The sequence below is a fragment of the Cognaticolwellia beringensis genome, from assembly GCF_002076895.1.
Lineage (GTDB): Bacteria > Pseudomonadota > Gammaproteobacteria > Enterobacterales > Alteromonadaceae > Cognaticolwellia > Cognaticolwellia beringensis.
The window spans coordinates 461,371-576,713 of the sequence record NZ_CP020465.1; the positions used below are offsets into that span (position 1 = coordinate 461,371).

Annotated in this window: 83 protein-coding genes (1 of these 83 running past the window's edge); 38 read left to right on the forward strand and 45 right to left on the reverse strand. The window is 38.7% G+C overall.

The genetic code is table 11. The annotated features are described in order from the left end of the window. Nucleotides 1-66 precede the first annotated feature (66 nt). The 5 genes from cysN to galE all read left to right on the forward strand — a co-directional run bounded on the left by cysN (nt 67) and on the right by galE (nt 7,687). Nucleotides 67-1,491, forward strand: a complete 1,425-nt coding sequence (gene cysN / locus B5D82_RS01965; RefSeq protein WP_081148793.1) for a sulfate adenylyltransferase subunit CysN — start codon at nt 67-69, stop codon at nt 1,489-1,491. Between the two features lie 1,367 nt (nt 1,492-2,858). Continuing rightward, nucleotides 2,859-4,586: an SLC13 family permease gene (locus B5D82_RS01970; protein WP_081148796.1), complete on the forward strand. Its 1,728-nt coding sequence runs from the start codon at nt 2,859-2,861 to the stop codon at nt 4,584-4,586. A 158-nt stretch (nt 4,587-4,744) separates the two neighbouring features. Beyond that, entirely contained in the window at nt 4,745-5,350 is a 606-nt protein-coding gene (gene cysC / locus B5D82_RS01975; protein WP_081148797.1) for an adenylyl-sulfate kinase, read from the forward strand. Nucleotides 5,351-5,666: 316 nt separating this feature from the next. Next, entirely contained in the window at nt 5,667-6,623 is a 957-nt protein-coding gene (locus tag B5D82_RS01980; RefSeq protein ID WP_081148800.1) for a DHHA1 domain-containing protein, read from the forward strand. A gap of 53 nt (nt 6,624-6,676) precedes the next feature. After that, the gene (gene galE, locus B5D82_RS01985; RefSeq protein ID WP_081148802.1) at nt 6,677-7,687 is read left to right on the forward strand and encodes a UDP-glucose 4-epimerase GalE; all 1,011 of its coding nucleotides are present in this window, start codon (nt 6,677-6,679) and stop codon (nt 7,685-7,687) included. 872 nt (nt 7,688-8,559) lie between these two features. Here galE and B5D82_RS01990 read toward each other — a convergent pair. Further along, nucleotides 8,560-9,780 (reverse strand): EAL and HDOD domain-containing protein, encoded by a 1,221-nt coding sequence (locus tag B5D82_RS01990; protein WP_081148804.1) that lies wholly within the window; start codon nt 9,778-9,780, stop codon nt 8,560-8,562. 291 nt (nt 9,781-10,071) lie between these two features. Between B5D82_RS01990 and putP the strand changes: the two genes are divergently transcribed. Then, nucleotides 10,072-11,559: a sodium/proline symporter PutP gene (gene putP / locus B5D82_RS01995; RefSeq protein WP_081148806.1), complete on the forward strand. Its 1,488-nt coding sequence runs from the start codon at nt 10,072-10,074 to the stop codon at nt 11,557-11,559. Nucleotides 11,560-13,107: 1,548 nt separating this feature from the next. Here putP and B5D82_RS02000 read toward each other — a convergent pair. The 8 genes from B5D82_RS02000 to B5D82_RS02035 all read right to left on the reverse strand — a co-directional run bounded on the left by B5D82_RS02000 (nt 13,108) and on the right by B5D82_RS02035 (nt 21,654). Beyond that, nucleotides 13,108-13,821: a DUF3379 family protein gene (locus B5D82_RS02000; RefSeq protein WP_081148808.1), complete on the reverse strand. Its 714-nt coding sequence runs from the start codon at nt 13,819-13,821 to the stop codon at nt 13,108-13,110. Further along, a complete protein-coding gene (locus tag B5D82_RS02005; RefSeq protein ID WP_425429883.1) occupies nt 13,814-14,329 on the reverse strand; it encodes a sigma-70 family RNA polymerase sigma factor in 516 nt (171 codons plus the stop codon). The genes B5D82_RS02000 and B5D82_RS02005 overlap by 8 nt, the downstream gene beginning before the upstream one ends. A gap of 232 nt (nt 14,330-14,561) precedes the next feature. After that, nucleotides 14,562-16,235 (reverse strand): BatD family protein, encoded by a 1,674-nt coding sequence (locus tag B5D82_RS02010; RefSeq protein WP_094122753.1) that lies wholly within the window; start codon nt 16,233-16,235, stop codon nt 14,562-14,564. Then, nucleotides 16,229-18,097, reverse strand: coding sequence for a vWA domain-containing protein (locus tag B5D82_RS02015; protein ID WP_081148812.1), 1,869 nt, complete (start codon nt 18,095-18,097; stop codon nt 16,229-16,231). The genes B5D82_RS02010 and B5D82_RS02015 overlap by 7 nt, the downstream gene beginning before the upstream one ends. 1 nt (nt 18,098) lies before the next feature. Next, entirely contained in the window at nt 18,099-19,118 is a 1,020-nt protein-coding gene (locus tag B5D82_RS02020) for a vWA domain-containing protein (RefSeq protein ID WP_081148814.1), read from the reverse strand. Beyond that, nucleotides 19,115-19,684, reverse strand: coding sequence for a DUF4381 domain-containing protein (locus tag B5D82_RS02025; RefSeq protein WP_081148815.1), 570 nt, complete (start codon nt 19,682-19,684; stop codon nt 19,115-19,117). Before B5D82_RS02025 ends, B5D82_RS02020 begins: the two co-directional genes overlap by 4 nt. Further along, nucleotides 19,672-20,682 (reverse strand): DUF58 domain-containing protein, encoded by a 1,011-nt coding sequence (locus tag B5D82_RS02030; protein ID WP_081148817.1) that lies wholly within the window; start codon nt 20,680-20,682, stop codon nt 19,672-19,674. Before B5D82_RS02030 ends, B5D82_RS02025 begins: the two co-directional genes overlap by 13 nt. A 15-nt stretch (nt 20,683-20,697) precedes the next feature. Further along, nucleotides 20,698-21,654 (reverse strand): AAA family ATPase, encoded by a 957-nt coding sequence (locus B5D82_RS02035; protein ID WP_081148819.1) that lies wholly within the window; start codon nt 21,652-21,654, stop codon nt 20,698-20,700. Nucleotides 21,655-21,905: 251 nt separating this feature from the next. On the opposite strand from B5D82_RS02035, the gene fadI reads away from it, so the two are divergent. From fadI to B5D82_RS02050, 3 genes are all read left to right on the forward strand, one after another. Next, nucleotides 21,906-23,213 (forward strand): acetyl-CoA C-acyltransferase FadI, encoded by a 1,308-nt coding sequence (fadI, locus tag B5D82_RS02040; protein ID WP_081148821.1) that lies wholly within the window; start codon nt 21,906-21,908, stop codon nt 23,211-23,213. Then, complete coding sequence (gene fadJ / locus B5D82_RS02045; RefSeq protein ID WP_081148823.1) at nt 23,213-25,366, forward strand: fatty acid oxidation complex subunit alpha FadJ; 2,154 nt, start codon at nt 23,213-23,215, stop codon at nt 25,364-25,366. The genes fadI and fadJ overlap by 1 nt, the downstream gene beginning before the upstream one ends. Before the next feature lie 410 nt (nt 25,367-25,776). After that, entirely contained in the window at nt 25,777-25,980 is a 204-nt protein-coding gene (locus tag B5D82_RS02050) for a hypothetical protein (RefSeq protein ID WP_081148825.1), read from the forward strand. Between the two features lie 232 nt (nt 25,981-26,212). Here the strand turns inward: B5D82_RS02050 and B5D82_RS02055 are convergent, their stop codons facing one another. The 3 genes from B5D82_RS02055 to B5D82_RS02065 all read right to left on the reverse strand — a co-directional run bounded on the left by B5D82_RS02055 (nt 26,213) and on the right by B5D82_RS02065 (nt 34,243). Next, the gene (locus tag B5D82_RS02055) at nt 26,213-26,524 is read right to left on the reverse strand and encodes a hypothetical protein (protein ID WP_081148827.1); all 312 of its coding nucleotides are present in this window, start codon (nt 26,522-26,524) and stop codon (nt 26,213-26,215) included. Between the two features lie 138 nt (nt 26,525-26,662). Continuing rightward, nucleotides 26,663-31,252, reverse strand: coding sequence for an EAL domain-containing protein (locus tag B5D82_RS02060; protein WP_081148829.1), 4,590 nt, complete (start codon nt 31,250-31,252; stop codon nt 26,663-26,665). Nucleotides 31,253-31,447: 195 nt separating this feature from the next. Next, nucleotides 31,448-34,243 carry an insulinase family protein gene (locus B5D82_RS02065; RefSeq protein ID WP_081148831.1) on the reverse strand — a complete coding sequence of 932 codons (2,796 nt, stop codon included), beginning with the start codon at nt 34,241-34,243 and terminating at the stop codon, nt 31,448-31,450. A gap of 294 nt (nt 34,244-34,537) precedes the next feature. On the opposite strand from B5D82_RS02065, the gene sixA reads away from it, so the two are divergent. Next, nucleotides 34,538-35,017 (forward strand): phosphohistidine phosphatase SixA, encoded by a 480-nt coding sequence (gene sixA / locus B5D82_RS02070; protein ID WP_081154246.1) that lies wholly within the window; start codon nt 34,538-34,540, stop codon nt 35,015-35,017. 39 nt (nt 35,018-35,056) lie between these two features. Here sixA and smrB read toward each other — a convergent pair whose 3' ends face one another. Then, nucleotides 35,057-35,599 carry an endonuclease SmrB gene (gene smrB, locus B5D82_RS02075; protein ID WP_081148833.1) on the reverse strand — a complete coding sequence of 181 codons (543 nt, stop codon included), beginning with the start codon at nt 35,597-35,599 and terminating at the stop codon, nt 35,057-35,059. An 86-nt stretch (nt 35,600-35,685) separates the two neighbouring features. On the opposite strand from smrB, the gene prmB reads away from it, so the two are divergent. The 3 genes from prmB (at nt 35,686) to B5D82_RS02090 (ending at nt 39,007) form a co-directional block, all read left to right on the forward strand. After that, nucleotides 35,686-36,609 (forward strand): 50S ribosomal protein L3 N(5)-glutamine methyltransferase, encoded by a 924-nt coding sequence (prmB, locus tag B5D82_RS02080; RefSeq protein WP_245807537.1) that lies wholly within the window; start codon nt 35,686-35,688, stop codon nt 36,607-36,609. Nucleotides 36,610-36,716: 107 nt separating this feature from the next. Next, nucleotides 36,717-37,808 (forward strand): chorismate synthase, encoded by a 1,092-nt coding sequence (aroC, locus tag B5D82_RS02085; protein WP_081148836.1) that lies wholly within the window; start codon nt 36,717-36,719, stop codon nt 37,806-37,808. Nucleotides 37,809-37,840: 32 nt separating this feature from the next. Then, nucleotides 37,841-39,007 (forward strand): MFS transporter, encoded by a 1,167-nt coding sequence (locus B5D82_RS02090; protein ID WP_245807538.1) that lies wholly within the window; start codon nt 37,841-37,843, stop codon nt 39,005-39,007. A 1,754-nt stretch (nt 39,008-40,761) separates the two neighbouring features. Here the strand turns inward: B5D82_RS02090 and B5D82_RS02095 are convergent. Genes B5D82_RS02095 through B5D82_RS02115 form a run of 6 tightly spaced genes read right to left on the reverse strand, consistent with a single transcriptional unit; the run spans nt 40,762 to nt 49,658 of the window. Further along, nucleotides 40,762-43,851 carry a TrlF family AAA-like ATPase gene (locus B5D82_RS02095; protein WP_081148839.1) on the reverse strand — a complete coding sequence of 1,030 codons (3,090 nt, stop codon included), beginning with the start codon at nt 43,849-43,851 and terminating at the stop codon, nt 40,762-40,764. Between the two features lie 29 nt (nt 43,852-43,880). Beyond that, the gene (hsdR, locus tag B5D82_RS02100) at nt 43,881-46,397 is read right to left on the reverse strand and encodes an EcoAI/FtnUII family type I restriction enzme subunit R (RefSeq protein WP_081148841.1); all 2,517 of its coding nucleotides are present in this window, start codon (nt 46,395-46,397) and stop codon (nt 43,881-43,883) included. Between the two features lie 19 nt (nt 46,398-46,416). Next, nucleotides 46,417-47,586 carry a restriction endonuclease subunit S gene (locus B5D82_RS02105; RefSeq protein WP_081148843.1) on the reverse strand — a complete coding sequence of 390 codons (1,170 nt, stop codon included), beginning with the start codon at nt 47,584-47,586 and terminating at the stop codon, nt 46,417-46,419. Further along, nucleotides 47,583-48,707 (reverse strand): HsdM family class I SAM-dependent methyltransferase, encoded by a 1,125-nt coding sequence (locus B5D82_RS02110; RefSeq protein WP_342743800.1) that lies wholly within the window; start codon nt 48,705-48,707, stop codon nt 47,583-47,585. The genes B5D82_RS02105 and B5D82_RS02110 overlap by 4 nt, the downstream gene beginning before the upstream one ends. A 48-nt stretch (nt 48,708-48,755) precedes the next feature. Further along, nucleotides 48,756-49,049 carry a type I restriction-modification system subunit M N-terminal domain-containing protein gene (locus tag B5D82_RS20110; protein WP_245807540.1) on the reverse strand — a complete coding sequence of 98 codons (294 nt, stop codon included), beginning with the start codon at nt 49,047-49,049 and terminating at the stop codon, nt 48,756-48,758. 54 nt (nt 49,050-49,103) lie between these two features. Then, on the reverse strand, nt 49,104-49,658 hold the full coding sequence (locus tag B5D82_RS02115; RefSeq protein WP_081148844.1) for a recombinase family protein: 555 nt from the start codon (nt 49,656-49,658) through the stop codon (nt 49,104-49,106). Between the two features lie 473 nt (nt 49,659-50,131). Between B5D82_RS02115 and B5D82_RS02120 the strand changes: the two genes are divergently transcribed. After that, entirely contained in the window at nt 50,132-51,511 is a 1,380-nt protein-coding gene (locus B5D82_RS02120) for a Fic family protein (protein ID WP_172820615.1), read from the forward strand. 993 nt (nt 51,512-52,504) lie between these two features. Here the strand turns inward: B5D82_RS02120 and B5D82_RS02125 are convergent. From B5D82_RS02125 to B5D82_RS02155, 6 genes are all read right to left on the reverse strand, one after another. Next, nucleotides 52,505-54,727, reverse strand: coding sequence for an ATP-dependent DNA helicase (locus tag B5D82_RS02125; RefSeq protein WP_081148848.1), 2,223 nt, complete (start codon nt 54,725-54,727; stop codon nt 52,505-52,507). Next, complete coding sequence (locus tag B5D82_RS02130; protein WP_081148850.1) at nt 54,718-55,185, reverse strand: hypothetical protein; 468 nt, start codon at nt 55,183-55,185, stop codon at nt 54,718-54,720. Before B5D82_RS02130 ends, B5D82_RS02125 begins: the two co-directional genes overlap by 10 nt. Continuing rightward, the gene (locus B5D82_RS02135; protein ID WP_081148851.1) at nt 55,175-55,840 is read right to left on the reverse strand and encodes a hypothetical protein; all 666 of its coding nucleotides are present in this window, start codon (nt 55,838-55,840) and stop codon (nt 55,175-55,177) included. Before B5D82_RS02135 ends, B5D82_RS02130 begins: the two co-directional genes overlap by 11 nt. Further along, nucleotides 55,833-59,933, reverse strand: a complete 4,101-nt coding sequence (locus B5D82_RS02140) for a hypothetical protein (protein WP_081148853.1) — start codon at nt 59,931-59,933, stop codon at nt 55,833-55,835. Before B5D82_RS02140 ends, B5D82_RS02135 begins: the two co-directional genes overlap by 8 nt. Continuing rightward, nucleotides 59,930-61,300 carry a tyrosine-type recombinase/integrase gene (locus B5D82_RS02145; protein ID WP_157673824.1) on the reverse strand — a complete coding sequence of 457 codons (1,371 nt, stop codon included), beginning with the start codon at nt 61,298-61,300 and terminating at the stop codon, nt 59,930-59,932. Before B5D82_RS02145 ends, B5D82_RS02140 begins: the two co-directional genes overlap by 4 nt. Before the next feature lie 855 nt (nt 61,301-62,155). After that, nucleotides 62,156-64,936: a choice-of-anchor B family protein gene (locus tag B5D82_RS02155; protein ID WP_081148856.1), complete on the reverse strand. Its 2,781-nt coding sequence runs from the start codon at nt 64,934-64,936 to the stop codon at nt 62,156-62,158. Nucleotides 64,937-65,082: 146 nt separating this feature from the next. Between B5D82_RS02155 and B5D82_RS02160 the strand changes: the two genes are divergently transcribed. Both B5D82_RS02160 and B5D82_RS02165 read left to right on the forward strand, forming a co-directional pair. After that, a complete protein-coding gene (locus tag B5D82_RS02160) occupies nt 65,083-65,994 on the forward strand; it encodes an MbnP family copper-binding protein (protein ID WP_157673825.1) in 912 nt (303 codons plus the stop codon). Next, complete coding sequence (locus B5D82_RS02165; RefSeq protein ID WP_081148859.1) at nt 65,984-67,126, forward strand: MbnH family di-heme enzyme; 1,143 nt, start codon at nt 65,984-65,986, stop codon at nt 67,124-67,126. The genes B5D82_RS02160 and B5D82_RS02165 overlap by 11 nt, the downstream gene beginning before the upstream one ends. Before the next feature lie 106 nt (nt 67,127-67,232). On the opposite strand, the gene rpoD is transcribed toward B5D82_RS02165, so the two are convergent. From rpoD to rpsU, 4 genes are all read right to left on the reverse strand, one after another. After that, entirely contained in the window at nt 67,233-69,071 is a 1,839-nt protein-coding gene (rpoD, locus tag B5D82_RS02170; protein WP_081148861.1) for an RNA polymerase sigma factor RpoD, read from the reverse strand. 133 nt (nt 69,072-69,204) lie between these two features. Next, a complete protein-coding gene (gene dnaG / locus B5D82_RS02175) occupies nt 69,205-70,959 on the reverse strand; it encodes a DNA primase (RefSeq protein WP_081148863.1) in 1,755 nt (584 codons plus the stop codon). Between the two features lie 150 nt (nt 70,960-71,109). Continuing rightward, a complete protein-coding gene (locus B5D82_RS02180) occupies nt 71,110-71,556 on the reverse strand; it encodes a GatB/YqeY domain-containing protein (protein WP_081148864.1) in 447 nt (148 codons plus the stop codon). Between the two features lie 58 nt (nt 71,557-71,614). Next, complete coding sequence (rpsU, locus tag B5D82_RS02185; protein ID WP_011045067.1) at nt 71,615-71,830, reverse strand: 30S ribosomal protein S21; 216 nt, start codon at nt 71,828-71,830, stop codon at nt 71,615-71,617. Nucleotides 71,831-72,224: 394 nt separating this feature from the next. On the opposite strand from rpsU, the gene tsaD reads away from it, so the two are divergent. After that, nucleotides 72,225-73,274 carry a tRNA (adenosine(37)-N6)-threonylcarbamoyltransferase complex transferase subunit TsaD gene (tsaD, locus tag B5D82_RS02190; RefSeq protein WP_081148866.1) on the forward strand — a complete coding sequence of 350 codons (1,050 nt, stop codon included), beginning with the start codon at nt 72,225-72,227 and terminating at the stop codon, nt 73,272-73,274. A gap of 32 nt (nt 73,275-73,306) precedes the next feature. On the opposite strand, the gene plsY is transcribed toward tsaD, so the two are convergent. Next, a complete protein-coding gene (gene plsY / locus B5D82_RS02195; RefSeq protein ID WP_281255947.1) occupies nt 73,307-73,906 on the reverse strand; it encodes a glycerol-3-phosphate 1-O-acyltransferase PlsY in 600 nt (199 codons plus the stop codon). A 193-nt stretch (nt 73,907-74,099) separates the two neighbouring features. Between plsY and folB the strand changes: the two genes are divergently transcribed. From folB to B5D82_RS02220, 4 genes are all read left to right on the forward strand, one after another. Next, on the forward strand, nt 74,100-74,471 hold the full coding sequence (gene folB / locus B5D82_RS02205; RefSeq protein WP_081148870.1) for a dihydroneopterin aldolase: 372 nt from the start codon (nt 74,100-74,102) through the stop codon (nt 74,469-74,471). After that, nucleotides 74,471-74,977 carry a 2-amino-4-hydroxy-6-hydroxymethyldihydropteridine diphosphokinase gene (gene folK / locus B5D82_RS02210; protein ID WP_081148872.1) on the forward strand — a complete coding sequence of 169 codons (507 nt, stop codon included), beginning with the start codon at nt 74,471-74,473 and terminating at the stop codon, nt 74,975-74,977. Before folB ends, folK begins: the two co-directional genes overlap by 1 nt. A gap of 5 nt (nt 74,978-74,982) precedes the next feature. After that, the gene (locus B5D82_RS02215; protein WP_081148874.1) at nt 74,983-75,783 is read left to right on the forward strand and encodes an undecaprenyl-diphosphate phosphatase; all 801 of its coding nucleotides are present in this window, start codon (nt 74,983-74,985) and stop codon (nt 75,781-75,783) included. Between the two features lie 210 nt (nt 75,784-75,993). Continuing rightward, the gene (locus B5D82_RS02220; protein WP_081148875.1) at nt 75,994-77,148 is read left to right on the forward strand and encodes an acyl-CoA dehydrogenase family protein; all 1,155 of its coding nucleotides are present in this window, start codon (nt 75,994-75,996) and stop codon (nt 77,146-77,148) included. A gap of 250 nt (nt 77,149-77,398) precedes the next feature. On the opposite strand, the gene B5D82_RS02225 is transcribed toward B5D82_RS02220, so the two are convergent. After that, the gene (locus B5D82_RS02225; RefSeq protein ID WP_081148877.1) at nt 77,399-78,547 is read right to left on the reverse strand and encodes an HDOD domain-containing protein; all 1,149 of its coding nucleotides are present in this window, start codon (nt 78,545-78,547) and stop codon (nt 77,399-77,401) included. Between the two features lie 312 nt (nt 78,548-78,859). On the opposite strand from B5D82_RS02225, the gene B5D82_RS02235 reads away from it, so the two are divergent. Next, nucleotides 78,860-79,705 (forward strand): tetratricopeptide repeat protein, encoded by an 846-nt coding sequence (locus B5D82_RS02235; protein WP_081148880.1) that lies wholly within the window; start codon nt 78,860-78,862, stop codon nt 79,703-79,705. Between the two features lie 1,352 nt (nt 79,706-81,057). On the opposite strand, the gene msrA is transcribed toward B5D82_RS02235, so the two are convergent. From msrA to leuS, 14 genes are all read right to left on the reverse strand, one after another. Further along, the gene (gene msrA / locus B5D82_RS02245; protein WP_081148883.1) at nt 81,058-81,618 is read right to left on the reverse strand and encodes a peptide-methionine (S)-S-oxide reductase MsrA; all 561 of its coding nucleotides are present in this window, start codon (nt 81,616-81,618) and stop codon (nt 81,058-81,060) included. 404 nt (nt 81,619-82,022) lie between these two features. Further along, nucleotides 82,023-82,991 carry a lipoyl synthase gene (gene lipA, locus B5D82_RS02250; RefSeq protein ID WP_081148885.1) on the reverse strand — a complete coding sequence of 323 codons (969 nt, stop codon included), beginning with the start codon at nt 82,989-82,991 and terminating at the stop codon, nt 82,023-82,025. Beyond that, nucleotides 82,981-83,577 carry a lipoyl(octanoyl) transferase LipB gene (lipB, locus tag B5D82_RS02255; protein ID WP_231295837.1) on the reverse strand — a complete coding sequence of 199 codons (597 nt, stop codon included), beginning with the start codon at nt 83,575-83,577 and terminating at the stop codon, nt 82,981-82,983. Before lipB ends, lipA begins: the two co-directional genes overlap by 11 nt. A 139-nt stretch (nt 83,578-83,716) precedes the next feature. Next, complete coding sequence (gene ybeD / locus B5D82_RS02260; protein WP_081148888.1) at nt 83,717-83,980, reverse strand: DUF493 family protein YbeD; 264 nt, start codon at nt 83,978-83,980, stop codon at nt 83,717-83,719. A gap of 330 nt (nt 83,981-84,310) precedes the next feature. Next, on the reverse strand, nt 84,311-85,498 hold the full coding sequence (locus tag B5D82_RS02265) for a serine hydrolase (RefSeq protein ID WP_081148889.1): 1,188 nt from the start codon (nt 85,496-85,498) through the stop codon (nt 84,311-84,313). Between the two features lie 225 nt (nt 85,499-85,723). Continuing rightward, nucleotides 85,724-86,638: a septal ring lytic transglycosylase RlpA family protein gene (locus B5D82_RS02270; protein ID WP_081148891.1), complete on the reverse strand. Its 915-nt coding sequence runs from the start codon at nt 86,636-86,638 to the stop codon at nt 85,724-85,726. A gap of 54 nt (nt 86,639-86,692) precedes the next feature. After that, complete coding sequence (gene rodA, locus B5D82_RS02275) at nt 86,693-87,808, reverse strand: rod shape-determining protein RodA (RefSeq protein ID WP_081148892.1); 1,116 nt, start codon at nt 87,806-87,808, stop codon at nt 86,693-86,695. After that, nucleotides 87,808-89,787 carry a penicillin-binding protein 2 gene (mrdA, locus tag B5D82_RS02280; RefSeq protein WP_081148894.1) on the reverse strand — a complete coding sequence of 660 codons (1,980 nt, stop codon included), beginning with the start codon at nt 89,785-89,787 and terminating at the stop codon, nt 87,808-87,810. Before mrdA ends, rodA begins: the two co-directional genes overlap by 1 nt. Before the next feature lie 3 nt (nt 89,788-89,790). Continuing rightward, on the reverse strand, nt 89,791-90,261 hold the full coding sequence (gene rlmH, locus B5D82_RS02285) for a 23S rRNA (pseudouridine(1915)-N(3))-methyltransferase RlmH (RefSeq protein WP_081148895.1): 471 nt from the start codon (nt 90,259-90,261) through the stop codon (nt 89,791-89,793). Nucleotides 90,262-90,272: 11 nt separating this feature from the next. Next, the gene (gene rsfS, locus B5D82_RS02290) at nt 90,273-90,590 is read right to left on the reverse strand and encodes a ribosome silencing factor (protein WP_081154248.1); all 318 of its coding nucleotides are present in this window, start codon (nt 90,588-90,590) and stop codon (nt 90,273-90,275) included. A 178-nt stretch (nt 90,591-90,768) separates the two neighbouring features. After that, nucleotides 90,769-91,428 (reverse strand): nicotinate-nucleotide adenylyltransferase, encoded by a 660-nt coding sequence (nadD, locus tag B5D82_RS02295; protein ID WP_081148896.1) that lies wholly within the window; start codon nt 91,426-91,428, stop codon nt 90,769-90,771. Continuing rightward, nucleotides 91,415-92,458, reverse strand: coding sequence for a DNA polymerase III subunit delta (gene holA / locus B5D82_RS02300; RefSeq protein WP_081148898.1), 1,044 nt, complete (start codon nt 92,456-92,458; stop codon nt 91,415-91,417). The genes nadD and holA overlap by 14 nt, the downstream gene beginning before the upstream one ends. 8 nt (nt 92,459-92,466) lie before the next feature. Next, nucleotides 92,467-92,973: an LPS-assembly lipoprotein LptE gene (locus B5D82_RS02305; RefSeq protein WP_081148899.1), complete on the reverse strand. Its 507-nt coding sequence runs from the start codon at nt 92,971-92,973 to the stop codon at nt 92,467-92,469. Nucleotides 92,974-93,107: 134 nt separating this feature from the next. Then, entirely contained in the window at nt 93,108-95,699 is a 2,592-nt protein-coding gene (gene leuS / locus B5D82_RS02310; protein WP_081148901.1) for a leucine--tRNA ligase, read from the reverse strand. A 304-nt stretch (nt 95,700-96,003) separates the two neighbouring features. Between leuS and B5D82_RS02315 the strand changes: the two genes are divergently transcribed. The 16 genes from B5D82_RS02315 to B5D82_RS02390 all read left to right on the forward strand — a co-directional run. Continuing rightward, nucleotides 96,004-96,489, forward strand: coding sequence for a zinc ribbon-containing protein (locus tag B5D82_RS02315; protein WP_081148902.1), 486 nt, complete (start codon nt 96,004-96,006; stop codon nt 96,487-96,489). Nucleotides 96,490-96,653: 164 nt separating this feature from the next. Next, the gene (locus B5D82_RS02320) at nt 96,654-99,044 is read left to right on the forward strand and encodes an ATP-binding protein (RefSeq protein ID WP_081148904.1); all 2,391 of its coding nucleotides are present in this window, start codon (nt 96,654-96,656) and stop codon (nt 99,042-99,044) included. A 626-nt stretch (nt 99,045-99,670) separates the two neighbouring features. Then, complete coding sequence (gene ndhC / locus B5D82_RS02325; RefSeq protein ID WP_245807541.1) at nt 99,671-100,159, forward strand: NADH-quinone oxidoreductase subunit A; 489 nt, start codon at nt 99,671-99,673, stop codon at nt 100,157-100,159. A 38-nt stretch (nt 100,160-100,197) separates the two neighbouring features. Continuing rightward, on the forward strand, nt 100,198-100,797 hold the full coding sequence (locus tag B5D82_RS02330) for a NuoB/complex I 20 kDa subunit family protein (protein WP_310733442.1): 600 nt from the start codon (nt 100,198-100,200) through the stop codon (nt 100,795-100,797). Between the two features lie 98 nt (nt 100,798-100,895). Then, entirely contained in the window at nt 100,896-102,695 is a 1,800-nt protein-coding gene (gene nuoC, locus B5D82_RS02335; RefSeq protein WP_216629011.1) for an NADH-quinone oxidoreductase subunit C/D, read from the forward strand. A gap of 82 nt (nt 102,696-102,777) precedes the next feature. Further along, nucleotides 102,778-103,302, forward strand: a complete 525-nt coding sequence (gene nuoE / locus B5D82_RS02340; protein WP_081148907.1) for an NADH-quinone oxidoreductase subunit NuoE — start codon at nt 102,778-102,780, stop codon at nt 103,300-103,302. Then, on the forward strand, nt 103,295-104,701 hold the full coding sequence (gene nuoF / locus B5D82_RS02345) for an NADH-quinone oxidoreductase subunit NuoF (RefSeq protein WP_081148908.1): 1,407 nt from the start codon (nt 103,295-103,297) through the stop codon (nt 104,699-104,701). Before nuoE ends, nuoF begins: the two co-directional genes overlap by 8 nt. A 1-nt stretch (nt 104,702) precedes the next feature. Next, on the forward strand, nt 104,703-107,711 hold the full coding sequence (gene nuoG / locus B5D82_RS02350; RefSeq protein WP_081148910.1) for an NADH-quinone oxidoreductase subunit NuoG: 3,009 nt from the start codon (nt 104,703-104,705) through the stop codon (nt 107,709-107,711). After that, nucleotides 107,701-108,675, forward strand: a complete 975-nt coding sequence (gene nuoH, locus B5D82_RS02355; RefSeq protein ID WP_425429874.1) for an NADH-quinone oxidoreductase subunit NuoH — start codon at nt 107,701-107,703, stop codon at nt 108,673-108,675. Before nuoG ends, nuoH begins: the two co-directional genes overlap by 11 nt. Nucleotides 108,676-108,732: 57 nt before the next feature. Further along, nucleotides 108,733-109,248: an NADH-quinone oxidoreductase subunit NuoI gene (nuoI, locus tag B5D82_RS02360; protein ID WP_081148911.1), complete on the forward strand. Its 516-nt coding sequence runs from the start codon at nt 108,733-108,735 to the stop codon at nt 109,246-109,248. Between the two features lie 54 nt (nt 109,249-109,302). After that, nucleotides 109,303-109,833, forward strand: a complete 531-nt coding sequence (gene nuoJ, locus B5D82_RS02365) for an NADH-quinone oxidoreductase subunit J (protein ID WP_216629012.1) — start codon at nt 109,303-109,305, stop codon at nt 109,831-109,833. After that, nucleotides 109,830-110,138: an NADH-quinone oxidoreductase subunit NuoK gene (gene nuoK / locus B5D82_RS02370; RefSeq protein WP_081148913.1), complete on the forward strand. Its 309-nt coding sequence runs from the start codon at nt 109,830-109,832 to the stop codon at nt 110,136-110,138. Before nuoJ ends, nuoK begins: the two co-directional genes overlap by 4 nt. Continuing rightward, a complete protein-coding gene (gene nuoL / locus B5D82_RS02375) occupies nt 110,138-112,045 on the forward strand; it encodes an NADH-quinone oxidoreductase subunit L (RefSeq protein ID WP_081148914.1) in 1,908 nt (635 codons plus the stop codon). The genes nuoK and nuoL overlap by 1 nt, the downstream gene beginning before the upstream one ends. Beyond that, nucleotides 112,042-113,484: a complex I subunit 4 family protein gene (locus tag B5D82_RS02380; RefSeq protein ID WP_081148916.1), complete on the forward strand. Its 1,443-nt coding sequence runs from the start codon at nt 112,042-112,044 to the stop codon at nt 113,482-113,484. Before nuoL ends, B5D82_RS02380 begins: the two co-directional genes overlap by 4 nt. Before the next feature lie 4 nt (nt 113,485-113,488). Next, nucleotides 113,489-114,985: an NADH-quinone oxidoreductase subunit N gene (locus B5D82_RS20035; RefSeq protein ID WP_081148917.1), complete on the forward strand. Its 1,497-nt coding sequence runs from the start codon at nt 113,489-113,491 to the stop codon at nt 114,983-114,985. A 182-nt stretch (nt 114,986-115,167) separates the two neighbouring features. Next, nucleotides 115,168-115,343 carry the 5' end (the start) of a DUF4097 family beta strand repeat-containing protein gene (locus B5D82_RS02390; protein ID WP_081148919.1) on the forward strand. Its footprint extends 643 nt past the window's final position, so only the first 176 of its 819 coding nucleotides appear in the window; its start codon is at nt 115,168-115,170; the stop codon falls past the right edge of the window.

The following is a 115,343-nucleotide window of genomic DNA, read 5'->3' on the forward strand; positions in this document are numbered from 1 at the left end:
TTAAAACTGACAGCTTAAAGCTTATTTTACTGACAGCTTATAACTATTAAGTAATTAGGAATAACGATGATAGATTCACCTGAGAAAAATATAGTAGAAAATGGCTTACTTGAAACAGATATTGAAGCTTATTTAAAGCAGCATGAAAACAAAGAAATGGTGCGCTTTTTTACTTGTGGTAGCGTTGATGATGGCAAAAGTACCTTAATTGGCCGGTTATTACACGATTCTAAAATGATCTTTGAAGATCAATTAGCGGCGATTAAAAACGACAGTAAAAAGTCGGGTACTACCGGTGAAGCAATTGACTTAGCCTTGCTAGTTGATGGTTTGCAGTCAGAACGCGAGCAGGGCATTACTATTGATGTTGCTTATCGTTATTTTGCCACTGATAAACGTAAGTTTATTATTGCTGATACTCCTGGCCATGAGCAATACACACGTAATATGGCGACAGGCGCCTCTACTTGTGACTTGGCAATTATTTTGATTGATGCTCGCCACGGTGTGCAAGTGCAAACTCGTCGTCATTCATTTATTTGTTCTTTGTTAGGCATTAAGCATGTTCTAGTTGCTGTGAACAAAATGGACTTGGTTGACTATAGCCAAGAGCGTTACCAAGAAATTAAAAAAGACTATCGTAATTTTGCTGATGACTTAGCTTTTGAAGATGTGCGCTTTGTACCCATTTCAGCCCTAAATGGCGATAATGTTGTTGAAGAAAGTAGCAATATGTCTTGGTATCCTGGTGCCACTTTAATGAAATTATTAAATACCATTAAAGTTGATGATCAGAAGAGCTTTACACAATTTCGTTTACAAGTGCAGTATGTTAACCGCCCGAACTTAGATTTTAGGGGCTTTGCTGGCACAGTTGGCTCAGGACATGTTCGCGTTGGTGATGAAATTGTTGCTTTGCCATCAGGTAAAGAGAGCAAAATAAAATCTATAGTTACTTTTGAAGGTGACATTGAACGTGCTGACCACGGTATGGCTGTAACTTTAACGCTTGAAGATGAAATTGATATCAGTCGCGGTGAAATGATTGTTAAAAAAGGTCATATCCCTTCTTCAGCCAAAGAGCTAAGTGCCACTATTGTTTGGATGCACGAAGACGAGCTAGAACCAGGTCGTGAGTATTATATTAAGCACGGTAGTAAGCTTACTACCGGACATGCGGTTAAAATTGATCACCGTATTGATGTGAATACGTTAGAGAAATTCGATGTTGATCAATTAGCGCTAAATGAAATCGGTGTTGCACATTTTGAAGTTTCTGAAGCGTTACATTTTGATGCTTATGGTGATAATAAGGCCACAGGTGCTTTTATTATTATCGACCGATTGAGTAACGTTACCGTGGGTGCGGGCATGATTAATGGCGCACTTGAAGCACAGCAAGAGCATCAGTACTCAGCGTTTGAAAAAGAACTGAATACCTTAGTTCGTAAGCACTTCCCACATTGGGGCGCGCGCGATTTATTGAAGTAGTATTTGGTTTGATGGATTGAAGTCCAACCTACAAAGAGCTTACGGGTGATTTGTAGGTCGGCATTTATGCCGTCAACTTGAAGGCTATATCGATATCTATACAGTAATCTGTGCAGGTGAAGTCATAACGATAAGGCGGTTAAATTTCATTTAACTTGATGGACTGAAGTCCAACCTACAATGGGCTGCCAATGAGCTGTGATTTGTAGGTCGGCATTTATGCCGTCAGCTTGAAGGTTATGTCCATACCTATACAGTAACCTGTGCAGGCAAGGTTATAACGATAGGGCTTGTTAAATTTCATTTAACTTGATGGACTGAAGTCCAACCTACATAGAGCTTACGGGTGATTTTTTGTAGGTCGGCATTTATGCCGTCAATGTGAAGGCTATATCCATACCTATACAGTAATCTGTGCAGGTGAAGTCATAACGATAGGGCTTGTTAAATTTCATTTAACTTGATGGACTGAAGTCCAACCTACAATGGGCTGCCAATGAGCTGTGGTAATTTGTAGGTCGGCATTTATGCCGTCAGTTTGAAGGCTGTAGTTGTACCTATACAGTAATCTGTGCAGGCAAGGTTATAACGATAGGGCTTGTTAAATTTCATTTAACTTGATGGACTAAAGTCCAACCTACAATGGGCTGCCAATGAGCTGTGGTGGTTTTGTAGGTCGGTATTTATGCCGTCAGCTTGAGGGATTTAGCCATACCTATACAGTTATCTGTGCAGGCAAGGTTATAACGATAGGGCTTGTTAAATTTCATTTAACTTGATGGACTGAAGTCCAACCTACAATGGGCTGCCAATGAGCTGTGGTGATTTGTAGGTCGGCATTTATGCCGTCAGTTTGACGGATTTAGCCATATCTATACAGTAATCTGTGCAGGTAAAGTTCTAACGATAGGGCTTGTTAAGTTTCATTTAACTTGATGGACTGAAGTCCAACCTACAATGGGCTGCCAATGAGCTGTGGTGGTTTTGTAGGTCGGCATTTATGCCGTCAGCTTGAGGGATTTAGCCATACCTATACAGTTATCTGTGCAGGCAAGGTTATAACGATAGGGCTTGTTAAATTTCATTTAACTTGATGGACTGAAGTCCAACCTACAATGGGCTGCCAATGAGCTGTGGTGGTTTTGTAGGTCGGCATTTATGCCGTCAGCTTGAAGGTTATACCTATACATTAATCTGTGCAGGTGAAGTCATAACGATAGGGCTTGTTAAATTTCATTTAACTTGATGGACTGAAGTCCAACCTACATAGAGCCTATAGGTGATTGTATTTGGTCTGTCATTTGTATTGTTGGTATTCTAAAAAATCGAGATATTTTACCTTTAGAACATAGGATTAGGTTTACATTATGTTGTTAACGCAGTGGCTACTGGTCGCAATATTTGCATTAACGTTGATCGGGCTGGTTTGTTTTCCTAATAAACCCGAGCGCGTTTTTGGTAGCACAACGTTACTGTGTTTAGCGGCGTCATTTGTGAGTACTGATGATATTCTCAGTAATGCCGTTAATCCTGGCTTAGTCACGTTATTATTATTAGTGTTATGTTCATTTGCTTATGAGCGCACCAGTATTATAAGGCGTATATCTGCGTTAATGCTGAACGGAAAAGCTGCTACGGCAAGCTTTAGAACGCTTGTTTTTACGGCGTTAAGTTCAGCGTTAATCAGTAATACTGCCGTGGTTGCCACGCTAATTTCGGTAGTGAAAAAGAATACCGTGGTTAATCCTGGTAAATTATTATTACCTCTGTCATTCGCCGCTATTCTTGGTGGCACGTTAACCTTAATTGGTACTTCTACTAACTTAATTGTAAATTCACTTTGGCTTGAACAAGGCCAAGAAAGCTTAGGTTTTTTTGACTTTACGTTAGTCGGTGGTTCGGCATTAATCGCTTGTTTGCTGATTATATTATTACGCCAAAATACCCTAGCTGATATGCCAAATGAGCAATTAGAGGTTAAGGAATACCTTGTTGAAGCACAAGTTAAACCAAACTCTAAACTTGTTGGCAAAAGCATTGAAGATAATGGCTTAAGAAATTTAGATACGCTGTTCTTAGTTGAACTTGTGCGCGACGGACGGCTGATTTCACCAGTGACACCTGATGAAGTTATTCAACCGCAAGACAGACTTATATTTAGTGGAGATATCAGTAAAGTATTGGTATTACAGCAATTTGACGGTTTATCGTTATTTGCTGAAGAAGATGGTTTATTGCGTGAAAACTTGACTGAAGTCTTGATTAAACATGATTCTGCTATTGTTGGTGAAACCTTAAAAACGGCAGGCTTTCGAGCTAGATTTGATGCCGCAGTGGTTGCTATTCGCCGAGAGGGCACTTCGCTTTCTGGCAAGCTGGGTGATATTACCGTTCAAGCGGGCGATTTCTTAGTATTAGCGGTGGGCTCTGATTTTTGTGCTCGCACGAATTTAACGAAAAACTTTTTTATACTTTCCGGCCATAAACCTGACAACATGCTGTCAGGTTGGCGCGACTCTTTAGCTATTTTTGGTTTTATTATTGCTATTGCACTGACCATGGTTACCAGCATAAGTTTATTATCGAGCTTAATGTTTTACCTTGCCCTGTTAATTTTATCAGGGTGTTTAACGGTTAATGAAATTAAGCGCCGTTTTCCGATTGAAATATGGTTAATTGTGTTAGGTGCGTTAACTTTAGCGCAAGCGTTTGAGCATAGTGGCGTTGCAGCTGTTTTTGCCAATGAAATTGAACATTTATTGGCAGGGCAAAGTGCGATAATTGCCATGGTAGTGATATTTTTTATTACCTTGATATTGACGGAAGTTATCACGAACAGCGCCGCTGCCGCTTTGGTATTTCCTGTTGCTTACAATATTGCACTTGGTTTAGGGGTTAATCCTTTACCTTTGGTCATGGCGGTTGCCTTTGGTGCTAGTGGCAGTTTTATAAGCCCTTATGGTTATCAAACCAATATTATGGTGTTTAATGCCGGTAATTATAAAGTGGCCGACTTTATTAAATTTGGTTGGCCGATAACGCTGACTTATAGTTTTGTAGTGTTAATGTTGCTACCTAAGGTTTTTCCGTTTTAAACTGACAGAAAACAAAGAGATAAGATATAGCTTTCAGTTTTAAGCTGTCAGCTTTCAGTAAGAAAATAAAGATCAGAGATTAGTTTTGTTTGGTTTTGATTTTACTGATAGCTTAAAACTGATAGCTTTAAGCTTTTTTATAATTTAATTGGAATAATATGAAAACTGAAAATACTGTTTGGCACACTCAGCAAGTGAGCAAAGCACAACGTGCTGAATTAAAACAGCAAAAAGCTTGTTTATTATGGTACACGGGTCTTAGTGGTTCGGGTAAGTCAACCATCGCTAATGCTGTTGACGCTTTATTATTTCAACGCAAGTGTCATAGTTATTTGCTTGATGGCGATAATGTTCGTCATGGTTTGAATGGTGATTTAGGTTTTAGCGATGAAGACAGAGTTGAAAATATTCGTCGTATAAGTGAAGTAGGCCAATTGTTTGTTGATGCGGGTTTAATTGTATCTACCGCCTTTATTTCACCATTTCGCGCTGATCGAGCTTTAGCCGCAAGTAAACTAGCACCTGGCGAGTTTATTGAAGTATTTATCGACACTCCGATAGAGATTTGTGAGCAGCGTGATCCAAAAGGTTTATATAAGTTAGCCAGAGCAGGTGAAATTAAAGACTTTACCGGTATTGATTCTGCTTACGAAGCCCCAGAAAATCCGCAAATTCATATCAATAGTGCAAATAAAAGTGTTGAGCAATGTGCGCAACAAGTGGTTGATTATTTAGTTGAGCAGGGGTTAATAGTTGAGAGATAGCTGTCAGCTTTCAGTTTTAAGCTTTCAGTAAAACAAATTAGCCAAACAAACTTTTAGCTTCGCATACTGTTAGCTTTTAACTTGTTATTATTGTTCTTGCTTTTTACTGTCAGCTTTCAGTTTTAAGCTTTCTGTAAAAACAAATTAGCCAAGTAAACTTTTAGCTTCCCATACTGTCAGCTTTTAACTTGTTCTTATTGTCTTGCTTTTACTTATAGCTGACAGCTGAAAACTTATAACTTGTTCTTATTGTCTTGCTTTTACTGATAGCTGACAGCTGAAAACTTTTAACTTAAAACTTATTTAGGATTTTTTTATGCATTATGATGTTTTTAATGGTGATGCGGACGGTATTATCGCTCTGCTACAATTACGTTTAGCGGAGCCTAAAGATTCCAAGTTAATCACGGGTGTTAAACGTGATATTCAATTGCTTCAGCAAGTGCCTACTGGCCTTGCAACGTCAGTGACCGTGCTTGATATTTCGATGGAAAAAAATATTTCCGCATTAGCTGGCTTACTGGCTAATAATGTTGAGGTGTTTTATGTCGACCATCATCGCGCAGGCTTAGTGCCAAGTTCTCCGCATTTACACGATATTATTGATACTGACGCTAATACCTGTACCAGTTTATTGGTCAATAAATATTTGGCTGGTCAATACGCTTTATGGGCGATAGTCGCGGCGTTTGGCGATAATATGCTGGTTGCGGCAGAGCAGTTAGCGCAACAAGCCGGTTTATCAGCTACCGAACAAGCACAGTTGAAAGCCTTAGGGGTTTATATTAACTATAACGGTTACGGGCGCACGGTTGATGATTTGCATATCGCGCCTGATGCTTTATTTAACACCTTACTGAATTATCCTGACCCCTTTACCTTAGTTAACGAAGAAAACTCCATATTTACTGTGCTTGAGCAAGCTTACCTAAGTGATATGGCCCAAGCTAAACAAGCGAGTGTTTTGCATGATGATACGGCTTTGCAGGTTATTGAACTTGAAGATGCCGCATGGTCGCGCCGAGTTAGCGGTGTTTATGGTAATGAATTAGCCAATCAAAACCCTGACAAAGCGCATGCAGTGATCACTTTAAATTTAGATGGTAGTTACACGGTAAGCTTACGTGCTCCGATAAATAATAAAGTAGGTGCAGGCGAATTATGTGCGCAATTTGACACCGGTGGCGGTAGAGCAGCAGCGGCCGGTATTAACCAATTACCGAAAGAAAAACTTGGTAACTTCATGGCGTTAGTGTCAAAATATTATCAATAGATTATGTTGGCTTTTTTAAGCGTTAACTGAGTAAACCTTTATAAGGATTTAAAATGAGTTTGTTGATCACAGGTGGCACAGGTTTTATTGGTAGCCATACGGTTGTTGAATTACTTGCACTAGATAAAGATATTGTTATTGTTGATAACTTATCAAATTCTTCTACATTAGTACTTGATCGTATTAAACAAATTACGGGGAAGTCGGTAACATTTATTCAAGCTGATATATGTGATCGCCAAGCATTAACGAAAGTATTTGAGCAGCACGACATTGACGCTGTTGTTCATTTTGCTGGTTTAAAAGCGGTTGGTGAGTCTAGTGAAATTCCGTTAAGTTATTATCATAATAATGTTTCTGGTTCGGTAACGCTTTTGCAAGTAATGGCTGAGCAGAATGTTAAAAATTTAGTCTTTAGTTCATCAGCCACCGTTTATGGTGAGAATAATCCTTCGCCACTTGATGAAACCATGCCGACATCGGCGACCAATCCTTATGGTCAAACCAAATTGATGATAGAAAATATTTTGTTTGATTTGGCGCGCAGCGATGAACAATGGTCTATTGCTTGTTTACGCTATTTTAACCCGATTGGCGCACATGAGTCTGGCCTTATTGGTGAAAATCCTAACGGTATTCCGAATAATTTATTGCCTTACGTTTCACAAGTTGCTGTTGGCCGATTAGCGCAGTTACAAATTTTTGGTGATGACTATCAAACAGTTGATGGTACAGGCGTTAGAGATTACATTCATGTTGTTGATTTAGCGCAAGGGCATGTTAAAGCGTTAGAAAAATTAAGCGAAATTAAAGGCTGTGTACCGATTAATTTAGGTACTGGCAATGGTACGTCGGTTTTAGAGATTGTTAATACCTTTAAAGAGATATCAGGACAAGATATACCGTACAACATTGCCCCACGACGTGCTGGAGATATTGCTACGGTATATGCTGACGCGAGTGTCGCGAATACCTTGCTTGGTTGGCATGCTAAACGGGATTTAGCCACGATGATTGCAGATACATGGCGCTGGCAGTCACAAAACCCTAATGGTTTTGAATAGTTAGCGTTTGTTATTGTAGGTCGGCATTTATGCCGTCATGTCTGGTGCTTATATATCCATAGAGCGATGGGCTGAAGCCCAACCTACAAAAAATCTGGCAGTGACAAACCTGAATAGGTAGCGTTGTTATTGTAGGTCGGCATTTATGCCGTCATGTGTGGTGTTTATATATTCATAGAGCGATGGGCTGAAGCCCAACCTACAAAAATAGAAAACCTAATGATTTTGAATAGTTAGCGTTTGTTATTGTAGGTCGGCATTTATGCCGTCATGTCTGGTGTTTATATATTCATAGAGCGATGGGCTGAAGCCCAACCTACAAAAATAGAAAACCTAATGGTTTTGAATAGGTAGCGTTGTTATTGTAGGTCGGCATTTATGCCGTCATGTGTGGTGTTTATATAATTAATAGGGCGATGGGCTGAAGCCCAACCTACAAAAGATCTGGCAGTGACAAACCTGAATAGTTAGCGTTGTTATTGTAGGTCGGCATTTATGCCGTCATGTCTGGTGCTTATATATCCATAGAGCGATGGGCTGAAGCCCAACCTACAAAAAATCTGGCAGTGACAAACCTGAATAGTTAGCGTTTGTTATTGTAGGTCGGCATTTATGCCGTCATGTGTGGTGTTTAGATAATAAATAGAGCGATGGGCTGAAGCCCAACCTACAAAAAATCTGGCAGTGACAAACCTGAATAGTTAGCGTTTGTTATTGTAGGTCGGCATTTATGCCGTCATTTGTGGTGTTTATATAATAAATAGAGCGATGGGCTGAAGCCCAACCTACAAAGAGCTGCAAAAACTAAAAAACCTAATATTTTCATATTAGGTTTTTTTAATTTCGACTGTTGAACAATCATTATTTAACGTCTAATAATTGGCAATGGTTTGTTCATCGGCCCAGGCGATTGCTTCATTATAGCATTTAAGGACTTCCGCTTTTTCTAGGCCAAGCGTCTTCATTACTTCGGTGGCTTTTGACCATTCTGCTCGTTCGATAAACTCTAACAGCATAATTAAAGCAGCCATATCACCTTTACGGGTTAATAGGGTGTCTTTTATTTCTTGCGCTAGTGGGAGCTTGGTGAGAATGCTTTCTAAGTCTTCATCAACAATGGCATCTATTAACGACAATAAGCCGGTTAAGAAGGCGATAGCCTGATCTATGGGTGACTTGACTTGACTGGCCATTAAGTCACAAAATTTTGCTCGTGCCATGGCGGAGTTAATAAGCTCAGAAGGTTTCTCTGGGTTAATATTTGCGGCAAACATTAACCCAAGGAAACGTTTTAACTCGGCAGAGCCTAAGGTAACAAGCGCTTGTTTAATGGTAGATATTTCACTTCTGCGCTTAAAAATAGCTGAGTTTGCATAGCGCAATAGTTTATAAGATAAGGTAACGTCACGTTCAAACACTGCGGTAATGCTGGTTAAGTTTAATTCTGTTTGTGATGTTTCATAGAGTAATTCTGCCATGGCTATTTGCGATGGTGATAAACTTTTGGTTTTAACCATTTCAGGTTTGGCGAAAAAGAAGCCTTGAAATAACACAAAGCCTAACTCTAAGGCTTGATTATATTCCTCATAGGTTTCAACTTTTTCCGCGAGTAGTTTTATATGCGGATAACCTTCAATGGCAGTTTTTACTTCTTTTATGGTGTCTACTGTGGTGTCTTGCCAATCGATCTTAATAATATTTATAAAAGGGTAGAAATGGTGCCAAACGGCCTGATGAATATAATCATCTAGCGCGATGGTGTAGCCTTTATCATGTAAATCTTTGCATATCGATAATAATTTTTTACCCGGTTTAACGGTTTCCAGTATTTCGACAACGACTTCATCTGTCGTTAAGGTTTCTGGGTAGCCTTTAATCAAGGTTTCTAAGGTGAAATTGATAAAAGCAGGTTTATTACCGGTAAATTCACTGATGCCGAGATTAAAGTTACTGGCCTCAATCATTTTTGTTGTTGCTTCGTCACCATCAATGTCTGGGAAAACGTTAATGATGCTATCGCGAAACAAAAGCTCGTAGGCATATAAATTTTTATCTATATCTAGAATAGGCTGCCTAGCTGCGTAAAAGTACATACAAATTCCTAATTAATCCGATTTTGTAACAGATAATTTTATTATTATTGCTTGATATTATTCTTCGGCAAAATTAATTTGCACATTAGCTATCTTATTTATAACACAAATATTTGTGAATACTCACGAAAAAACATGGAAACTGCTATTAACTAAGCATATTATTGTTGCTCACGTTCAAATGTCTAGTGAATTGCTATATTTTTGAACAGTTTTAAATACCACATTGATTAATACTCGTTAAGTTAAAAATAGATCAGTTCAATGGGTATAATGTTTTTCGGAGGTTAAATGGCTGTAGGAACAATGATTTCATTGGCACTATATTTTGCTGTAATGTTAGGAATAGGTTTATATGCTTTTAAAAAGTCTACCAGTGACGTTTCTGGTTTTATGTTGGGAGGCCGTAGTTTAGGCCCAGGAGTAACAGCACTTTCTGCGGGTGCTTCTGACATGAGTGGTTGGATGCTGATGGGCGTTCCCGGACTTATGTACACCGTAGGCTTAAGTAGTGTGTGGATTTCTTTTGGCTTGATGCTGGGGGCATATTTAAATTATTTGATTGTAGCGCCAAGGTTAAGAACTTACACAGAAATGGCAAATGACTCGATAACCCTGCCAGATTTTTTTGAAAACCGTTTTGCTGATAGTTCTCGAGCATTACGAATCACTTCTTCGATTGTTATTATTTTATTTTTCACTCTTTATACCTCTTCAGGGATTGTTGCAGGTGGCAAGCTATTCGAAAGTTCATTTGGTTTAAGTTATGAAATAGGCCTTTATGTTACCGCTGGCGTTGTTGTGCTTTATACGCTGTTTGGTGGCTTCTTAGCCGTGAGTATGACTGACTTTGTTCAAGGCTGTATAATGTTTGTTGCTTTGGTACTGGTGCCATTTGTTGCGGTATCAGATGTTGGTGGCACTGACGCTATGCTTAAAACTATTGAACAGGTAAACCCTGAATTTTTAAACTTTTTTAGTGGTGTTAGTATTGTCGCTATAATTTCTGCAATGGCTTGGGGATTAGGCTACTTTGGTCAACCACATATTATTGTGCGTTTTATGGCTATTCGTTCAGTCGACGATTTACCTGCTGCAAGAAGAATAGGTATGAGTTGGATGATCGTCTCGTTATTTGGTGCTATGGCGACCGGCTTTGCGGGCGTGGCTTACGTGGCTAAAACAGGCTTAGTTGTTAATGATGCTGAAACGATATTTATTCTACTAGGGCAAGTGTTGTTCCATCCTCTTATTGCTGGCTTTTTACTTGCTGCGATTTTAGCGGCAATTATGAGTACTATTTCTTCGCAATTGTTGGTAACTTCAAGCTCATTAACCGGTGATTTTTATCAAGCCTTTTTGAATAAGAATGCCAGTGAGAAGCAATTAGTATTTGTTGGCCGATTGTCAGTAGCCTTAGTGGCAATGGTGGCAATTTTCCTTGCCTATGATCGAGAAAGTTCGATATTGACCTTAGTGAGTAATGCTTGGGCCGGTTTTGGTGCTGCATTTGGCCCGTTGGTTATTATGAGTTTGTATTGGAAGAAAATGAACCGACATGGTGCGCTAGCAGGTATGTTAACTGGAGCGATTACCGTATTGATTTGGATTTACGCGCCGATAACCATTAATGGCCAATCTTTAAGTTCGGTTATGTATGAAATCGTACCTGGCTTTATTATGGCGAGTATTGCCATTGTATTGGTTAGTCGAATGACGACGAAAGAACAGCCAGAAATAGAAGCGGTATTCGATCAGGTTGCAGCTAAGCATAGTTAAGGGATTAGCTGTCAGTTTTAAGCATTGAGCTTAAAGTTGTCAGATTCAATTTTAATTAGTTTAGATAATTTAAGCCGTTAATTAATACTTAACGGCTTTTTCATATGTACTTTCAAATGGACTTGTTGGAACAATGGGGGGGCTTGGTCATTATCTTTGAAGTCAGGAAGTCTGAATTCCCTGTGAGATTTTAATGATCTTTGATTAATTTTACAGGGAGAAGTGAATGAGAAGGACAGGAGATATAGGTATACGTCTAGGCTGTGCTTTTAGGAAACCCGTGATTTGTCTTTACCTCCTTCAGTTCTCCTTATTTTCTCCCTGTGAGACGTTTTAAATAATTTTACAGGGAGGCGTGAATGAGAAGGACAGGAGGTATAGATTTTAGCATACGTATAGGCTGTGCTGTGCTTTTAGGAAACCCGTGATTTGTCTTTACCTCCGGCGGTTCTCTTTGCTTTCTCCCTGTGAGACATTTTAAATAATTTTACAGGGAGGCGTGAATGAGAAGGACAGGAGGTATAGGTTTTAGCATATGTATAGGCTTTGCTGTGCTTTGTTTTGCTTTTAGGAAACCCGTGATTTGTCTTTACCTCCGGCTATTCTCCTTGTTTTCTCCCTGTGAGACATTTTAAATAATTTTACAGGGAGGCGTGAATGAGAAGGACAGGAGGTATAGGTTTTAGCATATGTATAGGCTTTGCTGTGCTTTGTTTTGCTTTTAGGAAACCCGTGATTTGTCTTTACCTCCTTCAGTTCTCCTTATTTTCTCCCTGTGAGACATTTTTAATAATTTTACAGGAAGGAGTGAATGAGAAGGGAAGGAGATATAGGTTTTAGCATACGTGTAGGCTGTGCTTTGTTTTGCTTTTAGGAACCCCGTGATTTGTCTTTACCTCCGGCTATTCTCCTTGTTTTCTCCCTGTGAGACATTTTAAATAATTTTACAGGGAGATGTGAATGAGAAGGGAAGGAGATATAGGTTTTAGCATACGTATAGGCTGTGCTTTGTTTTGCTTTTAGGAAACCCGTGATTTGTCTTTACCTCCTTCAGTTCTCCTTATTTTCTCCCTGTGAGACATTTTAAATAATTTTACAGGGAGGCGTGAATGAGAAGGACAGGAGGTATAGGTTTTAGCATACGTATAGGCTGTGCTGTGCTTTGCTTTTAGGAAACCCGTGATTTGTCTTTACCTCCTGCTATTCTCTTTGTTTTCTCCCTGTGAGACGTTTTTATCAATTTTACAGGGAGGCGTGAATGAGAAGGGAAGGAGGTATAGGTTTTAGCATACGAATAAGCTGTGCTGTGCTTTGTTTTGCTTTTAGAAAACCCGTGATTTGTCTTTACCTCCGGCGGTTCTTCTTTTTTCCTCCCAGTGAGATATCTTTAATATTTCACCGGGAGGAAAGCATAAGAAGAGCAGGCGTTGGCTTTTAATTGCAAAAACGTTTTATGTTTGCTCTTTTGGAACTACTTGCTTCCTGCATGCGAACAAGTTTATTACATCAGTCATTATAAATTCACACGAATATTATCTTAATCAAATACTAAATTGACCAAGTAATGCTTTTGTTAACGCGTTCTTGCCATTGTTGCATTGGCTCTTGTTTATCACCAACCACTATGATGTTTGAATGGTTAAAGTTTAGTGACTTACCTTGTAATTTATCATTCGCAAAATTTGCAATAAATTTGATGTCTTCGTCTTCGGGTAGAATAAAGATATTAACGGGGCTTGATTGACCTTGAAAGACCAAGTGTAAGCTTTTGCTACCGTCAAAGCGACAATAATCAGCGAAGATTAGGGTGCCGAAGGTACTATCAAAACTGCCTTTAAATACGGCCATTTTCTCGTTTAATGATGCTAAGGTTACTGTTGGCTCTGCAGTGTTAGAAAAATGTTTTGCTTCATGATTAACATGGGCAATAGCATAGTCGCCTAAATTTTTATAAGTGCTAGAAAACATATAAAAATTTACGGTTAACCCCATCACAAATGCTACCGATGCCGCCATGGCTAAACGGACACGTGTTTTACGTTTTTGTTGCTGATGGCTGGCTAATGTTTGGCGTAAAATTAACTTATTAGCTAAATCGTCAGGCACCGGAATATTCATGGCTTGTGCGATTTTGTTATCTAAAGAGTCAATTTCTTGTACAAACTTTTGCTTTGCCGGATCATTTTTTATGCTGGCATTAGTATCATCATCACGATTTTTTGGATCGGCTAATATGCTACGTCTAAATTGCAAATCATCCATTGTGTAGACCTCTTAATTTTGGCTCGTCGTCTACGGCCTCTTTCAATTGATTTCGAGCACGAAATAATCGTGTCATAACGGTATTTTTATTCAGTGACAACATGGTGGCAATTTCTTCACCAGTAAAACCACCAATGACCTGAAGCACTAAGGGCTCGCGATACTCTTCAGGCATTTGAGCTATTTTTTCACGTAGCCAATGGTTTTCAATGTCTTGCTCACTACTGGTTGCTTTTACATCGGTAATGGTTGCTTCTTCATATTCACTCATTTCAAAACGCTTGCGCTCAAAACGACGAGCGTTTTCTCTGCGCAGAATAGTAATTAACCATGACTTTGCCGCCTTTTCGTCTTTCAACGAGTCAAGCGCGCGCCATGCACGTAAAAATGTCTCTTGCACGAGGTCTTCAGCAATATGCTTATCGTGGCATAGCCAGTAGCCATAACGATATAAATCTGCATGTAATGCTTTAACGAGTGCTTCGTATCTAACTTGTTTTGTCGCCATGTTGTAAGAGACCTGAGGCTTTGTCATTTTATTTCACACGAATGCATTTATTTAGATAGTTACATTATAACGTGAAAAAATATTGCCGGTTAGCGGTAATGATAAGAGTTTAAATAACGTTAATGAAGAGGGGCTTAATGGCATCGAATATCTTTGTAAATATTAAAAATTGTAGATATAAAAAAGGAGCTAATGGCTATAGCTCCTTTTCCGATCAAACCGTTAAGATTGTTTAAGGGTTGATCTTGATTTCATCATCTGCTGATTTACTATGACCTTTTTTATGCAATGTCTGTATGGCGGTGAGCAGGTTGTTGCCTGACCATTGGCCTGGATTTTTGCCATAATAACGTTGTTGTAACTCAATAATAGCGTCAGTAAGGGCTTTGTCGTTGAAATAATTATGTAATGAATCAAGTGTTGTGAGTAACTCGCTTTCGCTATTGCTTGATACCTGTGATTGTGCCCAAGGCAGTAAGCAGGCTAAGGCTAATTCGCCATTATTTTGTTTACAGGCCGCCAACATTGCAAGATGTGCATTATTAACCTTACTGCTAGTGCCAGCATTTATTTTCTTTGACTGGAAAGGTCGCTTAGCGGATATAAACCATGCTAATAAGGTTAATAGCCATAAAGCTAGAAATAGCCATTGTAGGGAGTTGTTCGGCTGAATTATTACCGTTTCTACAATCGGTGTTGGCGTTGTATTTTCAAGGGCAACGCTTGGTGGGGGTTGTGTGACGATTTGTGTTATATCAGCGTTAGGTAATACCGTGATTGTTTGAGCCGGTATTTTTGCTACCTCTGCTTTATTTGTCACTGTATTCCACCAAGGTACTGTAATTTCAGGCAATTGATATTCACCTGCTTGACTGGCAACAATGGCAAAGTTGATGACTTTTTGACTGACTAAACGTTCATTGTTCAGGCCGGTGTGAAGCGTTGCTTGATCAGGATAAACTTTTAATCCTTGCGGTACTTCTATAGTAATTTCGGGTAATTGCTCTTCTGAAAGGCCAGCAGCAGTAAGGGTGATTGTGCGAGTGATAGGTTCACCGACTTTAAATTGGCTTGGCTCAGGTTGCCATTCTTGATGTAAAGCCAATAACTCGCTGGGTAGCCATGCACCATTAACTTGAGCGGGAATAGCTTTAATCGTTAACTCAATGTCGTCGCCAACCACGCTAACCGGTTTTGTATCAGCGAAGCTTAAAAAGTTAGAGCGTCTGGCTGAAGGCATAATTATTTCGCCAGAAAAAATCGGCGATTTTATTGTTGCTTCACCACTTTCTTGCGGACTAATGGCATATACCCGCTCGATAATACGATAACGTTTACCGTTGATAATATTTTCTGATTCTTTATCTTTGCCAACTTGTAAAATGTTAGCACCTGCTAAAGTCGGTTCAGTTAAACTGCCACGTTTTAACTCTGCCGCGAAGTGAAGTTTTACCGTTAAAGTAATTTGCTGTTGCACGTATATATCGTTAGCAGATACTTGTGTGGTGATAAATAAATCTTGCTGGGTCGATGCCGCTGATTTGTTGGCTGCTAACACGTCAAGCTTGATGACTTGTGTTTTTACGCCGTCAATATCAAACGCTGGTATGTTAAGTTCACCGGACTGACGAGGTATTAATACGGTATTCCAGGTAGTGGTGCGGGTAGTGTTAAAGTTCACCATGCTAGTTTGTGAGTTAACTGAGGTTCTACCAACAATAAAGTCGGCTAAAAGTGCTGATGTGTCTAAGGCATTTCTGTCAATATCGTCATCGGCGGTAACGGTTAATATTAACGATTCATTGATCATCACCGGATTTTTATCTACCGAGGCGCTGACTTGTGTTAACGCGTAGCTATGAAATGAGATTAAAATAGCCAACAAAGAAATTATAACTCTTACCACTTTTTCTTAACTCCTACATTTCGGCGATCTTGATTACGTTTTTGATACTCTAACTGCATTTTATTTCTCAGTAGCATATAGGGATCATCTGTTACTTTATTGAGCAACTGTTGATGTTTTTGTTCGGTTTCTTTGGCTAGTTGCTCTGCTAATTGTTGTGCTTCTGCGCTTTGTGCATCATTTGACTCTTCAGCGTCTTTGGCTTGCTGAGCCTCTTTAGCTTGTTGCTCATCTGTCTGTTCTGGTGGCTCACTGTCAGCTTGTTGCTGGTCTTTTTGCGCTTGTTGATCTTCAGAATCTTGTTGCTCAGATGACTCATCTTGTTCGGATTGGTCTTTTGGTTCAGAGTTTTGTTGACCCTCTTGATCACCTTGCTGCTCGCCTTCTTTACTTTCACCGTCTTGGCTTTGGCTGTCTTGACTCTCGCCATCCTGATTTTGTTGCTCTTGATCTTCGTCTTGTTGTTGCTGTTCGTCACCAGATTGTTGGTCTTGGTTTTCTTGCTGTTGTTTTAACTGTTCAAGAATGGCTTTATTATTTTTTGCATCGGCTAAGTCGGGATCAAGCTGTAAAGCTTTATCATAGGCCGCTATCGCTTCGTCAACTTTTTGCAGTTTAGCCAAGGCGTTGCCTTGATTATATAAGGCGTCAGCGGTGTTCTCTTGTTGAAACGCAGCTAAGGCATGTTCGTAATCACCTGCTTTATAGTGTGCACTACCTTGCCATAGTGGATTTTTAAATTCTGCTGCTGCTTGTTGGTATTGTTCACTTTTAAAATGGTCTTGGCCTTGTTGATCTTTAGTTTTCCAAAGATCTTGCCAAAGATCTGCATGAGCGTTGTTATTAGGTATTAACATTAGGGCAAACGGCAGTGTTACCAATAGTGCGCCACGTCTAAAGTAACTTAGTAGCAGTGGCAAAACTAAGAGTAATAAATAAGGGCCAAATTCTTGCCATTGATCACCGGTATTTTCACTTTCTTTGGTGTTGTCGGTGTCTGTGACCATAGGTTTGTAGATCAGTCGTTCAATATCTTTATTGTCATGGGTTAGTGTGGTGTAGTTGCCTCTACCACGTTTCGCGAGACCTCGTAATGTTTGTACGGGTAACTTCGGCACAATAATCGCGCCGTTATCGTCTTTCATTAATTCGCCATTACTGAGTTTAATAGGCGCGCCTGTTTTTGTGCCAACGCCAAGTATATTAAGACGATAAGGATGATCGCGCGACCATTGGGTTATATCTTGAATATCGATGTTATCAATGCCATCGGTAAACCAATATATATCCCCGTCGTTATGACCTGCGTTGACTAACATTTCATTGGCTAAGGAAAGTGCAGCGAAAGGGTTACTACCCAGCACTGGCATCAGATCAGGGCTTAATGACGGGAGTAATAACTTTATATTATTGCTGTCGCCCGTTAGTGGACTAATGTTGAAAGCATCGCCCGCATAAGCGATAAGGCCGATTTCACCTTCTTTGATATTATCGAGTAAATCTATGGCTTTGTAGCGCGCACGTGTCAGACGATTAGGTGCAACGTCGGTTGAATACATGGAGTAGGACATGTCCATGATCAAGACAGAACCTTGCGCTACTTGATATACTGGCTGTGGCAGCTTTTGCCAGCTTGGGCCTGCCATGGCTATTATGGATAGCAAGCCAATAAAAAAAGGTAGAACTAATGAGCTAGATTTCGCTTTTGTGTTGCCTTGCACTAGTACTTTCGCTAAATGAGCGGGTAAAAGTTGTTGCCAACCAGACTGTTTAACACGCAGTTTTTTTAGCATAAACAACATGAAAATTAAGATTATAATGGCGAATAGCCAAAGCGGGCGAATAAAATGAAAGTCAGCCATGTTAATGCTTCACTCCCGAAACTTTTTTGCTACGAATGAAAAATTGGCCATTGGAAACACTCTTAATTAACAGGGTGAGTAAACTTATCAATAAAGCTAAACCTAAAGGCCAGTGGAACAATGCGGTTAGTGGGCGCATTTGTTGCTGTTCTTGCTCTACAGGTTCTAGATTATCCAATAATTTATAAATTTTACTCATGTCTTCACTGGCTCGGGCACGAAAATAGTAACCGCCGGTTTCATCAGCAATACGTTGTAAAGACTCTTCATCAAGTTCACTTGAAGGGTTAACGCGACGGGCGCCAAATAATGAATTTTGGATCATAATATCAGCACCAATACCGATGGTGTAGATAGTAATATCTTTTGCTACAGCTAATTCAAGTGCTTGATCGGGTGTGATTTTTCCTGCAGTGTTTTGGCCATCGGTTAGTAATAACAGTACGCGATTTGAATCTTTTTGTTCGTCAAAGCGTTTAACTGCCAATGCGATAGCATCACCGATAGCGGTTTGTTTACCGACTAGACCTAATACCGTTTCGTCGAGCATTTGTTGCACGGTTTTACGATCAAAAGTCATGGGCGTTTGCATGTAAGCATCGTCACCGAATAAGATCAAACCTAGCCTGTCACCACTTCGGCGTTCGATAAATTCACCTAGCAATACTTTTAACATATCAAGGCGATTGACACTGCGACCATTCAAGGTCATATCTTCCACTTGCATGCTGCCAGATAGATCGACAGCGATCATCATTTCGCGGCCTTCAGTAGGAACATTAACTGCTTCGCCTAGCCATTGAGGCTGAGTGCTGGCTAGCACAACTAACAACCAAATAAGGCTGAGGATCAGCAGTGATGTTTTTTTCTTTTCTGGGGCAAACTCTTGTGTTTGCATGCCTTTAATGATGGTTGGCATTTTAAGCGGTGCTGCTTGTACTTGTTTTTTAGCGGGCAGCCAATAAATAAGTAATGGCAGTGGTAGGGCGATTAACGCCCAGAGGAAATCAAAATGGATCATGATTTGACTCCTTCATTTTTAACAATATCTTCAACGGATATATCTTCAATTTCTTTACTGTTATCTAGTGAAGCGCTAGAGTTTTTAGTTATAGCACTGGCTAACACAGGTAAGTCTTTTTTGGGTGGCAGAGCATAACTGAGCCATAACTTTGCTGCAGCAGAAAAATCATCTGTTTTTTGGCTAGCAGAATCACTTTGATAAACCGAATTAAAATGCTCGGCGCTTAGCTCAGAAAACTTATCTTGTTGCTTAGTCGGCAGTGTTGTAATTAAAAAGGTTTTAAACGCATCGCCAGTTAAGTGAGCTACCTTTTCTCGTGGAAAATATTGTAAAGCGGCCCATTTTAGCATGGCGACTATACTGCTTATTTCAGTTGCCGTGGTTAATTGTTTTAATGCTATTTTTTGTACTTTACGCTTAATAAAATATTGACGAAGTTTTACTACAGTATAAATAATTAACGCTAAAGCGAGAATGGCTAGAAGCCACCAACCTGGGGCAATAGGATAATTATGTACATTACTAGGCAGGTGAATATCACTTAGTTGTGCTAACGGATCCATGACGCTACTCCGCGATGTAATTGGGTTTCGAGTGCTTCACTGGCACAAAAGTGCAGTAAGCGTGCGCCAGCTTTAGTTAATTGTTGTTCTATGCTGTCGTTTAAGCTCATGGCTTGCTGGTGATATTTTTCAGCAAGTGCTTTGTCGCCGAGTATAAATTGTTGTCGCTCGTCATTATCACCGCTAGTAATAGCAACACTAATTTTTTGCGCACTATCGGGGAGTTGTTGCTCGAGCGGGTCGCTGATCAAGCACACCACTAATTCACAGTGCCGGCTAATATTAGCTAAGTGACGAACTGCCTCATCAGAAAGGCTAAATGCATCGGTAATTAGATACACTAAACTGCCAGGTTTTGCGAGCTGACGTAAACGTGCACAATTCTGTTCAAAGGCTAATTTTGTTCGTTCTCTATCTTCATTTTCGCTAGCAATTTGTATAGAGTCGGCATGGCTTTTGACTAGCGCATGCAAATAATGCAGAACACCTTGTTGTCGGCTACGGGGCTTTAATTCAGTGTGACTTTGTTGATTAAACACGACACCGCCGATGCGATCGCCACGAGACTTAGCATGCCAGGCTACAAGGGCAGCAACATGTGCTGCTTGTACAGATTTAAAAAGCAAGCGACTGCCAAACAACATGCTGGTGCTTAAATCAGTGGCGATAAGTACGGGGCGTTCAACTTCTTCACGAAATAATTTTGTATGTGTTTTGCCTGTGCGCGCGGTTACTCGCCAATCAATAGCGCGAATGTCGTCACCGTTTTGATAATGGCGCACTTCATCAAACTCCATACCTCGTCCTTTACTACGAGCGAGGTAATTGCCTGACATTTTGCCATGTGAGCTTTTTGAGGCTGCTAAATTAATCAGTGAGCTTTTCGTTTGATAACGAATCAGCTCATCTATGGTTAATTCAATACCATTACTAACCAGTTCATCAAGCAAGGCTTGCGGGTTATCTTGTTCGGTCGATTTTTTTTGATTAAACCACATAAGGGTAACTTGCGCCTAGGCAACCGCCACTAAACTAAGTAAATGGTCAAGTAGTTGATTACTACTGATACCTTCTGCTTCAGCTTGATAGGTCATGATTATGCGGTGACGCAATACGTTATGAAAAACCGCTTGAACGTCTTCAGGACTAACAAAATCTCGGTTATTTAACCAAGCTCTTGCTCGTGCACAACGGTCTAAGGCAATAGTGGCACGCGGGCTAGCACCGTATGCCAGCCACTGTTTTAATTTATCGTCATACTTTTCTGGGTTACGTGTGGCCATTATCAAGTCAACAATATAGTTTTCTACCGCGGGGGCCATGTGAATTTGCATCACTTGCTCACGTGCAGCGAAAATGTCAGCTTGTGTAATTTCTTTAACAGCCTGCTTTTCTATTTTTAATGCTTCACCCCGGTTAAGTTTTAAAATTTCTAACTCGCTGGCTGCATCGGGGTAGTCAATTTCAACATGCATTAAAAAACGATCGAGCTGTGCTTCAGGTAATGGATAAGTACCTTCTTGCTCTATCGGGTTTTGCGTTGCCATGACTAAAAATAATTCAGGAAGAGGGTAAGTGTTTCTTCCAACGGTAATTTGGCCCTCAGCCATAGCCTCTAATAAAGCAGACTGTACTTTTGCTGGCGCACGGTTTATTTCGTCAGCTAGTACTAAGTTACGAAATAATGGCCCAGGTTGAAAAACAAAGGTACCATCTTCAGGGCGGTAGATATCGGTGCCGGTTAAATCTGCCGGTAATAAGTCAGGCGTAAACTGAACTCGATGGAAGTCAGCTTCTAAGCCTTGCGCTAATGCGTTAACAGCACGAGTTTTTGCTAAACCCGGAGGACCTTCTACAATAAGATGACCATTAGCTAAAAGCGCAATGAGTAAGTTTTCAACCAGCGCATGCTGCCCGATAATTTGTGAAGATAAATGTTCTTTTAATGAGGAAAAATGTTCAATAGCCATAGTTTATCTTTCTTATTGATTATAAAAATTTAAGTCAGCAAGTCTGACCCATAGATTGATATAAGGTTCAGGTTTTAAAAAACAACCATAATGGCAAAATTGTAGGGATTTTTCTTTAGCTTTTTAATACCTTGGTATTATTTTTTTAACTTTTGTTAGCTAATGATTGAATTATTTCTATTTATCGTTAGAATTATATTAAATCCGAAGAGGTCTGACCTCTTGAGCGTTGCAACAAGATGGAATTAAAAATGACACAATCAAAATTAATAACAGGCAGCGGAGAACGCATAGCAATTGTCGCTGGCTTACGCACGCCTTTCGCAAAACAAGCTACCGCTTTTCATGGCATTCCTGCCGTCGACTTAGGTAAAATTGTGGTCAATGAATTACTACAAAAGCATGACGTTGATCCTAAAATTATTGACCAGTTAGTCTTTGGGCAAGTTGTGCAAATGCCAGAAGCGCCAAATATTGCCCGTGAGATTGTTTTAGGCACAGGGATGAATGTTCATACTGATGCCTACAGTGTTTCACGCGCTTGTGCGACTAGCTTTCAATCAACCGTGAATGTTGCAGAGTCAATTATGGCGGGTTTTGTTGATGTTGGCGTTGCTGGTGGTGCAGATTCAACATCAGTTGCTCCTATTGGTGTTTCTAAGAAACTCGCACGCACCTTACTTGATTTAAGTAAGGCTCGTTCATTTGGTGCGAAAATGGCGTTAATTCGTCAACTTAACTTTAAAGATATTTTACCGGTTCCGCCTGCCGTTGCTGAATATTCTACCGGCCTGTCAATGGGACAAACTGCAGAGCAAATGGCAAAAACCCATGGGATTACCCGTGAAGCACAAGATGCATTAGCTCATCGTTCACATACCTTAGCGACCAAAAGTTGGCAAGAAGGCAAGCTTGCGGGTGAGGTGATGACCGCACACAGCGAACCGTACAAGTCGTTTATTGAAAAAGATAACTGTATTCGTGAAAATTCTGAATTAGCCAGTTACGCAAAATTACGTCCGGTATTTGATCGCAAACACGGTACGGTAACTGCTGCGACAAGTACGCCACTTACCGATGGTGCTTCGGCAATTTTAATGATGCGTGAAGGTCGCGCGAAAGAACTAGGCTATAAGCCGTTAGGTTATATTCGCAGTTACGGTTTTGCCGCTATTGACGTATGGGAAGATATGCTAATGGGGCCAAGCTATGCCACACCAATTGCCTTGCAGCGTGCAGGCATGAATTTAGCTGATTTAGATTTAATTGAAATGCATGAAGCATTTGCAGCACAAGCACTTGCCAACGTAAAAATGTTTGCTAGTAATAAGTTTGCTCAAACCCATTTAGGTCGCGATAAGGCCATTGGTGAAATCGATATGGACAAGTTTAATGTTATGGGTGGTTCGTTAGCTTATGGTCATCCGTTTGCCGCAACAGGCACGCGCTTGATTGTACAAACATTGAATGAATTAAACCGTCGTGGCGGCGGTGTTGGCTTAACCACAGCTTGTGCGGCGGGTGGTTTAGGTGCGGCTATGATTGTGGAGACAGACTAATGACTGATACAACAAATATAGAACAAAAAGAGAATAATAAGACTTTTAGTTTAGCGCGCCAAGAAAATGGCATAGCACATTTGATTATGGACGTGAAAGGCGATTCCATGAACACATTGAAAGCTGAATTTGCCGATGAAATCGCTGAAGTATTAAAAGAGATACGCGAAGATAAGACCATTATTGGCTTAGTGTTAACCAGTGGTAAAGCGGATTCTTTTGTCGCGGGTGCGGATGTACACATGTTAGCGAACTGTACTACTGCTTCTGAAGCAACAGCTCTGTCACGCCAAGGGCAAATGATTTTTGATCAACTTGAAAACTTATCTATTCCAGTTGTGGCTGCGATCCATGGCGCTTGTTTAGGCGGCGGATTAGAACTTGCTATGGCATGTCATGCCAGAGTTTGTAGTGACAGCCCTAAAACTGCATTAGGTTTGCCTGAGGTACAGTTAGGTCTGTTGCCTGGTGGTGGTGGTACACAAAGATTACCAAAACTTGTTGGTATTCAAAAGTCATTAGATATGATGCTTACTGGCAAGCAATTGCGTGGCATTCAAGCGTTAAAAGCTGGCTTGGTCAATGATGTAGTACCGAATAGTGTTTTACTAAAATCTGCAGAGCAGCTTGCACTGTCAGGTAAAGCAAAACCTAAAGCGCGTAAATTATCAATGATGGATAAGTTACTTGAAGGTAATGGCTTAGGTCGAAGTGTTTTATTTAACAAAGCGACGAAAATGGTATTAAGTCAAACCAAAGGTAATTATCCAGCGCCTTTAAAAATAATTGACTGTATTCGAACTGGTGTTGAACAAGCACCTTCAAAAGGTTATCAAGTAGAGGCGGACCATTTTGGTCAATTAGTGATGAGTGATGTTTCGGCTCAGCTTCGACAGGTATTTTTTGCCACCACTGATATGAAAAAAGAGCAGGGTGTTGAAGGTGTTGCTCCTGAAAAAATAACTAAAGCAGCGGTACTTGGAGGCGGCCTAATGGGTGGTGGCATCGCTTTTGTTACTGCAACAAAAGCTAACTTGCCAGTGCGCATAAAAGATATTTCACATCAAGGTATTAGCTACGCTTTGAAATATGGTTATGACTTGTTAAACAAAAAAGTTAAACGACGCTTTATGCGACATAGCGAAATGCAAAGTCAGTTAGCCTTGATAACAGGTACTACAGATTATACTGGTTTTAGTCATATGGATATTGTTGTTGAAGCTGTATTTGAAGATTTAACTTTAAAACAAAATATGGTGGCTGAAATTGAAAGTCATTGTAAAGAAGGTACTATTTTCGCAAGTAATACTTCAAGTTTGCCCATCGGTAAAATAGCTGAGAAGGCTTTGCGTCCAGAAAATGTTATTGGTCTGCACTACTTTTCTCCGGTGGATAAAATGCCATTGGTTGAGATAATTCCTAATGAAAAAACCTCAGACCAAACGATATCAACAACCGTTGCATTTGCGAAACAACAAGGGAAAACACCTATTGTTGTTAAAGATAAAGCGGGCTTTTATGTGAATCGTATTTTGGCACCTTATATGAATGAGGCCGCGATACTTTTACTTGAAGGTTGCTCTATTGAAGCGCTTGATAAAGCTATGGTGAAGTTTGGTTTTCCGATTGGCCCTATGCAGTTATTAGATGAAGTTGGTATCGATGTAGGGGCTAAAATTGGTCCAATTTTGCAAGCAGATTTAGGCGATAGATTTGCACCTCCACCGGCATTTTCTAAATTAATTGATGATGGCCGTTTAGGTAAAAAAACCAAGAAAGGCTTTTATCAATACAATACTAAAAGTAAGAAAAAGCTGGTCGATAAAAGCGTATATACCCTGTTAGGACTGCAAGTTAGTAATACAAAGGTTACAGATGCGCAAGCTGAACGGTGTGTTTATATGATGCTTAATGAAGCTGCTCGTTGTTTAGATGAAAATATTATTCGTAATGCACGTGATGGTGATATTGGTGCTCTTTTTGGTATTGGCTTCCCTCCTTTTCTTGGCGGCCCATTCCAATATATGGATAAAATTGGCGCTATTACGGTAGTGAGTAAACTGAAACAGTGGCAAGCCGAGTTTGGTGATCGCTTTACACCCTGTGATGCGTTAGTGAAAATGGCAGAGCAAAATGATAGTTTTTATAAATAACATGATTTAACTTATGCCACCATTAACGGTATATATCTGCCGGGATGGTGGCAATTATTGACTAAAAAAGAGGCAGTTTTTTGCCTCTTTTTTTTTATGCATTTTAAACTTTAGTGTTATACCAAGTTGATTAATTAGCTGCTCATTTTTAATGGTTAAAATTAATAATGACCGCGTTATAAGATTTATAAGTAGAATAACTACTGACTAAATTTTATGCCTTGTAATTATCCATTTTTCCTCATGAAAAAGTAGATCACTTAATTAGTCAAATTGGTATTATATTGACGCGAAAAAATGTCGATAAACTAGCTATAATAGTTTTGAATATTTACTCTAAACTTGCTAAAATCCATGCGTTTAGTAATCTTTTTCTTTTGTAAGTATAATGTTTTCGAAGTGAGTAGAGCATGATTTTGTTATTAGGCGTGGCATTAAGTGTTGTTTTTTCTATATTTTTTTATTGTCAGGCAATGAGCAGTGGCTTAGGTGTAAAGCGATGGGCAACAGCAGGTTTGATGTTTGGGCCTTTTGTATGGCCAATGTTCTGTATGAAAAAACGTTTAAAGACATATCAGCGTTTTGGTTTTGATTGTTTGTTATTTTCAGCATAATACGTCAACTATTCCTTGTTTTTATACTACTAGCGCTTAATATAAAGACGCTAACTTCCTTGTAGCGAAGTGTCCAATACTCTTATAACTCTATAGCTTACTAATATTGCTATGTGAGCTTAATTCCACCAAGTGCTTGCAGGCATTTCTTTTATTTCGATGCTTGCAGCGATAGTGTTTTCTATCTTTTCAGCTATAAATAATGCTTTAATTAAGTTAATCATAAAGCCTCCTAGATGCGAACTACGCCACGTTTAGTGCCAATACGAACTACACCACGTTTTGTTCCAGCTTCTACTGTATCTAATTGATCTTGATTAATGCGTACTACACCGCGTTTAGTACCAATACGAACTACACCGCGTTTAGTACCAATACGAACTACACCGCGTTTAGTGCCGGCTTCTACAGTGTCTAATTGTTCTTGGCTAATGCGGACTACACCACGCTTAGTGCCTGCTACATCGGTTACTAATGTGTTGAGGTTATCGACTGATACTGGAGTTACTGACATTGTCAAAGATAAAATTAATGAACTAAGCATTGTATTCCTTATTAATAAATTAAGTTAATTTCAATATTAATAAAGCTAGAATCATGCCAATAATGAAAGCCTTTATTTATAGGCCTTCTAACGTGTTTTTACCACGAAATCACGGTGCCAAAAAATCGACACTTTATCTTAGATTGAACTATTTCCAAACGAAGTGGATTTATTCGTGATTTGAAAAGAAAGTAAATATTTTTGAAAGTCGCCTTGAGGAAGTGGTTTGCTATAAAGGTAACCTTGTAATTGCTCACACCGTAAGCCTGAAAGAAAGCTCAGTTGTTGGTTGGTTTCAACGCCTTCTGCGACAACTTGCATGCCTAGGTTATGCGCAATAGTTACTATGGTTGCTACCATGTTTCGACCTTGTTCAGATGTTTCTATATCATCAACAAAAGCTTTGTCTATTTTTAGCGTGTTTAATGGGAATTTTTTCAAATATGCTAATGAAGAGTATCCTGTACCAAAATCGTCTAATGATAAATGGATTCCCATCGCGCGAATTTGTAACATAGTATCGATGGCTTTTTGTGGCGAATCCATTACCGTGCCTTCCGTTATTTCTAACTCTAGATACTTCGCTGGTAATGCACTTTCTTTTAATGCATCAGCAATCATCGCCACTAAGTTGGGTTGAGTAAACTGCACGGCTGATAGATTAACTGCAACTCGGCCGTCAAAAAGACCTGAATCAACCCATTTTTTGGTGGCAATACAGGCCTTTCGTAGGACAACTTCACCAATATCTATAATTTGTCCTGTTTCTTCTGAAACTGGGATAAATACAACAGGACTAATTATGCCTTTTCTTGGTGTTTCAAAACGAACTAGGGCTTCCATTCCCGCTATTTTCCCTGTCGCGATCTCGATTTTAGGTTGATAAAAAACTGAAAATAAATCTTCTTTTAAACCGTGTCGTATTAAACTTTCTATTTGCAGGCGTTTAACCGCAGTTTTATTCATTGAGTCACTGAAAAACTGGTATTTATTACCACCAGTATTTTTAGCATGATACATAGCTGTATCAGCATTCTTGAGGAGTTCTTGAGGGCTTTTACCGTCTTCAGGGTAGAGTACAATGCCAATACTGCTATAAAGTACAATTTCTTGGCTTTTAAGTCTCAGTGGGAGGGCAATAGACTTTAAAACCTCTTTGCCGATAGTGGTGATAGTATGAATATCATTGGTGTTTTCAATAATTAAACTAAATTCATCACCACCTAATCGATATACGGTATCTTGACTTCGCCCTAAACTTCTAATGCGCTCAGCAACTTTGCAAAGTAAAAGATCGCCAACTTCGTGGCCCAAAGAGTCATTTACTTTTTTAAAGTTATCTAAATCGAAAACTAATAACGCATGTGGCATTTTATTGTTAACTAATTTTTGTTGATTAGTCTGGAAAAAAGCCCGGTTAGGTAGCCCAGTCAAGGTGTCAGTATTGGCAAGTTTTCTTAATTCGGCTTCTGTTTGTTTACGTTTAGTAATATCAGAGAAAACACCAACAAAGTGCGATATATTACCATTTTCATCACGAATGATATCAATATTTAAGTCAGTTAAATAAATGTCGCCGTTGTCACGAGTATTTTCAATTTCACCGTGCCAACTGCCTTTGGTAATTAAATGTTTTTTTACGTTTTGGTTAAAGCTGTCAGGGTATTGCTCAAATTTAAGCAAAGTCCCGCGCATTTGTAACTTAGTTCTTCCTGTAATACTTTGAAAAGCTTTATTAACATCAACGACGGTAAATTGACGATCGTAAATTACAATCGCATCTGAAATGTTTTCGATACATTTAGCAAAAAGCTTTAAGCGTTCATCCGCACGTTTTATTTGACTAATATCTTTCAGAGTTCCTGTCATTCGACTGGGTTTGTTCTTTTCATCTCGTTCAACAATTTTTCCGCGATCGAGAACCCAAATCCATTTTTCATCTTTATCTTTTACACGATAGGTCGCTTCAAAATGTTGACTACTGTCTTCAAAATGATCATTTAATGCTTCGCGCACACGAGGAATATCATGTTGGTGAATGTTAGTTTGATCGGCGCCAACATTTCGTTTGCCATCTTGCGGGAATTCTAGAATACCCCAGATATTTGATCGGAATATCTTTCCACTCTTAATGTTCCAATCCCACATTTCATCACCGCTGCCCCAAAGCGATAATTTAAGGCGCTCTTCACTTAACTTTATTTGTAAGTGATATAGTCGCTTATGTCTCATCTGTTGCAAAATATAAGCGAAAATTAACAGTGTAATTAGGCTATAGATTAATAGTGCGCTAGTCGATAACCACCACGGTGGCATTATAGTAATATTTAGTGATTTTATTGCGCTTTCTTGTTTGTTTTGTAAGTCGTATGCTTGTACTTCAAAGAGATAGTCGCCAGAGTTCAAATTAGTATAAGTTGCTCTTTGGTTGTTTTTGCCTGAATCAATCCACTTATCTTCCAATCCTATTAAACGGTAACGATAATTTAACTGGTTTGGTAGCTTTGTGTTAGGGGTTATAAATTCAATGCTAAATTGGGATTGTGTGTGTTTCAACGTAAGAGTGGTTAAAAAGTTAGGTGAATGCTCTAAATAAAATAAGTCCTCAGTAGTATTTGAGGGTAAAGTACTAGCTACAGGGACTTCTTTGTTTGCTATAAGTATATTAGAAATAATGGGGGGAGGTGTTTGTTGTCCTATCCGAAAAATTTCTTGAGGAATGAATGTATGAAAACCATTAATTCCACCGAAAAAAATTGTATCATCAGACGTGAGTAATGAGCTATCACTAATATACTCATTATCACTTAATAACATATCTTTATTGTAAGACTTTACTAATTTACTGTTTGGATCAACTGAGTTGATACCTATATTCGTTGATAACCAACCTTTTCCTGTTGAATCAATAACAATATCAGCAATAAAATTATTACTAAGGCCATTTTTTTCGTTAAAAAAAACATTAGTATCATTTTTTTTGTTTATTATTGCTAAGCCATTGCGACGAGAACCTAACCAAATCCATTCATCGGACAAAGCAATCGTTGAAATTTCCCCAAATGTACTATTATTCGATAATTCGTATAAAATATCTGAAAAATCAGACTCTACTATATTAAAGGTTAAAATCTCACCCTTTTTGGTGGAAAGCCATATTTCATTACTCTTTTCGTAATTTAATGTTGTAAATATGCTACCACTTTCATTCTCATACGTTTCGAATTGATTGCTTTGAATGTCGAATGAGGCTAACTGCATTTCGCTATCAATAAACCATATTTTATGTTCTATTAAAAATAATTGGCTTAAATTATTGTGATAGGAATTGTTTTTCCAAAATTCATTTTCAGTTATAGTTAAAGTTTGAGTATCAAAGTAATAAAGGCTTCCTGGTTGGTTTGGACTTTCTGGTTCAGCTCGGAACCAAAAATTATCCTTAGTATCTATCATTAAATGAGAAATAGATGACTTAGTCTCAACTTTTAAATGAGGAACCTTTTCATCTGAATTTAAGTAACTTATTTTTCCATCATCAGTCGCAAACCAAGTCCTTCCATCTTTAGATTCAGCAAATGCATATACAGAGCTTGGAGCTTCATCATAGCTAAATAATCCATGTCGAATTTTTAACTGTAAGCTGTTGAAAGTGTTAATGCCGGTACCGTGGGTACCAATCCAAATATTATCAGCACTGTCTTTAAAAATTTTTAAGATATAATTGTTGGAAATTGCATTTTTATGCTGAACTGTTTGATATGCAGCTACATTTCCAGATAACAGATTGATTATGTTTAGTCCATTTAGCGTACCAAGCCATACCATTGAATTATCTAACAATGTGATAGTTCTGACATTGTTAGATAATAACTTAACGTTTACATTTTCTTTATCCTCAGAGTAATGTTTTTTAATTTCATAATCTTGAGAGACGACAAAAAGGCCATTATTAGTAGCTAGCCAATATTGGTTATCTATAAATTTGAGATCGTAAAGGGCATCTGCGTTAAGTTTTAAGTTCCATTTATTTTCATCGCTTAAAGAAATTGCAAAAGTCAGTGTACTATTGGCTAAATATATACCTTTATCATAAGTACCAAGCCAATAATTACCTTTTTTATCTTGAAAAATGGTTTTAATTTCTTTTAAAGCGGTATCAAAACCACGAATCCTTATTCGCGAAAAATTTTTATTCTCTGGATCGAATTTATGTAGGCCTTCTTTGGTGGAAACCCAAGTGTTATTATTGGGGTCTTGATAGATATCCCAAATTTCGTTGTCTTTTAGTGAGTTACTATCGTTAGCTTGATGGAGAAAATTATCAAAATTATTTAATGATTCGTTATATCGGCTTAACCCTTCATTTGTACCAACCCAGAGAACGTCATTGTTATCTATAAAGACTTTTCGGATAAAGTTGTCAGCAATTGATTTTTTATCGGTGCTGTCGTGACGATAATAAACAAAGTTTTTACCATCATAACGATTTAATCCATCTTGGGTGGCTATCCATATAAAGCCATTTTTATCTTGAATAATATCGTAAACATAACTTTGGGACAGGCCTTCGGCGATAGAGATGCGTTCAAATTTCAGAGGGTTTTGATTTATGTTGTTTTCTGAGGCTATAACTTTACTAACAGGGAATAGCAAAACCAGCATAGCTAAGACAGCAAGCGTAGTATGAAGTTGAGAAATTAATCTATTTTTAAAAAGAAGCAAAAGCACAAATACAACCTTTTGGTAGTGAAGCCCATACCTTAATAATTTGATTTATTAGGTATGCCATATATTTTTATTATTTTTGGATGCCACGTCCCATTACAAATGATGTGAGGAACTAAGTCAATGTTTGGTGTTATTGTGACGGGATGGCATGGTTATATCCCTGTTATAATCACATTTATCTATGTATCGGCTAAATTAATATTTTCTTTGACACTTTTTTAATAAAGTTTCGATATTTTCATTAATAGTGATACTTTTTGCCATTTGCTCTAATTGCGCGCCGTTTTCGTAACTCAATAATGCCAATCGATCTTTACTTTCTGCGCCATGAAAATTTTGCTGGAGGAATTCAGCGACATCGTTTATTGATAAACTTTCAATGATTGAGATCAGTTTTTGTTTTTGGCTAAATGATGCCTCTTTATTACAAATGGCAGCCCAATAACGCTGGCTTTTAATTCTCAAATTTGAGTCTTTTTCTTGTAACTGACTAGCTAAGCCAAATTGTAAATGCTGCCAATGCTCAGCAGGTAAATTTGTAATGTAATTGTTAGAACGAGCAATAAAGTCGTCCATTGCTTTTGTTAACGTAACAGAGTCGGTGTGTGGTGATTGAATATAAAAAGCAATGCCAGGATAGCGATTAATAGGGATAAAGCCGACACCAACTAAATAACCATATTGCTTCTCTGTGCGCATTTCTTGGAAGAAGGTGGGAGATAGTAACTGATTAGTCAACATGGTTAATGCAACTGTACGTAAATCTTTGTTCGCCATGGGGTAGTAAAGTAGGGCTGCATGGTCATGCTCTGGCAGTTCCATGGGAAGTGTTATCGCTCCCAAACCTTGAATGTCGATACAAGGCGTTTGCACTTGATTGCTTTCTGACAACTTGCCAGCAAATACTTGTTTGATATCTGTAATAATTTTGTCAGCAGATTGTTTGGACCAATTGCCGTGAATTAGCATATCTACTGCAGTGTTTTCAAATATTCGAGGTACAAAACTTTTAAACTGTTGAAACTCTATTTTTTCAAGGGCGTTAATTAAGGTTTGGCTACTAGGGCTTTTCGGTTGCATTGTTGCGCTAAGGCTGGCAAATAATTGCGATATTGATTTGCTATTTTCTGCATTATGCCAATGACTGAGTAGTTGTTGCTTAAATAATTCGAATTTATTTGGACAGAATTTTCCTTGCATCAGGCTGGCTAAAAGTAGCGGTAATAGCTGCTCTTGCTTGGTACTAATACCTGATAATTGCAGTGTTAACCCACTTTGGTGGGAATATAAATGATAGTGAATACCCGCTAACTCGGCATCGTAATGTTCTTCTGTAACTGCGTCGCTATATAAGTCAATAAATAACCGTGTCATTGCTATTGTGCTTGCACTTTCTATCACTGCTGGAGAGTCTATGGATAGATAGATGTAGCCTTTGGGGGTATTAAAACTGGTGTCATGCTTAAACCAAACATTTAGTCCACTTTGTTGATATATAATTGCTGGCGGAGTCAGGTTGTTATTTTTTTCACTATCATCTTTTACTAGCTCTGGCCTAGCGACTATGTAAGGATTTTTGTTCGGTAATGAGAGCTCGGGTAAATAAGCCGCCTGTTGCCATTGCTCAATTTGTTGTTGCTCAATATCGTTGACCGTGTAGGGCACTTGATACCATTTACTGGTGTTACTATGTGGCTGTTCAGGTCCATCTTTATCGATAGAAATGATACGCATATTGGAAGCCACCATAAACTCAAGTAAAGCAGTTAATGTTGCTGTGTTTTGTCCTTCCATCACGTAATCGCCAAAGATGTAATCTTGCTCAGGGTAATGCTGCATGTTAATGACGAGTTGGCTAACTGAGTCGAGTGGTGATAACTTTTCCTGGTAAGAGAATGATAATTCAGCGAGTGATTTTTTTTCTTGGTAATATTGCTCGTTAAGTGGTTCTTTTCTTAATAGATTTAAGTAAGAGAAAACGATGCTGACAATAGCTGTTATATTTTTCGCCCCTAGTTCTGAAAGCGAGATGCTAATATTGAAATCTTTAAAGTTAGAGCCATTAATACCTGAACCTGCCGTTAAAGCCAAAGCCCATTGTTTACTTTTTAACAATGACAAAATACTACCAGGGCCTTCATGACCAATTAAATAGGCCAGAATAGATTCAGGTTTTTGACGATAAAATTTGTCAATACTTGGCATAGCGAAACTGATGATCAGTTGTTGATCATTTTTAACTGGTTGGACAGATATCCATTTTTGTTGATGCTTTGGAAGGTAAAGAGGATGGTTAATTTTAGCTTTCGAAATTCCATTAGATTTAACCTTAGAAAAATGGTTATTGGCTAAGTTTTCTAGTTCAGTGAGAGATTGCGGACCTTCTAACACAAGGGTCATAAAATTTGCTTGATAGTTTGCTTGAAAAAAATCACACAATTCTTCGCGTAAATTGTAACCATCTTTGTCTGCTAAGGTTTCACTGCTACCAACAGAAAATTTAGCGAAAGGGTGATCTTGGTTTATCGTTTCTTTATGAACGTCGTATAACCGTCGAATATCATCTTTAAGCTTGAGTTTGAATTCGGCGTCAATATTCTTACGTTCTTTATTAACAAATTCTTCAGATAATAATGGCGCGGTGAAAAATTCACCAAAACGTTCAATGGCAGAGCTGAAGTGTTGGTGTCCTATATCAAAGAAAAAGCAAGTATGTTCAGTTGCGGTCCATGCATTATTGCTGCCACCATGCTGATTAATAAATTGTTGGTATTCGCTGCCATCAGGGAAATTTTTTGTGCCAAGAAATAACATATGTTCGAGAAAGTGGGCAAGACCCTGGCGATGCGTAGGATCATCAAAGTGGCCAACGTTGACTGCTAATGCTGCGGCAGATTTATTTGATTCAGGATTATGAACCAATAAAGCTCTTAAGCCATTGCCTAGCGTAATTGTTTGATATTGTTTAGCGTCATTCGGGCTTTTTTTCACTGTCGCTCCCGCACAATTTACCCATAGCAGGGCTTTGCTATAGTTTATTGATGTTTTTTTTATCGTTCTAAATTACCTTAAGGAATAAGATGAGTCCATTTTATTCTTAACCGATGTAACAAAAAGATAAACAATTACTTTACTATAGCGCTATTTATTAAGATATATACCTAATGTATTATTAACACTATATGGTTAGTGCTTTAATATAGTGGGTGTTTTAGTCTAACTAACTGAAAAAGCATGTTCACTTCACTGGGTGAACTATCAAATAGTGTTAAAATTAAGGTGTTTATGCAAATTTTTGTTATGCGTCACGGACAAGCTGAAATGGTTGCTCCTACCGATGCGCTCAGACCGTTGACTGAAAATGGCGTTGAAGAAGCTAAAGTTATAGGGCAATGGTTACGAGAAAAAAATCAGCCATTTGATTGTATTTTTGTGAGCCCATATACAAGAGCCCAACAAACGGCCGATGCCCTAATAAGCCAGCTAAGTAATGTAGCTAACAGACAAACATTAAAAATTATTACACCTGAAGATAATGCTAAGGATGTACATGATTATTTAGATGCAGTTTGCGGAGCTGAGCAGTATCAAAATATTTTACTCGTGTCACACATGCCTTTAGTGAGTTATTTGGTTGCTGAGCTGACAAGTGACCACGCAATGCCAATATTTCAAACCGCCTCAGTAGCGCAAATTGAATATGATATGGATAAGATGCTTGGCGAGCTTATTACTTTAATTTCACCAAACGATATTAAGCTGTAGCTTTAAAATTATTGTTATTTTTGATTGTATTAATACGGCTTAATCACGAATGAATTTGTCTTTCAATTCAACTAAAACCAATATCGCGCCATTACCACCCCATTCTAATGGCGCTTGATGAAAGGCCATTACATCTGGGTGTTGTACTAACCAATGTGGTACTTTGTTTTTCAATACACGGCCACCTAAACCATGAACGATACAAACACATTGGGCATGTTCTTTGTCGCAAGCGGCCAGTAAAGCGGCAATTTCACGTTTCGACTGCTGTTGATCAAGGCCATGTAAATCTAAAATTAAATCTGGGGTATATTGGCCTCGTCGTAAATTTTTGGCTTCAAAACTATCAACACCTTCACGAACATACTTAACCGGTCCATGACTATTTAAGTCAGGTTCAAATTCATCAGAGAAGTGAAACTCGGCTAGGGCTTTTTTATCTTTTTGTTTTGTTAACGACGTTTTCTGCTTGATGGTTCTTTTTTCCGGGTGTACCCTGTCTTGTACCATGGGTTTTACCTTACCGATGGCATCTTTAAATAACTTTTTTTCTTCCGCATTAAGTGCGTCTTTAAATTTCATTTGCGAAGTCTAAAAACATCGACGAACAATAACAAGTGAAAGTATAATAAAAAACAAGAGTTATGATGAAAAAACCTGAGGAAAGCGTGGAAATAATAAATATTGTAGAAGTAAGCGAGCAATTACATACCGTTAATGATTATGTGCGTTTTGGTGCTAGTCAATTTAATCAAGCCGAGTTGTATTTTGGCCACGGTACCAATAACGCTTGGCATGAAGCACTTACTTTAGTTATGCATCAACTTGCTCTACCTCAAGAAATAGCCAATGACTTAATGCAATGTCGGTTGCTAGCAGAAGAGCGAGTGGCAATTTTACAGTTATTTGAGCGCCGAATTGTTGAGGGGCTCCCCGCCGCATATTTAACTAATCAAGCCATGTTTTGTGGTTTACCCTTTTATGTTGATGAACGCGTATTAGTGCCACGATCGCCAATAGGTGAATTAATCGAGCATAATTTTTCAGGTTTAATCGATAATGCGCCAAATCGGATTTTAGATTTATGTACAGGTAGTGGTTGTATTGCCATAGCCTGCGCTGTAGCTTTTCCTGAAGCCGAGGTTGATGCGGTTGATCTTTCTATTGATGCACTTAATGTGGCGCAAATCAATATCGATGGTCATGGTTTATCAGCACAAGTTATTCCAATTCAATCTGACGTTTTTTCTGGGGTAGCGGGGCAAAGCTATGATTTAATAGTGACAAATCCACCTTATGTCGATCAAGAAGATGTCGATTCATTGCCGCAAGAATATTTACATGAGCCAGTAATGGGCTTAGGTAGCGGTTTTGATGGCCTAGATATAGTACGACAAATTTTGGCACAAGCGGCGAACTACCTTAGCGATAATGGGGTATTGATTTGCGAAGTGGGTAATTCACAAATTCATTTAACGGCTGCTTTTCCAAATGTACCATTTCAGTGGTTGAAGTTTGAACGAGGCGGGCATGGTGTGTTTCGCTTAACTAAAGCACAATTAGAAAATCATCAGCTAGATTTCGAGCAATAATAATTAATAGCAACCAGATTGATAAATTTTCCCGGTTGCTACTCTGATACCCTATTAATCCTATAATATAATAGGGTATCTCATCAATTTAACGGGTAAGATTCATTATGTCAGGTAATACTTTCGGTAAGTTATTTACGGTTACTTCATTCGGTGAAAGCCACGGTTTAGGCTTAGGCGCCATTATTGATGGTTGCCCTCCGGGCCTTGAGCTTTGTGAGGCTGACTTGCAGCATGACCTTGATCGCCGCCGACCTGGCACATCTCGTTTTACAACCGCGCGCCGTGAAGCTGACGAAGTCAAAATAATGTCAGGTGTTTTTGAAGGTAAAACTACCGGTACACCGATTGGTTTATTAATTGAAAATACTGATCAACGCTCGCAAGATTATGGTGATATCGCGAAAACATTTCGCCCTGGCCATGCCGATTATACATACTGGCAAAAGTATGGCATTCGTGATTATCGTGGTGGCGGTCGTTCTTCGGCTCGTGAAACCGCGATGCGCGTTGCTGCTGGTGCGGTGGCAAAAAAATACTTAAAACAAAAATTTGGTATTACTATTCAAGCATGCGTGACACAAATTGGTGAAGTGTGTGCTGAAAATATAGATTGGAACATTGTTGAAGAGAACCCGTTTTTCTTTCCAGACGCTAATAAACTTGAGCAGTTAGACGAGTTATTACGTGGCATTATGCGCCAAAAAGACTCCATCGGCGCTAAATTAATGGTCGTAGCGAACAATGTGCCGGTTGGTTTAGGTGAGCCTATTTTTGATCGCCTAGATGCTGATATCGCGCACGCGTTAATGGGAATTAATGCGGTTAAAGCGGTAGAAGTTGGAGATGGCTTTGGCGTGGTTAATCAAAAAGGCTCAGAGCACAGAGACGAGTTAACACCAGAGGGCTTTGCGTCTAATCATGCTGGTGGTGTTCTAGGGGGGATATCTTCAGGACAACCTATTGTTGCGTCAATTGCATTAAAGCCAACTTCTAGTATAGGTGTGAGTGGGAAAACCGTTGATCTTGCTGGTAAGCCTGCCGATATTGTGACTAAAGGTCGCCATGATCCTTGTGTTGGTATTCGTGCCGTGCCTATTGCCGAAGCCATGTTAGCCTTAACCTTGATGGATCATTACTTAAGACATCGAGCGCAGAATATGGATGTAGTCTGTCAAACGCCAGATATCGAAGGCTAAATTAGCGTTTTATCGCTTTGGAGTATTGAATATTGGCTTCAAAGCAATTCGTTGGTCTGTCGATAAACTATTTCTGGTACTTTGGTATTCTAGGGTTAGTCGTACCTTTTTTATCTGTATTTCTTGATGCTAGAGGTTTTACTTCGCTTGAAATTGGTGAAATATTAGCGGTTATCACCGCGGCAAAAATAGTAGCGCCTTCATTATGGGCGCAGCTTGCTGATAAGTCAGGTAAACAACTTATTATAGTGAGAGTAGGTGCACTACTGACATTAATTTGCTTTAGCTTAATTATATGGGCATACAGCTATTGGCCATTAATGTTTAGTTTGGCGATGTTCAGCTTATTTATGACCTCAATATTGCCTCAACTTGAAGTAATGACCCTGAACTCTATTCGAAAAAGTGCGAAAATATATGGCCGTATTCGTTTGTGGGGTAGTATCGGTTTCATTATTGTTGCGATGCTAAGTGGCGAACTAATTGAGCGGTACTCTGCAGAAGCCTTTAGTTATATTGGGATTGTTATTTTAGTTGGGCTTTGTATTTCAACACTGCTGAGTAAACAACCTAGAATAGCTAATAAAGTTACCCTTGATAACGTCTCTATTAAAACTAAAGTATTCAATACTAATTTTTTGCTATTTTTCTTTGCAGGCTTAATGTTGCAAATGAGCTTTGGACCCTATTATGTATTTTTCGCCTTATATCTTCAAAACTTAGCTTACTCAGGTTTTTTAATTGGTCTTTTCATCGCCATTGGTGTGGTGGCAGAAATTGGTATTTTTGTTTTCGCGGCACTCTTCTTTAAAAGCTTTTCATTAAAAACATTAATTTGCATGAGTATTTTATTAACCTCGTTACGTTGGTTTGTGGTTGGACACTTTGCGGATAGCGATATGGCATTAGCATTTTCTCAACTTATGCACGCCCTAAGCTTTGGTTTATACCATAGTGCTAGCATCGCTTTTATTCAAAGGCATTTTAATACTAATCAGCAAAGTCGCGGGCAAGCTATTTATATTGGAGGCGTTTACGGTGTGGGTGGCGCGGTTGGTGCCTATGTCGCAGGTATATTATGGCAAGATGGCATAGGTGCAGTGATCACCTTTGACTTTGCAGCAATAACTGCACTCATTGGCGGTATTTTAGCTTTGTTTTTACGTAATAAGCCTATTATCGAAAGGGCCATAAACTAACTGAAAGTATTAATTGAAATAAATCAATCAGAGAATACAGTGCTGAAAGCATGCTCTTAGCATAAGTCGAATATATTTTTCGACTACATTTTCAGAATCGCTTAATTCAGAATCGCTTTATCTAAAATGTGCCTCAGATAATATTTTTAATAAATTTTTTATAGCGATTATATTACCCAAAGAGAAGTTTAAAAAGTTTATATAAGCCACTATGAACTCAATAACTTTTCTAGCTAAATTAGAGTAAAGCAAGAGGGAAAAACAGAGGAAATCATCCATGATCAACACTCCCTGTTTTATATTCGTCCTTGTGGTAGCTCCTAGCTACCTTACTTCATCCTGAAGCATCCTTAACCAAGCGTCCTGCTTCGTGTTGTTGCCAACATCAACAATACTAGAAGATAATATTTATAATGCAAACGACAAATTCATTTAATTTATTTAGCTTGCATATTTTAGCGTTTTTTAGACAAAATAAAGACGTGAGCAGGCATCTTAAATAATTAATTTTTTTCTGTGGTTCACTTTATTGTAACTTTATGTTTCTGTATTTTAAGTTAAATATTTTATTTGAGTTTTGCTTATATTGCTTTTGTAAATAATAAAAATATATTAACAATTATTTTTAGTTTTTTTTCATTTCTTTAAAAACATGCAATTTAGTAAGTTAATCATAAGTTAATTTATCTCATTAATAATAACATCTGTTTAACAGGCGCTCCGAAGTGATGTGACAGACATACAATAACTTGTACCTCATCTTTTATCGATATTCTTAATTAGCATTAATCAAGTTACGCAATTGAAACTGTGAAGACCCGCTTTTAATATAATAAACTGAGCTTTACGCATCGCCATATATTTTTATTAAGATCTAAAACAGAGTTTTGTCGCACATGAGCAGGATTTTAGGATTTTAGACACAAAAAAAGACGCTACAAGGCGTCTTTAATCGTTTAGATGGTGGCCCCTCCCTGACTTGAATCATTATGTGGTAAAAAATATTTTGTTTTTCTTACTGACCGTAGGGAGCGAGGTGTGTGTATTTTTGTAAGTTTTTTTATGAATGTCTTAGTAATAGGGGTGTTTAGCTTGATATTTAGCTCCATACATTGTAAATATTTTTTTGATTTTTAATTTTTACATATATGCAGGTGATTTGCGTATATTAAGTATTTAACTTTCTTGCATAAATGAACTCCTTCCAGTGAAATGCCAATGTTCGTTTCGAGCAAGCTCAAATACGCTCCATCGGCTAATGTAAAAAGTAGAGATTTTGATAAGTTTAGCTTAATTGAAAGGTAGGAATAAAAGTCTAACTTACGGACATAATGTTAATCTAATTGATGTACAATTAGATTAACTCATCAATGCGGCTATAATTAGATTTTAGAGGTCTTTCATCATTATCTAAAGCAACTATCGTCTATACTTAAACAGCACACTATTAGCTGTCATTTTGCCACTTAGTGTATTTAAGTGTAGCCTTATTTAAAACCATTCTCTTCAAGTCACTCATTGTGAAGTGATTCAGCATTTTTGTATAAATTAGCAAACTGAAAAAACTGCTTTGGTTGGAATTGAAATAATTGGATTTCAGCTTCTGGATAAAAATTGTTATTTCCAGTCCAATTTCCAATTATCTCTTTATGCTATTTTGCAGGAAAAAAACTTCCTGCTGATATTTATATTTAGAAGAATCTTTAATTTTTGCATTATAGTAGTGCGGACTTCACTCTAACTCATTGCTCATATTAATCCTTGTTGTACTTTTGTTCGCGATTATTAAACGCTGGCATTGTACCTTCCAACACATTCACCACTTTCTGGTTGATTACGCGGCTCTCTATAGCGCCTGTCGTATATGTAATACTGCTATCATTTTTCCTATTAAAATCACAATGAATGATCTGCTCTGCATCACAAACAACAGCCAAATTTGGGTTATGAGTCACCATTATTATTTGACGGCTTTTTTTCGCCTCACAAAGTACAGGAACCAACAAGCTGACAATAGTCTCGTTATCTAAGTTTTCTTCAGGCTGATCCAAAATTATCGGCATACTTCCCTTATCAACCAATAGATAGAAAATTAAGAGCAAGGCTCCTCGTTGACCAGGTGACAATTGTTCGATATGTGCATCTTGAAATAACAACGTATAACGTGGTGTTAAAAAGCCTAAACTATAAATTAAATCATAAACTTCATAAGGTTCTTTATTTTTCCGCATAATAGATTTTATGCTTGCTGTATCATTTGATGTGCCATGCAGCTTCAATAACAAGTCTGATGTAAAGCCCTCAACACCTTCTTTTGTATTGATATCATTCTTATCCATAAGACTTACGATTAGATTAAAACTCTCTTCCTCCCCCCTAAACTCGCCAGAGCTTTGTTTAATGAGTTCAAATAATTTGCTACTAAAATATTCGGAAGTACATGTTATTTCAGATCTAAATTGCAGTTTATATTCATCTCGGATCAAGCTATTGTTCTGAATTAACTGTTGGACAGGATTAAATAACAACTCTCTTGATGATCTTTGTTCATCCAAAACATTAAAAATCTCTAATGTTAACTTTCCTCGTTTCTCTAATTGATCTTCTTTCGTTGCTGGTATTTTATCAAGTTGTTCAAGCCTTGCCTTGAGACCTAGTAATGAATCTGGTTCGTCTTTATTGCCTTTAGCATTAGTAACCTTTGCTTCCCAAGCAATAATGTCTTCAAGATATTTTTGATAAATCTGCTGCGGTGCATCCAATTGCGTACTTAGTTTAGATTGTTTATCTTTCAAAGTGACAATTTGATCATCAAGTTTTGATTGCTCTTCCTGTAATTTGATCTTCTGTTCTGTGGAAGTATTTTCAACTTCTTCCAACTTGTCATAAGAGACTGTTAACTGTGCTAAATTATTTAGACTTAATCCAATAACTTTTGCGTCAGGTTCAGCATTAATCTCAAACTCAATAAAATTTCGTTTCAGTAGACCCAAATGCTCACGTAAGTTTTTGCATGCTTTTAATTTTAGAGAAAATGACGTAATTAAATCATTATTTGAAGTTTGTATATCTACCGCAGCTTTAATATTGTCTGCAAGTTCAGATAATTGGGTTGTAAGTGCTTTTTGCTCTACAGATAGTTCTTCTGTTGGTTTTATAATTTCAACAGGCTTAATGTTATTCATTTCATCAATAACATGCTGCTTATGAGTAATTCTCTGTAATATAGAGCTACGAATCCTAGGTTCTAGCTGGGCTTCATTCTCTGCTATTTCTTTATTCAATTTAGATAAATTTGCTCTAACATGCGTAAGTTTATCTCTGACAGAGTTTTCTTGAATATCAATTAATTGATCAAAATCTAAAGCTCCTAGCCTGATACTTTCATCAGCATGAGAGAAGATTACAGCTCTAAGTTCTTTTTCAAAAGCATTACTCTTGCCTGATACATGGGCATTACAAAGCTCTTCAAAATGTCCTTGTGGGATGTATTTTACTAATTCAACTGATTCAACGTCAGGATTTAATGCAAGATTTTTAGAAATACTTGTAGAGTCCGCCCATAAAAGTTCCGCATCAAAATACTTAGCGGGTTCTCCATTACGGCCTCGAAACCTTTCTTTTTTAAGAAAGGAAAAATGGTGACTTTGCTTAGAGTTTCCTAATAGTGCTGTTATGTCTGCCAAAGCACTTTTACCACTTCCTTTGTTACCTATTATTGCAACTAGGTCAGAGTTCAATGTAATTGATGTTGCATCTAGCCAATTTCCAGTCTCTGGCTTAGCTTCTGTATTTTTAGATATCTTTATAGTTTCAATAAACTGGCTTTTATTAGTTTCATACAATTCAAGTTTACTTGGCTTAGCGCCTATACAAGAACGTTTAGCTGGTTCCTTTATAGCTTGCTTTAATCCTGCAAAAGTTGGATTTGCTTTAATCCAGGTGATTTTACCCGAAGGATAATCCCCATAACCTCGTTTATCATTATCGCCTGACACACCTACAAATTGATGGGCATCACTGCCAGAAACAGCTAGCCTTGGTATATTTTTTAATGTCTCTTGAAAAGAATCAATCCATTTTATATTTTTATTTGTTTTAACTCCTGCAAAAGCTTCCCATGATTCTTGCTTTCGAGTTTCAAAAATTGGCGAGGTTTTAAAAAGCCCAAGAGTGTATGAGTAATGCGCATTTCGAGCTATATCAGTTAAACCGTCATATGTATCGAAAGGCATAAATCCAATAGCTTGATCATTAGGAACTTTTTTAATAGCATCCTTATAACTATCACAATTCAATTCCGCCATAACTGATCCGGCATGCAAAGCATGTTCATCAAAATCATTAACCTTACTGATGTCAAATGAATGATGGCTTAACTTATCTGTACCAACAGTTCTTGCAAACTGTATTAATGCATCATCGGATAAGTTTTTAGGGTCCTGACCAGGAAATTCGATTTTAAGGTTTGATTTAAAGTCACGTAGATCTTGATCTTTTATCTTATCAGAAAAAATCACATGAGCATTCAAACGACCCTTCATTGGAGCCATTAATCGCAATTCAATACCTGGAAAAACAGTCTTATTCAATTTAGGTGCATCTGCTTGCTTGAGCCTATTCTTTAGAGCAAACCAACCACCAAAGGTCCAATAGTCCATTAATGCAAATACTGCTGGTTTAGCATTATTTAAAGCATTTATCATTTCATCTACTAGTGCATTGTTTGATGCTGATAAAGGATCTCCTTTAAATTTTTGTCCGTTCCAATGAAATGAAGCTGGTGTATGAATGTGAAGATCCCACTGTCTCCATTCTGACCCTTTAGGGTAATTACTGCTCATATATACTTAATCCTTTAATTTATTATTCATTATTCATATAAATACTTCTGACAACCAACAAATGCATTGCTAATAATAGGTATCGAACCCAATGTTTCTGCGGCATCGCTGATCGAGCCATACTTCAATTCAAGTAATGACTTCATGTTGGTGCGTGATAACTGAGATACACCGTCTCTAATATAATGACTAAGAATGAAGTCGATAAACTCACGTTGTTTGTCATCAGTAAAAGTATCCCTAATTGGTGAACCAGCTTTCGTTACTCGCTCTTTACGAGACAGTGCTTCTGAGGCGTAAGCAACAAAGGCTAATACGTCATATACATCACTGTCTTTCGCATCAATGAGCGCTTTCATGTCTTCAAGTTTTTCGCTGTCGTAACCTAAGTCATTAAGATTAATTAGCAATGCTTCCCTTGTCGTTGGGTCACTCCAGATAGACCTAAGCTGCTCTTCGTTTTCAAAAAATTGTGGCAAATCATCAAACAGGTTTTGTAAAAACTCTTGGATAGGAATTGGCTTACCTTCTGCGCTCCAGAACATTACCGATGAGATGTGTTGAATTTGGCGTGATTTGCCATCGCTAAGCTTTATAACGACCTTTTCTTTACAGGTACATGGTAAGTTATTACATACATCACAAGGCTCTGGTTCACATATACAGGGGTTGTTATCACATTTAGGACAATTTGGTATAGGGCATGAACATGGGCTGTCACCACATTCTTCACACGGAGGCTCAGGGCAACAACAAGGGCTAAAGCCACAAGTTTCACAAGGCTCTTTTATACAACTACAGGGTGTATCATCACAAACGGTACATGGATCTTCTGGTAATGGCTCACCATCCCATTCAGGGTCGGCAAAGTTATGATGCGCTTTTACAAAATCATAAATAGTGAAGTAGTCTTTACCGTCATATACCCGCGTACCACGACCAACAATTTGTTTGAATTCAATCATGTTCTTACATTCACGCATTAACACGATATTTCTTACGTTTCTGGCATCAACACCAGTAGATAATTTACGAGAAGTCGTCAGTATTGTGGGTATCGTTTTTTCGTTGTCTTGGAATATTTTTAGATCTGTTTCACCCGCTTTACCGTCATTAGCCGTTACCCGTACACAATAGCTAGTATTAGTGGTCCAGCCTTTTTTAACAGCATAGGTATTGATATAATCACGAACAAAACCTGCGTGTGCTTGGGTTGCACAAAACACGAGTGTTTTTTGCTGAGGATTGATGCTGTCCATCCAATACTCAACACGTCTTTCTTCACGCTTATCTATAGTAATAATGCGGTTAAAGTCACCTTCTTTATATACTTTACCTGGCTCTGGTTCGCCTTTAATAACGGCTCCATCGCCCGGAGTGAAAATGTACTCATCCATTGTGCCAACGATTGGGTAAACTTTAAAAGGCGTTAAGAAACCATCGTTTATGCCCTCTTTAAGCGTATAGCTATAAACGGGTTCACCGAAGTATTTATAAGTATCCGAATTATCTTTTCGCTTTGGTGTAGCGGTTAAACCTAACTGAACAGCAGGGGAAAAATATTCTAATACCGCTCGCCAACTACTCTCATCTTTAGCTCCGCCACGGTGACACTCATCAATCATGATAAAATCAAAGAAGTCTGCTGGGTAGTCGCCAAAGTAAGGTGCATCATCACCGTTAACATCCTTACCTGACATGAATGTTTGAAAAATGGTAAAGAACACACTGCCGTTTTTAGGTACTCGACCTTTCTTTTTAATTTCACTTGGGTCGATACGAACTATGGCATCTTCTTCAAAAGGAGAGAATGAGTTAAAAGCTTGGTCTGCGAGTATATTTCTGTCGGCTAAGAATAAAATACGCGGTCTGCGTTTAGCTTGTGCTGGTGTTTTTTGAGCGCTTAAGCTCCAACGGCTATGGAATAGTTTCCACGCTAATTGAAAGCCAATAAAAGTCTTTCCTGTACCAGTAGCTAACGTTAATAGCACTTTAGGTGCGCCTTTAGCGATAGCTTCTAAAGCATTATTAATGGCGTTATCTTGATAATAACGAGCAGTCCAACTGCCGCCTTTGGTCTCATAAGGCACATCAGCAAAACGTTGTCGCCATTGAGTAGCAAAGTCAGGCTCTTGCGCATCAAAGGTTAATGCCCAAAGTTCTTGTGGTGACATAAACTTATCAACCAAACCAGCTACGCCAGTTTTCATGTCAATCTGATAAATTTCATGACCATTGGTGGCATAAGCAATACTACATTGTAGACGAGTAGCATAGTCTTTAGCTTGACGAACACCTTCGGTATAACTTAATTCTTCTTTTTTGGCTTCAACTGCGGCAAGTTTTTTACCTTGGTAAACTAAAACGTAGTCACTGGTTACACTATCACCACGTTTACCGCCTGTTAGTATACGACCAGGGCATATGACCTCTCTACGAATAAAGCTATGCTCTAATTCACTCCAACCAACATGATGTAGTTTGGGATCAATTAAATCTGCTCGTGTATCCGCTTCGTTTTTATATCCTTTATTGCTTGAGGCCATCAATAATTTCCTTATTCTATTATGCTAATTCACCATTAAAGGCTTTTTGTAAGATGGATTGTTTAAGTTCGTTAAGTAAATCTAGTTTTTTCTGGTAACTAATCTGTAAAGATTGAGTTTGGTTACTTAATTTCACCATTTGTGCTACCTGATTTTTTTGTTCATCTAGATTTGGAAACGAAAGTTTTATTTTTCTCAAATCACTATTGTATAACCTTGAAATTGTTGCTCCCTTGGAAGGGTTCCAATCACATACTCCATAAAACTGATATAAATACTCGTTAAGCACCAATTTTTCGTCATTATCAATCCAAACAATATTAGAATCTTGAAAATATCCAGGCTTTCCATCATAAATAACTCGTCTTCCAATTGTTCCTGACGCTGAAATTAGGATGTCACCTTTTTTAGGAAATGAATATTTCTGTTTAAATTCTTGATATACGTCATTGGAAATATATGCATTGGCTGCTTTTCCAAATGTTCCTATTTTATAAAAGGGAATATCACCTACAGTTGAAGTTTGTTGTTTCAATATCCTTTTACACATAGATACCTTACCTATTTCTCCCACCGTTATTTCAAGCCTGCCTTCGCCACATTGACTAAAAACGTTCTGCGAATAACTTTCAAACAACTCTTTAGCATTCTTTAAATTCTGCTCAGCATTAGACTTAGCTTTTTCAATATCAGCAAAAGCTTGATCTAGTTTGGCGACAATTTGTTTTTGGATTTCAATATCCTGAGGATAACTGACTTTTAATTGAGACCATTTCGATTTGTTGATTATAGGTAAAGTCGCTTGTCCTGATTTTAAAATAACATTACGCTGAAAATTTTGGCTTAACATAGCGTAATAAAAAAAACGGGGATACAGGTTATCATTCGGAGTAAAGCTATTTATCTGCTGATTACAAGTAATGTCAATATTTGTGAATCCTGTTTTTCCAATTGTCGCTCCAATACAAACCATCAAAATACTGTTTTTATCGATTAACCTAGAGCTTTTCAATCCTAATTCACTTAAACCATCTTGATCATAATCAAGGCTTCCATCTTTACTAAAATTTGCTGGCTTTATAAAAGGAATGAAGTCACCAAAGTTCTCTTTCACCGATGTCTTGGGGGTATTACCTGTTTTTATTACACCTAACTGAGACAGCTCTTCCGTAACCCATACTTGGCTCATAAAAGATCCTTGATGTTTCTTAAAATAGTTTCACTTTCTTTGTCGAGTGCAATAATTTTTTCTATGATATCTACTGGCTCTTGTAATATCTTTTCTTCTTCTACATTAGGGTTTTTAGAAGACAAATCCATAGTACTTTGATCTAATTCATTGACATTAACTGACCAAGACTTATCAGAATCAACAAAGTTTTTTTGTAAAGTAACAAATTCTTTTAGATCATTGTCATTAAGCGCATTAGTTTTCCCCATATTACGGCCTGGATTTAATTCATAAAACCATGTTTTCTCTGTTGATGTTCCTTTTTCAAAAAATAGAACTACGGTTTTAACACCCGCACCAATAAACGTTCCGCCAGGGCAATCAAGTACAGTATGCAGATTACAGTTTTCTAATAACTCTTTACGCAAGGCAACAGCAGCATTGTCGGTATTCGATAAAAAGGTATTTTTGATAACAATGGCTGCACGACCACCGGGTTTAAGTGATTTAATAAAGTGCTGTAAGAATAAAAATGCTGTTTCACCTGTTTTAATAGTAAAGTTTTGCTGTATCTCTTTACGTTCCTTTCCTCCGAACGGTGGGTTAGCTAGAATAATCTGATGTTTATCATGTACTTGCATGTCTGACATATCTTGAGCAAGTGTATTAGTGTGAATAACATTAGGTGCCTCAATGCCATGCAAAATCATATTCATGATTGCAATGACATATGCTAGGGATTTTTTTTCTTTCGCATAGAAAGTATCTTCTTGCAGTATTTTTAGCTCTTTAGGTGAAACTGGTTTTTTATCTGCACCACCTTGACGTAAATAATCAAACGCTTCACACAGGAACCCAGCAGAGCCTGCCGCACCATCATAGATAGTTTCACCTATCTTTGGCTGTATAACGTCTATCATGGCTCGTATGAGCGGTCTAGGGGTGTAATATTCACCACCATTACGACCAGCGTTACCCATATTCTTTATTTTTGATTCATAAAGATGAGAAAGCTCATGCTTTTCAGCTTGTGAACGAAAACGCAGTTCATCAACTTTTTCTAAACAATCACGTAATGAATAACCACTTTGGATTTTATTTTTTATCTCACCAAAAATTTCACCAATTTTGTATTCTATTGTATTAGGGCTTTCAGCGCGTTGCTTGAAACCTTTTAAATAGGGGAATCATTCGGTATCGACATAATCCATTAAATCTTCACCCGTTAAGGCGTTATTGTGATCAAAGTCGCCTTTAGCATCTTTAGGCGCAGCCCATGCTGTCCAGCGATGTTGCTTATCGATAATGAACTGGTATTCTTCACCCAAAAGCTCAGCATTCAAAGACTTTTCATGCTCTAAATCATCTAGGTATTTAAGAAATAACATCCACGATGTTTGTTCTGTGTAATCTAACTCGCTGCTACATCCAGCATCTTTATGAAGAGTGTCATCGATATTTTTAAACGTTTGTTCAAACATTATTATTTAGTTCCTGATAGGCTTTCGCCTATTAAAATTATTTCTATTCTTTATTTAGCTGTTTCGTTCTAGCGCTTTATTTAACGTTGGTCTGCTTACATCGAAATGACGAGCTACTTCGGCTTTTGTCATTTCAGGATCAAGCAACATGGCATGCGCCTTTTTAATATCATTATTTGTTAGTTTTTCTTTTCTGCCGCCTTTGCGTCCTCTAGCCCTTGCTGATGCTAGTCCGGCCTTTGTTCTTTCGCTGATCAGTTGGCGCTCAAATTGTGCTACAGAAGCAATTATGTGGAATGCAAGTTCGCCCACTGCTGAAGTGGTATCGATACTTTCATTTAAAGAAATGAACTGCACTCCCTGCGATTTGAATCCATCTAGTAACTCAATTAGGTCTTTTAAACTTCGGCCCAATCTATCTAGCCTTTGCACTACGATAATATCATCTTTTCGTAATGCATCAATCATACGTTCAAGTTGTGGACGGTTCTTTGATTTACCACTACATTTTTCAATATATAGTTTTTCACAACAAGCAGCATTCAACGCATCGAGTTGAGCATCTTCATTTTGTTCTTCTGTACTAACTCTGGCGTAGCCAATTCTCATATTTATACCGTAAATAAAAGGTGTAGAAAGTTTACGTAGATTACTTTACGGATTAATTTACGCTTTAACAAGAAAATTGAGGTGATATTTTGTTATTGGATGTTCGTAAATTAAATGGTCGTTTTATTTACGGCTTTAATTTTGATTTATTAGAACCATGATATTGTTAAAAACATAAGTTTTAATTTTGATTTTATTGGCCTCTGGCCATGTTTTTAAACATAGCGTGGTAGTAATATCGTCTTTTGGACTATGTTGTAGTTTAGCGTGGGTTATTGGCTGGAAAATTGGAGTAGGCGGATTACTGGCAATGCCGTTCAAAATTTATCGTAAATATAAAAATGATGAGAATAGAGGGGGTATTCTCATCAAAAAAACATCTATATTGATTAGAATACAAGAATTATTAGGATAAATCATTTATTCTAATCAAAAGTGATGCCATTATGATTAGAATGAAAAAGGTAACTAATATGAGCTTAAAATATAACTGGCAAAATCCTAATTGGCCAAAATTTACATTTCAATCTGATGGCATTAACAAGCTCATAAGTGAATATACTAAAATTTCTTCTAATCTTCAGGGGCAAGTTTCCCAACTTGATCAAAATAATAAATCTGAAGCCTATATATACTTAATGGTTGAAGAAGCAATTAATACCAGTGAAATTGAGGGTGAAAACTTAAATCGTGAAGCAGTGCGTTCATCTGTTGCTCGTTATTTAGATCTAGAATTATCTCATCCTAAAGGTATCTTCCATAAAGAAAATGGTATTGCTTCATTGCTTATTGATGTTCGTAACAATTTTACCAATAATTTATCTAAAAAAATTGTTTGTAGTTGGCATAAACTACTTTTAACAGGACAAGAGGATTATTGCGCTAGAAAAAATATTAAAGTAGGCGATTATCGTAATGGACCAGTAGATATTGTTACTGGCAATGGTGATTATGAAGAAGTGGTTTTCGAAGGACCTCCAGGTGAAACAGTTGAAATTGAAATGGCCGCTTTTATTGATTGGTACAATGAAACATCTCCACTTAATGATAATGGCATATTCCTTCCAGGCCCTGTTCGCTCTGCAATTTCTCATATGTGGTTTACCTCAATACATCCTTTTAGTGATGGCAATGGACGTATAGCTCGTGCCATATCAGAACATGCACTATTTCAGGATTTTGAAATGCCACCTTTATTTAGTATATCTACACCAATTAATGAAAATAGAGATGAATATTACAAAATGCTTGCCGAAAGTTCTCGTATTAACCCATCTTTAGATCTAACCAACTGGGTAAAATGGTTTTCTGAAACAACAAAAAATGCCCAAGTTAATGCTAAAAACAAAATTTATTTCATCTTAAAGCAATCTATATTCTGGGATCATCACAAAGATACAATCTTAAATAAACGTCAGCAAAAAATCACTAGTAAGTTCTTTGAATTTGGCGAGAAAGGTTTGATTGAAAGTGGGGTAAGCCCTGATAAATACCAGTCTATAACTAACTGTTCGCCAGCTACAGCTACGCGTGATTTAAAAGATCTTGTCCAAAAAGGTATATTAACTCCATCTCAATCTGGTGGACGTAGCTTGCGTTACCATATAAACCTTATTGAAGAAAAGCCTATATTTAATATCTTTCTGAAAAGCAACGATAAACAGTTAATAGAGATCAGTATCAGGAAATTATCAGAGGATATTCAGAGAAACATTAATTTTTATAAGTCTCCAAATAAGCAATTAAATAAACTTATTGATAAGTATAAAGTTTTTGCTGAAGATAACCCTGAGCATCAAGAGAAATTAAATGAGCTATTATCACAACTTGATGATATTGGATTTACACCATAAATTGATTGATGTCGCATGTTGCGACCCGAACTAGTGAGCGTTATACCCTCTATTTTTCGGTTATCCTTAGAGTATTGCACTTAGAAATACAGATATATTTATATTACTTTACAGTTGGTTATATATGAGATGACTTAATTAGGTACTATTATTTATATTTAAGGGCTTTTATCAATACTTCTTAAATTTGAGGTAGTGATCGAAAGTCAGGTATCTATCCACTCAAAACATTAAAAGTCAGCTTTAATTTATTAGAACCATGATATTGTTAAAAACATAAGTTTTAATTTTGATTTTATTGGCCTCTGGCCATGTTTTTAAACATAGCGTGGTAGTAATAACGTCATTTTGATGTAATCACTCATAATTTATCTAATCAATAAGCTTACTACCTTATAGTGATCGTTATATCCTCTATTTTTCGGTTATCCTTAGAGTATTGCACTTAGAAATACAGATATATTTATATTACTTTACAGTTGGTTATATATGAGATGACTTAATTAGGTACTATTATTTATATTTAAGGGCTTTTATCAATACTTCTTAAATTTGAGGTAGTGATCGAAAGTCAGGTATCTATCCACTCAAAACATTAAAAGTCAGCTTTAATTTATTAGAACCATGATATTGTTAAAAACATAAGTTTTAATTTTGATTTTATTGGCCTCTGGCCATGTTTTTAAACATAGCGTGGTAGTAATAACGTCATTTTGATGTAATCACTCATAATTTATCTAATCAATAAGCTTACTACCTTATAGTGATCGTTATATCCTCTATTTTTCGGTTATCCTTAGAGTATTGCACTTAGAAATACAGATATATTTATATTACTTTACAGTTGGTTATATATGAGATGACTTAATTAGGTACTATTGTTTATATTTAAGGGCTTTATCAATACTTCTTAAATTTGAGGTAGTGATCGAAAGTCAGCTTAAAATATACTTAATTACTCAATAGGGCGATATTAAAGCTTGTCGTTAAATATTAAACTACTTTTAGTTTAGGTTGAAAACCATAATTGATTGTCTCAGCTCTTGGTAATCCAGATATAGCTTTATTTAACACTTCTAGAGAACCAATAAAGATTGTAAGTTTCTTACTGCGAGTTAGCGCGGTATAAACCATACTTCTTTCTAATAGTTTGCTCGGTACTGCGCAACACACAATTACGGAATCATATTCTGAACCCTGGCTTTTATGAATTGTTGTTGCATAGGCCAACTCTATACCCAATTCGAAGCAATCGTCTTTTGTAAGTAAATAAACTTTAGAACCAACACTAATTCTGGCGAACATCATGCCCTCATTGTTCACGATTTCTTCAACAATGCCTGTATTCCCATTGTATAAACCTTTCTCGTAGTTGTTGTTTGTAACAATGATAGGGTCATTTTCTAACAAGTACGTATCTGCTATTCTGAAGTGAGGAGTGTAGTTGTCGTATCCAACCCCCCCAGATTCAACATCTGTCGATGAAGCATTTAATAAAAACTGCATCGCTTTATTTATTGAATGTGTGTTATCAGCAGCTAGATATGAAGAGTGAGGCGTTATTATTTGACAACGTTGATGCGGCATAATTCTATTGATTACATTAATTATGTCCTTTTGATCTGCTTGGCACGATAAAAAATAAACGCCTTCAGATTCTCCATTCCATAGTGGTAAAGGATAATTAGTCCCCTCCCTAATTTTCATAGCCATTTGATGAACCGGGCTTTGGGCCGTTTGACGGTGGACCTTTGTTAATTTGATCGTCTTAATTTTGTCTACTAAAGCATGAAAAAATATACCAAAACCAACAGGGCTTAATTGTGCAGGATCTCCTACAAGAACAATATGATAATTTTTATTTTTGATTTGATTTAATAAACGGTTTGCTAGTGCTATATCGACCATAGATGCCTCATCAATGACAATGATTGGCGTTCCATTTAGATCAACAGAATCACTTTTTTCCTTCACGGCTTTCACGAAACCATGAATTGTATAACATGAATCATCTAGCCCCGTAGCCTGCTCAATTCTATCTTTTGCTTTTCCGGCCAATGCCATGAGGTAAATTTTAAGACCTAGCAATTCAGCAACATCGGCCACTGCTTTTAGTATTGTAGTTTTGCCTGTACCTCCAAATCCAGTTACTACGGATATTCTTTCCTCGAATACCATCCTTACTGCTGCTTGTTGTTCTTCAGTAAGGGTATAGCCTTGTTCGGAATGAAATGTAGAATTATATTTATCGATGAGTTCTGGTAATTGTTGAAATGTAAAGTCCGCTTGAAGTGGGCTGTTTGCGAGTTCTGATACTATTTCCTCAACGTTTGCTTCAATTAGAGCTGCGCCAATAGTTTGAAACATTATGTCGTTACTTTCAGTTTTAAAAGAGCAGATCGCCCTAACTTTACATGCAGCTTCTATTCCATTTTTAGCATTAGTTTTACTACCTAATAACTTGTATGCTCTGGCAAGTAATTCATCTCCAGGTAACGCAGTGTCACCAGAACGCAATGCAGTGTACAAAGTATGTTCAATTGCACCCACTAAACGTTCTTGTGAATCTCTTCGAAATCCAAGTTTTAATGATATTGTTTCTACAGTACGCCATAGCTTTGGTGAGGTAGGGGCAAATGCTAACAACGCATAAGGGTTTGATTCGAGTTTTTCTACTGCATTGTCTCTACAAATACGCGTTATTTGCTTGGTTATTATGGATGAAAATTCGTGCTCTGTTAAAAATCGGGCTAATGCCATTTCATTTTGCAAAGGCTGCCAACGTTCACAAAGAACTTTACAAATAGGTTCAGCTACATAGTCAGCCAAATAAAGGTATTTACCTTGATCTAGTAGTTCAATAAGAAGCAACTCACTACCTACTTTCTCTATTAACGTATCAACTTTAGCTTTACCCAAACCAAACCCTCTGAACTGAGGATGCCTAATTAGTAGGCTACTAAGGTATCGAGGGGATGGCAGGTCGGTTATAGAGCATTTCGATAGCCTAAGTTGATCACCGTATTTTGGATGAGTAATGATGCTACCTTCCACATACCAAAACTCTCCAAATTCTGGTGTGCGAGTGAGTATTTTATAGCTGGCAATGCATTTTATTTTTCTATTTGTTTTTATGTCAAGGCCACGAAATATTGCGCCACCAAAGGTGCCAACATCAACCGATGTGATCTGAATTTTCGTTCTCATCAGTCCCATACAAAGCGCCTTCTTCCATCATCAAGCATTGATTCATGTGCTTCAGACTTTCCTTTAAGCTTATGCTCTAGTGCTTTTTTTTCTTGTTCTAATAGAGCTACCACTTCACGTAACTTATAGACTTCAGCGGTAGTTCTCTCAAGCTCTTTTGACAATTTGGAAGCACTCTTGGATGCTTCGTCTTTTTGTTTTTTTAGCGAAGACTCAACCTCACTTTCATCCTTAATTTGCGTGCCAATCAACTTAATGTCTTTTGCTAATTGTTTGGATAATTCCGACTCCTTATCTGCAAAAGAACCACGTTCGAATCCACACTCTTCAGCTACTGATGTTAAATTTACGTTTCCAAACTGATTAAGAGGAAACTTACCACCAGTGGCTTTGAGTTTTGCCACGTATGCACAATAATTCTCTTTATTGAGCTTGTTTTTTTCGTTTGGAGAAAGCTTATTGGTCATCTTGAACAGTACCTTTATACAAATAGCTATCGAAAATAGTTGATGAAATCAGTAGCTTTTCATTTGCAACTACGTTGTTAGCCGTTTTGCTACAGTTGATGATCTTGTTATCGTCAAAAATAAAGACCCCATCAGAGGCTTGAACTAATGCCAGAATAATTTTGTGTGTTGCATCTAAGGCTATTGCCGTTGAATGTTGTTCGATATTGTCTGCGGGGAGTTCAGGTAACGGTTTATTATTAACGTGAGCTAGATTTTTTTTCGCAAAGTTTTTAATTGCAGTAAGTTCATCTTTTAATTGTGATATCTCCAACTGATAAGTTAAAACTCTAACTTGCAGTTCATTTAGGTTGTCAGATTTTGCACTGGCTAACAGATGTTTTTCAAGATAATTTAGGTATTTCGAACCAGGGCGAACTACACCGTTGGCCGAAATCGGGCCTCGCTTTGTGGCAAATATGTCAGGGTATTCGTGTTTCAATACCCGGTTTACTTCTTCCGCCACGTATTCTCCCAGTTGGGTGACATTTGGAAATGTAATTTTACGCTTGGTGAGTTCACGTAATACCGATTTGATCAATTTAGTTCTCAAAGCTACTTTATCGACTTGGTGACTACCGAACCGGTTATCTCCTTTATTTGCGCCTCTACTCATTGAACATCTCCAGTAATTGAGTGTTACCGATAGACGGTTTCATTGGTTCAGAAAGGCGCTTTGCAGCTTCTGACAATGAAATACCTTGTGTTTCGACAAACGCTCTTAAAATACCCCTGAATTCATCTAGTAAATCAAATCCATCGGGCTGCTGTAATAGCTTGTCAAACTTCTTTTGTTTGATTAATATTTTATTTCTAAGTTGGGTGATTTGAGCTTTCAACTGAGGGGTGAAATATTCTTGGAATTCGTTTGCGTCCTGAATCCTTAACAGCAAAGTGCTGATTGGATTGTCTTCGACTTCACCTTTAATAAATTTTTTCATCAACATATCAGGTCGTGCGACAAGGAATTTTGGTGGGTTTTTAGCGTTCTTATCTTCCAATTGCGCACGGTTGGCTTCCAAAATTTCATAGGTATAAAACCAAGCTGCCAATTCATCAGAAATTTGATTTTTTTCATTCTCCATCAAATCAAGTGCTTCAACGTCAGCCCCTGCTTTGTCAGCTTCCACTATACTTTTTATTTTTTCTGTTATTTCATAATTCAGCTTGCGTATGTGCGCCAATATGCGTGGGATGTGGTCCACCGTTTTAATCGAATAATAACATTGGCCACATTTGTATTCCCCATATTCTGACTTAATCTCATCAGGGCACTTACCACCGAAGGGGCATATATGCAATGGCATATAGGCCACATTGGAAACAGGTGTAATTGCTATAGTTTTTAATCCTCCTTCGTAGCTACCTTTACTGGTTTCTACGGTAAATGCAACAGCACCGAAGTCACTACTTAATAATGTTGGGTCATGTTCAACTACTCGCTTAAGCTTTTCATTGGTTTTTTCTTGTTGCCGCTTAGTTAAGATGTCGTTATTTGTTTTTTTCAGATGCGTGTCACTCAAAAGTAAACTCTCGTTGTGTTCACCAATTTCTTTGAGCCAGTCAAGATCAACCTGAATATAATAAGACAGTACCGCACGGCTTTCGTGGCCAGTAATGAACTCTTGAATTGCACGGGGTGGCAGTATCTTAATTTTTTCGCTTGCAACGGACGATCTAGTACCATGTGGCTTAAAGTCAGTTTTATATTGTCCGTTAAAGTAGAACGCAGGCTTAGTGCCAATTTTTGACGCGTGCTTTATAAGTGCCTGCTCTCTTAGCTCTGTATCTTCGGCCATCGCGGTTGCTAGCTCTGGGTCTTCAGCCAGTTCTGCGGCCAGTTCTTTAGGTGCTTGCTTGACTGCCTTGTCTATTTCATTCATTGCTTTTGTCGAGGTAACCCCAAGAAGAGGCACATCAAGCTTAGATAGCTGAATAAACAGATCATAAAAGCACAACAACCGTTTGTACTGGCTGCGACAAACATCACCTGAAAATACAGATGGTATTGCTTCCTTGGCATTCATTGTGCAAAAAATGGATTTAATCTTGCCATGAATCGAGTCTTCATCATTGTCATACCATAATGAAGGAACTTCAATATCAAGAGTCTCTTGAAATGCCTTGATCCGCTTTAGCAAATTAATCACTCGACTACTGACATATGGATTCCAAGGTTCAGTTTTAACTTTATCAGTACCAACTTCAATCGAACCTGATTCACCAGCCCTGCTATAATGCACATGCAGTTGACTAATGTAATCGCTTCTACTTTGACCCATTATACCTACATCGAACTTATCTCTATCCAGCCACCGGATGTGTAGATGTCTCAATCCGGCTTCAAGAGCAATCAGTGGTTCAAACAAAGCCTGGAAGGTGGGATAGGGGTAAAGTTTCCCATTTCGCATTGATGTTATTTCACTTGTTAGGTTAGCAGCTATAAAATATATAGGTTTTAGTTTGCCTTCGATAAGCACTATGGGAACATAGCCAACTTCCTGAGTGTCATAAACATGCCTAAATTTTGGCGCTCCATTGATGAATTTTTCTTCTTTGATTAAATACCAATAAAACTCACATATGGCAGATATAAATGAGTGTATATGGCCAAATTGTTTTCTTGGAAAAGCTAACTTGTTGGTTCCTTTTCTAGCCGATGTAATCTTAAAGTCCATGGGGAAGATTGGATTTACAAACCCTGTAACATCAGGATCTGAATCTTCATATTCCATTGATAACCATTCAAAAAAATCAGATAAATCCCTAAGATGGGTATTAAAATTCTCATTACTTAATTTACGGCTAAGTTTTTCTTTTAAACCTGAGATGGCCCAATTTCCGCTAAAATGAGTACGGGTAAATTTACTAGGTGTCTCAGGAATAAGCTCACTGTCTATCCCCAGTTCAAGGGGTAAATCCACAAATATGAATTGGATAAGTTTAGTTAGTGCCGCTTTTTTTGATTTACTTACTTTATGACCCTGAGCTTTCCATACAGTCAGATATTGTCGAGCCAAATTCGCCCATTTATCACTAGTTTGGTTACTGGTTTTATTTTTCGTATCTTCTCGAAGGAGTTTTCCCGCGCTGCTATCAGTCAATGCAAGATGTAAGTTATCAGGTGTATAGTTACATTGTTCAGGGGCGAACTGATAAACCAATAAGAGCAAATCCAACAACTCGAAATTAAATGTAGTATGGCCTATTTGTTTTTTGTGCTGATGCATCCTCTGAAATTCAAATGCATCTTGCAAATGGATATCTTTTACATTGTGCCAATTTGACGCAATGATGGCCTTGTATAATAAATTTGGTGCCCAAACGTTATCGTAATCTTCAGGCTTAAAGTGTTTTTTATGATTCAAAAATATCTTCAACAGTTCAGGGTAGTGTTCCTCTGAATAGTCTACATCCCCAATGTTTGCGGGGACAAAATTCATCGGCAACAGAATTGCTTTTGCACTATAAAGATTTAGAAAAAATACTTTTAAGGCGTACTTGAATTCGTGTGAGAATTCTAATTTCCAAAAGACGATATCTTTGCTTACTCTAACAAACCGTGCAATATCTTCCGATGAAATATAGTCATGATCTATTAGCTCATAAAGGTATATCAAGTCATTAAAACTGAGTTCCTTCGCCTCCTCAAATACATAAATAAAAGCGAGGCGAGTGGTTTTATAGTCACGATTAGGATATGTCCCGATACTAACTTTTTTATTGTAAAAACGGCTCAGCAATACATCATATGTACGATCCAAAGTGGTTGATATGGCTAATGCAAGGGCATCGCCTGTTAACATAGGCTTTAACTTGTTGGTTAAATTAGCATCGAACGTTATTCCACATTCAATTTTTTTACCTGTTTGTTTTTTAAATTCGCTCTCTTTCTTTACTGTTTCCGAATTTTTTATGTCAGTGATATTAAACTTACATTTATCAGGTGCATAAGACAAAAAACCAGATAATATTGTTGAAAATGGAAGCGAAATTATTTTGTTATTGTACTTCTCATTTTGCGATCTAAGCTTATGATAGAATGTTTTAAATTCTGTAACATCACCTATTTTAATGTCTTCAATCGAATACCAATCAGTAACAATTAGGCACTGGTAACCAAAGTCTCTCACGAAAGTATCTTTATCATTTACATGTTCACTAAAATCCTCATACCTTTGATCTTTAAAATGGATATTTCTAATTAATTTAAGTGTTTCTGGGTATATTGACAGTCCCAGTTCAACCCAGCCCTTTATGTCATGATCATAAGTTCTAGGGGGTCTGTAATGGAACGGAAGTAGTACCGCACCTTGTGCCCATAGTATGTAAAAAAACAACCTATAGGCTAACTTGCTAGCTTTGTAGCTTGTCTTGGTCAGCTTTGCATCATCTTCAAAGGTTGGCAATAACGTTGTGATAATTTTAAAGCCAATATAAACTTTGCTTGCCTCAAGACTAATATCAAAAAGACTTCTGCACCAACTCTCATCAAACTCAACTCTGCTAGAATGTTGGTGATCGTGAAAATACTTGTAAAAAACAAGAGTAAGGTTTGTTTTACTAGTCACTTGAGAAGGGGTGATAGTTTTAGGTGTTTTATTTCGCTCAAATATCAACCTGATGGTTTCATCTATCGCATCATGAATAGCTTCTTCCAGTTCAAGTCCAGATTTCAAAAAATGAAGTTCCGTAGAACAGTTAATCATGCGGCTTCCTCAGAAAGTAAACGATCTATCTCAGCCTTCACTTTTTCTAATTGGCTTTCTCGATATTTAAGACTGATCATTTTTAAATCGACTTCATTTGCATTAAACAAAAGTTCATTGGCATATTCAACCTGAGCTTTCATAATATCTTCATCATGCTTTGCATAGACTTCCGTTGAATCGAGTGATACATGACCCATCAATATTTTCACGTAAGCGATGGGTAAACCAAACTCTCCGTTTGGCAAAGGCAAGTAATTAAGGACATATGTTCCGTAGGTATGTCGTAATGAATGTGGACTTATACATGTAGTATCTTCTAATCCTGACCTCTTAGCAGCTGTTTTGAATTGCTTGATCCTGCTGCTTCTATCCGAACAAAAGAATGGTCTTAAAGTTTTATAATTCTGGAAAATAAAAGGATGTCCACAAGTTGATACTCTCTCTTGCTTTAAGTAATCGGTTAAGTAGCTAAAAAACATTGATTTGAAAGGTTCAATAAGAAATGTTGTCTCAGTATTTCTGCCTTTCCATGCTAATCCTTCTTCTTCTTTGGGTGTCAATCCAGACGTATTTCTGTCTATTAAGCTTGGATCTCGTAAATACACATCTTTAGTTATCACATCAAAATCGGTGATTTTCAACTGGAGGGCTTCATGTGATCGGGCACCTGAAGCAGCCAAAAATGAGTAGATAGTCTTATCTCTGAGGTTCGTTGCAGAGTTTATTAATTTAGTAACACACGACAACTCAATAGACTGCGTTGTATAAATCCGATTATTTGATTTTGATCTTTTTCTAGTTAATATTCCATACGAGACACGTTCTTTAGCTGTTAGACCTCCTTTAATTACCCCTGCGAGCATGCTGTGCTTCTTTATCCTTTTTTTCTCAGATGCCGTGATTTCATGTTTTACAGCTTTAAAAAGTTGAGAAAGTACACCAGTTTGCTCATATTGCTCTAATTCACCGAGTTTAATAAAGTAAGAGACAGCATGATCAATCGGTGCAAGTGAGCTGATACTAGTCTTTCGGACCTTGTCATTTTCCATCGCGATCTGGTTAACTACAGGATCTGCTGCATCTTTGCCATGCAATAAATAACTTGTGTAGTTAAGAATAATAATTCGAAGTTGTGATTTATCAATTGGAGGAGGTGTTAGCTCAATCGCACGAGATATGTAGTTCAAAAATCTGAAGCTATGCTCAGCATAGCTATGAATGGAATTTGTTGCATAACCTCTCAAAATCATGTGCTCAACAAATGCTTGATATGGTCTGTATAAATTACCTTCTTTGTCGGTAATCATTCCATCAATTGGTTGGCCGACCATGTAAAAATATTTTTGTGCTGATTTACTATACATAAATATAATTCCCCTATTAATCATTACAATAGTACATAATTTTATATACGCAAGCCTTTAATTGCATATATAAAAAGAAAATTTAACTTTGACCGATTAAAGTATGGGGAAACAGATGGATTTAAACGTAATAAAATAGATGGTTTATAAAGAAGTTCTAGAAACGAAAAAAGACGCACTAGGCGTCTTTTTTCTATAATATGGTGGCCCCTCTGTGATTTGAACACAGGACCTACCGATTCTGGTTATCTAATACTTTCGTACTAGCCTGGACTATATCATCACCCTCATCTAATTATACTTTAGACGGTGGGGTGTCGGACGCTAGTGATGTATTAAACAGCAAGATCGTGCTGAACCATCTAGTCTCTGAACCTTCCTGATACGCTTATCAGGCTTGGCTGCTGATTGGCATGTTTCCAAAGAAACGAAGCTTTCCAGCAATTCATCCAATTTTTCCATATAGCATTACTGCTATAGGTCACAATTACTTATGAGTCGGGCGCTCTAACCAACTGAGCTAAGGGGCCAAATTTTACTTTTAAATATGCAATTGATATTAACTCGCATATTAACGGCTTTACCGTCTATTTACAAGGTATAATACCCTATTTTTAGCCATTTCAAATACGCAAATCCTTACAATACCACATAAGAACAGGGGACCTGCCGATTATGAGTCGGATGCTCTAACCAACTGAGCTAAGGGGCCATCTTTCTACTTTGCTTTAATAAACGCGAAAGGTTCTTTAAAGCGGCGGGAAGTATAAGCATTTTTTATTTTGTTGTCACCACTATAACGTTAAAAAACTCGATAAATTAGTTTGATAGTTCAATAGTTGAACAATTATGGGCTTAGCTTGCTATCTGAAGGTGTTTTGTGACTAACTTTATTATTTTTCTCATGACTAAAGTCAGTATTAAAAGTATAGGAAAACCGATTGAGCCGCCGCCTGATGATTTTTTATCGACTGGTGGAATAATGGCTACGGGTGCAGCTACAACGGTCAGCGTTAGCGTCTCAGTTGTCGATAGCCCTTTAAAGTCTGTGGCGGTGAATGACAGGGTGATATTACCGGCTGTTGCTGGCGCTACAAAGCTTGTTGTTAAAGTATCAGCGTTTGTTAAGTTGATGCCAGTTCCTGCGGTTTGTTGCCATAAGTAGGTCATAGGATCACTTTCATTATCGGTTACGGTTGCACTCACTCTCACTGTTGCGCCAGTATTTACTTCGCTATTTTCAGATAAGGTAACTGTAGGCGCTGTATTACTATCATCATCTGAAATAGTTACAGTATGTTGCGTTATAGCACCTAAATTACTTCCTGCAACCGTTGATAAGTCAACGGTAAAGCTTTCATTAACTTCACTAGCGTTGTCATCAATAATAATGATTTCAATGTTTTTCTCTGTTGAATCACCATCTGCCCAACTTACCGTGCCTGAAGCCGATTCAACGTCTTCACCAATAATGGCGGAGCCAGAGCTTAATAAGTAGGAAACAGCAACCTCACCATTGGAACTACCTTGCCGTGTAAGTGTGATATTTAGGTTACTTTGGTTTTCAGCGACGGTTGTTTCAGATGCTGTAAATGCCAATGAACCACTGTCGATAAGGCCGTCAATATTAACTGTTAGGTAGCTCACATTGCCCAATGTTGCGCTATTGCTTGGTTGGCTTAAACGCACAAAGAACTTTTCTTGAAATTCGTCGCCCGTTAAATCGTTAGCAATAGCTATACTGATAGTTTTATCGGCTGTATCATTGGCTTGCCAAGTTAATGTACCTTCGGCTGGGGTATAATCACTATTTTCTTCGGCACTACCAGGCAATAGCTGATAATTAACGCTTACAGCCTGATCAGGACTACTGGCATTACTTCGTTGCACGTTAACTGTTAGGGTTTCGCCTTGGCTTGTGTTTATGGCTTTATTGGTAAAGGCTATTTTACCTTGGCTAGACTCACGAGTACGGTCTTTTAAAATGTATAAACCACTACCAATATCACTGACTAAAATATTACCTGAGGGTAAAAAGGGATAAGCACCCCAAGCGCCATTAAAACCAGGGTTATTAGACGGTGTATAGGTGTCAAAAAAGCCGACTTCAATCGGGTTTGCAGGGTCGGTAATATCTAAAACAGTTAAACCACGCTCATAGTTGGACATGTAATATCGGTTACCACGAACAAAGCCATTATGGTCGATGGCACGGGTTGGCCCTGTCCATTGTCCAACTTGAGTCGGGTTGGTAAGGTCGGCAATTGAGAAAATACGTACAGTAGAATTTAAGCCGCCGTCTTTCTCGTCAAATTCATCATGTAAGAATATATGCTGTTTATCTTCAGTGCCCCATCCTGAATGAATATATTGATGGATTTTTGCAACATCGTTGTATTCGCCCTTGCCGAGCAAGGCAGTTGCAGATGCATCGGTGATATCCCATAACTGCATTTCTTTTTCATTAAAGTCGATAAAAACAGTACAGCTATCACCTTGGGTAATACATTGGCTATTTTTACGGTTGTCAGTAATGTTAATTGATGCGCCGTCGTGAGTGTAGCCAGAGCCAAAATAGTTGTCGGGCAATGCCGTTAATGTGGTAGGTGTTACTAATGAATAGCTATGAAATGCACCGCCAAGCCTATTACTGCCAATAAGTTGCAAACTAGGTGTTAAGCCTGGTAAAGCGATATTAAGCGTGTGATCCACATTACTAATGTAAACATTGTGGGCTTGGGTAACGACTTTGCTTTTCTCTACCAAGCTGACCGAGTTGGGGAGTTGGTTAAGGCTAATAATGGTTACATTGTCTGAAACACCGTCAGTAGTGGCATAAGCATAAGCTTGCCAAGCATTAATATTGCTATCAAAATATTGATAAACTTTGATATCTCGCCAGCTAGCGTTTAGGCCCGCAATAGTACCCACTTCTTGTGGGTTTTCAGGATCTGTAACATTGACGACAGCGACACCATTACGCATACCAATTAGCGCATATTCGTCACCGGTATTTAAATCAACATGGCCCCATATATCATTAGCGGTATTAGGTTTACTAGAAAACTCACTCAAGGGGATATGAGCAAGTAAATCGATATTATTACAAGCAAAGCTGCCTGCGGCGCCGTCAACACAATTGAGGCTAACCTGCCTTTTACTTAATGTAGTGTAACTATCGAGTTTATTTTGTAGCGCTTTACCTTCAGGGCTATTATTAGTAAATAGCGACTTACCGTCGGCCAATATAATAAACCCTTGTTGGCGCAAAGGCTCAGCCATGTCTAAGGGGATATTTTTTAATTCAGTTATGTTGCTATCAGGGCTTTGACTCTGAAAATGGTCAAAGCGATTATAGCCACCTAAAATAGGAACAAGGGCACTTTTTAGATAAAATAACTCTTCGCTGGAATTAACACTATATTCACCGGCCGACACTAATATTTTATCGCCTTTATTGGCTTGTTGAACAGCGAAAGCAATAGTTTTACAAGGTCTTAGTACCTGATCGCATTTACCCGTATCTGAACCTGACTCAGCAACAAAACGCGCTTTGTCATGTTCAGAATGGGCAAGTGTTAGCGAGCTGTTTAGCATGGTCGCGATAACTACATATATCCATGTTATACGAAACATCAGATAGTCCTAGTGCTAATAAAATGTTATATATTTAACTTTAACGTATTTAAAATATTTTTTAAATCACTGCGTTATAGTAGCCTTGGTTTTAACATTTTAGAAAATTTTATATTTATAGTCGTAATAAGAGTTAAGTGGAACTTATGATGTTAAGTGCTAAGCGTTACGTATTTGTCGTTATATTTATTATTTTTCTCTGTGGTGTATGGGGAGTTTTCAGTGGTGGCTTAACAGGCAACTCAATAGCTAACTCAACACCTAGCTCGTCAATAAACGTGCAGCTATTATGGCAACAAAATGTCCTGAATTGCCAAGCACCATTTAAAGCAGATAATGGCAATAAAGCTTGGTATTTGGATCAGTTTCAATTTTATATTAGTGATATTAAATATGGCTCAGAAAAGGCCGGTTGGCAAAAAGTTAATTTAACGCAAACAGCTTTTCAAGCACATGAAACGGTTTTATTGGGGACAAATTGTCGAGCAGCTGAGCAATTATCAAACATGATGAAAAGCAGTAATTGGGCTATCGATATTGAGCAAGATAATCAAATATTAAATGATGGAACTTATATTCGCTTCACACTGGGCGTGCCATTTCAGGTTAATCACTTAAATCCACTTAGCCAAAAAAGTCCATTAAATTTACCTTCCATGTTTTGGGTTTGGCAAACGGGTCATAAATTTATGCGTCTTGAGCTAGCGACGAGTGATGATCAATGGCTATTTCATTTAGGATCTACCGGTTGTAAATCAGCAAGTGTGATGCGAGCGCCAGAGCAAGCCTGCCGATACCCAAATACATTTCATTTTGAACTGCCTTTAGATAAAAACCAGGACGATCAACCTGAATTTTCTGTTGATTTAGCCGAGCTGCTGAATAATGTCGAGCTAACATCGGCGTCGAGTTGTCAGTCAGAGCAAGATAAACTGAGTTGCCAGCAATTATTTGACAATTTATCGCCGATTAAAAAAAGCAAAAATACCTCGGTAGAATCTCGCGTATTTAAGGCCGTTAACATTAAGCGTGAAAGTGCAGGTTCGAATGTTGAATAAATTGATAGCGACGACAATATGTGTGATTTTAACGACGATATTAGTTGGCTGTGAAAAAGCTACCAAGTTAGAAAGTCACTATAACTGGCCTGTTTTGGCCGGTTTTCCAACACCACAAGTACCTGAAAATAACCCGATGAGTGATGAAAAAGTCGCGTTAGGTAAACGTCTGTTTTTTGATAAAAACTTATCAGCTAATCAACAGCAATCTTGCGAAAGTTGCCACATGCAGCAATATTCATTCTCAGAGCCCTTGGCGGTTTCTATTGGCTCAACCGGTGAGACACATCGACGTAATGCTCCCGCCTTGGTCAATATAGCTTATAATAAAACCTTAACTTGGGCTCATGACAGTATTACTTCATTAGAGCAGCAAATATTGCTGCCGATGTTTGATGAGTCACCCATTGAGTTAGGAATTACAGGCCATGAGGCCGAAGTACTAGCGCGATTTAATACTGCAGCCTATCAACGGGCTTTTAATGAAGCCTTTCCAAAGCAAGCTATTAGTTTTGAGCTGATAGTAAAAGCGTTAGCCAGTTATGTCCGCAGTTTAATTTCATTAAATTCACCTTTCGACAGTTATGCTTATTTAGGTGACGATAATGCTATTTCTGAATCGGCAATTCGAGGCATGAACTTATTTTTTTCTGAACGTTTAGAATGTCATCACTGCCATGGCGGTTTTAACTTTACACAATCAACCACTCACGAGCAGCAACTTATCGATCGTAGGCCGTTTCATAATACCGGTTTGTATAATGTGGAAGTAAAACCGAATCAATTTGGTTATCCGACTGAAGATATTGGGCTTGCAGAAATATCTACATTAGCAAAAGATAATGGTCGTTTTCGTGCGCCAACGCTGCGAAATATTCGCCATTCAGCCCCTTATATGCATGACGGTAGTGTTGCGACACTTGCTGAAGTTATTGATATTTATGCGGCAGGTGGGCGTAATACTGAAAGTGGCGCATTAAAAGGCGATGGCCGTACTAATTCGATGAAAAGTCAGTTTATCAAGGGTTTTGAACTAACAGCGGAGGAAAAACAGGACTTATTAGCCTTTCTCGATACCTTGACTGACGTAAATTTTTTGACTTCGCCAGAGCATAGATTAACTGAAAAGTAATGGAGTAAGATTAGTTTATTAAAAACTATAGCTCGGTAAACTGAAGGCAAAAAAAATCCAGCTAAAGCTGGATTTTTCTATAACATCAATATACTTACATTGATATTTATTCGCCGTCTAAGAAACTTTTAAGTTGCTCAGAACGAGAAGGGTGACGCAATTTACGTAATGCTTTAGCTTCAATTTGACGAATACGTTCACGTGTTACGTCAAACTGTTTACCGACTTCTTCCAAGGTATGATCTGTGTTCATATCGATACCAAAACGCATTCTTAACACTTTAGCTTCACGTGCTGTTAAGCCCGCTAATACTTCGTGTGTTGCATCTTTTAAGTTTTCAGACGTTGCTGAGTCAACTGGCAATTCACCGCTACCATCTTCAATAAAGTCACCTAAGTGAGAATCTTCATCATCACCAATAGGGGTTTCCATTGAAATTGGCTCTTTGGCGATTTTTAACACTTTGCGAATTTTATCTTCCGGCATAATCATGCGTTCAGCTAATTCTTCAGGTGTTGGCTCGCGACCCATTTCTTGTAACATTTGACGTGAAATACGATTAAGTTTGTTAATCGTTTCAATCATATGTACAGGAATACGGATAGTACGCGCCTGATCGGCAATTGAACGTGTAATTGCTTGACGTATCCACCATGTTGCATAAGTTGAGAACTTATAACCACGACGGTATTCAAACTTATCAACCGCTTTCATCAAACCAATGTTACCTTCTTGAATAAGATCCAAGAATTGTAAACCACGGTTTGTGTATTTCTTCGCAATTGAGATAACCAAACGTAAGTTAGCTTCTACCATTTCTTTTTTCGCACGACGAGCTTTCGCTTCGCCGATCGACATACGACGGTTAATGTCTTTTATGCCATGAACGTTAAGATAGGTTTCTTCTTCTAACATGTTCAGTTTATAGATACAGCGCTCAACATCTAATTCGATGTCAGCCATTCTTTTTGAATGCGGAAGGCCTGCAGCTTTTTGCTCTTCAAACCAATTTTTCGAGGTTTCGTTACCAGGGAAGATTTTTATGAAGGTTGTTTTTGGCATACCCGCACCAACCACACAGTGTTTCATGATCAAGCGTTCTTGAACTCGTAAACGGTCCATAACGCTGCGCATGTTTTTCACTAGTCGATCAAATACTTTTGGTACGATTCTAAATTCTTTAAATACTTCTGCTAACGCGTCAATTGCTGCTTGTGCATCTGCATGACCGCGACCTTTAGTTTTGATGACGTTATTAGCAAATTCGTATGCTTCACGCAAAGCCGTGAATTTTTCACGCGCTTCTTCAGGACAAGGACCTGTATCTTCTTCTTCCTCGTCTTCATCATCATCAGACTTATCTTCGTCAGCTAATTCTTCTTTAGAAAGCTCTGAACCGATATGAGTAGCGGCAGCAGGAATTTCTTCATCTTCAGCGTCAGGGTCTAAAAAGCCAACGATAATATCGCTTAAGCGAACTTCTTCAGCTTCAAAATTATCCCATTGCTCAAGCAAATAGTTAATTGCTGGCGGATATTCAGAAACAGAACGTTGTACTTCTTTGATACCTTCTTCGATGCGCTTGGCGATAACTATTTCGCCTTTACGCGTCAATAGCTCTACTGTACCCATTTCACGCATATACATGCGAACGGGATCTGTAGTACGACCGATTTCACTTTCAACGGTAGCAAGTGCTTGCGCAGCAGCTTCAGCAGCATCTTCATCAGTATTTGCTTCACTCATCATTAACGTGTCGTTATCAGGAGCGTTTTCAAACACCTGAATACCCATGTCGTTAATCATTCGAATGATATCTTCAACTTGATCTGAATCGATAATATCCTGAGGGAGATGATCGTTAACTTGTGCAAAAGTTAAATAACCTTGCTCTTTACCTTTGATTATTAACTCTTTAAGTCTAGATTGCGGGGCTTGATCCATTGACGAGTGTCCACCTATTTATGGCTATCAAAATTACAACAGTAAGCCGGAAATTATAGCTAAATATTTACTAAATTACCAGCGATAAACTGCGCTTCTATTTGTTCTAAATCTAATTTGAACGATATTTTATCTACGCGCTAAGTAAACCGTGCAATTCTTGCTTCTCGGTTAACGTTAATCCGACGTTACGTTCTTTTTCTAATAATTGCTCTGTGCGTTGTTCAATAAAAACATTTAAAAAGTTTTCAATTAAATCTAAAAACATGCTTTCGGCGTTTTCTGCTTCAACATGATGTTCTAAACACATCAATTTTGTTAACTGTTTTCCGGCTTCCTGGCCTCTAAAGTGCTCAATTAACTGGGCACTATTTACCTTTGGATTTTGCTTGCATAGCTCTAGCAGCGTGTTCAGCAAAGGTATACCTGGCATCTGTAATTCTTTTAAAATAGCAGGATCAGGTAATGTTTCTACTATATGGGGATGTTCGAGTAATAATGCAATAGCTAGTCTAACTGGAGTGATTTTAGTTTTAGCAATTCGCTTAGTTTTTTCATCTTTACTGTAGATACGTCGCAGCTCTTCAAGTCTTTTTTCACTGCCGCGGGCAAACTTATTGGCAATCGAGGTAATGATGCTCTGCTTTAAGAAACTTTCTGGTAATTTATTCAAATAAGGCTGAAATAATTCAATAAGTTTTGAAGTACCTTCATTGGTGCGAAGATCTGTTTGTTCAGAAAGGTTTGACAGTAAAAACTCTGACAATGGCGTGGCATTATCTAAAATTTCTTCAAATGCCGCTTGGCCTTTTTCTCTGATCATCGAATCTGGGTCTTCGCCGTCAGGCAAGAAAACAAATTTCAGACTGTAACCGTCTTGTATTAGCGGCAGGGCATTATCCATTGCACGCCATGCAGCATCACGGCCAGCGCGGTCACCATCGTAGCAACAAATAACTTCTTTTACGGTTCGAAATAACGTTTGTAATTGTTCTGGCGTTGTCGCGGTGCCAAGTGATGCAACTGCGTAGTCAACACCATGTTGAGCAAGTGCAACAACATCCATGTAGCCTTCAACTACCACTAACCGTGTCAGTTGTTTGATGGCTTGTTTGGCTTCGAACAAACCATAGAGTTCTTGGCCTTTGTGATAAATACGGGTTTCTGGTGAGTTAAGATATTTAGGGGTGCCGTCACTTAATACTCGGCCACCAAAGCCAATAACGCGACCACGTTTATCACGAATAGGAAATTGAATGCGACCTCTGAAGCGGTCATAAGGTTTGTTTTTATCACCTTGAATAGCCATACCTAAATCAACGAGTTGCTGATTTATTTGACCAGTGCGCCCAAATACTTTCATCATGCCATCCCAGGCATCACTGATGTAACCTATACCAAAACGCTTAACAATTTCGCCGCTTAAACCTCGGCCTTTTAAGTAATTTATCGCTACATCTTTATCTGCAGCTACTTTTAATTGTTGTTGGAAAAAACGGCTTATTTGCGCCATTAATTCATAGTCGTCTTGTTTTTGTATGTAGGCTTTTTGATCTTGTTTTTGTTGTGCGGGTGAGCGCGTGTTTTGTTCGCGTGGCACGTCCATATTGTAATGGGAAGCTAACTCTTCAACAGCATCTGGAAACTCTAGACGGTCAAACTCCATCAAAAATGAAATGGCATTGCCGTGTTCACCACAGCCGAAACAGTGATAAAATTGTTTATCTTGGCTAACACTAAAAGAGGGCGATTTTTCGGTATGAAATGGACAACAAGCTTGGTAATTTTTACCTGCTTTCTTTAATGGTACGCGAGAATCTATCAATTCTACAATATCGGCTCTTGCCAATAAGTCATCAATAAACTGTCGAGGGATCATACCAGCCATAGTTTCATTACATCCAGATAAAACACTATTTTACACAAATAAGGTGTCAAGAATAGTAAGTTATTGCACTCTAATTAAAATAAAACCGCGAGGCCTAAGCTATCGCGGTTTATATTCAGAATGAACATTGAAGTTCAAAAGGAAGTTTAACTAACTGTTTAAAATTGCTCTGATTTGGCCACTTACAGCGCCCATATCAGCTTTGCCTTGCATTTGCGGTTTTAACACCGCCATTACTTTACCCATGTCAGCCATTGAAGCTGCCCCGGTATCGGCAATTGCTTTTGTGATCAGTTGGTTAATTTCATCTGCTGATAATGGTTGCGGTAGAAAATCTTCTAAGGCGACTATTTCTGCAGCTTCTTTAGCTGCTAATTCATCGCGACCACCTTCAGTAAACATTTTGATAGATTCTTTGCGTTGTTTAACCATTTTGGTCAACAAAACAATGACATTGTCATCAGTTGCTTCTGTATTGTGGTCTATTTCTGCCTGCTTTATCGCAGAGAGTGCCATACGAATTACGCCAAGACGAAGTTTGTCTTTAGCACGCATGGCATTTTTCATTTCATCTTTAAGTTGGCTAAGTAGACTCATAGTTAATATACGCTTAAGTTAACTCAGTTGGCTTAGGATTTACTAAGGTATTGTATTCTTAGTACATGCGAACGCGACGAGCGTTCTCACGAGAAACTTTTTTAGCTGCACGTTTTACTGCTGCTGCTTTTTTACGCTTACGTTCCCAAGTTGGCTTTTCGTAAGATTCGCGACGGCGAACTTCTGAAAGGATACCTGCTTTTTCACATGAACGTTTAAAACGACGTAATGCAACGTCAAATGGTTCGTTTTCTCTTACTTTAATTACTGGCATGTACTGTGTTACCTTAGTTAGAAATCTATATTAAATCGGTGTCTGATTTCAGCCACATGGCCTCATCTTCACCCACTCTATTAAAAATTGGTGACATATTCTAATGCGAACGATACGCTAATGTAAAGGAGTAATAACTTTTTCAGCTATATTTTGCTGAAATTGCCGCCTATAGACTGGCCTTAGTCAAGTAATATGAATAATCACGCTGTTTTCGTTGACCTATTGCTGTCTGTGGGTGTTCTAAAATAAATTTAACTATCTTTTATACGCTATAAATTGAAAGTTGCTTGTGGCATAGGTAAAATCATCGGCCAAATGACTGCTGCTTTCTTTATGCTTGCAATTAGTCGACTTCTTATATTGACGTAACCCTGCTAGGTAAAGAAAAACTATGCGAATTTTAGGTATTGAAACTTCTTGTGATGAAACCGGCATTGCCATTTACGACGATGGTGAAGGTAATTTACCCGAAGGCATAGTGGCTCACAGGTTATATAGCCAAATTGCCGTTCATGCTGATTATGGTGGCGTCGTGCCTGAGTTGGCATCACGCGATCATGTTCGTAAAACAATTCCCTTAATCAAAGAAGTACTCGCCGACGCTAATTTAACACCTGCGGACCTAGATGGCGTTGCTTATACTGCCGGGCCAGGATTAGTTGGGGCTTTATTAGTTGGCTGCTCAATTGGTCGAAGCTTGGCTTATGGCTGGAACTTACCGGCCGTACCTGTACATCATATGGAAGGGCATTTATTAGCGCCAATGCTGGAAGAGAATGTCCCTGACTTCCCATTTGTTGCCTTATTAGTGTCGGGTGGACATACCATGTTGGTTCGTGTTGATGGTATTGGTCATTATGAATTGCTGGGCGAGTCAGTGGATGACGCCGCCGGTGAAGCATTTGATAAAACAGCTAAATTACTTGGCCTTGATTACCCAGGCGGACCCGTATTAGCGAAAATGGCGGAAAGTGGTCGAAAGGGGCGATATAAATTTCCACGCCCTATGACTGATAGACCCGGACTCGACTTTAGCTTCAGTGGTTTGAAAACCTCAGCGGCTAATACTATTCGAAAAGAAGAACAAACAGAATTAACCCCTGAGCAAAAAGTGCAGACACAAGCTGATATTGCTTATGCCTTTCAAGAAGCGGTAGTTGATACTTTAGCCATTAAATGTAAAAGAGCATTAAAACAATGTGATTTAAATCGTTTAGTTATTGCCGGTGGTGTCAGTGCTAATACGGCGTTAAGAGAAAAGTTAGCCGAGATCACGAAGAAGCTTGGTGGCGAAGTATTCTACCCTAGACCTGAGTTTTGTACCGATAACGGTGCCATGATTGCCTACGCAGGTTTGCAGCGTTTAAAAGCAGGTGTAGATACAGATTTAACCTTTAAAGCAACGCCGCGTTGGCCATTAGATACTTTAGAGCCTATTTAGATTGGGCAAAATATACCTGTGATGAAACAAGGTTATTTTTTAGTAAAGGATATTTTTGATTCTGTGCCCTGTATAAGTCTGATTATATTTTCTCTATGTCGAAATATAATCAGCCCAGATAACATTAAAACAGGGTAGACATAAATAGGTTTTAATAACCAAGTATAAATGGGTGCCATAGATACAGTAACAATGGCAGCCAAGCTTGAATAACGTGTAACTTTAGCGACTAATAACCAGGTTAAAACAAGTAACCCACCTAAATCTAAACCAATTGGTAAAAGCACGCCAAATGCTGTTGCAACAGCTTTCCCACCTTCAAAATTGAAGAATATTGGGTACATGTGCCCTAAACAAGCCGCGACAGCAATCATGCCCAAGTATACGGGGTCTAAACCTAAAAAATAGCCACCCCATACAGGTAATGTGCCTTTTAGTATGTCAAAAATTAGCACAGATGCGGCGACAAATTTATTACTAATGCGTAATACATTTGTAGCGCCAGGATTTTTAGAGCCAGTAGCGCGAGGATCAGGTAAATTCAATAGCTTACAAAGTAAAATGGCACTCGAAATTGAACCTACTAAGTAAGCCATAACAACCATTATAAATGTGACAAGTAAACTAGTGATACTCAGCTCCTTCCAAAGCAGTCGTTAGCAAAAGCTGTAAAAATAAGCTTTTCTTTTTAGCTTTTTGCCATTGTAGCGTGATGTTTACTAGTTTTTCTAGACCCGCACAGGTAAACTCGCCATTTATTTTTAAAGCAAGTATGGCGATTGTTTGTTCTATTCGATAACGCCGTTGCATAAATAAGGTTTTAGTGTGGATAAAGTCTATATTGAAGGATTAACCTTTCAAACAACCATTGGTTTTTACCCGTGGGAAAAAGAAATAAAGCAAACACTGGTCATCGATCTAGCTATGGGCTGGAATACAGCAAGTGCGGCAGAGAATGATGAGCTAGCTAAAACGCTTGATTACGCGGCAATTTCTGAAGCTATAGTCGAGTTTGCTAATGCGAATCCGGTTGATTTAATTGAAACACTTGCCGAGCGTATTGCCGCATTTCTCATTGGTAAATATCAGATTCCTTGGTTACGTTTAAAATTAATGAAACCAACTGCAGTACATAATGCTAAGACAGTAGGTGTGGAAATTGAACGTGGTACCACGTTGTCAGGCCAAGCACTGTAATGGTAGAAATATATATTTCGCTTGGTAGCAATATTAATCGTCAACATTATATTGAGCAGGGACTTAATGCATTAACTGATGCTTTTGGTACGTTAACTTTGTCATCGCTATTTGAAAGTGAAGCGGTCGGGTTTGCTGGTAAAGCGTTTTACAATATGGTGGTGGGTGTAAGTACTGAGCTAACCCTAGCTGAAGTTGCCGAAACACTAAGAGAAATAGAGTTTGCTCATGGTCGAAGCCTGAATGCTAAGAAGTTTAGTCCGCGCACGTTAGATTTAGATTTATTACTTTATGATGTGATTATTACAGAAGAACCCGCGCAAATACCACGTAATGAAATTACTACAAATGCTTTTGTCTTATGGCCGTTAGCTGAAATAGCAGGGCATTTGGTTCACCCTATTGTCGACCAAAGCTATGAAGAGTTATGGCAACAATACGATCAAAATCAACAGCAGATAAAAAAAGTGCCTTTAATTTGGGCGAGAGTAAATAAGGAAATATAATCAGTATGAGCACAATTGAAGTTTTTATTTTAGCGTTAATACAAGGTTTAACCGAGTTTTTGCCGATTTCGAGTTCGGCACATTTAATTTTACCTTCAGCGGTTTTTGGCTGGGAAGATCAAGGTTTGGCGTTTGATGTTGCCGTGCATGTTGGTACCTTATTAGCCGTAGTATTATATTTTCGCAAAGAAGTGGGCAATATGGCCGTAGCATGGTTTGGCACACTGAAAGGCGAGCGCGATAATTTCGATGGTAAATTAGCTTGGTGGATTATATTTGCCACTATACCTGCAGGTTTATTTGGTTTACTAGGTAAAGATTTTATTGAAGAACATCTGCGTAGTGCGCTTGTTATTGCCGCGACAACATTATTATTTGGCTTTTTGCTGGGTTTTGCTGACATAAAAGCAAAACAAAACAAGAGCATTGAAAATTTAGGTTTTAAAGGCGCTATGTTAATTGGCCTAGCACAAGCAATAGCGTTGATTCCGGGGACATCACGCTCTGGTATTACGATGACCATCGGCTTGATGTTAGGTTTAAGTAGAGAAAATGCCGCGCGTTTTTCTTTTTTACTCTCTATTCCTGCTATTGCTATGGCAGGCAGTTATTTGACGTTAAAGCTGATACTAGAAGCAGGAGCTGTAGACTGGTCAGCAATGGGCTTGGGCAGTGTGATAGCGTTTGCTAGTGCTTATGCTTGTATTCATTATTTTCTTATTTTAGTCAACAAAATAGGCATGATGCCATTTGTTATTTATCGTTTAGTGCTTGGCGTTGGTCTGCTTTGGTTTGTTGTCGGATAATTGTTACAATGCATGTAACTTATAAATAAACGCGCTTTGGCGCGTTTTTGTTATAAAAAATATATACACATACCAAGTGAGTAGTTTGTACTTGGCATTACTTTATTTACCTTAATAGTAATAATTATCTATCGGGCTTTTTTTATCGTGAATTAACTGCCAGTTAACCGGTAATGATAGATATTCAGCTAATAAAAAGTGAGAAGTTTAATGGATTTGTCTTTAACTGAAGAACAAATAATGATTCAAGATATGGCACGTAAATTTGCCGATAGTGAATTAGCACCTGTAGCAGCAAAGCTTGATGAAACAATGGATCAAAATTTGTTTTTAAAAAACTTGGCTCAATTAAATGAGTTAGGTTTTATGGGCTTAAATATTAAAGCTGAATATGGCGGTGTTGAAGCTGGCACGGTTGCCTTTAGTTTAGCTATAACCGAAATAGCGCGTGCTTGTGCATCAACGGCTGTTACAACATCGGTGACTAATATGGTCGCTGAAGTTATTCAAGCGGTAGGTAACGAAGAACAAAAAAATAAATACCTGCCAAAAATTTGTAGTGGTGAATATCGAGCTGGTGGTTTTTGTTTAACTGAAGCAACCGCAGGCTCAGACCCTGCAGGCATGAAAACTCAAGCCGTTAAAGACGGCGATGACTATATTATCAATGGCAGTAAGCTTTATATTACCAGTGGTTCGTTTGCTGACGTTTTTGTAGTGTGGGCGGTTACAGACCCAGATGCAAAAAAAGGTAAGGGTATTTCGTGTTTTATTGTTGAAGCAGACACTGCCGGTATTACTATTGGCAAAGCTGAAGAAAAAATGGGCCAAAAAGCGTCACCGACGAATGAAGTTCATTTTAACAACTGTCGCGTGCCAGCGTCAGCGATGATGGGCGCTGAAAATAAAGGTTTTGGCGTTGCTGTTGGAGAGTTAGCGGGTGGTCGTATCGGCATTGGTTCATTAGCATTAGGTGTTGGTCTTGCCGCACTTGATTATGCTAAAGCTTATATTGTTGACCGTAAGCAATTTGGGCAATCACTTGCTAATTTTCAAGGTTTACAATGGAAGTTAGCCGAGCGCTATACTGAGATGGAAGCCGCAAGATTACTTCTAATGCAAGCAGCCTACACGAAAGATCAAGGTCAGCCTTTTGGCATGGCAGCTTCAATGGCTAAGCTGTTTGCCACTGAAAATGCTAATAAAGCTTGTTACGACGCATTACAGCTTATGGGTGGTGCGGGTTATGTCAAAGAGTATCCGCTTGAACGCATGGCGCGTGATGTGCGTGTAACGTCAATTTATGAAGGCACGAGTGAAATTCAAAAAGTAATTATTGCTCGAGAATTGCTGCAAAAAGTTTAAACGATAATATTAGTTATTTAATAAAAGTTAAACGCTCTGAACCTCATGTTTAATGCTTTAGGGAATTTAAACGAGGCAAAGAGCTTTAACTTTACATCAAGCAATGTGCAGTATTTTACTTAACTTTTAAATGACAAAAAACTGTGATAAATATGTTTGACTATCCCTATAAATGCTCACATTGCTTGTTTGTTTTTGTATTCATTTTTCTAATAAATAAGTAAACCAAAAAGCAACCAGAGCGCAACGCTTAAACGGCAATCTGAGCAATGAGCTTCTTTGCTTTGCTGATAAAACTTTGATCTCTGAATAAATGGCTAATTTTTTCTAGCCCGACTTGTTCTATATTTTTTTGTACATGAAAGAAGTCCAAGCTATTCAAAGCCTCTACACCATCGTCTCCAATTTGAAAAATATCTTTAACTCCGTCAAAGGCAATTAAATCACCTAGGCGGCATGAGAAATAACATAGCAAAGTGTTTTGAGCATCTTCAATCGGCAGATCATTGTTTAATTTATCATTAATTAAAGGGTTTAGACTGTTACCAATACCCTCGACAATAGATTTGGGTAGCTTCCAGCGCTCGGCTAAAACTTTGCCGATTACAGACGAATTTATATCCAAAGATAATTGCCCGTCGCGCACTCTTTCGAACAATGAAGCCTGGCTCAAATAGAGGTTAGCGGTTGATGGTTTATAAGAGAGCATCGTCATATCTCCCAAGCTTATTAGCAAGCATAAGGTAGATAATTCAGCAGCATTTTTCTTATCTAAATGTTTGGCAAGTAAAAATACAAAGGAACTAGATAAATAACTAGATATCCATATTTTTTTATAGGCTGCAGCTTGGTCTTTATTTTCAAATGATAGACTTTGTTGCAAGATAAATTGTATAGCGATACTTTTTACCGCCGTTACCCCCATAAATACAATGGCATGGTGAATGCTTTCAATGGGTTGTCGCAAGGAGAAAAGTGAAGAATTTACGGTGTTAATAATTTTGGCCGTCATTTCTGCATCTGACTTTATCAGCGCTATTAACTCTTTTGGTTCAAGCTCGCCGCTAGTCAAGCCTAGCAATAAGGGGTTTGGTTGACGGATGCATTGACTCATTTCATCAATTGTTTGCTGCTGTTTTTTATTGAAAATATCAAAACGTAGTAATTTAAAATCCAGAAAATCTTCGGAGTTATTCATTACATCACTTTGTTTAGGAATAAGATTTAGATGCGCCTGAGGGCTTGATGATATGCTGCGTAACTTAGCCGTTGGGGATTGACTGCGTCTAGCAGTAAGATTCTGAGCACGATGAGTTTTTCTACTGCTTTTTCCTCGATTTAAATACCATAAGATAGAGGTAATTACGGCGAAAACAATAATGATCTTATCTAATGACATTTAACTACCTAATTCAAAACAAAAAATTCCGCCAAATTATGAACTTATTAAACTACGGGGTCAAACTAAATGGTCGCCCACTTGTTTTCCACTCAGCGAAAAATAGGACAGTTAGATTAGTCAAATATTTATTAAACCGTTGTGGGTCAAGGCATTCAAAAATTATAGCTGAGCAGTTCATTAATGCTGCTGTTATACACTTGGGCTTAATTATAAGCACAGCATAAAAGAAATATTTAGTCCATTTGCTTGCATCTTTAGGGTTTGACCCCACTTAAAATAACATATCTCTTTATTATTGGAACTGCATTGATGACAAATTCTCTCGCGATCACCTTAGAAAACTTTCAACAAGTTATTATCGAAGAATCAAAAAACAAACTTGTATTGGTCGATTTTTGGGCTCAACAAGTACCTGAAAGTGTTGAACTAAGAGATAAGTTGACTAGTGCATTGGCTAATTTTAGCGACACAATACTATTCACTACAGTTGATTGTGAAACTCAGGGACAAATAGCTCAACAATTTGGTATTCAAGGTTTACCAACTGTCATTTTAGTGAAAGACGGCCAGCCCCTTGATGGTCTAACCGGACCACAAACAGATGAAACCATTAATGAGTTTTTAGGTAAATATTTACCCAAAGAGCAAGATATTTTATTGTCGCAAGCTAACGAACTTTTAGCAGCAAACAAAGTTGCTGAAGCATTTCCTGTTATCACTCAAGCTTTCCAACTTGATAACGAACGCGCTGATATTAAATTAGTACTGGCTAATGTATATATTCAAACTGGTAAAATTACAGAAGCAGAAGCGTTGCTGAAAAGCATTAAAATGGTCGATCAAGACAGTAGTTACCAATCATTAATGGCAAGATTAGAGTTAGCAAGTCAGGCAGCTGATTCTCCTGAGATTCAAGCGCTGGAGCAACAGTTAGCAAGTGAGCCTGACAATGTTGAGTTGCAACAAAAATTAGCCGCGCAATATAGCCAAGTAAATCGCCATGACGAAGCACTGTCAATGCTGTTTTTACTGGTACAAAAAGATGGCGCAGATACAGCCAGTAAAGATTTATTACTTGATGTATTGAAGTCTTTACCTGATGGTGATGCATTAGTCAGTAAATATCGACGTAAGCTTTATACCTTAATGTATTAACAATTTATCAAGTATACCTATCAACTAACCAAGATGATTGGCCTCAATCCAACCAAAACCTAATCGGCAGCAAGCCATCCAGCTAGTTATGGTTGGTGCTTTGCTGCATCGGTACTATATCGTTGTAGGTTGGCATTTATGCCGTCATGTGTGGTGTTTATATATTCAATAGAGCGATGGGCTGAAGCCCAACCTACAAAAGAGTTGGAAAGAGCTGGCAGTTAAAAAGCCCTGATGGTTTTTAATCGTTGGCGTTGTTATGGTAGGTCGGCATTTATGCCGTCATGTGTGGTGTTTATATATCCATAGAGCGATGGGCTGAAGCCCAACCTACAAAAGAGCTGGCAGTTACAAAGCCCTGATGGTTTTTAATCGTTGGCGTTGTGATTGTAGGTCGGCATTCATGCCGTCATGTGTGGTGTTTATATATCCATAGAGCGATGGGCTGAAGCCCAACCTACAAAAGAGCTGCAAGAGCTGGCAGTTAAAAAGCCCTGATGGTTTTTAATTGTTGGCGTTGTTATGGTAGGTCGGCATTTATGCCGTCATGTGTGGTGTTTATATGTTCAATAGAGCGATGGGCTGAAGCCCAACCTACAAAAGAGCTGCAAAGAGCTGGCAGTTAAAAAAACCTGATGGTTTTTAATCGTTGGCGTTGTTATGGTAGGTCGGCATTTATGCCGTCATGTGTGGTGTTTATATATCCATAGAGCGATGGGCTGAAGCCCAACCTACAAAAGAGCTGGCAGTTAAAAAAACCTAATGGTTTTTAATCGTTGGCGTTGTTATGGTAGGTCGGCATTTATGCCGTCATGTGTGGTGTTTATATATTCATAGAGCGATGGGCTGAAGCCCAACCTACAAAAGAGCTGCAAAGAGCTGGCAGTTACAAAGCCCTGATGGTTTTTAATCGTTGGCGTTGTTATGATAGGTCGGCATTTATGCCGTCATGTGTGGTGTTTATATATTCAATAGAGCGATGGGCTGAAGCCCAACCTACAAAAGAGCTGCAAAGAGCTGGCAGTTACAAAGCCCTAATGGTTTTTAATCGTTGGCGTTGTTATGGTAGGTCGGCATTTATGCCGTCATGTGTGGTGTTTATATATTCATAGAGCGATGGGCTGAAGCCCAACCTACAAAAGAGCTGGCAGTTACAAAGCCCTGATGGTTTTTAATTGTTGGCGTTGTGATTGTAGGTCGGCATTCATGCCGTCAAATTCGCTGGTAGCAGAGTAAAAATTTTGCTTAGTTAATACGATTAGCTAAAACCAATACAAAACCTACAAGGAAACGGCAGCAAAACAGCAGGCAAATAAAATTGCGGCTTTGCGTGTAGGCCTACATCATATTAATTAACTCGCTTCATCCATTAAGTTTTCATCTTTTAATAAATGGGCAAACTCGCTTAGAAACTTTTGAATTTTCTTCGCTACCACTAGCTGACAATACTTATTTTCTGGGTTATTGGTTACATAATCTTGATGGTAATCTTCAGCACTATAAAAATTATTTTCCGCTTTAATCAATGTGACTATTGGGTTCTCAAAACATTGCTGATCATGTAGTTGAGCAATTTTAGTTTCGGCTATTTCTTGTTGCGCCAAGTTGTGAAATAAGATTGTTGAGCGATATTGGCTACCGATATCATCACCTTGTCGGTTCAGTGTTGTTGGATCATGAATAGCAAAAAATACCGTTAATAACTGCTCGACACTCAATTGCGCTGGGTTAAAGGTTATTTGAACGACTTCTGCATGATGACTATCACCGCTGCACACTTGCTCATAACTTGGGTTTATAATATCGCCATCAGCATAACCACTGGTTACAGACACAACACCTTTAATGCGGGCAAAAATATTTTCGACACACCAAAAGCAGCCAGCGCCTAACGTTATTTTTTCGATGCTCATTTTCTTCCTCTTTTACCCATGTAATTTGCGTTGTTAAAAGTTATTTAATAAATCAACAGGACGTTTAGACGTCTATGTTGGTGATTTTTAGAAGATATCACCTAGACGTTTAGATGTCTATATGTTTTTTGAAGTTTAGTTTAATAATACCAATCATTAAGTTTTTAATTTACTAAATTGGTAATAAATACTTAACCTGATCTCAGGATAAGGTATATAGCAGATCATCTAGGGGAGGTTGATTCGTCACGAAAAAGAGTCGTCGTTTTATAGACAAAGGTGGTCGTTAAAAGGGAGGTGGTTTAATGAAGCAGAATTATCTAGGTTACTGGTAATGAAGATAATAAAAAAGCTAGAAGTGTTAGCTTCTAGCTTTGTGGGGATTATTAATGCGCTAGTGAGTATTACTTTACTTCTTCACCCGCAGCTTGTTTATCTGCATGGTAGCTTGAACGCACAAGAGGACCACAGGCAGCGTGATCAAAGCCCATTTTATCCGCTTCACGTTTAAACATATCAAAGTCGTCAGGATGAACGTAACGTTCAACTGGCAAATGATGTTTACTTGGTTGCAAGTATTGTCCAATGGTTAACATAGTAACGCCGTGAGCACGCAAATCGCGCATTACTTGTAGAATTTCTTCATTAGTTTCACCTAAACCAACCATTAAACCCGATTTAGTGGGTACGTTTGGATTTGCTTCACCAAATTTTTTCAATAAATCTAAAGACCATTGGTAATTAGCGCCAGGGCGAGCTTTGGTATATAAACGCGGAGCAGTTTCTAGATTATGATTGAATACACCAGGTGGATGCGTATTTAAAATCTCTAAAGCACGATCCATGCGACCACGGAAATCCGGCACTAAAATTTCTACTTTTGTATGTGGAGAATGCTCGGCAATCTCTGTAATACAATCAACAAATTGTTGTGCGCCGCCATCACGTAAGTCATCACGATCTACTGAGGTGATAACTACATATTTTAATTTCATGTCTTTTAGCGTTAAGGCTAATTTACGCGGTTCTTCTTTATCTGCAGCAAGTGGGCGACCATGGCCAACATCACAAAATGGGCAACGACGAGTGCAAATGTCGCCTAAAATCATAAAGGTTGCGGTGCCGTGGTTAAAACATTCAGATAAATTTGGGCATGACGCTTCTTCACAAACAGAATGCAAATTATGCTTACGTAGTGCGGCTTTTATACTATCAATACGCTCTGAGCTTTTTGGCAATTTAATACGTAACCAATTAGGTTTTCTCAGCATGGTTTCGCGCTCAGAAGTCACAACCTTAATAGGAATATGGGCCATTTTTTCGGCATCGCGTAATTTAGTGCCTGGGGTAATGCGTGATGATTTAGTGGTCATGTACTGTTTCCAATCCCGTTTGATAAGATAAATGCTGAGTGTCTAATAATTCACTAAGGTGTTTAACCAGTGATTCACCCGCTTGATCTACTGTGGCAGGGCCCTGTAAATCGATTGTTTGTATCATTTCTAAGCCTTGGTAACCGCAAGGGTTAATGCGTAGAAATGGTGATAGATCCATATTTACGTTTAATGCTAAACCATGAAAAGAGCAACCTTTGCGCACGCGTAGTCCCAAAGAGGCAATTTTTTTATCGTCAACATAAACACCCGGAGCATCCGGCTTTGCTTTTGCATTGATGCCAAAATCAGCCATCGATGCTACGATACCGTTCTCTATCAATGTGACCAACTGTCTAATGCCCATTTTTCTGCGGCGTAGATTGATCATAAAGTAGATAACTTGTTGACCGGGACCGTGATAGGTGACTTGTCCACCCCTATCTACTTTCACTACTGGAATATCACCAGGCATCAAAAGGTGCTCGTCTTTACCTGCTTGCCCTTGGGTAAACACTGGTGGGTGCTCTACCAGCCAAAGTTCGTCAGCGGTATTGTCGTCTCGATTATCGGTGAAGTTCTGCATAGCATGCCAAACATCGACGTAGTCGAGGTTATTTAGTTGCCGAATAATCAAAGTGTTTTTCAATGTATATCTCTATAAATTCTGTAGTGTTTATTATATCCAAATAATAACTGGAATACACCGTAAAAACCGAATAGCATCAAAGTACGTAGCGCACTTGTTCAATGGCGTTCAAGGTTTTATATATTGTTTCTATATGTTCTTTACTTGTCACGGTAACAGCCACGGCAATTGAGTGATAATTACCTTTTGAGCTTTGTTTGATTTTTGGTGCATAGTCACCTGGCGTGTGTTTTTGTAATTCACCGACAACAAGATCTGGCAGTTCGTCACACGCGATACCCATAACTTTAAAGTTAAGTACGGTGGGGAAATCTAGTAATTCATCAAACTTAGTATTCATTTCTTTTCTCTTCAATCGGTAAAACAACGCTATGTTAGGTGTTTTAAAATGTCTGGAATATTGGATAAATGCTTATAAACCAAGCCATTTAGTGGTAATTCATTTGTCTACATGTGCAAATTGGCGATATTTTAACACTATTTGTTACGAATGTGACCCATAGCCGCTAATTTGCTTATCTTTATTGAGTATAAGTGAGGGGGATATTATCTAATATCAATGGATAGTCGTGATTATATTTATTAAGTAGCCGCCGCTAAAACATAAAAACTCAGCCTAGGCTGAGTTTTTGATAGCAATTAATATTAATCAAGCAAACATTGATTAATATTAATTAGCAAACTGAAGTTTTACATAGTCCATTAATTTATTGAACATGCTGCCTTCATTAACTTCTTGGAGTGTAACCAATGGGTATTGGGCAATATCTTCACCGTCAAGTTGCAAAAATAACTTACCTACAACTTCACCTTTTTGCAGTGGCGCTGTTAATTGTTTGTCTAATTCAAAATTAGCTTGTAAGTTTTTACGTTGACCTCGAGGAATGGTAATTGGCGTATTAACCATAATACCTAAATCAACTTCTTTGCGATCGCCCATCCAAACACGGTCACTAACAAATTTTTCACCGGCTTTATATGGTGTGTAAGTTTCGTAAAAGCGAAAACCGTAGTTTAGTAATTTTTTGCTCTCTACTTTACGTGCACGTTCGCTGTCTGTACCCATAACCACACTGACTAAACGCATGTCGCCCTTAGTGGCCGAAGTGACTAAACTATAACCCGCTTGAGATGTGTGGCCGGTTTTTAATCCGTCAACATTCATGCTTTTATCCCACAATAAGCTATTGCGGTTATATTGCTTAATATTATTATAAGTAAAAGACTTTTGCCTATAGAGTTTATATTCTTCTGGCACATCGCGAATAAGAGCAATAGCTAATGTCGCCATATCGCGAGCAGTAGTTTTGTGCTCTTTACTGTCTAAACCGTGGCTATTTTCAAAAAAACTACTGTACATGCCTAATTGCTCAGCGTGAGCATTCATTAACTGGGCAAATGCGCCTTCACTACCGGCAATATGCTCTGCCATAGCGACACAAGCGTCATTTCCTGATGCAACGATAATACCTTGGTTTAGTAAGCTTACCGGTACTTCTGTGCCAACTTCAATAAACATTTTTGAGGACTCAGGGAAATTTTTCGCCCAAGCTTTTTCGCTAATTCTCACAGGGTCATCATTATTGATGTTACCACTAGCTAATTCTTTACCTATGATGTAACTAGTCATCATTTTGGTTAAACTTGCTGGTGCTAGTAAAATATCGGCATTACTTTCAGCGATAACCTTACCTGTCGCGTAATCAATTAAAATGTGACCTTTAGCATTTACTTCTGGAGCTGATGGAATAATAGTTTGAGCATGAGAAAGAGAGCAAACGCTTAATAATACAGAGCCTAAAAAAGTTAATAACTTTATTGATTTTTTAGGTACTTGAGTAACTTTGAGTTGGGGCATAATTGTCCTACAGCACTATCGATTAATGGAAATTATAAATATTTGATGGAGTATAACATTATTCAATTTTAATTCTAATGAGCTCTAACATCAATTTGTTAACCTTGATGTATTTCGCTGAATATTTGTACACCTCATCTAGCGGTGAAATCATTATATCGCTAAAATTAATGGGCAAAACTTAATTGCTAACAGAAAATAAACATGTTTTATAAGGTTTAAATTTTATTTACGAATAAAAGCTTTAGGGTGACCATTGTCTTTAATCACTAATAATAATTGCTTTACTTCATCATTGCTTTCTATCGGACCTACAAGCACACGAAAAATTCCATTTATTTCTTCTATTTGTGTGCCACTTTGATGTTGCTTAGATAATATCTTGGCAAGTTTAGTCGCTTGCGTATGACTTTTGCTAGCGAATACCTGAATGTACTGCGCTTTTAAGGGGGATTTAACAGGTGATATTGATGTTTTAGCTATATTTTTTTCTGTTGCTATTACTTGTGTAACTGTTGAGACCGGTGCTATTGGTAAAGGTGTTATTTGTGCTGCATTATCGTTTAAGCGCGGAGTATTGTCTTGAAGTTGTGCTAAACCAGCGGGAGAAAAGTCATTAATGGCCGAAATAGTGACGTTAGCCGTGCCCGTTTTTAACATATCAAGTTTATAGGCTGCGCTGTAAGACAAATCGATAATGCGGCTTTGGTGAAATGGTCCTCGATCATTGACCCTAACAATAACGGATTTACCATTACTATTGTTAACTACCTTCAAATAAGTAGGTAAAGGCAAGTTTTTATGGGCGGCGCTCATGGCGTACATATCGTAAATTTCGCCATTAGAGGTTAAATGGCCATGAAACTTTCGGCCATACCAAGAGGCAGTGCCGGTTTGGCTAAAGTTTTCTGCAGTTTCTAATACTTGATAATGCTTGCCAAATACTTGGTAATGCTTGTTGCCACCTCGGCTATGCGCTTCAGCTCGCGGTGTTGCATTATGAAGTTCACTGGCGTTTGGTAAGCGCGTTGGAATACTGTCATGTTTTTGTTGGTAGCGGCCATGGTTAGTACTACAGGCCGAAACCATTATCAATAGTAACCAGAGATAGATACTTTGGGGTATGTTTAGTTTCGCCATGAAATACCAGTTGACCCTTTTATTTTATAAATGGTTTATTAGTTAATTTTTTTATTAGATATTAAAGCGTCTATGCGTACTTATTGCCATTAGCATGCCAAAACCTGCCATCAATGTCACCATTGATGTGCCACCATAACTAACTAAAGGTAACGGTACGCCGACCACTGGTAATAAACCGGATACCATGCCGATATTAACAAAAATATAAACAAAAAATGTTAGCGTTAAACTACCGGCTAATAGTTTGGTAAACGCATGTTGAGCATTAACTGCAATCCATAAGCCGCGCACAACTATCGCTAAATATACGGTTAATAATAAACCAACACCAATTAAGCCAAATTCTTCACTAAATACGGCGAAAATAAAATCTGTATGACGCTCAGGTAAAAACTCTAGTTGCGATTGGGTACCTTGCAGCCAGCCTTTACCGTGAATGCCGCCAGAACCAATAGCAATTTTAGACTGAATAATATGATAGCCTGAGCCAAGCGGATCTTGTTCAGGATCTAAAAATGTCAGGACCCGCTGTTTTTGGTAAGGTTTCATCAAAAACATCCACAAAACTGGGGCAAAAGCTGACGCTAATCCAACACAGGCTCCGATGAGTTTCCAACTAGCACCAGCAAGAAATATAACAAAAATACCAGAACTTGCAATCAGTAACGAAGTACCTAAATCAGGCTGTCTGGCAATCAATAAAGTGGGTATTAATACTAAAATAAAAGCGATAATAATTTTAGAGATTCTAATCGGTAAATCGTATTGACTGACATACCAAGCGATCATTATTGGCATAACAAGTTTCATAATTTCAGAGGGTTGAAATTTAGTTACGCCAAGATCTAACCAACGTTGGGCACCTTTACCAACATGGCCAAAAAGTAGTACGGCAGTTAATAACATTAAGCCAACAATGAACACAGGTACAGCCCATTTTCGATAAGACAAGGGCGGGATTTGCGCGACAATAAACATAACAAAGAGCGCTAAACCAACACGTTTGGCATGTCGTATCAGTACAGCAGATTCTTGTCCTCCTGCACTATAAACAACAAATAACCCTAGGGTCATTAAGGCCAGAATACCTATTAATAGCGGTAGATCAATATGTAAGCGCTGCCATAAAGTTCGCTGCCTATGTTGGTCATGTCCGGTACTGCGCACTAGGGCTCACCTGCTTTATTTTTAATGTTTTGTTGATACACATTGTCATGATTTGGATGTTTACGTGGATTTTTGCTGACGATTTCACGATCGCCAAAATACTGATCCATAATCTGGCGCGCTACAGGTGCTGCATTTGCACCACCGCCGCCTTCGGCAACATTTTCAATGGCAACAGCTACCACTATTTCAGGGTTTTCATATGGCGCGAAAGCAATAAACATCGCATTATCTCGTTTGCTTTCTTTAACTTTGCTGGCGTCGTATTCCTCACCTTGCTCGATATTGGCGGTTTGTGCTGAGCCAGTTTTACCTGCAGCGTCATATTTAGTGCCTTTGAATGCGTTATAACCGGTAGCACCAAATTTTTGTACGGTATTATGTAAACCGTCTAAAACAACATCCCAACTTTTTTTATTGTTCAGAATAATTGGCGGTTTTTGATCAACAATATACTCAGTAACCAGCGGCTGTTGCGCATTAGTATCTTTGTCGTGTGCAACAACTTCACTGGTGGATTTTAATAAGTGTGGTACTTTAATTTCCCCCTTGTTGACCAATATGGATATGGCTTGTGATAATTGTAAGGGGGTTACAGACCAGTAACTTTGGCCAATACCCACTGATAAGGTTTCACCAGTATACCAACCTTTATTATAACGGGCTCTTTTCCATTCGATACTGGGCATAATTGCACGGCTTTCTTCATGTAAATCAATGCCGGTATACTCACCAAAGCCGAATTTCATCATCATTTGACTAATGCGGGTAATGCCAAGCTTGTAGGCTAAGTCGTAGTAATAAACATTACAAGATTGTTCCAAGGACTTATTCAAGTCGACTTTACCATGACCCCACTTTTTCCAGTCGCGACGTTTGGTTTCTATGCCGGGAAGTTGATAAAACCCGGGATCATAAATTTCTGTTTCTGGCGTGATGACTCCAGCATCTAAACCGGTTAATGCTAATAAGGGTTTAATGGTTGAAGCGGGCGGGTAACCTTGTACTGCGCGATTAAGCAGCGGCTTATTACTTTCAGGTGCTAAAAGTTTTTTATATTTTTTACTGCTGATACCGTGAACAAACAGGTTGCCATCAAAACTCGGGTTAGAGTACATGGCGAGCACGCCACCGTCTCTTGGATCAATGGCAACAACCGCACCACGTTTACCCGAAAGTGCCCGTTTTGCTATCATTTGTAATTCAATGTCTAAGGTCAGCGTTAGATCTTTGCCTGGGATTGGTGGCGTAAAATCTAAAGTACGTATGATCCGACCTAAGTTATTTATTTCAACTTCTTGGTGACCAATAGTGCCGTGTAAAATATCTTGATAATACTTTTCTAAGCCTAACTTGCCAATATTGCGGGTAGCGGCGTAGTTTTCAGCTAAGCCTTGCTTTTCAAGCGCGAGAGAATCTCGGCCGTTAATACGTGCGACGTAGCCAAGCGAATGAGTGGTTAAATCTGCAAAGGGATAATAACGTTTTAAACGTGCATCGATAAAAAAACCAGGAAATTTATGTTGATTGACTGAAAATAAAGAAATTTGCTGCTCGCTTAAACGAGAGTAAAGCTCAATGGGCTTAAAACGGCGTTTACTTTTGACCGCTTTTAGTAGTTCGTCTTGTTTTTCCTGACTTATATCTAATAGTTGGCTAACCTCAGCTAAGCTATTTTTAATATCAGTCACTTGTTCAGGGATCACTTCTAAACTGTAAACTGGCGTGTTGTCCGCCAATAAAACACCATTTCGATCGTAGATTAAGCCTCTATTGGGCGCAACGGGTAAAAGTTTAATACGATTGGAATTTGAGCGTGTTTGGTATTTCTGATATGAGTTAACTTCAAGGTTATAAATATTACTAAACAACACCAAGGCAAGTATGATGACGGCAATAAAAGTGATGAAAGTACGGCGTGCAAATAAATTGGCTTCAGCGCTATGATTTCTAATGGCAACGCGTTTTTTGGGGGCCATTATTTATTCTCGATGATATGGATGATTATTGTTGATTGACCAAGCACGATATAGGCTTTCAGCCACGACAATTCTAACCATTGGGTGTGGTAATGTCAGCGGAGATAACGACCACTTTTGTTCAGATGCTTCAATACAAGCGGGCGCTAAACCTTCAGGGCCACCAACAAGCAGAGCTACGTCTCGACTATCAACATGCCAACGATCAAGTTGTTTGGCAAGTTCAGGTGTCGTCCAAGGCTTGCCTTCCACCTCTAACGTAACAATGCGATTACCTTTTGGAATAGCGGCTAACATTTGCTCGCCTTCTTTTTCTAGAATGCGAGCAATATCGGCATTTTTACCACGTTTTCCTGGGGAAATCTCCACTAGATGGAAACTCATGTCACGAGGAAATCTACGGCAATATTCGCTAAATCCTTGGCTAACCCAAGCTGGCATTTTATTACCAACGGCATATAAGGTAATGCGCATTGTTGTTTAGATTATTCCCAAAGTTGTTCTAGTTGATAACGATCGCGAGTTTCATCAGTCATCACGTGAACAACCACATCACCTAAATCAACTAAAGACCATTCACCGATATCATTACCTTCAACACCTAACGCTTCAATACCAGCAGCGCGGCATTCAATAGTAAGTGATTGGGCAATAGAAATAACGTGGCGTTTTGAGTTACCAGAGCAAACTAACATGTAGTCAGTGAAACTCGATTTTTTAGATACCTCTAATGTGACGATATCGCGGCCTTTCATATCTTCGATTTTTTCGGTAACAAAAGTAATTAGGTCTGAACTTTGCAAAGTGGGATCTCTATAATTAACAATAATCGGCGATAATAGCATTATTTTGTTTGTCAGTTAACCATCTAATGTCGTCAATTGCAGGTTTTTTACACAACAATTGATTTATTTCACTGACTAGCGATTAAAACTAGTCAAAATAGGTCATTCATGAGTGGTTATTGGATAGCTTATGCTGTTACTTGTAAAGTCCGTGCTGCTCTATATAGTCATAAACAGGCTTGGGTAGGTATTGGCAATAATGTAAGTTAGCTTTTATTTTTGCTCTAATTTCGGTAGAAGAAATATCAACAGGATTACTTTCATGTAGAATGATTTGCCCTGTTTTTTGGTGCTGTAATTTTGCCAGATCATAAATAAGGCGAGATTTTAATTCTGGTGCAAGTGCCGCTTCCAAAGTTAATAGTGGGTAACCAGGACGAATATTAACCACTAAGTTACACAAGCTAAGAATTTCTTGCCAACAATGCCAAGTTGTAAAAGATAACAGCGAGTCCATACCCATAATAAAAAATAAATCTGCGCTCGGTTGTTCAGCTTTTATTTCATGCAAGGTATCGACAGTATAGGAAGGGCTTTGACGGTCAAGTTCCCGATTGTCTAGGGTGAATATATTGCTATTGTCGCAGACTAAAGACACCATCTTAGCACGCTGTTTTGCATTGGCATGGGTACTGTTTTTATGGGGTGGAATATGCGCAGGAATTAAATGTAATTGCTGCGTGCCTAGCCATTTTGCGGTTTCTTGGGCTGGTAAAATATGTCCCAGATGAATCGGGTCGAAAGTACCGCCAAGTATTGCGATAAGTTTTGGCGCAGTTTGGTTAGTTGTACTCATAATCTAAACTGAAATTTTGACTGATAGTATCGTGAAATAAGCTGATGAAAACATCACTCAATAAAATGAAAGCGTTAAAATCACTGCTGGTTTTACTGAGTAAATCAACTTGCGCTAGCCTTGCTAACGCTTGTTCAGCATGACTTAAGGTTATGTGCTTTAAAGCATGTTGATATAAAGGTTTTTTCTTATCCCAAATCCGATATTGCTTAAAAATATCGTTAATATTGTTGCCTTGCTCTATTTGTTCCAACATGGCATAAAGCTGGCTAATTTCTTTATGGACCACCCAAACTAATTGGCCAAGTGCACTACCGTCATGTTGCATTTGATCTAGCATAGTTAAGCACTTTTTTAGATCGCCGATTAGTAAAGTATCAATGAGTTGAAAAGAATTGAATTTTGCTTGTTTAATGAAGAGTTGTTCAGCTTCCTCAATACTCACCGCTTGTTGTGAGAACAAGATAGAAAGTTTTTGCAACTCTTGGCCTAATGCAGGTAAATTACCTTCAAATAATTCCGCCATTAAATTAATAACATCAGGTTGCAATGTTAATTGTAACTGTCGAGCTTGATTATTCAGCCATTGCTTTAATTGTTTAGCGTCCATATCGTATAAAGGGACAAAGCAGCCAGCCGCCTCTAACGATTTAAACCATTTGCGCTTTTGCGTTGCTGCGTCTAGTTTTGGGCCATGAAATATTAGTTGGATATCTTGATGTAATAGCGTGAGTAATTGTGCTACTCCTTTTGCGCCATTATCGCCAATTTTACCCGAGGTAAATTCTATTTCGATAATACGTAATGACGAAAATAAGCTCATTGATTGATATTCTTGAAACAGCTCGTCCCAATCAAACTTATCGTCGATGCTAAAACGAATTATTTCGTCGAAACCTTGTTTTTTAGCGTGCAGCTTTATTTTTTCTAATGCGTCATTTTTTTGCCATAACTCATCACCAAATACCAACCATATTGGCTTAAAACCTTGGTTGAGTGTGTTGTCGAGTTGATTATGATATATGCGCATATAATTACCTATAGCTGAATACTAGCCATATCACGCAAGATTTTATTGGCGGCTTCTTTACGCATTTCTCGTAACATTAATGATAACTCGCGACTTTTTGCTAGCGCGATATCAGGATCATCTTGATAATCACGATTGAGCTCAAAGCGGAAGTTTTGAATATCTTGTCCGGGAATTAAAATTTGATAGCGAACGGTATAAATAAGTTCGTATTCTGCTACTTGACCATTCGGAAAAACTGACAGTGTTCTTCTGTCTAAGTTGTCTTGTAGCATGCGCATTTGTGGGATTTTATCATCACTTTTTTGCACTAAATTAACATCATTAATGGTTAAGTGCTGTTTAACTAAGCGCGTAAGTTCGCCATATTGGTCCACCGAGCTAAAAGCAATGGTTTGTAACTCTGGCGCTAATAAATAATTACCACGCAGTTGAAAGCCACAACCCGTTAACATGATTAACACTAAGCTAAATGATAGCAGTTTGCTTACTCGACTAATGACCAATTGCTTCATAAAGTGTTCACTTTTTAATGGATAAAAATTTAATCAGTGCCTAGCTAATAGGTTTAGCTAGGCACTGTTAAGTTACTGCGATGTTGTTAATCTATAAATGATGACTAAAGAGTAAACATTAGTCATTGCACAAATTAATTAGCAACAATATTTAACAACTTACCCGGTACATAAATGACTTTACGTACGGTTTTGCCGTCAATAAATTTACTAACATTCTCATCGTTAAAACCGATTTCTTCAACAACTTCTTTGCTAGCATCAGCAGAAACGGTAATTTTAGCGCGTAATTTACCGTTAACTTGCACTATAATTAGCTTCTCATCTTCAACTAAAGCACTGTCGTCAACTACTGGCCATGCTGTATTCTCAACCGGGTTACCATCACCAATCATGCTCCATAAATGATGACTTAAATGTGGCACGATAGGGGTTAGCATTAATACGACAGCGCGAATAGCTTCATGCATGACTACACGGTCTTCAATACTTGCAATACTTGCTTTACCTAAATGGTTCATTAACTCCATAATCGCGGCAATAGCTGTGTTAAAGGTGTTGCGACGGCCAATATCATCGCTGACTTTAGCGATGGTTTTATGTAATTCGCGGCGGAGTAACTTTTGAGCTGAATTAAGTGTTAATCCTTCAATACTTGGCGCTGCTTGTGAAACATCTGCTGCTTGAGTAAAGTCATAGGTAAGTTTCCAAACGCGCTTTAAGAAGCGGTGAGCACCTTCTACACCGGTATCTGACCATTCTAATGTTTGCTCAGGTGGTGAGGTAAACATGATAAATAGTCGTACCGTATCGGCGCCATATAAATTAATCACTTCTTGAGGGTCAATGCCGTTGTTTTTCGATTTTGACATTTTGCTCATGCCAGCAGAAATAACCGGTTTGCCATCTAATTTACTCACAGCAGTAGTTACTTGGCCTTTTTCATCACGTTCAACTTCAACATCGGTTGGCGCTATCCAATCTTGTCCACCATTATCAGCTTCACGATAGTAAGTGTCAGCTAATACCATGCCTTGACACAGTAATTTTTTAAATGGTTCATCCGACGTAACTAAGCCAGCATCACGTAATAACTTATGGAAAAAACGCGCATAAAGTAAATGTAAAATTGCATGCTCAATACCACCAATGTATTGATCAACCGGCAACCAGTAATTGGCTTTGGCTGGATCTAACATTTGCGTATCATCGTTTGGCGAGCAGTAACGTGCGTAATACCATGATGACTCCATAAAAGTATCAAAGGTATCTGTTTCGCGGAATGCTTCTTCGCCATTGTATGTGGTTTTTGCCCATTCAGGGTTATCTTTAATCGGTGAAGTTACCCCGTTCATGATGACATCTTCAGGTAGCTCAACTGGTAATTGATCGGCCGGAACTGGCACAGATTCACCATTGGCTAAATGCATCATTGGGATTGGCGTACCCCAATAACGTTGACGCGAAACACCCCAGTCACGTAAGCGGTAATTTACCGTTACTTTACCTTTGTTTTCACTGATTAATTTATCAGAAATAGCTTTAAAGCCATCTTCAAAACTTAAACCGTCAAATTCACCTGAATTTACTAGCACATTTTTTTCAGTAATGGCGGCTTTTGTCACGTCATCGTTTTCAGTGCCGGCGATAACCTGTTTAATTTCTAAGCCGTACTTAGTCGCAAATTCCCAGTCACGTTGATCATGTCCTGGTACTGACATAACGGCACCTGAACCGTAATCCATTAGGACAAAATTTGCGGCCCAAACCGGTACGATATCACCGCTAATCGGGTGTATAGCTTTCAAGCCAGTATCAACACCTTTTTTCTCCATTGTTGCCATGTCGGCTTCAGTAGATTTGTTGGTTTTACAGCTTTGAATAAATTCGGCGAGTTCTACATTATTTTCTGCAGCAGCTAACGCTAATGGATGTTGCGCGGCTAATGCAACATAAGTCACACCCATCAAAGTATCAGGACGGGTAGTATAAATATCGAAGCTTTCTTCCGAGTCAACGACTTGAAAAGTCATTTCTACGCCTTCAGAACGACCAATCCAATTACGTTGCATGGTTTTAACTTGTTCAGGCCAATCAGTTAATTGGTCTAAGTCGTTAATTAACTCTTCTGCGTAGTCAGTAATTTTAATGAACCACTGTGGAATTTCTTTACGCTCAACTAGCGCGCCAGAGCGCCAACCGCGGCCGTCAATAACTTGTTCATTAGCAAGTACAGTTTGATCAACAGGATCCCAGTTTACCGTAGCATTTTTCTTATACACTAAGCCTTTTTCATAAAGCTGAGTGAAGAACCATTGTTCCCAACGGTAATAATCTTTTTTACAAGTCGCTAATTCACGACTCCAGTCGTAGCCAAAGCCTAATGATTTTAATTGGTTACGCATGTAATCAATATTCTCATAAGTCCATTTTGCCGGCGCAGAGTTATTTTTAATCGCGGCGTTTTCAGCCGGTAAACCAAAAGCGTCCCAACCCATAGGTTGCATAACGTTTTTGCCTTGCATGCGTTGGTAACGAGAAATTACATCACCTAAACTGTAGTTACGTACATGGCCCATATGGAGTCGGCCACTTGGATATGGAAACATCGCCAAGCAATAAAACTTTTCTTTTCCTGGTAACTCTTCAGCTTTGAAGGTGTTGTTATCAGTCCAAAATTTCTGAACATCGGCTTCAATTGATTGGGGATTGTAAATGGATTCCATTAAAATTTCTCGAGCACGCTTAAATAGGAGCTTCAACCTGCTTTATTGGCAAATTTATAGTGATAAAATTTGTTATTTTAAGATTAGGTTTTAGCGATAAAAATTATCCCGATAGGATACCTTATCTCTAGCCGTTGCGACAAGTTAAAGCAGGTTAATGCGGCAGATTTTTCGAGATAAAGTTGAGTTAGTCGACGAAAGCCACTTTTATCATTGTTTTATACCCTATACTAAAACGGTTAATGGTGGCTTTTATCGCCTTAATAATTATACTAAAAGCTGAGTTTTAGATTACGGAGGCGATATGAAAAAAGAACAATCTTCTGTTAAAGAGGTGTATCAAAAGTTACAAACATGGCTTGAGGACACCAAAGACAATGAAGTTCGCTCAATAGCTGCTTTCCTGGAACAAGCTAAAGCTATCGTTATTGCTGCAGAGCAAATTCCAGAGCAGAAAGTTAAACAATTTATTGCCAACTTAAAATATGATCTCAGTGATTTTTATCAGCAATATCAAGCCGACATTAAGCATTCAGTCTATTTGGATATACTCAATGAAAGCCTCTGGGAAAATTTGGCGAAAATTACTGATAAATCACAAGTAGAATGGTCAGAACTTATGGATGATTTTCAACATAAAGATGGCTACCATGTGGGGGATTATGTGGGGTTTGGGCAATTACAATGTCAGACCTGCTTACATTGTGTTACTTATAGCCATGCTAATGTTGTTATAGATTGTATTAACTGCGGTGGTAAAGACTTTAATCGCTTAAGTCTAACTCCGTAAAAACTAACTTTTTTTTACTAGTTTTTTAATATTATTTTGCTGATCATAGCGGTGTCGCTGTACACTGTATTTAATGAAGTAGCATCTATACTAAACGGACTCATAAATTAGCCGTTTAGTATTATTTCCGTTGATATGTAAATCGTACCCCCAAGAGATCTTCTATGACAAATGTGTCAACCAATGCACGCCTTAAGCCTAGTCAATTAACCGCAGATTTAACGGTTAAACAATTTGCCAATGCCACACCAACAGCAGAAATAGAACAAGTATTTATTGGCCATGAAAGAGCTAAAGAAGCGTTAACTTTCGGGTTGTCGATGGCTGCACCAGGTTTTAATGTTTACGCTATGGGTGAGCATGGTACGGGACGTCAAACCCTGATAAAACAAATGTTAGCCGCAACAGCGAGTCAAGAACCTACACCTGATGAATGGTGCTACATCAACAATTTTGATGACCCAAATTCGCCACATAATCTTTATGTTAGTCCAGGTGATGGTAAGCAGTTACTTACTCGTATGAATACCTTTATTGATGAGTTGATGGATTTGTTTCCAGAAATTTTTGATAACCCAGGCTATCAAAGACAAAAAGCTGCGCTCGATCGCGACTTTAATAAAAAATATGATCAAGCCATTACCGAAGTTGAAGCAGCGGCATTAAAAGAAGACGTGGTATTGTTCGAAGAAAATGGTGAAATTGGCTTTTCACCATTAGTCGAAGGTAAGCCACTTAATGATAAAGAGTTTGCGGAACTAAAAGAGCCCAAACGTGCTGACTTTTATATTTTATTAGCCAAGTTAGAAGATTTACTCTCTGAAAAGTTAATTGAATTACCGCAATGGAAGCGTATTGCTTCCGATAAATTACGCAAGTTAAAACATGAAACTGCGGCACAAAGTATTCAACCATTTTTAAAAGAGTTAGAGACGGAATTCGCCAGTAATATTGGCGTACAAAAATATTTAGCAAAAGTGAAAGCTCATGTCGTAGATGCTGTATTAGAGTTGCTGGTCGATGAGAGTAACGAAGCGCCGAATGACAAAGATATGCGTAAATTGATGGTTGAACGCTTTTTACCTAATTTACTGGTAACCCGCAAAGCGGATGAAGGTGCGCCGGTTATTTATGAGCAAAATCCGACCTTTCAAAACTTGTTTGGCCATGTTGATTTTGGTAGTTTTCAAGGTGGCAGTTACACCAGTTACCGTTTAATTAGACCGGGTGCTTTGCATAAAGCTAATGGCGGTTACATCTTACTTGAAGCGGATAAGCTGTTGACTCAACCTTTAGTTTGGGCGCGACTGAAGCTAGCGCTAAAGTCGCAGCAAATTACGATTGAAAATCCGCATTTAGAATACGCACAGCCGGGCGCATTTAGTCTACAGCCTGAAAAAATACCGTTAAACGTTAAAGTGATTTTATTAGGTGATCCTGAAATTTATTACACCTTACAAGATTATGATCAAGAATTTACCGAGCTATTCCGTGTCTTGGCTGATTTTGATCGTCATCTAGAGAAAAGTCAGAGCAATTTAAATGACTACGCCAATTTAATCCGTCAACGTGCCCATCGTAATAATTACCCCGAAGTCACTGATGAAGCGGTATTAGAACTGGTTAAATATGCGCTTAGGCGTGCCGAACATCAACACAAAATATCGGCTAATATTGTGCAAGTTAATGATTTATTAGATGAGGCATTCTATTTGTGGAAGCTATCTGATGGTACAAATGGCTTGTGTGGTAAACATGTGACAATGGCGTTAGCCGCCAAACAGCGTCGAACTGGCCGCATGAGTGAAGCATGGCTAGAGGAAATCAAGGAACGTCAGTTATTGATTGATACTGAAGGCGAGAAAATAGGTAAAATCAATGGCCTAACAGTATTAGAGATTGGTGATAGCGTTTTTGGTACACCCGCACGCATAACAGCGACTGTATATGCCGGTAGCCAAGGGGTAACTGATATTGAACGAGAAGTTGATTTAGGTAAATCTATTCACTCGAAAGGGGTGTTGATTTTAACCGGTTATTTGGGTCATAAATATGGTCAAAAATTTCCGGTTACTATTTCTGCCAATATTGCCATTGAACAGTCTTATGGTCATATCGATGGTGATAGTGCTTCTATGGCTGAGCTTTGCGCGTTAATTTCTGCTATTGCAAATTTACCGATAAACCAAGGCTTAGCGATAACAGGGTCGATGAATCAGCATGGTGAAGTGCAATCAATTGGTGGCGTTAATGAAAAAATTGAAGGCTTTTATCGTCTCTGTAAAGATAAAGGTTTAACCGGCGAGCAAGGGGTTATCATCCCTAAGACTAATACCATTAATTTAATGTTGGCGCCTGAGGTTATTCAGGCCGTAGCTGATGGGAAATTTGCCATTTATGCGGTGGAGAATATTGATCAGGCGATTGAAATTTTAATGGCGCAACCTGCTGGAGAAATTACTCGAACGGGTCGTTATCCAAGAAAATCAATACACGGTATAGTACTTGATAAATTGTCTGCATTTTCTGACTTACTTAATGGCGTTGAAGAATAATCACTGATAATGACTAATTTATAAAATTTTATCTCTAACAATAAACACGGCAAGCGCCGTGTTTATTGCTTTTCACACTATCTATAATTTTTAAATACTAATATTCGCTTAAAAAACAAGCATTACTTGAATTCTTTTCTATACTCAAATTATCAACGATATTTTTCATTGTGATCTTTTGCAAAGTACATTCGCAAAAGTCGACTATGCAAATATTGTTTAAATTATAAAGTTATAGGTGCTATCTCAGTAGGATTAATGAAGAGAGAAAGTTAGCGAAAGCGAAATAACAATAATAAGTAAATGCAGTGAGCGATTGCTACCAACAGGTAATAACATGCTCCCTATAAGGTCAGGAATTTAACCTACCTAGCAGACTCTTTTGTCTGTCCCATCTACTTAGTCGTTACTTTGCAATGAATTTTAGTAACACTGAAATCCAATATAGCTAGCTAATGTTAACATTATTTTAATCGCTCTATTGTTATGCCAAAGTTCAGATGAATGGCTGGGTATTGCGTATTAAGCATGTATCGATAAGTTTGCTGTCTGTCGGTTTTAGTTTAATGATTTGTGAGCCATTAATATTTGGCACAAGCAAACATTAAGTTATCAGTGGAGGCTTTGTGGAAATATCCGATCAAATAACTCAAGTATGGCCGATTGCTGCTTACTTTATTATCTTGGCTGGTATGCTCATTGTTATGATGCTGCTGTCACATTTTCTTGGCCCCAAAGGAAAACAGCGGGCGAAAGACACACCTTATGAATCTGGCATTATCTCTGTCTCTGACAATAAAACCCGCTTTACTAATCACTTCTTTTTATATGCCATCTTTTTTGTCATTTTTGATCTAGAAACAATTTATCTTTTTGCTTGGGTGATTGCTTTTGACGAAGTTGGTTGGCCAGGATTTATCGAAGCCAGTATCTTCATTACGGTTTTGCTAGCGGCTTTAATTTATTTGATTCGTATTGGCGCATTAGAGTTAACACGTCGCCATCAACCTTTTAGAGCAACGCAACTTCAGCGCTTGCAACAAGCTGAAAATCAGCCAATTAAGCAAAGCCTTTTTGAACAAACTCTTTTTGATAACACTAAGGGACAGCAATAATGGAATGGTCGCTAACAAAAGCAAAATTAGATGACGCCATGGGTGAAATGAAGGGTATTTCTGAAGCAGAGCTAAAGCGCAGTGTGCTTTTTGCTAAGCTTGATGACATGGTGAATTGGGGACGTAAAAATTCCATATGGCCATTTAATTTTGGTTTAAGTTGTTGTTATGTCGAAATGGCAACAAGCTTTACTTCCCGACATGACATTGCCCGCTTTGGCGCTGAGGTAATACGAGCAACACCAAGACAAGCTGATTTGATGGTAATTTCAGGTACCTGTTTTCGGAAGATGGCGCCAGTCATTCAACACCTTTATGAACAACTATTGGAGCCTCGTTGGATTATTTCCATGGGGTCATGTGCCAATTCCGGCGGTATGTACGACATATATAGTGTTGTTCAAGGAGTGGATAAATTTATCCCCGTTGATGTTTATGTACCCGGTTGTCCGCCTCGTCCAGAAGCGTTACTCGAAGCATTATTACTGCTGCAAACCAAAATCGAACATCAACCACGACCGTTAAGTTGGGCGGTGGGCGAACAGCAGGTGAGTGAAATTGGTAAGCCGTCATTGCGAGATATTAAGCACGAAGAGCGCATACAGGTGACTAATTTAGACTCCCCTGATCATATTTAAATGGGCTCAGGCATTGGCTTTAATAAGAAAAGTTTCAATAAATTGAATACGTAGTAAAGCAGACTAATAATAAAAATGGCTAGCGTGAAGGGAAGTTAATGGCAACACAAGTAAATATCAAAGCGAGTAATGATTGGCAGATGCTACAAGCTGTTCCTTTGCTGGATGAAATTCTTGCTCTTTCACCTAAGCTCAAATTACAGCCGGTCAGCGCCGTCGAGAATATTGTTGACGATATACCTTCCTATTGGTTAGAAAAAGATCAATTAATCAAACTGATGCAAGTATTAAAACAAGAGTTAGCGCAGCCGTTTGATATGTGTTTTGACATTACCGCTATTGATGAAAGCGAACGAGAACACCCTTCATTATTATCTCAAGCTTTTACGGTCAGCTACCACTTACGCTCATATCAACGTAACCAAGACATTCGTATTAAAGTTGCCTTGAACATCACAGATAAAACCTTAGAGAGTGTTTGTAGTTTATGGCCAAATGCCAATTGGTATGAGCGAGAAGTATGGGATATGTTTGGTATCGTTTTTGAAAATCATCCGCATTTAACCCGTATTTTAATGCCGGAGACATGGAAAGGACATCCGTTACTGAAAACCCATCCCGCGCGTGCGACAGAAATGGATCCTTTTACGCTGTCACCTTATCAACAAGACAAAGAACAAGCGGCATTGCAATTTAACCCCGAAGCTTGGGGTATGAAGCGGCAAAGCAAAGACAGCGATTTTATGTTTTTAAATCTTGGACCCAATCACCCAAGTGTTCATGGCGCTTTTCGTATTGTTTTACAAATGGAAGGCGAAGAAATTATCGACTGTGTGCCAGATATTGGTTATCACCATCGTGGCGCAGAAAAAATGGGCGAGCGACAATCTTGGCATAGTTACATTCCTTACACTGATCGCATTGATTACCTTGGCGGCGTAATGAATAACTTTCCTTATGTTATGGCTGTGGAAAAACTCGCGGGTATTACCGTACCCGATCGCGCGAAAGTTATTCGTATTATGACCGCGGAAATGTTCCGTATTCTTAGCCACTTATTGTTCTACGGCACATTCGCGCAAGATCTTGGCGCACTTTCACCTATCTTTTATATGTTTATCGACCGTGAAAAGCTTTTTGGCATTATTGAAGCTTTTACCGGCGCTCGCATGCACCCGAGTTGGTTCCGCATTGGCGGCGTTGCGCAAGATTTGCCTAAAGGTTGGGAGGGCTTAGTGCGTGATTACGTTAATTACTTGCCAAAGCGTCTTGATGAATATGAAAAAATGGTTATGCAAAACTCAATTTTAAAACAACGCACCGTGGGTATTGGTGCTTATTCAACACAAGAAGCTATTGATTGGGGCGTTACAGGCCCAGGTTTACGGGCAACGGGTTTTTCATGGGACTTGCGTAAACAACGACCTTATGGCGGCTATGATCAATTTGATTTTGACGTACCGCTGGGTCAAAACGGTGATTGCTATGATCGTTGTCGGGTTCGCGTAGAAGAAATGCGCCAGAGTATTCGCATTATTGAGCAATGCCTTAACAATATGCCTGAAGGCCCTTATAAAGCAGAACATCCACAAACCACACCCCCATTAAAAGATAGAACTATGCGTGATATTGACACTTTAATACCGCATTTTCTTAATGTTTCATGGGGACCTGTTATCCCTGCAGGTGAAGTGTCGATCAGCGTAGAAGCCACGAAAGGTATTATGGCTTATCACCTGATCAGTGACGGCAGCACCATGAGTTATCGCACCCGAATTCGCACACCTAGCTTTCCCCATTTACAAATGTTGCCATTAATTAGTAAGGGGCAAATGGTGGCCGATCTTATCGCCACACTCGGTAGTGTTGATTATGTGATGGCAGATGTTGATCGATAAAAATTTAATGTTATTTCATATATGTAGATTAAAAAATGGCTTGAGTCAGTAATCACCAGTTTTAGCAAATAAAGAGATAGTGATGGAAACAATCGACACGACGACAATTGATTATCAACATTATTTAACGGCACCTGAAATTGCTGCGATTGAGCATGAGGCCAGTATCATGGAAACACGTGAAGCCGCTGGTATTGAGGCACTTAAAGTCGTGCAGGAAAATCGTGGATGGATCAGTGATGAAAGCCTTTTTGCCATTAGTGACTTGCTTGCTATTCCCATTGCCCAACTAGAGGGCGTAGCGACTTTCTATAATTTAATTTACCGACAACCTGTCGGCGAACATGTGATCCACTTGTGCGACAGCATTGCTTGTCATTTAACTGGCCTCGACGCTGTGCTTGCTGCCATAAAGCAACATTTAAATATCGAATACGGCCAAACCACAGCAGACGGTAAGTTCACGCTACTGTCGAATGCTTGTTTAGGCAGTTGTGACAAAGCACCCGCTATGATGATTGGCACCGAGCATTACCAACATTTAAGTCCTGAAAGCGCGGTTGATATTCTACAACAGCTTGCGGTTAAGGGAGCAGTAAATGCCTGAGTCGATATCCTACAACAACCTAAAGCCGTTAACCCAATGGGTGAATTTACAACAACCATTGTCATTTGACGATTACTGCCAAGTGGGTGGTTATCAAGGGGCAAAAGTAGCGCTAGAACATTCACCAAACGACGTATTAGATATTGTTAAAAACTCAGGCTTAAAAGGGCGCGGAGGTGCCGGTTTTCCAACGGGCATGAAATGGAGTTTTGTCCCGATGTTTAAGGACGGAGATGAAAATGCGCCAGACAATAAATACTTAGTCGCCAATGCCGATGAAATGGAGCCAGGCACATTTAAAGACCGTTTATTACTTGAAGGCGTGCCGCATCAATTAGTTGAAGCTATGATTATCGCGGCGTACACCATAGGTGCAAATAAAGGCTATATTTTTCTGCGCGGTGAATACCATTTAGCGGCAAAGCGCTTGCAACAGTCTATTGACGAGGCTTATCAAAATAATTGGTTAGGTGAAAAAATTCAGGGTAGTGCATATTCCATGGATTTATATGTCCATTGCAGCGCGGGTCGTTACATTTGTGGTGAAGAAACTGCGTTGATAAATGCATTAGAAGGCAAACGTGCAACGCCTAGAGCTAAGCCTCCTTTTCCACAAGTTAGTGGTTTATTTGGCAAACCTACCATAGTGAACAATGTTGAGACCCTATGTAATTTACCGCATATATTAAAAAATGGTATTGAATGGTTTCAGGCGATTGCGCCTAACAGTGACGCCGGAAGTAAAATTTATGGTGCTTGTGGACGAGTTAAAACTCCAGGTTTGTGGGAGTTACCTATGGGGCCGACTTTGCGTGAGGTGCTATACGACTATGCAGGTGGTATGCAAGAGGGTCTACAATTTAGAGGTTTACTGCCCGGCGGTGCATCAACTGACTTCCTCGTTGAAGAACATTTGGATACGCCAATGGATTTTGACTCTATAGCCAAAGTGGGAAGTCGTTTAGGTACCGGTGGCTTGATTGTGTTAGACGATAAAAACTGTCCGGTTGCTATGGTGTTAAATTTGATGCGTTTTTTCGCTCAAGAATCTTGCGGTTGGTGTACACCTTGTCGAGATGGCACACCTTGGGCTGTTGAAGTGCTCAACCGTATCGAACAAGGCCAAGGCAAAATACAAGATTTAGACACCTTAGCTAAGTTGTGTGATTTTATGTGGATAGGTAAAACTCATTGCGCTTTAGCACCAGGTGCTGTTGAACCGTTACGAAGCGCTTTAAAATATTTTCATGACGATTTCTTACAGCATATCGAGCACGGTTGTTGCCATTATAATCCGTCGATGACGCCTAAGCGTACTAAAGTATCGCAAGCCCAAGTGTCAAATATTCAATCAGCTCAGTCAACTCTCTCTCCTACATCACCAAAGGCAGGGCAATAACATGAGTGAAAAGAAAGTAACGATTTTCATTGATGACTTGCCTTATCAGCTAAACACTGAAGATAATTTACTGGCGGGAGTGCTATCAAAAAAATTAAACTTACCTTATTTTTGTTGGCACCCGTCGATGGGATCAGTGGGAGCTTGTCGTCAGTGCGCCGTGACACAATTTCAAGATGAAGATGATAAACGTGGGCGTTTAGTCATGGCGTGTATAACCCCAGTTACTGACGGTATGCGCATTAGTATTAAGCATAAAGAGGCTAGTGAATTTCGCGAACAAGTTATCGCTGCAATGATGACTAATCATCCACATGACTGTCCCGTTTGTGCTGAGGGCGGTGAATGCCATTTACAAGATATGACGGTGATGACAGGTCATAGCGTACGGGAATACCAGGGCACAAAACGCACATTCAACAATCAATATTTAGGTGAATTAGTCGGCCACGAAATGAACCGGTGCATTACTTGTTATCGCTGTACCCGTTTTTATAATGACTATGCGGGTGGTAAGGACTTCGGAGTGTATGGTTCAAAAAACCAAGTTTACTTTGGTCGTCAATCTGACGGGGCTTTAGAGAGTGAATTTAGCGGTAATTTAGTTGAAGTTTGCCCCACGGGCGTATTTACCAATAAAGTCTTTTCATCGCACTATACCCGAAAATGGGATCTACAATCTGCACCGTCGGTTTGTAGCCATTGCTCTGTAGGTTGTAACTTAAGTATTGGCGAACGTTATGGTTCGGTGCGCCGAGTAATGAATCGCTACAATGGCGATATTAATGGCTATTTTATCTGTGACCGCGGTCGTTTTGGTATAGGTTTTGTTAATGGCGAACAGCGCATCAACCAAGCTAAAGGTATCGCGCAACAGTCACCTGTCTCGTTAACTAAGTTAGATGTTGCAAAAGCTTTTTCACACTTTAGAAAAAAACAATTCATTGGAATTGGCTCTGCTCGTGCCTCATTAGAAGCTAACTTTTATTTGAAAAATATTGTTGGCGCTGAGCAGTTTAGTCCTGGTTATAATGACCAAGAAATGAAAGTAGCGGCGCAACATGCGCAATTACTGGCATCAAACAAAGCACCAAGTTTGGCGGATATTGAAAACAGTGACTTTATTTTTGTTATTGCAGAGGATATTAGCCAAACCGCGCCGCGAATGGCTCTGGCGGTTCGCCAAGCGCTGCGCAATGCCGCTATTGATAAAGCAGCAAATATAGGTATTCCGTCATGGCAAGACAGTGCGGTACGAACTATCGGGGGGAAGTTGTTATCACCGTTATTTTCCCTACAAAGTACCAGTACTAAACTCGATGATGTGTCGGAGCAAGCATTACTGTTACCTGTAGAGCAAATATCAAAATGTTTAGCCTCTTTAGATAAGCTCTTAAAGTTCGGCAAAGTGCAAAGTATTAACAATGACAAAGCCGTAGAAGAAGCGATTTCCGACTTAGCTGAGCAAGATCAGTTAAGTACCAGGGAGCAAGGTTTTATTGTTTGCGTTTATAAAGCCTTACGTAAAGCTAAAAAGCCATTATTTATATCGGGTACCAGCTCTGTTTGTGCCGAAATTTTGAATAATATTGCCAATCTAATATCGGCGTTTAAACAGCAAAATGAAATGGTAGCGCCCGCATTAGTTATCGTGCCGCCTTGCAGTAATAGCGTTGGTTTATTATCAATTTTAGATGAGCAATCGCTGTCAATAGAACAAGTTTTGGCACAACTAAATGACCCTGATAAAAATTATCAAGGACTTATGTTACTTGAGCAAGAACTGGAGAAGCTTTCTGCGCATCAAATCGCGCAGTTAAGAAAATCAGCCAAAACCCTCATTGTGCTAGATCATTCAGCACATCGACTTTCAAGTATTGCTGATATTGTGTTGCCAGTTGCGGCGGTTACTGAGGGAGACGGGCATTATGTTAATTACCAAGGCCGAGCACAGCAATTCATACAAGTACATGCACCAGTGCTTCCGATACAAGAAAGCTGGCGTTGGTTAGATAATATTGCCGATATTATAGGTATAAAAGTACCGAAAACATCGACTGAAGCTAGTGGGCTTAAGCCTCATCAATCTGTGCAAGTAGTCGCTAAAAATAACGACTGCGAATCACTCACTCAATTACATCAATTTTTTACTGACACTTATACTCAATGGCCTATGTTAATAGCAGAAGAGAGTATTAAACCTCAGCAAAAGCCCATTGCGAGAATGAGCCATCGAGCCAGTGGACGAACAGCACAAATGGCTAATATCACGGTACATGAAGCAAAAACCACGCAAAAAATTGACGATAACTTTACGTTTTCAATGGAAGGTAAATCTGTAGGGCAAAGTAGTGATATGCCTTTTGCTTGGGCGCCGGGTTGGAATTCGAACCAAGCTATTGCTCAATTTCAAACAGAAATTAATGGTCAATTATTAAAGCAAAAAGCAGCGGTGTTTATCGCAATATCGACAGGAATAGCCAACAATCCAACTTGGCGACTCAGCGAAAATAGTGAAGACAGTCCTGCTAATAACTTAGCGGCTAATCTATTAACTTATGTTCAGCAAAAACACGTTTATTTTAGTGAGTGGCAAGCCGCGTTAACCCCTGAATTTCAAATGCTGCGACAAAGTAATCAAATTTATATTAATGCTGAGACCGCTCAACAAGCTGGGGTGAAAAAAGGTCAGTGGTGTAAAGTTATTTTCTCAGCAACAAACGAAAAAATGCAATTGGCCAGTCAAAGTGTCATCGGTCAAGTTTTTATCGTCAATGATTTACCTAGTTCATTAGCTTTTGGTAACTTTTCCCTTTGTCAGCCGCTGACGCAGCAAGTTGAAATGAGTATTTCTCTAGCATGCGACCAAGAGGTGACCGATTATCTAGCGCAATTTAATGATGGGTTAATCGCCGCGAAACAAAGCAAAGGAAACATTCTCGAAAGGCTAAAAGTAAAGGATCAAACTATTCCTATTCGATTATTCTCAGGAGGATTGAATGATGGTTGAAATGCTATGGAAACTGTTTGAAATTACTATCATCATCGCCTTACTTATCCCTATTGCGGCTATGTTGGTCTGGGTTGAACGCAGAATGATTGGTATTTGGCAAGACCGGTGTGGTCCAAATCGAGTTGGGCCCTTTGGTGTTTTGCAGTCATTGGCCGATTTACTGAAAATTCTCGGTAAAGAAGATTGGATCCCACCTTTTAGTGATCGGTTAGTCTTTGTTCTGGCACCGATTATTGGCGCGATGTGCGTATTGATGAGCTTTGCAGTCGTACCGTTTTCGCCTAGTATTGGCGTTTCTGATTTAAACATTGGCTTATTGTTTTTTCTTGCTATGGCTTCACTGGCTGTTTATAGCGTGGTGTTGGCAGGGTGGGCGTCAAACTCTAAGTATGCCTTGTTAGGCGGTATGAGAGCGGCCGCACAAACGGTCAGTTATGAAGTTTTTATGGGCCTGTCTGTAATGGGCGTGGTGTTACTAACCGGGACTTTTAACCTTCGTGAAATTGTTTTAGCGCAAAGCGATGGTTGGTTGATTCAATCGCAATTTGTTGGTTTCTTTATTTTTTTAGTCGCGGGTATTGCTGAAAGCCATCGATTACCTTTTGATCTTCCAGAAGCTGAAACTGAGTTAACCGCTGGTTTTCATACCGAATATTCTGGCTTGAAATTCGCTTTGTTTTTTCTTGGTGAATATTTAGGCGTAACATTAATTTCAGCCATGTCAGTTGTGCTTTTCTTTGGCGGTTGGTTAATGCCAGAGCCGCTTGCGTCATGGTTACCTCCATTGCTGTGGTTCATTATTAAAATTATGTTTTTTGTGATGTTTTTTATTCTGCTAAGAACATCACTGCCACGTCCTCGATTTGACCAATTACTAAAGTTTGGCTGGGTAGTGATGTTACCTCTAGCGTTATTAAACCTTTTGGTTACGGCAGTATTGCGCTTAACGGGAGTACTATAACTATGAATAAGCTCCATCAAATTCACACTGATAAAATCAATGCAAACGGGGGCGATAATGTTTAGTCAACTTCGAACCATGTGGTTAGTGCTAAAACACACCTTTACTAAAGCCGATACGGTGCAGTACCCAGAAGAAAAACCATATTTGGCACCCAGATATCGCGGTCGAATTGTCCTGACTCGAGATCCTGATGGTGAAGAGCGTTGTGTGGCATGTAATCTTTGTGCGGTGGCGTGTCCAGTTGATTGTATCGCTTTGCAGCAAGTGGTTGATGATGATGGTCGCAAACGCGCAGACTTTTTCCGTATTAACTTTTCTCGTTGTATTTTATGTGGTTTTTGTGAAGAAGCTTGTCCTACCTATGCCATTCAATTAACCCCAGATGTGGAATTAGCAGAATACGATAGACAAAATTTAGTCTATGAAAAAGAGCATTTATTAATTAATGGTCAGGGTAAATATCACGATTATAGTTTTTATCAGCAATCAGGTATTGCGATTGCAGGTAAAGGCAAGGGACAAGCAGAGCAGGAAAGGCCGCCAATTGATATTAAAGGTTTAATGCCATGAATCGTGACATAACTTTGCTAGTAAAAACTCAAAATAGTGCTAAGGAGAGCCAATATGCTCGCTAATTTTGCCGCTATCGAAAGCCTTTTTTATCTTGCTGGTTTGGTTGCCGTAATCGCTAGCTTGAAAGTGGTGACAGGCAATAATACCGTACACGCTCTGTTATATTTGGTGGTGTCGTTATTGGCGGTTGCTGTGTGCTTCTATCTAATGGGCGCGCCTTTTGCTGCCGGATTAGAAGTCATTGTTTACGCCGGTGCTATTTTAGTGTTGTTTGTTTTTGCCGTACTGATGTTTGGTTTAGGGAAAGATGAAACCGCAAACGCGCCAAAGAATAAAAATTTAGCGAATATGGTGGGGGCGATGTTGTTGGCCTTTGCGCTGCTAATTGAAATTGTTGTTATTATTAATAATGCCGAAATGCAACAAAGCCTACAAGCAACAGTTATCAGTTCAAAAGCCGTCGGTATTATGTTGTATGGGCCCTATTTGCTTGCTGTTGAAATTGCGTCTTTTCTACTTTTATCCGGTTTATTAGCCGGTTATCACTATGCAAAACCTGATGTTACTGGAGGTCCGCTATGACCTCTATTCCTTTGTTTCATGTGCTTATATTATCGAGTTTATTATTTGTTATCGGCTTTATTGGCGTGGTGGCACGAAAAAACACGTTATTTATTTTGATGAGTTTGGAAATTATGCTAAATGCCGTTGGCATTGCTTTTATTGGTGCCGGCAGTGTTTGGCAACAGGCTGATGGACAAGTCATGTTTATTTTAATTTTAACCCTTGCCGCTGCTGAAGTTGCGGTAGGGCTAGCCTTATTAATCCGCATGCAAAAGAAATACCGTTCCTTAGATATTGATTTATTAAACCAGATGAAGGGGTAATGATAGTGCTATTAGCGACTTTACCATTTTATCCTTTAGTGAGTTTTTTGCTGTTAATTGCCTTTGGTAAAAAACTGTCTTGGCAGCTTGCCGCCATCATTAGTGTCACTAGTATGGCACTGACGGTTTTAGTGAGCGCGCTATTATTGCTTGAATTGTCAGCAACTCAAAACCAAGTGTTGACAGTTAATCTCTGGCATTGGTTTGATTTAACTAATCAACTCGGTACTAGCGAAGTTAATATGCGCTTTTATCTTGATGGTCTATCCGCTGTTATGATCAGTGTGGTCTGTGGTGTAGGTTTTCTCATTCATTTATTTGCTGCTATTTATATGAAGACTGACGCGAATTTCTCGCGTTTTATGGCTTACATGAATTTATTTATCGTCGCTATGTTGATATTGGTTTTAGCCGATAATTTAGTGCTGTTATATCTTGGCTGGGAAGGTGTTGGATTATGTAGCTTTTTATTGATTGGTTTTTGGTATCAAGAAAAGAGCAATGTGTTAGCCGCACGTAAAGCGTTTATTGTTACCCGTATTGGCGATACCTCAATGGCTATAGGTTTGCTGTTATTGTTTAATACTTTTGGTGAATTAAATATTGAAGCGGTGACAACATTAGCACAACAAGCTAATAATATTGCGGCTGGCGCGAATTCGGTTTCTAGTGCGGAGCAAGCAAACGATATTTACTGGATTGCCTTATTATTGCTTGGTGGTGCGGTTGGTAAATCAGCACAATTACCTCTGCAAACTTGGTTGCCAGATGCTATGGCTGGGCCAACACCGGTCAGTGCATTGATACATGCCGCAACTATGGTTACCGCCGGGGTATATTTAATTGCCCGCATGCATGGCATCTTTTTATTATCGCCTGAAGTAATGAATTATGTCGCTTGGCTAGGAGCCTTAACTTTATTACTTGCCGGTGTTGCGGCATTAGCACAAACCGATATTAAGCGTGTTCTCGCCTATTCAACCATGAGCCAAATTGGCTATATGATGCTGGCACTCGGCGCTGGAGCTTGGTCGGCCGGCGTATTTCACTTAATGACCCATGCCTTTTTTAAAGCACTACTGTTCCTTACGGCAGGCGCGGTTATTTATGCGCTACATCATCAACAAAACCTTTTTAAAATGGGTGGCTTATTGAAAAAACTGCCGTTTGAAAGCGTTTTATTTATTGTGGGTTTAATTTGCTTGATGGCGTTGCCTGGCACTTCAGGATTTTTCTCTAAAGAAGCGATTATTGCTCAGCTTTGGTCGTCTAATACTGCCGGGCCGATGTTATGGTGGTGTGCCATTTTAGGGGCATTCTTAACCAGTATTTATAGTTGCCGGTTATTCTTTCTTGCCTTTCTAGGGGCAGCGCGCTTCAGTGAAAACACACACACAGAAAAAAGTACTTTGTTACGTAGTGCATTAATCGTGTTAGCGCTGTTGTCGCTATTTGGAGGGCTTATACCGCTTGATCTTACCTTAGTGTTTTCAACATTTATACAAACCCCTTCAGCACTGTTGGATGAACCCAATTGGTTGCATACGGTTGCGATTATTACGCCCTTTATCGGTATTTTGTTTTCTTGGTTTTATTTTAAAAGCTACCGTAGTGCTGCCATAAAAGGTAGCGCGCATAAAATTCAGGCCAGTGAAGGCAAGTTTGTGGTGTTCTGCCGTCAAGGTTTAGGTTTTGACACTTTATATAATGTGCTGTTAGTTAAGCCCTATCAGTGGCTTGCCAAGGTAAATAAGCACGACATATTTGACCAAATCATTATGCTCAATGCTTGGTACGTTAGCTTGTGGCACGATGCATTGTTGCTGGTTCAAAATGGCAGTTTACGCTGGTATTTAGCGGCTTTTGGGTTAGCCATAATGCTGCTGTTAGGAGTAAGTTTCTTATGACTCTCACCTTTATTATGTTGGCATTGTTGATTGCTGGTGCCTTGGCATGGCGAGCTGAAAAATATTGGCAAGGTAGTGCTAAATGGTTGGCATTAATTAGCTTAGCCTTATTAGCGACAATTTTTGCAGTGTTTGTTCTCAATCAAGCGTTCAATCACAATAATGACTTCGCTAAGTTACAGGTAATGACCCAAGTTGATTGGATTAAAACCTTTAATATTCAATATAGTATCGCGATTGATCAGTTAAGCATTGTGCTAATAGCGTTGACTTGGTTGTTAGCTATTATTTGTGTGTTAGTTTCTTGGCGTGAAATTCAAACTCATGTTGGTTTTTATTATTTTAATTTACTGTTAACAATTGCCGGTATTATTGGGGTATTTATCGCGGTTGATATGTTTCTTTTCTTCTTTTTTTGGGAAGTTATGTTACTCCCTATGACCGCTATTATCGCTATTTGGGGACATGAAAAACGTCAATTTGCCGCGCTTAAATTCTTCATCTTTACCCAAGTGAGCAGTTTATTAATGCTAGTGGCTATTATTGCCACGGGGTATTTTCATTTATTGCAAACTGGGCAGTTAAGTTTTTATTACCTCGATTGGCTTGTGTTAGATATTCCACTCGAAATGAGTCAATATTTGATGTTAGGTTTTTTTATTGCCTTTGCGGTTAAATTACCCTCAGTACCGGTGCATAGCTGGTTACCTGATGCGCATACTCAAGCGCCTACAGCAGGTAGCGTATTACTGGCAGGCGTGCTGCTAAAAACGGGGGCTTATGGTTTAATTCGTTTTGTTATTTTCTTATTTCCACAAGCAAGTATGCAATTTGCTCCCATTGCCGCGACATTAGCGGTGGTGAGTATTGTTTATGGTGCGAAAATGGCTTTTGCACAACAAGATTTTAAACGTTTAGTCGCGTACAGCAGTATCAGCCATATGGGCTTTGTGATGCTGGCCTTGTTTGCGTTCAACAGCACGGCTTATCAAGGTGCAATTGTCACTATGGTGGCACATGGTTTAAGCAGCGCGGCTTTGTTCGCAATGGCGGGCATGATTTATCAACGGATTCACAGTCGAAATTTAGCCGATATGGGCGGTTTTTGGCAAAGTGCGCCTCGTATGGGCGGATTTGCTTTAGCTTTCGCTGGCGCTGCTTTTGGTTTGCCGGGTTTAGCTAACTTTATTGGTGAATTTTTGAGCCTTGTTGGGGTATTTCAAGTGCTGCCTGAATTTGCCATTGTTGCAGCCTTAGGTCTTATCGGCTCTGCTATTTATGGCATGGTGCTGTTTCAATCGAGCTTTCAAGGCGCACCAAAGCTGGACATTGTTGATCTACAGTCTAGGGAGCTGATTATTTGTGGCTCATTATTTTTGATGCTTTTAGCCATTGGTTTATATCCGACGCTATTGCTTAAATTCTCATTTGGAGTCTAGTAATATGCTTATTGCAGATATCTCTCAACCCTTGCTTACCACAGCTATGGCTGGCGCAATTTTACCGCAACTCATTATTGCTTTTGGCATAACATTAGCGCTGCTTTTGGTGGCTTGGAAAAGATCGCAACGCACAATTGTACTCTTTACTTTTTTTATACTATTCGTTTCATTGATAGCGAATGTGAGTTTACTAACAAGCCAAGCTATCCAAGTAACACAGCTACTAAAAGTTGACGGTTACAGCACTTTTGCTTTTAGTTTGATACTCATTTCAGCCATTGTAGCTTTACGTATGAGTCATAGTTTCTTAAAAGCGCATATAGAGGTGCACGACGAGTATTACTTATTATTATTGCTGATGGTACTAGGCGCGGGTATTTTGGTGACTAGCGACCATTTTGCTAGCTTATTTTTGGGCTTTGAACTGCTTAGCATTAGTTTGGTTGGTTTGGTCGGTTACCATCGCGACAGTCAATATAGCGTTGAAAGTGGTTTTAAATATTTAGTATTAAGTGCCACAGCCTCCAGCTTTATGTTGTTAGGCATCGCCTTTATTTATAGCGTTACCGGTGATTTGAGTTTTAATGGCTCAATACCCAGCGAAATATATCATCAGCAAGGGTTAGGGGGATTTTTTCAGTTAGGTCTGTTGCTATTTGTTTCTGGTATTGCTTTTAAATTATCAATTGCGCCGTTTCATTTCTGGACACCTGATGTTTATCAAGGGGCACCAACACCTGTAACGTTATTGATGGCGACTATTTCGAAAGTTGCTATGTTCGTGGTTTTACTTAAGTGTATTATTGCACAGCACTATTTACTGCTGGAAAATTTTCAAGTGTTTTTGATGTCATTTGCCGTAATTTCAATGTTACTGGGCAATGTAATGGCGCTTAAGCAGCAAAACCTGAAACGCTTGCTGGCTTATTCATCGATAGCCCATATGGGCTATTTACTGATTGTGATCATTGTGACTTCTGAGCAAAGCTTAGCCTTTACTTGGCAAAGTAGTTTATTTTACTTAGCGGCTTATACCGTCGCTAACTTGTCTATTTTTATCATTATTGCCTTAATTCAACAAACAAATAGCAACACAAATTACCAAGAAGATATCTCTCTGAACGATTTACAGGGCTTGTTTTGGCATGCGCCTAGTTATGGCTTGTTGATGATACTTGGCTTGTTGAGCTTAGCTGGAATTCCTTTAACAATGGGCTTTATTGGTAAGTTTTATATTTTAAGTCAGGCAACTATTGCCCATGCTTGGTGGTTAATTGCGATACTTATTATCGGCAGTGGTATTGGTTTAGCTTATTATTTACCGTTGATCTTTAAAGTTTTTGCCGATCCTCAGGCTCCCATTGTGCCTTTAGTTCGCGGAAATTCTAATGAAATCAGCAGTCATATTATAGAAAAAATATTAGTCTATAGCTTCATTACACTAGGCTTAGTTTTCGGCATTTTTCCTGAAGTAATTAACCAATTGATCAGTTCTTAGTAATGACTTCAGAATTCGCTAATTAATTGTTATTTTAACCAAAATCTATTGTCCAAAATATTTTATCGATTTAAGCTATCTGCTAAGTTACTAATATTAAAGTTATTTAGTGGTTGGCGTGATTTTTGATTGTATTGTGCAAACAATTATTAATAATCGATAGTTTACAAGGAAATAGACCAATGAAATTAGCTCAAGTATTACTTTTTATATCAGGTGCAACCTTTTTAAGTGGCTGCATTGTCGTAGCAAGCCCCTCTCATGCCAATTACCACAGCAAAAAAGAACTCATTATTGATGCCCAAATGCTTAATGCATTGGATGTTGAAGCCGGAGCGGGTGCTTTGGTTATTTCTGG

Bases quoted from the DNA above. Each gene is read 5' to 3' on its own strand.
- cysN (WP_081148793.1), top strand. From the start codon at position 67: ATGATAGATTCACCTGAGAAAAATATAGTAGAAAATGGCTTACTTGAA.
- B5D82_RS01970 (WP_081148796.1), top strand. From the start codon at position 2,859: ATGTTGTTAACGCAGTGGCTACTGGTCGCAATATTTGCATTAACGTTG.
- cysC (WP_081148797.1), top strand. From the start codon at position 4,745: ATGAAAACTGAAAATACTGTTTGGCACACTCAGCAAGTGAGCAAAGCA.
- B5D82_RS01980 (WP_081148800.1), top strand. From the start codon at position 5,667: ATGCATTATGATGTTTTTAATGGTGATGCGGACGGTATTATCGCTCTG.
- galE (WP_081148802.1), top strand. From the start codon at position 6,677: ATGAGTTTGTTGATCACAGGTGGCACAGGTTTTATTGGTAGCCATACG.
- B5D82_RS01990 (WP_081148804.1), bottom strand. From the start codon at position 9,780: ATGTACTTTTACGCAGCTAGGCAGCCTATTCTAGATATAGATAAAAAT.
- putP (WP_081148806.1), top strand. From the start codon at position 10,072: ATGGCTGTAGGAACAATGATTTCATTGGCACTATATTTTGCTGTAATG.
- B5D82_RS02000 (WP_081148808.1), bottom strand. From the start codon at position 13,821: ATGGATGATTTGCAATTTAGACGTAGCATATTAGCCGATCCAAAAAAT.
- B5D82_RS02005 (WP_425429883.1), bottom strand. From the start codon at position 14,329: ATGGCGACAAAACAAGTTAGATACGAAGCACTCGTTAAAGCATTACAT.
- B5D82_RS02015 (WP_081148812.1), bottom strand. From the start codon at position 18,097: ATGGCTGACTTTCATTTTATTCGCCCGCTTTGGCTATTCGCCATTATA.
- B5D82_RS02020 (WP_081148814.1), bottom strand. From the start codon at position 19,118: ATGATCCATTTTGATTTCCTCTGGGCGTTAATCGCCCTACCACTGCCA.
- B5D82_RS02025 (WP_081148815.1), bottom strand. From the start codon at position 19,684: ATGGATCCGTTAGCACAACTAAGTGATATTCACCTGCCTAGTAATGTA.
- B5D82_RS02030 (WP_081148817.1), bottom strand. From the start codon at position 20,682: ATGTGGTTTAATCAAAAAAAATCGACCGAACAAGATAACCCGCAAGCC.
- B5D82_RS02035 (WP_081148819.1), bottom strand. From the start codon at position 21,654: ATGGCTATTGAACATTTTTCCTCATTAAAAGAACATTTATCTTCACAA.
- fadI (WP_081148821.1), top strand. From the start codon at position 21,906: ATGACACAATCAAAATTAATAACAGGCAGCGGAGAACGCATAGCAATT.
- fadJ (WP_081148823.1), top strand. From the start codon at position 23,213: ATGACTGATACAACAAATATAGAACAAAAAGAGAATAATAAGACTTTT.
- B5D82_RS02050 (WP_081148825.1), top strand. From the start codon at position 25,777: ATGATTTTGTTATTAGGCGTGGCATTAAGTGTTGTTTTTTCTATATTT.
- B5D82_RS02055 (WP_081148827.1), bottom strand. From the start codon at position 26,524: ATGCTTAGTTCATTAATTTTATCTTTGACAATGTCAGTAACTCCAGTA.
- sixA (WP_081154246.1), top strand. From the start codon at position 34,538: ATGCAAATTTTTGTTATGCGTCACGGACAAGCTGAAATGGTTGCTCCT.
- smrB (WP_081148833.1), bottom strand. From the start codon at position 35,599: ATGAAATTTAAAGACGCACTTAATGCGGAAGAAAAAAAGTTATTTAAA.
- aroC (WP_081148836.1), top strand. From the start codon at position 36,717: ATGTCAGGTAATACTTTCGGTAAGTTATTTACGGTTACTTCATTCGGT.
- B5D82_RS02095 (WP_081148839.1), bottom strand. From the start codon at position 43,851: ATGAGCAGTAATTACCCTAAAGGGTCAGAATGGAGACAGTGGGATCTT.
- hsdR (WP_081148841.1), bottom strand. From the start codon at position 46,397: ATGGCCTCAAGCAATAAAGGATATAAAAACGAAGCGGATACACGAGCA.
- B5D82_RS02105 (WP_081148843.1), bottom strand. From the start codon at position 47,586: ATGAGCCAAGTATGGGTTACGGAAGAGCTGTCTCAGTTAGGTGTAATA.
- B5D82_RS20110 (WP_245807540.1), bottom strand. From the start codon at position 49,049: ATGTTTGAACAAACGTTTAAAAATATCGATGACACTCTTCATAAAGAT.
- B5D82_RS02115 (WP_081148844.1), bottom strand. From the start codon at position 49,658: ATGAGAATTGGCTACGCCAGAGTTAGTACAGAAGAACAAAATGAAGAT.
- B5D82_RS02120 (WP_172820615.1), top strand. From the start codon at position 50,132: ATGAGCTTAAAATATAACTGGCAAAATCCTAATTGGCCAAAATTTACA.
- B5D82_RS02125 (WP_081148848.1), bottom strand. From the start codon at position 54,727: ATGGGACTGATGAGAACGAAAATTCAGATCACATCGGTTGATGTTGGC.
- B5D82_RS02130 (WP_081148850.1), bottom strand. From the start codon at position 55,185: ATGACCAATAAGCTTTCTCCAAACGAAAAAAACAAGCTCAATAAAGAG.
- B5D82_RS02135 (WP_081148851.1), bottom strand. From the start codon at position 55,840: ATGAGTAGAGGCGCAAATAAAGGAGATAACCGGTTCGGTAGTCACCAA.
- B5D82_RS02140 (WP_081148853.1), bottom strand. From the start codon at position 59,933: ATGATTAACTGTTCTACGGAACTTCATTTTTTGAAATCTGGACTTGAA.
- B5D82_RS02145 (WP_157673824.1), bottom strand. From the start codon at position 61,300: ATGTATAGTAAATCAGCACAAAAATATTTTTACATGGTCGGCCAACCA.
- B5D82_RS02155 (WP_081148856.1), bottom strand. From the start codon at position 64,936: ATGTTTCGTATAACATGGATATATGTAGTTATCGCGACCATGCTAAAC.
- B5D82_RS02160 (WP_157673825.1), top strand. From the start codon at position 65,083: ATGATGTTAAGTGCTAAGCGTTACGTATTTGTCGTTATATTTATTATT.
- B5D82_RS02165 (WP_081148859.1), top strand. From the start codon at position 65,984: ATGTTGAATAAATTGATAGCGACGACAATATGTGTGATTTTAACGACG.
- rpoD (WP_081148861.1), bottom strand. From the start codon at position 69,071: ATGGATCAAGCCCCGCAATCTAGACTTAAAGAGTTAATAATCAAAGGT.
- dnaG (WP_081148863.1), bottom strand. From the start codon at position 70,959: ATGGCTGGTATGATCCCTCGACAGTTTATTGATGACTTATTGGCAAGA.
- B5D82_RS02180 (WP_081148864.1), bottom strand. From the start codon at position 71,556: ATGAGTCTACTTAGCCAACTTAAAGATGAAATGAAAAATGCCATGCGT.
- rpsU (WP_011045067.1), bottom strand. From the start codon at position 71,830: ATGCCAGTAATTAAAGTAAGAGAAAACGAACCATTTGACGTTGCATTA.
- tsaD (WP_081148866.1), top strand. From the start codon at position 72,225: ATGCGAATTTTAGGTATTGAAACTTCTTGTGATGAAACCGGCATTGCC.
- folK (WP_081148872.1), top strand. From the start codon at position 74,471: ATGGTAGAAATATATATTTCGCTTGGTAGCAATATTAATCGTCAACAT.
- B5D82_RS02215 (WP_081148874.1), top strand. From the start codon at position 74,983: ATGAGCACAATTGAAGTTTTTATTTTAGCGTTAATACAAGGTTTAACC.
- B5D82_RS02220 (WP_081148875.1), top strand. From the start codon at position 75,994: ATGGATTTGTCTTTAACTGAAGAACAAATAATGATTCAAGATATGGCA.
- B5D82_RS02225 (WP_081148877.1), bottom strand. From the start codon at position 78,547: ATGTCATTAGATAAGATCATTATTGTTTTCGCCGTAATTACCTCTATC.
- B5D82_RS02235 (WP_081148880.1), top strand. From the start codon at position 78,860: ATGACAAATTCTCTCGCGATCACCTTAGAAAACTTTCAACAAGTTATT.
- msrA (WP_081148883.1), bottom strand. From the start codon at position 81,618: ATGAGCATCGAAAAAATAACGTTAGGCGCTGGCTGCTTTTGGTGTGTC.
- lipA (WP_081148885.1), bottom strand. From the start codon at position 82,991: ATGACCACTAAATCATCACGCATTACCCCAGGCACTAAATTACGCGAT.
- lipB (WP_231295837.1), bottom strand. From the start codon at position 83,577: ATGCAGAACTTCACCGATAATCGAGACGACAATACCGCTGACGAACTT.
- ybeD (WP_081148888.1), bottom strand. From the start codon at position 83,980: ATGAATACTAAGTTTGATGAATTACTAGATTTCCCCACCGTACTTAAC.
- B5D82_RS02265 (WP_081148889.1), bottom strand. From the start codon at position 85,498: ATGCCCCAACTCAAAGTTACTCAAGTACCTAAAAAATCAATAAAGTTA.
- B5D82_RS02270 (WP_081148891.1), bottom strand. From the start codon at position 86,638: ATGGCGAAACTAAACATACCCCAAAGTATCTATCTCTGGTTACTATTG.
- mrdA (WP_081148894.1), bottom strand. From the start codon at position 89,787: ATGGCCCCCAAAAAACGCGTTGCCATTAGAAATCATAGCGCTGAAGCC.
- rlmH (WP_081148895.1), bottom strand. From the start codon at position 90,261: ATGCGCATTACCTTATATGCCGTTGGTAATAAAATGCCAGCTTGGGTT.
- nadD (WP_081148896.1), bottom strand. From the start codon at position 91,428: ATGAGTACAACTAACCAAACTGCGCCAAAACTTATCGCAATACTTGGC.
- holA (WP_081148898.1), bottom strand. From the start codon at position 92,458: ATGCGCATATATCATAATCAACTCGACAACACACTCAACCAAGGTTTT.
- B5D82_RS02305 (WP_081148899.1), bottom strand. From the start codon at position 92,973: ATGAAGCAATTGGTCATTAGTCGAGTAAGCAAACTGCTATCATTTAGC.
- leuS (WP_081148901.1), bottom strand. From the start codon at position 95,699: ATGGAATCCATTTACAATCCCCAATCAATTGAAGCCGATGTTCAGAAA.
- B5D82_RS02315 (WP_081148902.1), top strand. From the start codon at position 96,004: ATGAAAAAAGAACAATCTTCTGTTAAAGAGGTGTATCAAAAGTTACAA.
- B5D82_RS02320 (WP_081148904.1), top strand. From the start codon at position 96,654: ATGACAAATGTGTCAACCAATGCACGCCTTAAGCCTAGTCAATTAACC.
- B5D82_RS02330 (WP_310733442.1), top strand. From the start codon at position 100,198: ATGGGTGAAATGAAGGGTATTTCTGAAGCAGAGCTAAAGCGCAGTGTG.
- nuoC (WP_216629011.1), top strand. From the start codon at position 100,896: ATGGCAACACAAGTAAATATCAAAGCGAGTAATGATTGGCAGATGCTA.
- nuoE (WP_081148907.1), top strand. From the start codon at position 102,778: ATGGAAACAATCGACACGACGACAATTGATTATCAACATTATTTAACG.
- nuoF (WP_081148908.1), top strand. From the start codon at position 103,295: ATGCCTGAGTCGATATCCTACAACAACCTAAAGCCGTTAACCCAATGG.
- nuoG (WP_081148910.1), top strand. From the start codon at position 104,703: ATGAGTGAAAAGAAAGTAACGATTTTCATTGATGACTTGCCTTATCAG.
- nuoH (WP_425429874.1), top strand. From the start codon at position 107,701: ATGATGGTTGAAATGCTATGGAAACTGTTTGAAATTACTATCATCATC.
- nuoI (WP_081148911.1), top strand. From the start codon at position 108,733: ATGTTTAGTCAACTTCGAACCATGTGGTTAGTGCTAAAACACACCTTT.
- nuoJ (WP_216629012.1), top strand. From the start codon at position 109,303: ATGCTCGCTAATTTTGCCGCTATCGAAAGCCTTTTTTATCTTGCTGGT.
- nuoK (WP_081148913.1), top strand. From the start codon at position 109,830: ATGACCTCTATTCCTTTGTTTCATGTGCTTATATTATCGAGTTTATTA.
- nuoL (WP_081148914.1), top strand. From the start codon at position 110,138: ATGATAGTGCTATTAGCGACTTTACCATTTTATCCTTTAGTGAGTTTT.
- B5D82_RS02380 (WP_081148916.1), top strand. From the start codon at position 112,042: ATGACTCTCACCTTTATTATGTTGGCATTGTTGATTGCTGGTGCCTTG.
- B5D82_RS20035 (WP_081148917.1), top strand. From the start codon at position 113,489: ATGCTTATTGCAGATATCTCTCAACCCTTGCTTACCACAGCTATGGCT.